The organism is Variovorax paradoxus NBRC 15149 (assembly GCF_001591365.1).
Classification (GTDB): domain Bacteria; phylum Pseudomonadota; class Gammaproteobacteria; order Burkholderiales; family Burkholderiaceae_C; genus Variovorax; species Variovorax paradoxus.
This window is the reverse complement of the sequence record NZ_BCUT01000005.1, coordinates 668313-783655: the sequence shown is the minus strand read 5'-3', so window position 1 is coordinate 783655 and position 115343 is coordinate 668313. Positions and strand designations below refer to the sequence as shown.

Annotated in this window: 93 protein-coding genes (2 of these 93 cut by a window edge); 44 read left to right on the top strand and 49 right to left on the bottom strand. The window is 68.3% G+C overall.

Annotated elements, in window-relative coordinates:
• Positions 1-630: the 3' portion of a symmetrical bis(5'-nucleosyl)-tetraphosphatase gene (locus VPA02S_RS24035; protein WP_062365977.1), read on the top strand. Its footprint begins 222 nt before the window's first position; the window shows 630 of its 852 coding nt (coding positions 223-852); the start codon falls outside the window, past its left edge; it ends in the stop codon at positions 628-630.
• 6 nt (positions 631-636) lie between these two features.
• Here VPA02S_RS24035 and VPA02S_RS24030 read toward each other — a convergent pair whose 3' ends face one another.
• Complete coding sequence (locus VPA02S_RS24030) at positions 637-1353, bottom strand: GNAT family N-acetyltransferase (RefSeq protein ID WP_062365976.1); 717 nt, start codon at positions 1351-1353, stop codon at positions 637-639.
• Positions 1354-1484: 131 nt separating this feature from the next.
• On the opposite strand from VPA02S_RS24030, the gene pdxR reads away from it, so the two are divergent.
• The 7 genes from pdxR (at position 1485) to VPA02S_RS23995 (ending at position 12495) form a co-directional block, all read left to right on the top strand.
• Positions 1485-2963 (top strand): MocR-like pyridoxine biosynthesis transcription factor PdxR, encoded by a 1479-nt coding sequence (pdxR, locus tag VPA02S_RS24025; RefSeq protein ID WP_062365975.1) that lies wholly within the window; start codon positions 1485-1487, stop codon positions 2961-2963.
• A 341-nt stretch (positions 2964-3304) separates the two neighbouring features.
• The gene (locus tag VPA02S_RS24020) at positions 3305-5680 is read left to right on the top strand and encodes a type VI secretion system Vgr family protein (protein WP_062365973.1); all 2376 of its coding nucleotides are present in this window, start codon (positions 3305-3307) and stop codon (positions 5678-5680) included.
• Entirely contained in the window at positions 5680-6846 is a 1167-nt protein-coding gene (locus tag VPA02S_RS24015) for a DUF4123 domain-containing protein (RefSeq protein WP_062365971.1), read from the top strand. The genes VPA02S_RS24020 and VPA02S_RS24015 overlap by 1 nt, the downstream gene beginning before the upstream one ends.
• A 5-nt stretch (positions 6847-6851) precedes the next feature.
• Positions 6852-9734 carry a T6SS effector BTH_I2691 family protein gene (locus tag VPA02S_RS24010; protein ID WP_062365970.1) on the top strand — a complete coding sequence of 961 codons (2883 nt, stop codon included), beginning with the start codon at positions 6852-6854 and terminating at the stop codon, positions 9732-9734.
• 8 nt (positions 9735-9742) lie between these two features.
• Positions 9743-10864 carry a M48 family metalloprotease gene (locus tag VPA02S_RS24005; RefSeq protein ID WP_018907421.1) on the top strand — a complete coding sequence of 374 codons (1122 nt, stop codon included), beginning with the start codon at positions 9743-9745 and terminating at the stop codon, positions 10862-10864.
• 274 nt (positions 10865-11138) lie between these two features.
• Positions 11139-12035 (top strand): MFS transporter, encoded by an 897-nt coding sequence (locus VPA02S_RS24000; protein ID WP_244883728.1) that lies wholly within the window; start codon positions 11139-11141, stop codon positions 12033-12035.
• A 169-nt stretch (positions 12036-12204) separates the two neighbouring features.
• Positions 12205-12495, top strand: coding sequence for a hypothetical protein (locus VPA02S_RS23995; RefSeq protein WP_062365968.1), 291 nt, complete (start codon positions 12205-12207; stop codon positions 12493-12495).
• Positions 12496-12538: 43 nt separating this feature from the next.
• On the opposite strand, the gene VPA02S_RS23990 is transcribed toward VPA02S_RS23995, so the two are convergent.
• The 8 genes from VPA02S_RS23990 to VPA02S_RS23955 all read right to left on the bottom strand — a co-directional run bounded on the left by VPA02S_RS23990 (position 12539) and on the right by VPA02S_RS23955 (position 20703).
• Complete coding sequence (locus tag VPA02S_RS23990; RefSeq protein ID WP_062365966.1) at positions 12539-13504, bottom strand: ABC transporter substrate-binding protein; 966 nt, start codon at positions 13502-13504, stop codon at positions 12539-12541.
• 28 nt (positions 13505-13532) lie between these two features.
• Positions 13533-14699 carry a c-type cytochrome gene (locus tag VPA02S_RS23985; protein WP_062365964.1) on the bottom strand — a complete coding sequence of 389 codons (1167 nt, stop codon included), beginning with the start codon at positions 14697-14699 and terminating at the stop codon, positions 13533-13535.
• A gap of 1 nt (position 14700) precedes the next feature.
• Positions 14701-15495 (bottom strand): ABC transporter ATP-binding protein, encoded by a 795-nt coding sequence (locus tag VPA02S_RS23980; protein ID WP_018905396.1) that lies wholly within the window; start codon positions 15493-15495, stop codon positions 14701-14703.
• A complete protein-coding gene (locus VPA02S_RS23975; protein WP_062365962.1) occupies positions 15489-16571 on the bottom strand; it encodes an ABC transporter permease in 1083 nt (360 codons plus the stop codon). The genes VPA02S_RS23980 and VPA02S_RS23975 overlap by 7 nt, the downstream gene beginning before the upstream one ends.
• Positions 16568-17569 (bottom strand): ABC transporter substrate-binding protein, encoded by a 1002-nt coding sequence (locus VPA02S_RS23970; RefSeq protein ID WP_062365960.1) that lies wholly within the window; start codon positions 17567-17569, stop codon positions 16568-16570. The genes VPA02S_RS23975 and VPA02S_RS23970 overlap by 4 nt, the downstream gene beginning before the upstream one ends.
• Before the next feature lie 24 nt (positions 17570-17593).
• A complete protein-coding gene (locus VPA02S_RS23965; protein ID WP_062365958.1) occupies positions 17594-18418 on the bottom strand; it encodes a class II aldolase/adducin family protein in 825 nt (274 codons plus the stop codon).
• Between the two features lie 149 nt (positions 18419-18567).
• Entirely contained in the window at positions 18568-19677 is a 1110-nt protein-coding gene (locus VPA02S_RS23960) for an LLM class flavin-dependent oxidoreductase (RefSeq protein WP_062365956.1), read from the bottom strand.
• Positions 19678-19713: 36 nt separating this feature from the next.
• A complete protein-coding gene (locus tag VPA02S_RS23955; protein WP_062365955.1) occupies positions 19714-20703 on the bottom strand; it encodes an ABC transporter substrate-binding protein in 990 nt (329 codons plus the stop codon).
• Positions 20704-20812: 109 nt separating this feature from the next.
• On the opposite strand from VPA02S_RS23955, the gene VPA02S_RS23950 reads away from it, so the two are divergent.
• The 5 genes from VPA02S_RS23950 (at position 20813) to VPA02S_RS23930 (ending at position 25617) form a co-directional block, all read left to right on the top strand.
• A complete protein-coding gene (locus tag VPA02S_RS23950; protein WP_062365953.1) occupies positions 20813-22048 on the top strand; it encodes an acyl-CoA dehydrogenase family protein in 1236 nt (411 codons plus the stop codon).
• Positions 22045-23025, top strand: coding sequence for an ABC transporter substrate-binding protein (locus tag VPA02S_RS23945; RefSeq protein ID WP_062365952.1), 981 nt, complete (start codon positions 22045-22047; stop codon positions 23023-23025). The genes VPA02S_RS23950 and VPA02S_RS23945 overlap by 4 nt, the downstream gene beginning before the upstream one ends.
• Positions 23022-23645, top strand: coding sequence for a cysteine dioxygenase family protein (locus VPA02S_RS23940; RefSeq protein WP_062365951.1), 624 nt, complete (start codon positions 23022-23024; stop codon positions 23643-23645). The genes VPA02S_RS23945 and VPA02S_RS23940 overlap by 4 nt, the downstream gene beginning before the upstream one ends.
• Positions 23642-25267 carry a rhodanese-related sulfurtransferase gene (locus VPA02S_RS23935; RefSeq protein ID WP_062365949.1) on the top strand — a complete coding sequence of 542 codons (1626 nt, stop codon included), beginning with the start codon at positions 23642-23644 and terminating at the stop codon, positions 25265-25267. Before VPA02S_RS23940 ends, VPA02S_RS23935 begins: the two co-directional genes overlap by 4 nt.
• 128 nt (positions 25268-25395) lie before the next feature.
• A complete protein-coding gene (locus VPA02S_RS23930; RefSeq protein WP_062365947.1) occupies positions 25396-25617 on the top strand; it encodes a hypothetical protein in 222 nt (73 codons plus the stop codon).
• Between the two features lie 14 nt (positions 25618-25631).
• Here the strand turns inward: VPA02S_RS23930 and VPA02S_RS23925 are convergent, their stop codons facing one another.
• From VPA02S_RS23925 to VPA02S_RS23890, 8 genes are all read right to left on the bottom strand, one after another.
• On the bottom strand, positions 25632-27092 hold the full coding sequence (locus tag VPA02S_RS23925; protein ID WP_015866654.1) for a DEAD/DEAH box helicase: 1461 nt from the start codon (positions 27090-27092) through the stop codon (positions 25632-25634).
• A 131-nt stretch (positions 27093-27223) separates the two neighbouring features.
• Positions 27224-28114 carry a KPN_02809 family neutral zinc metallopeptidase gene (ypfJ, locus tag VPA02S_RS23920; protein WP_062365946.1) on the bottom strand — a complete coding sequence of 297 codons (891 nt, stop codon included), beginning with the start codon at positions 28112-28114 and terminating at the stop codon, positions 27224-27226.
• Between the two features lie 99 nt (positions 28115-28213).
• A complete protein-coding gene (dcd, locus tag VPA02S_RS23915) occupies positions 28214-28780 on the bottom strand; it encodes a dCTP deaminase (RefSeq protein ID WP_018905384.1) in 567 nt (188 codons plus the stop codon).
• 78 nt (positions 28781-28858) lie between these two features.
• Positions 28859-30145, bottom strand: coding sequence for a guanine deaminase (guaD, locus tag VPA02S_RS23910; RefSeq protein ID WP_062365944.1), 1287 nt, complete (start codon positions 30143-30145; stop codon positions 28859-28861).
• Between the two features lie 96 nt (positions 30146-30241).
• On the bottom strand, positions 30242-31342 hold the full coding sequence (locus VPA02S_RS23905; RefSeq protein ID WP_062365942.1) for a BMP family ABC transporter substrate-binding protein: 1101 nt from the start codon (positions 31340-31342) through the stop codon (positions 30242-30244).
• Between the two features lie 108 nt (positions 31343-31450).
• Positions 31451-33979 (bottom strand): penicillin acylase family protein, encoded by a 2529-nt coding sequence (locus VPA02S_RS23900; RefSeq protein WP_062365940.1) that lies wholly within the window; start codon positions 33977-33979, stop codon positions 31451-31453.
• 95 nt (positions 33980-34074) lie between these two features.
• A complete protein-coding gene (locus VPA02S_RS23895) occupies positions 34075-34881 on the bottom strand; it encodes a helix-turn-helix domain-containing protein (RefSeq protein WP_062365938.1) in 807 nt (268 codons plus the stop codon).
• Between the two features lie 87 nt (positions 34882-34968).
• Positions 34969-35916, bottom strand: a complete 948-nt coding sequence (locus VPA02S_RS23890) for a LysR substrate-binding domain-containing protein (protein WP_062365936.1) — start codon at positions 35914-35916, stop codon at positions 34969-34971.
• Positions 35917-36014: 98 nt separating this feature from the next.
• Between VPA02S_RS23890 and VPA02S_RS23885 the strand changes: the two genes are divergently transcribed.
• On the top strand, positions 36015-37328 hold the full coding sequence (locus tag VPA02S_RS23885) for an MFS transporter (RefSeq protein WP_062365934.1): 1314 nt from the start codon (positions 36015-36017) through the stop codon (positions 37326-37328).
• Here the strand turns inward: VPA02S_RS23885 and VPA02S_RS23880 are convergent.
• Complete coding sequence (locus tag VPA02S_RS23880; protein ID WP_174545091.1) at positions 37289-38350, bottom strand: adenosine deaminase; 1062 nt, start codon at positions 38348-38350, stop codon at positions 37289-37291. The genes VPA02S_RS23885 and VPA02S_RS23880 overlap by 40 nt on opposite strands.
• An 81-nt stretch (positions 38351-38431) precedes the next feature.
• Between VPA02S_RS23880 and VPA02S_RS23875 the strand changes: the two genes are divergently transcribed.
• Entirely contained in the window at positions 38432-38794 is a 363-nt protein-coding gene (locus tag VPA02S_RS23875) for a c-type cytochrome (RefSeq protein ID WP_041945544.1), read from the top strand.
• A gap of 6 nt (positions 38795-38800) precedes the next feature.
• On the opposite strand, the gene VPA02S_RS23870 is transcribed toward VPA02S_RS23875, so the two are convergent.
• Together VPA02S_RS23870 and VPA02S_RS23865 are read right to left on the bottom strand one after the other, a co-directional pair.
• A complete protein-coding gene (locus VPA02S_RS23870; protein ID WP_062365932.1) occupies positions 38801-39985 on the bottom strand; it encodes a glycoside hydrolase 100 family protein in 1185 nt (394 codons plus the stop codon).
• Positions 39972-40970 carry a GlxA family transcriptional regulator gene (locus VPA02S_RS23865; protein WP_062365930.1) on the bottom strand — a complete coding sequence of 333 codons (999 nt, stop codon included), beginning with the start codon at positions 40968-40970 and terminating at the stop codon, positions 39972-39974. Before VPA02S_RS23865 ends, VPA02S_RS23870 begins: the two co-directional genes overlap by 14 nt.
• Before the next feature lie 47 nt (positions 40971-41017).
• Between VPA02S_RS23865 and VPA02S_RS23860 the strand changes: the two genes are divergently transcribed.
• Complete coding sequence (locus VPA02S_RS23860; RefSeq protein ID WP_062365928.1) at positions 41018-42175, top strand: DJ-1/PfpI family protein; 1158 nt, start codon at positions 41018-41020, stop codon at positions 42173-42175.
• Between the two features lie 25 nt (positions 42176-42200).
• Here the strand turns inward: VPA02S_RS23860 and VPA02S_RS23855 are convergent, their stop codons facing one another.
• From VPA02S_RS23855 to VPA02S_RS23835, 5 genes are read right to left on the bottom strand one after another with little or no spacing between them, the layout of a single operon-like run.
• Positions 42201-43166, bottom strand: coding sequence for a Bug family tripartite tricarboxylate transporter substrate binding protein (locus VPA02S_RS23855; RefSeq protein WP_062365927.1), 966 nt, complete (start codon positions 43164-43166; stop codon positions 42201-42203).
• Positions 43163-44056, bottom strand: coding sequence for an amidohydrolase family protein (locus VPA02S_RS23850; RefSeq protein ID WP_062365925.1), 894 nt, complete (start codon positions 44054-44056; stop codon positions 43163-43165). Before VPA02S_RS23850 ends, VPA02S_RS23855 begins: the two co-directional genes overlap by 4 nt.
• A gap of 9 nt (positions 44057-44065) precedes the next feature.
• A complete protein-coding gene (locus tag VPA02S_RS23845) occupies positions 44066-45259 on the bottom strand; it encodes a CaiB/BaiF CoA transferase family protein (protein WP_062365922.1) in 1194 nt (397 codons plus the stop codon).
• Positions 45260-45276: 17 nt separating this feature from the next.
• Positions 45277-46275, bottom strand: coding sequence for a tripartite tricarboxylate transporter substrate binding protein (locus VPA02S_RS23840; RefSeq protein ID WP_062365920.1), 999 nt, complete (start codon positions 46273-46275; stop codon positions 45277-45279).
• Positions 46276-46308: 33 nt separating this feature from the next.
• Positions 46309-47181, bottom strand: coding sequence for an HpcH/HpaI aldolase/citrate lyase family protein (locus VPA02S_RS23835; RefSeq protein WP_062365919.1), 873 nt, complete (start codon positions 47179-47181; stop codon positions 46309-46311).
• A 77-nt stretch (positions 47182-47258) separates the two neighbouring features.
• Between VPA02S_RS23835 and VPA02S_RS23830 the strand changes: the two genes are divergently transcribed.
• Positions 47259-48155, top strand: a complete 897-nt coding sequence (locus VPA02S_RS23830) for a LysR family transcriptional regulator (protein WP_062365918.1) — start codon at positions 47259-47261, stop codon at positions 48153-48155.
• 48 nt (positions 48156-48203) lie between these two features.
• Here the strand turns inward: VPA02S_RS23830 and VPA02S_RS23825 are convergent, their stop codons facing one another.
• The 13 genes from VPA02S_RS23825 to VPA02S_RS23765 all read right to left on the bottom strand — a co-directional run bounded on the left by VPA02S_RS23825 (position 48204) and on the right by VPA02S_RS23765 (position 71863).
• Positions 48204-49376, bottom strand: a complete 1173-nt coding sequence (locus VPA02S_RS23825) for a BMP family ABC transporter substrate-binding protein (RefSeq protein WP_018905366.1) — start codon at positions 49374-49376, stop codon at positions 48204-48206.
• 49 nt (positions 49377-49425) lie between these two features.
• Positions 49426-50346, bottom strand: coding sequence for an ABC transporter permease (locus VPA02S_RS23820; RefSeq protein ID WP_062365914.1), 921 nt, complete (start codon positions 50344-50346; stop codon positions 49426-49428).
• Between the two features lie 193 nt (positions 50347-50539).
• Positions 50540-51691 (bottom strand): ABC transporter permease, encoded by a 1152-nt coding sequence (locus VPA02S_RS23815; protein WP_062365912.1) that lies wholly within the window; start codon positions 51689-51691, stop codon positions 50540-50542.
• A complete protein-coding gene (locus tag VPA02S_RS23810) occupies positions 51684-53219 on the bottom strand; it encodes an ABC transporter ATP-binding protein (protein ID WP_062365911.1) in 1536 nt (511 codons plus the stop codon). Before VPA02S_RS23810 ends, VPA02S_RS23815 begins: the two co-directional genes overlap by 8 nt.
• Before the next feature lie 100 nt (positions 53220-53319).
• A complete protein-coding gene (locus VPA02S_RS23805; RefSeq protein ID WP_174545094.1) occupies positions 53320-54603 on the bottom strand; it encodes an NCS2 family permease in 1284 nt (427 codons plus the stop codon).
• A 179-nt stretch (positions 54604-54782) separates the two neighbouring features.
• Positions 54783-55766 carry a LysR family transcriptional regulator gene (locus VPA02S_RS23800; RefSeq protein ID WP_015866681.1) on the bottom strand — a complete coding sequence of 328 codons (984 nt, stop codon included), beginning with the start codon at positions 55764-55766 and terminating at the stop codon, positions 54783-54785.
• 126 nt (positions 55767-55892) lie between these two features.
• A complete protein-coding gene (xdhB, locus tag VPA02S_RS23795) occupies positions 55893-58343 on the bottom strand; it encodes a xanthine dehydrogenase molybdopterin binding subunit (RefSeq protein WP_062365909.1) in 2451 nt (816 codons plus the stop codon).
• Positions 58344-58345: 2 nt separating this feature from the next.
• Positions 58346-59965 (bottom strand): xanthine dehydrogenase small subunit, encoded by a 1620-nt coding sequence (gene xdhA, locus VPA02S_RS23790; protein WP_062365908.1) that lies wholly within the window; start codon positions 59963-59965, stop codon positions 58346-58348.
• A gap of 196 nt (positions 59966-60161) precedes the next feature.
• Positions 60162-60371, bottom strand: a complete 210-nt coding sequence (locus VPA02S_RS23785; protein WP_018905360.1) for an MbtH family protein — start codon at positions 60369-60371, stop codon at positions 60162-60164.
• Between the two features lie 17 nt (positions 60372-60388).
• The gene (locus VPA02S_RS23780) at positions 60389-61714 is read right to left on the bottom strand and encodes a glycosyltransferase (protein WP_062365907.1); all 1326 of its coding nucleotides are present in this window, start codon (positions 61712-61714) and stop codon (positions 60389-60391) included.
• Between the two features lie 18 nt (positions 61715-61732).
• On the bottom strand, positions 61733-69226 hold the full coding sequence (locus VPA02S_RS23775) for a non-ribosomal peptide synthetase (protein ID WP_062366041.1): 7494 nt from the start codon (positions 69224-69226) through the stop codon (positions 61733-61735).
• A 369-nt stretch (positions 69227-69595) separates the two neighbouring features.
• On the bottom strand, positions 69596-70849 hold the full coding sequence (locus tag VPA02S_RS23770; RefSeq protein ID WP_174545090.1) for an Nramp family divalent metal transporter: 1254 nt from the start codon (positions 70847-70849) through the stop codon (positions 69596-69598).
• A gap of 93 nt (positions 70850-70942) precedes the next feature.
• The gene (locus VPA02S_RS23765) at positions 70943-71863 is read right to left on the bottom strand and encodes a LysR family transcriptional regulator (RefSeq protein WP_062365903.1); all 921 of its coding nucleotides are present in this window, start codon (positions 71861-71863) and stop codon (positions 70943-70945) included.
• A gap of 78 nt (positions 71864-71941) precedes the next feature.
• On the opposite strand from VPA02S_RS23765, the gene VPA02S_RS23760 reads away from it, so the two are divergent.
• The 10 genes from VPA02S_RS23760 (at position 71942) to mgtA (ending at position 84117) form a co-directional block, all read left to right on the top strand.
• Positions 71942-74101, top strand: a complete 2160-nt coding sequence (locus tag VPA02S_RS23760; RefSeq protein WP_062365901.1) for a thiamine pyrophosphate-dependent enzyme — start codon at positions 71942-71944, stop codon at positions 74099-74101.
• A gap of 11 nt (positions 74102-74112) precedes the next feature.
• Positions 74113-75729: an indolepyruvate oxidoreductase subunit beta family protein gene (locus VPA02S_RS23755; RefSeq protein ID WP_062365900.1), complete on the top strand. Its 1617-nt coding sequence runs from the start codon at positions 74113-74115 to the stop codon at positions 75727-75729.
• 16 nt (positions 75730-75745) lie between these two features.
• Complete coding sequence (locus VPA02S_RS23750) at positions 75746-76951, top strand: alpha-hydroxy acid oxidase (protein WP_062365898.1); 1206 nt, start codon at positions 75746-75748, stop codon at positions 76949-76951.
• Between the two features lie 38 nt (positions 76952-76989).
• Positions 76990-78045 carry a TRAP transporter substrate-binding protein gene (locus VPA02S_RS23745; protein ID WP_015866689.1) on the top strand — a complete coding sequence of 352 codons (1056 nt, stop codon included), beginning with the start codon at positions 76990-76992 and terminating at the stop codon, positions 78043-78045.
• Between the two features lie 118 nt (positions 78046-78163).
• Complete coding sequence (locus VPA02S_RS23740; protein ID WP_062365897.1) at positions 78164-78676, top strand: TRAP transporter small permease; 513 nt, start codon at positions 78164-78166, stop codon at positions 78674-78676.
• Entirely contained in the window at positions 78673-79974 is a 1302-nt protein-coding gene (locus tag VPA02S_RS23735; protein WP_015866691.1) for a TRAP transporter large permease, read from the top strand. The genes VPA02S_RS23740 and VPA02S_RS23735 overlap by 4 nt, the downstream gene beginning before the upstream one ends.
• A complete protein-coding gene (locus VPA02S_RS23730; protein ID WP_018905351.1) occupies positions 79974-80405 on the top strand; it encodes an acyl-CoA thioesterase in 432 nt (143 codons plus the stop codon). Before VPA02S_RS23735 ends, VPA02S_RS23730 begins: the two co-directional genes overlap by 1 nt.
• 9 nt (positions 80406-80414) lie before the next feature.
• Positions 80415-80618 carry a hypothetical protein gene (locus VPA02S_RS23725; protein ID WP_018905350.1) on the top strand — a complete coding sequence of 68 codons (204 nt, stop codon included), beginning with the start codon at positions 80415-80417 and terminating at the stop codon, positions 80616-80618.
• Between the two features lie 350 nt (positions 80619-80968).
• Positions 80969-81175 carry a hypothetical protein gene (locus tag VPA02S_RS23720; protein ID WP_015866694.1) on the top strand — a complete coding sequence of 69 codons (207 nt, stop codon included), beginning with the start codon at positions 80969-80971 and terminating at the stop codon, positions 81173-81175.
• A gap of 209 nt (positions 81176-81384) precedes the next feature.
• A complete protein-coding gene (gene mgtA, locus VPA02S_RS23715) occupies positions 81385-84117 on the top strand; it encodes a magnesium-translocating P-type ATPase (RefSeq protein WP_062365895.1) in 2733 nt (910 codons plus the stop codon).
• Positions 84118-84479: 362 nt separating this feature from the next.
• On the opposite strand, the gene VPA02S_RS23710 is transcribed toward mgtA, so the two are convergent.
• The 4 genes from VPA02S_RS23710 to xdhC all read right to left on the bottom strand — a co-directional run bounded on the left by VPA02S_RS23710 (position 84480) and on the right by xdhC (position 89756).
• Complete coding sequence (locus VPA02S_RS23710; protein ID WP_015866696.1) at positions 84480-85922, bottom strand: NAD-dependent succinate-semialdehyde dehydrogenase; 1443 nt, start codon at positions 85920-85922, stop codon at positions 84480-84482.
• 179 nt (positions 85923-86101) lie between these two features.
• Complete coding sequence (locus tag VPA02S_RS23705) at positions 86102-87442, bottom strand: glycerate kinase type-2 family protein (RefSeq protein WP_062365894.1); 1341 nt, start codon at positions 87440-87442, stop codon at positions 86102-86104.
• A gap of 78 nt (positions 87443-87520) precedes the next feature.
• A complete protein-coding gene (locus VPA02S_RS23700; RefSeq protein ID WP_062365892.1) occupies positions 87521-88726 on the bottom strand; it encodes a urate hydroxylase PuuD in 1206 nt (401 codons plus the stop codon).
• A 223-nt stretch (positions 88727-88949) separates the two neighbouring features.
• A complete protein-coding gene (gene xdhC, locus VPA02S_RS23695; RefSeq protein ID WP_062365891.1) occupies positions 88950-89756 on the bottom strand; it encodes a xanthine dehydrogenase accessory protein XdhC in 807 nt (268 codons plus the stop codon).
• A 53-nt stretch (positions 89757-89809) separates the two neighbouring features.
• Between xdhC and VPA02S_RS23690 the strand changes: the two genes are divergently transcribed.
• Positions 89810-90322, top strand: coding sequence for a hypothetical protein (locus VPA02S_RS23690; RefSeq protein ID WP_244883726.1), 513 nt, complete (start codon positions 89810-89812; stop codon positions 90320-90322).
• 4 nt (positions 90323-90326) lie between these two features.
• Here the strand turns inward: VPA02S_RS23690 and uraH are convergent, their stop codons facing one another.
• Positions 90327-90677 (bottom strand): hydroxyisourate hydrolase, encoded by a 351-nt coding sequence (uraH, locus tag VPA02S_RS23685; RefSeq protein ID WP_062365887.1) that lies wholly within the window; start codon positions 90675-90677, stop codon positions 90327-90329.
• A 91-nt stretch (positions 90678-90768) separates the two neighbouring features.
• Between uraH and VPA02S_RS23680 the strand changes: the two genes are divergently transcribed.
• From VPA02S_RS23680 to VPA02S_RS23660, 5 genes are all read left to right on the top strand, one after another.
• Positions 90769-91434: a GntR family transcriptional regulator gene (locus VPA02S_RS23680; RefSeq protein WP_230537845.1), complete on the top strand. Its 666-nt coding sequence runs from the start codon at positions 90769-90771 to the stop codon at positions 91432-91434.
• A 10-nt stretch (positions 91435-91444) separates the two neighbouring features.
• A complete protein-coding gene (gene puuE, locus VPA02S_RS23675; protein ID WP_062365882.1) occupies positions 91445-92416 on the top strand; it encodes an allantoinase PuuE in 972 nt (323 codons plus the stop codon).
• Positions 92413-94191 (top strand): 2-oxo-4-hydroxy-4-carboxy-5-ureidoimidazoline decarboxylase, encoded by a 1779-nt coding sequence (gene uraD, locus VPA02S_RS23670; protein ID WP_062365876.1) that lies wholly within the window; start codon positions 92413-92415, stop codon positions 94189-94191. Before puuE ends, uraD begins: the two co-directional genes overlap by 4 nt.
• Positions 94192-94202: 11 nt before the next feature.
• Positions 94203-95438: a M20 family metallopeptidase gene (locus VPA02S_RS23665; RefSeq protein ID WP_062365874.1), complete on the top strand. Its 1236-nt coding sequence runs from the start codon at positions 94203-94205 to the stop codon at positions 95436-95438.
• A 97-nt stretch (positions 95439-95535) separates the two neighbouring features.
• On the top strand, positions 95536-96447 hold the full coding sequence (locus VPA02S_RS23660; protein ID WP_062366038.1) for an alpha/beta fold hydrolase: 912 nt from the start codon (positions 95536-95538) through the stop codon (positions 96445-96447).
• Here VPA02S_RS23660 and VPA02S_RS23655 read toward each other — a convergent pair.
• Positions 96410-97726, bottom strand: coding sequence for an aminotransferase class V-fold PLP-dependent enzyme (locus VPA02S_RS23655; protein WP_062365872.1), 1317 nt, complete (start codon positions 97724-97726; stop codon positions 96410-96412). The genes VPA02S_RS23660 and VPA02S_RS23655 overlap by 38 nt on opposite strands.
• 2 nt (positions 97727-97728) lie before the next feature.
• Positions 97729-98622, bottom strand: a complete 894-nt coding sequence (locus tag VPA02S_RS23650; RefSeq protein WP_062365870.1) for an amino acid ABC transporter substrate-binding protein — start codon at positions 98620-98622, stop codon at positions 97729-97731.
• A 142-nt stretch (positions 98623-98764) separates the two neighbouring features.
• Here VPA02S_RS23650 and VPA02S_RS23645 point away from each other — a divergent pair, with 142 nt between their 5' ends.
• The 5 genes from VPA02S_RS23645 to VPA02S_RS23625 all read left to right on the top strand — a co-directional run bounded on the left by VPA02S_RS23645 (position 98765) and on the right by VPA02S_RS23625 (position 103451).
• On the top strand, positions 98765-99685 hold the full coding sequence (locus VPA02S_RS23645) for a LysR family transcriptional regulator (RefSeq protein WP_062365868.1): 921 nt from the start codon (positions 98765-98767) through the stop codon (positions 99683-99685).
• The gene (locus VPA02S_RS23640) at positions 99682-100161 is read left to right on the top strand and encodes an SET domain-containing protein (RefSeq protein WP_015866710.1); all 480 of its coding nucleotides are present in this window, start codon (positions 99682-99684) and stop codon (positions 100159-100161) included. Before VPA02S_RS23645 ends, VPA02S_RS23640 begins: the two co-directional genes overlap by 4 nt.
• Positions 100162-100386: 225 nt before the next feature.
• Positions 100387-101880 (top strand): NCS1 family nucleobase:cation symporter-1, encoded by a 1494-nt coding sequence (locus tag VPA02S_RS23635; RefSeq protein WP_015866711.1) that lies wholly within the window; start codon positions 100387-100389, stop codon positions 101878-101880.
• Positions 101881-101910: 30 nt separating this feature from the next.
• Entirely contained in the window at positions 101911-102648 is a 738-nt protein-coding gene (locus tag VPA02S_RS23630; protein WP_062365866.1) for an aspartate/glutamate racemase family protein, read from the top strand.
• Positions 102649-102695: 47 nt separating this feature from the next.
• Positions 102696-103451, top strand: coding sequence for a GntR family transcriptional regulator (locus VPA02S_RS23625; protein WP_062365864.1), 756 nt, complete (start codon positions 102696-102698; stop codon positions 103449-103451).
• Between the two features lie 18 nt (positions 103452-103469).
• On the opposite strand, the gene VPA02S_RS23620 is transcribed toward VPA02S_RS23625, so the two are convergent.
• The gene (locus VPA02S_RS23620; RefSeq protein WP_062365863.1) at positions 103470-104165 is read right to left on the bottom strand and encodes a TetR/AcrR family transcriptional regulator; all 696 of its coding nucleotides are present in this window, start codon (positions 104163-104165) and stop codon (positions 103470-103472) included.
• Positions 104166-104284: 119 nt separating this feature from the next.
• Between VPA02S_RS23620 and VPA02S_RS23615 the strand changes: the two genes are divergently transcribed.
• From VPA02S_RS23615 to VPA02S_RS23605, 3 genes are all read left to right on the top strand, one after another.
• Positions 104285-105343 (top strand): SDR family oxidoreductase, encoded by a 1059-nt coding sequence (locus tag VPA02S_RS23615; RefSeq protein ID WP_062365861.1) that lies wholly within the window; start codon positions 104285-104287, stop codon positions 105341-105343.
• A gap of 17 nt (positions 105344-105360) precedes the next feature.
• Positions 105361-106617 (top strand): alpha/beta hydrolase family protein, encoded by a 1257-nt coding sequence (locus VPA02S_RS23610; protein ID WP_062365859.1) that lies wholly within the window; start codon positions 105361-105363, stop codon positions 106615-106617.
• Positions 106618-106741: 124 nt separating this feature from the next.
• The gene (locus tag VPA02S_RS23605; protein ID WP_062365858.1) at positions 106742-108229 is read left to right on the top strand and encodes a nucleobase:cation symporter-2 family protein; all 1488 of its coding nucleotides are present in this window, start codon (positions 106742-106744) and stop codon (positions 108227-108229) included.
• Positions 108230-108236: 7 nt separating this feature from the next.
• Here VPA02S_RS23605 and VPA02S_RS23600 read toward each other — a convergent pair whose 3' ends face one another.
• Complete coding sequence (locus tag VPA02S_RS23600; RefSeq protein WP_062365856.1) at positions 108237-109094, bottom strand: aldo/keto reductase; 858 nt, start codon at positions 109092-109094, stop codon at positions 108237-108239.
• A gap of 85 nt (positions 109095-109179) precedes the next feature.
• On the opposite strand from VPA02S_RS23600, the gene VPA02S_RS23595 reads away from it, so the two are divergent.
• The 3 genes from VPA02S_RS23595 to VPA02S_RS23585 all read left to right on the top strand — a co-directional run bounded on the left by VPA02S_RS23595 (position 109180) and on the right by VPA02S_RS23585 (position 113477).
• The gene (locus VPA02S_RS23595) at positions 109180-111360 is read left to right on the top strand and encodes a sensor histidine kinase (RefSeq protein WP_062365855.1); all 2181 of its coding nucleotides are present in this window, start codon (positions 109180-109182) and stop codon (positions 111358-111360) included.
• Positions 111357-111971, top strand: coding sequence for a response regulator transcription factor (locus VPA02S_RS23590; protein ID WP_062365853.1), 615 nt, complete (start codon positions 111357-111359; stop codon positions 111969-111971). Before VPA02S_RS23595 ends, VPA02S_RS23590 begins: the two co-directional genes overlap by 4 nt.
• A gap of 147 nt (positions 111972-112118) precedes the next feature.
• Positions 112119-113477 (top strand): MFS family transporter, encoded by a 1359-nt coding sequence (locus tag VPA02S_RS23585; RefSeq protein WP_062365852.1) that lies wholly within the window; start codon positions 112119-112121, stop codon positions 113475-113477.
• A gap of 20 nt (positions 113478-113497) precedes the next feature.
• On the opposite strand, the gene VPA02S_RS23580 is transcribed toward VPA02S_RS23585, so the two are convergent.
• Entirely contained in the window at positions 113498-114349 is an 852-nt protein-coding gene (locus VPA02S_RS23580) for a porin family protein (RefSeq protein WP_244883722.1), read from the bottom strand.
• Between the two features lie 101 nt (positions 114350-114450).
• Positions 114451-115343, bottom strand: partial view of a glycosyltransferase family 2 protein gene (locus VPA02S_RS23575; protein WP_015866723.1) — the 3' portion only. The gene runs 445 nt beyond the window's last position; only the last 893 of its 1338 coding nucleotides appear in the window; its start codon lies off the right edge, out of view — the gene reads right to left on this strand; its stop codon occupies positions 114451-114453.

The window sequence follows — 115343 nt, the reverse complement described above, 5'->3', positions numbered from 1 at the left end:
CACGGCGCGCGCAAGTCCAGCCGCAAGGACACGCTGGCCGGCCTGCTCGAAGCGCCCGACAGCGAAGCCATGCTCGAATGGGTGCGCCAGCAGCACATGGCGCTGCACATGCAGATCGATGGCGGCGACCTGCTCATGGTGCATGCCGGCGTGCTGCCGCAGTGGACGGTCGGCGACACGCTTGCGCTGGCGTCGGAGGTCGAATCGGTGCTGCGCGGCCCGGCGCTGGGCGAATTCCTGCTTGGCATGTACGGCAACGAGCCTGCGCAATGGAGCGACGCGCTCACAGGCAGCGCACGGCTGCGCACCATCGTGAACGCGCTCACGCGGCTGCGCTTTTGCACCGCCGAGGGCGTGATGGAATTCGAGAGCAAGGACGGCATGCTGCCCGGCCCCGAAGGCTTCGTGCCCTGGTTCGACGTGCCCGGCCGCAAGACCGCCAATGCCACCATCGCCTTCGGCCACTGGTCCACGCTGGGCTGGCTCTCGCGGCCCGACCTGCTCTCCACCGACACCGGCTGCGTCTGGGGCGGGTGCCTGAGCGCGGTGCGCATCGGCGCTACCCTGGACGAGCGCGAGCTGATCCAGGTGAAGTGCGAGCAGTCGCAAGAGCCCGGCAAGCCGGACTGAGCGGCCTCAGCCGCGCGTCAGCCTGAAGCGGTCGAGCGCCATGCGCTGCCGGCCCTCGGCATCGAAGTTCGCGGGCGCGAGCCAGCGCTCGAAGGCCGTGCGCAGCATGGGCCACTCGCCGTCGGTGATCGAGAACCACGCGGTGTCGCGGCTGCGGCCCTTGTAGACCACCGCCTGCCGGAAGACACCTTCGAATCGGAACCCCAGGCGCATGGCTGCGCGCTTCGATGGCTCGTTGAAGTTGTCGCACTTCCATTCGTAGCGCCGGTAGCCGAGTTCGTCGAACGCGAGCTTCATCAGCAGGTACTGGGCTTCGGTCGACATCGGCGTGTGCTTCAGCAGCGGCGAGAAGTTGACGCTGCCGACCTCGATCGCGCCGTTCGCGGGGTCGATGCGCATCAGCGCGAGCGTACCTATGGCGCGGCCGCTCTGCCGGTCGACGACCGCGAAGTGCATCGGATCGGCGCTTTGCGCAGCGCGCTCGATGTGGGCACGGGTGCCCGCGAGATCCGCGGGCCGTTCGACGCCCAGGTAGGTCCAGTCGCGGCCGTCGGGTGCCTGCGCGTAGGCGGCATGGAGGTCGTCGGCATGCCTTGCGGCGTCGAGCGGTTCGAGCACGCAGTACCGGCCTTCGATGGCGCGGCGCGGCGGCAGCGGGCGCGCGGTCCAACCGGGCAGCAGCGGGCCGACCGGCTGGCCGTATGCGTTGTGGCGATCTGGCATGGAGAAAAGCTTTCAGCGGAGGAGATGGATGAAGCGGCACGGCCGAGGGAACCGCTAAAGTACCCTTTGCGTGGCGCCACAGGAAGCGCCACGATCCCTTCATTTCATGGTGCCACGCGCCCTCTTCGCTCATGAGCCCGCCACCCCGCAATGCCACCGCCACCGCATGGCTCGAATCCCCGCTCGCCAGGGAGCGCGAGGCCGGCCCGATGCAGCGCCAGCTGCACGAGCGCCTGAAGCGCGCCATTCTCGATGGCGGCCTGGCGCCGGGAAGCCGGCTGCCCGGTTCGCGCGCGCTGGCCGAGGCGCTCTCGGTTTCCCGCAACACCGTCACCGCGGCCTACGAGCACCTGGCGGCCGAAGGCTATGTGCAGCCCGACCGGCAAGGCACGCGCGTGACCGAACTGGCACCGCCCGCAAAGGCCATGCGCGCCGCCAGATCCGGCACCGCGCCGGCCACGGCGCGGCGGCTCGCACGCATCCAGCCCGGCGCGCCCCGCGCCGAGATGGACGCGGCCCTGCGGCCCGGCATGCCCGCGCTCTCGCACTTTCCCGCGGCCGCATGGCGCCGCGCCGTCGACCGTGCGATCCGCAGTGCCAGCCCCGCCACGCTCGGCTATGGCGATCCGCTGGGCGAACCGCCGCTGCGCGCGGCCATCGCGCGGCACCTGGCGATTGCGCGCGGCGTGCGCTGCGAGCCGCACCAGGTCGTGATTGCCGAGGGCGCGCAGGAAGCCATTGCGCTGTGCGTGCGGCTGCTGTCGAACCCCGGCGATACCGGCTGGGTCGAAGACCCGGGCTACCGCGGCGCGAAGGCAGCCATGCATGCCGGCGACATGCGCATCGTGCCGATGCGTGTCGATGCCGAAGGCCTGTGCGCGAGCGAGCGCGACTGGCACAAACACCCGCCCCGGCTGGTCTACACCACGCCTTCGCACCAGTACCCGGCCGGTGCGGTGCTGAGCATTGCGCGCCGCCTGGCGCTGATCGCACAGGCGCGCCGCCATGGTGCCTGGATCATCGAGGACGACTACGACAGCGAGTTCCGCCACACCGGCGAACCCATCGGCGCGATGCAGGGCTTGGTGGACGATGCGCCTGTGCTCTATGTGGGCACCTTCAGCAAGACCATGTTTCCGTCGCTGCGGCTGGGCTTCGTGGTGCTGCCCGCGCCGCTCATGGCCACGGTGCAGAAGCCGCTCGAGGAAATGCTGCGCGGCGGGCACCGCCACGAGCAGCTCGCGATGGCCGACTTCATCGAGAGCGGCCAGTTCAGCCGCCACCTGGGCCGCATGCGGCGCCTCTACCGCGAGCGGCAACAGGCGCTGCGGGCGGCGCTCGCACGGCACTTCAAGGTGCCGCACGAGATCGACGGCGGCTACTGCGGACTGCACCTCACGGTGCGGCTGCCGCCGCGCTTCGACGACCAGCGCATCGCCGCCGATGCGCTGCGCCACCGGCTCGCGCCCACCGCGCTGTCGAGCTTTGCGATGCGGCCGCGGCCTTCGGACAACGGATTGGTGCTGGGCTATGGCAACACATCGGCGGAGCTCTTCGAGCCGCTGGTCAAAAGACTGTCGCAGCTGGCGCGTGCGGCGGAACGCAATTAAGAGTTCTTTTGTTTGAATAAAAACCGGATCGCGAATTCATTGACTACATACGTCGTATGAGTGCGTTTTTCCGGAAATTCAAATCGCTGCTGCAACTGCAACAAAATCCCCCAAAACGAAAGAGAACTTGCGCCTCGCCGCGCATTGAAATCGCATAATTGCGATCGCTTGAAACGTCTTGTCGCAGCGTACGACAACGACGCATCCAGAGCGGCCACGTCGCCCTCTTAAGCAAAAAGTAATCAACAAAAGCGACTGCAGGGAGTCCGCGTGAAACACGCCATTGCGACATCATCCGTCGCGTCCCCGGCGATCTTGCCGATCGCGTGGAGGCGCCATCCATGAAGCGCCGCGTCACCATCCAGACGCCGCTGGGCGAGGCACTGCAATTCCATCGGCTGGCGGGGCGCGAGGCGCTCAGCCAGGCCTATGCCTTCGACCTGGAATTGCTGGGCAGCAGCAATGCGCTGGACCCCAAGTCCGTCCTGGGCAAGCCCGCCACCGTGGTGATGGAAACCGAGAGCGGCGCCCCGCGCTACCTGGCCGGCCTCGTCACCCGCTTCGGCCTGTCGCACGAAGACGACCGCCAGGCCTTCTACAGGATGCGGCTGCGCCCCTGGCTGTGGCTGGCCACGCGCCGCTCCGACTTCCGCATCTTCCAGGACCAGACCGTGCCCGAGATCGTTGCGGCCGTGCTGGGCCGCTACGGCCACCCGATGGAGCAGAAGCTCCACCGCAGCTACCGCCCGTGGACCTACTGCGTGCAATACCACGAGAGCGACTTCGACTTCATCTCGCGGCTGTGCGAGCACGAAGGTATCTACTACCACTTCCGCCACGAAGCCGAGCAGCATGTGCTGGTCTTCGCCGACGACATCGCCGCCTCCCACGCCCCGCTGCACGGCGGAGAGACGGTTCGCTACCACCCGCACGAGAAGGCCGGCATGACCGGTGGGCTGGAGGCCAGCGAACGCATCTACGAATGGGCGTCCTCGGAGGAAGTGCGCCCGGGCCACTACTTCAACGACGACTACGACTTCGAGAAGCCCCGAGCCGAGTTGTCGCACCTGCGGCAAATGCCGCCCGGGCACGACCACGACGACTTCGAACGCTATGAATGGCCGGGCGGCTTCACCCAGCACGACGATGGCGAAAGCTATGCGCGCGTCCGCACCGAAGAACAGTTGAGCGAACGCAGCCGGGCCACAGGCCGCGCCAACCGGCGCGATCTGGCCCCGGGCTGCACCTTCACGCTCACGCACCATCCGCGTCAAGATCAGAACAGGGAGCATCTGCTGCTGGCCGTCGACTACGACCTTCAAGAGAACCTCCAAGCCAGCGAAGGCGCGAACGCCTCCGAGGGCTCGGTGCAGCGCTTCGCCTTCGAGGCCCAGCCCACCAGCTACGCCTGGCGTCCTCCGCGCACCACGCCCAAGCCGTGGACCGATGGCCCGCAGACCGCGTTGGTGGTCGGCCCGGCCGGCGAAGAAATCTGGACTGACCAGTATGGCCGCGTCAAGGTCCAGTTCCACTGGGACCGCATCGGCCAGCGCAACGAGAACTCGAGCTGCTGGGTGCGCGTGTCCACGGCCTGGGCCGGCGCCACCTTCGGCGCGGCCGCGCTGCCGCGCATCGGCCAGGAAGTGATCGTCGACTTCCTCAACGGCGACCCCGACCACCCGATCGTCACCGGCCGGGTGCACAACGCCGACGAAATGCCCGCGTGGGAACTGCCGCATCAGAAGCAGTTGTCAGGCCTGCGCAGCCGCGAGCTCGGCGGCAGCCGCTCCAACCACCTGGCGCTCGATGATTCCAGCGGCAAGGTGCAGGCCCAACTCAAGAGCGACCACCAGAGCACCAGCCTGAGCCTGGGCCACGTCGGACGCATCGACGATGTCTCCGGCCGCCGGGACGACCGGGGCCAAGGGGCTGAACTGCGCACCGATGGACACGGCGCCCTGCGGGCCGGCCAGGGCCTGCTGCTGAGCACCGAGGCGCGCCCCAACGCCCAGGCCCACATCACCGACATGCCCGAGACGGTCGCCCGGCTCACAGAGGGGCGCGATCTGCACGAAAGCCTGAGCCAGGCCGCGCAGGCGGCCAAGGCCCACGAGCCCGGCGACCAGGACGAGGTGGCCAAGGCGCTGAAGGCGCAGAACGACGCCATCAAGGGCAGCGGCGGAGACAAGGCGCACGGCCTCTTCCCCGAATTCCAGGAGCCGCACCTCACGCTGGCCAGTCCCGCGGGCATCCAGACGACGACGCAGGGCTCGACCCACATCGTGAGCGGCGAGCACACCGCCATCACCAGCGGCGCGCACACCAGCCTGGCCACCGGCAACAGCTTCCTGGTGAGCGCCAAGAATGCGGTGCGCCTGTCCGCGGCCAACGCCGGCATCCGCATGACCGCCGCGAAGGACGACATCGACATCACGGCCATGAAAGCCAGCATCAACGCGCTGGCCAAGCTCAACATCAAGCTGGAAGCCGACCGGATCACCATCACGGCCAGGGACGAGGTGCTGATCAACGGCGGCTCCAGCTACACCCGGTGGAATGCGAATGGCATCGAGAGCGGCACCAATGGGCAGTGGCGCGCGCATGCGGCTTCGCATTCGATGGTGGGACCGAAGAGCCTGCCGACCTCCAAGGGCTACGAGGCCAAGTGCGACCTGCAGGACAGCGGCGCCGCGGGCGGCGCATCGGCCTCCCGTTAATGAACAGCGCGCTGCCCGTGCACCCGGATGCCTCGCTTCTGCTGCGCAGTCTGCAAAAGGGCTTTGCCAGGGCGCGGACGCAGGCGTCGCCTGCGCATACCTCCGTCGCCCGACCGTTGTCGGCCTTCCTGGTGCTCGAACGCTGGCGAGACAACCCGCTCGCCGAGCACCTGCAGGAGCACCATCCGCTGCTGGCCGACGAACGTGTCGACGTGCCCGACGAGATCTACCGCGGACGCCCCGAAGCAGCGCCCACCCTCGTGCCGCTGCCCGAAGACTGGGTAATCGATGAGACCGGTGTGAGCACCCAGGCTGTCCTGCACACGATGGCGCTCGCGCTGGCCGCGGCACGGCTGCAGAGCGAGCGCCGCCTTGTGGAGCAGATGTTGTGCGCCATCGTCTTCAGTCCGGCAACGCCTGCGAGCATTGCAATGCACTGGGCCCGGCTCGGCTTTCAGACCTCGCCCGCTGACGGAAAAGACAAACTGTTCCGCTATCAGGATGCACGCGTCATGCAGCGCGTGTGGCCGCTGCTCGACAACGAGCAGCGCTTGCAGTGGCTCGGGCCAGTGACGGAGTGGTGGGCGTTGAGCCAACCCTGGCGGCCTTGGCCATACGCCGAAGCATTCGCCACCGGTGAAGAAGTTCCTGCCGGCAGTGGCGAAGATGCGCCCGAATGGTTCATTGCCACCCGGCCGGTCTTGTCCCAGGCTGCGGCTCCAGAACCACGGCACGAAACCATGCGCCATCTTCTGCGCCTCGATCAATGGCATGCGGCACACGGCGCAACGACGGGTACACGGCTGTGGCTGAGCATGGCTTCGCGACGAATCCCCGTTCAACGCCAACCCGATGGAGAGACGATGACCCGGCTCCTTCGCCAAGGGGTTGAATTGGGATTGAGCCAGGAATCGGATCTGTCCGAATTCGTGGACGCGTCATGGCGGGCGCATCACTACGATGACCGACTCATCGTGCGCGACTGGTCGACACCCCGGGACGCGGCCGTGTTGCGGCAGACGCTCGCCCTGATGCATCCGACGCGCGATCGCATGGGCCAGCCGGGCAACAGCCACGTTGCTTCACCTGGCTTTGCCAGCGCGCTGCATGAAGCCGAGCAAGCCCTCTCGATCTCGACCAAACCAAACACTCCGCGGAGAGACTGAAGCCCATGCCTTGCGCCACCCCCTGCCGAAACTGCGATCGCAAGGGCCTGCCGATCCTGTTCACCCGCTATGCCGCCGCCTTCAGCGCGCAGGAGCAGGGGCTCGCTGCGCTCAAGCAGTTGCAGCCCACGGGGAATTTCCAGGCCCAGCCCGGCGGCGTGGCCATGCGCACGGCCCTCTACGGCGTGCGCATGCTGCGGCCAGGCTATCTGTATGTGCGGATTCAGAACGTGTGCAAGGCCCACCCCGAGTGGCTTGCCTACATCGTGCACCCCCACGGCTACCTGGCGCAGTTCGACGTCGGGTTTCCGGAGGCCGCCAAGTCGAACCCCGCCTGTGAAATGGAAGTGCGCGGCGCCAATGCCTCCATGGTGTGGGTGGCGGACGCCAAGAACGTCACCGAGCTGCACTACATGTTCCACCCGGACCCCATCGTGCCCAAGCACCTGTTCGAGCACATCGAGCCCCAGCGCGACACCTACATGCAGAAGTTCGATGTCGCAGGATGGCTGGGCGGCAACACGAGCCAGAAAGACACCTGCCAACCCGGACAGCTCAACAGCCAGGTGATGGAATTTTCGGCACTGAAGGACACCGCCGTACAGACCGTGGGCAGCGAACAGCACTACGGCCTCATGGGCGTACACGGCGCTGAGCGCGAGTGGGGCACCTACGAGGAGGCGCGCACCGGCCGGCATTTCGAAAAGGTGCGCAACGAGACCCGCCGCGCCGACGGCAGCGTGGTCGTCACCGACACAGGCCCCGTCACCGGCATGGCCGTGGGGCCCTACATCGCACGCATCACCGGCCCGCTCTACAAGGACGCGCATGGCCCCCGGCTGCGGAAGATGGCCGAATTCCTGACGCAGCACAAGGGCGCTGTCGTCGCATGCGACGACCCCATCGGCATTGCCCAGGAACTCAGCCTGCACCACCTCACCGCGGCCATGCCGTATGTGCAGTGGCTCAAGGAGGTCGATGCCTCGGACCCCGGCAACGCGACCGTGACGAATGCATGGAAGCACGCCGCCAGCGAGAGCATCAAGACCGTGCGCGGAGCCCTCTACAAGAAGGCCATGGGCATGTACGACGCCGAAACGGACCGCCTGAAGAGCGTGCACGACGTCCTGGGCCAACGGCGCGCCTACCCCGTGAGCACGACGATGGTTCGGCAAAAGGACGGAACCTATGCCGAGATGTCCGTCGAGGCGATGCGGGCGCAGCGCCGGGAAGCACTGGAGGGAGAAATTGCCGCGCGTGAATCGGATCGGCGGCTCATCAGCGATGCGGAGTCCAAGGCCGCCCTCGAGACGACGCTTGCGCATGTCGATGAAGCCCGGCTCAACAAGTTCGACGCCGATCACATGGCGCAGATCGAGAAACGCGACAAGTGCATGGACAAGATCAGCGAAGACCTGATCGCCTGGCTCCAATGCGATGCCCTCCTGGTCAAGACACTCGGGCGATACGACCGCAAGCCGAGCGGCATCGAAACCCGCGATGGTGCGCGCTGCGCGGGCCAGTTGTGCGCCATTCTGGAAACCATGGACAGCAGCCCGCGCGGGCGCAAGTGGTATGCCGATCTCCAGTTGTTCAAGGACGAGCCGAAGAACCTCGTGTGGCGCATGGCGACGCTGAACAACGAGGCGATCTCGCAGGAGTTGCTGCGCGTGCTGGACACACTGAAGGACACGCTGCCGCCGGCCACCGAAGTGACGGATGCGGAAACGGCCGAAGAAAGCGCGCGGCAGCAGCGCGCCTGGGCCGCGATGGCGGCAGCGCTGGAGAAGATCCCGAAGACGCTTGAGGGCAGCCAGACGCTGATCAAGGAGGCCAAGAAGCTCGGCGACCGCGGATCGAGCACGCTGGCAAGAGTTCAGTCGCTGCAGAAGATCGCCGAAACGGCGATGAAGAATGTTCACTCGGTATGGGGTATCGCAGTGGTGCAGGCAGCCCGGAATCTGGGGGCCTCGGCGTTGGAGTTGAACTTGGCAAAAGCGCAGATTGTGTTGCTGTCACACGGCCTGGGTGACAACGCCATCGAGTTCGTACGCCAGGAGAAACGTCTGCTGAACGAGAAGTTGGAGGCCGATGGAAAACGCGTCGCGTACAGCAACAAGCACAACCCCCAGCCAGGTGGTCGAACATGGAATCGGCGCTACGACCACAAGGCCGAGAAGCTACAGGCGCGTGTGGATCGGGCGCTGACCCTGGGCACGGAGAAAGCGGTGCAGAACATGCGCATTCCCTCGGTGATCGGTGGTCTCGAAATCTTCGGCCTGATTCCAACTCTGGGGCGAGCGAGCGAACGCAGCGATGATCCGAGGGCGGGCAGCCAGGGGGCTGGGGCAATCGTCAGTGCGATGGGAACCTGGAGTAGCTGGCGCTCCGATTACTACGAAAAGAACGTCTACGAAGCGATCAAGGCCGATATGCCACTGAAGGCACGCGAGAACCTGATGAAGGCGCTTGACCACGAATTGCGCATGCTGAAAATTGGCGCGGCCCATTGGGTGGCATCCGCAGCCGTGGTGGGGGTGATCTGGGATGTGATCGATGGCGTAACCGCGCATCGCGAGGAGAATCGCCTCTTGATGGCGGCCTATGTCGGACGCGCTTTCGCAGGTGGTGTCACTATCGGCACGGCGCTCACAGGCGCTTATTTCCACGATGTGGTCAAGATCGTCCGTATTTGCACGCGAATCAACCTTCTTGCGGGCGCCCTCACACTGGTTGCCAGCTATGCGATTGAAAAGCTCAAGGAAAAGGAATGGATCGACTGGCTCCAGGCCGAACCATTCCGAAAGTTGGACAGCAAGAAAACCCCGCACACCAGCGAGCGGCTCATGCTCAGTCAGCTGGCAAATGCGATTGCGGATATGGAGTGAGTTGAAGCATGTTTATCTCGGAGAATAGCTACAACAACGAGCGTCGCAGCGAGGGTGCTTCCAGGGCGGTGGCGTACTACGCCGACATCAACCAGCATACGCGGCTGTACAGTATCGACGAAGGCGCGCGCCCTCGCCAGGAGCAAGAGCCCAAGCCTTCGAGAAAGGAAAGGCTCAAGCAACAGGAAATCGCCCAGCCCCGGCTGTCTGGCATGCGGACCTTGTTGGACTTCAACGAACATTTCGTTGAATTGAGTAATGCGGGAGAGGAGAAGCGCTCACTCGGATTCATGCTTTTCGTGCTGTTCGGCTTGATCGCCCTGATGCCGGCCTACTTCATTGGCCTTCTGTTGACCGATCAGAAGCCGTATCCGCAGGATTGGTACATCGCCATGGGCATCTTGCTGGCCATTGGCTTTCTGGCCTTTCTTCTGATCTATTTCCTGATCTACCCGCACGTGCTCGCGCCGGCCTTTTTCACCAGCCTACGCGCGCGTTACCGCTTCAACCGGACGACCCGGAAGGTCTATGTGCTGCGTCCGAGGAAGTACGGCGGCAACGTAGTGCTCGACTGGGACCGTGTGCAAGCGCATGTAAGGTGGGCACCGCCCAAATCCTGGACGGCCGAGCAATTGGCATCGGATGCAACGGCACGCGAAGCACGTTTGCGCTCAACGGGGCGGGACAGTAATTTGCTGCTCTATTGGGCCCCGCTGGATGCCAACGATCCCGAGCGCAAGGGAGAAGACCTACTCTGGGTCGGGCCCACCGGCAGCGGCGAATCGTTGTGGCAGTACATCCGGACCTTCATGGAAGATGGAATGGACGCTGTGCCGAGGCCCTCCGAGCACGAGTGGCTGCGCAAAGGCTTCAGCGGCCCTGGCGAGCACTTGGAAGAAACCGTCATGCATGGCTCGCACATGCGTGATGACATCATCGGCAAAGGCACCTCGGGTGCGACCTTCACCAACTACGCGACGAACTTCCTCTGGGCGCCGCTGCACAGCCTGGCCGAGCGGCTGTGCTACTGGCCCACGTTCCCCGAAGAATGGAACAGCGACTGTGGCCAGAAGCGTCGCGAGAACGGCATCGGCCCCGAGGAGCCCATGCGATGGACCTGCAAACCTTGATGCCTAGAGCCACGCCAATCCACGGAAGGTTGCTTGGTGGACGCAATGGCGAACTCAAAGCGAGTTGATTGTGTTCCTCTCGGAGAGCGGTTATCAGAATGAGCGTCGCAGCCTGGGTGCCTCAAGGGCGTTGGCGTATTACGCAGACATCAACCAGCACACGCGGTTGTACGGAATCCATGAAGGGGAGACGTCTCGTCGAGAGGGTGGGCCCAAACCTACGAGAAAGGAAAAGCTCAAGCAGCAAAATCCCGCAAAGCCTCAACTTTACGAAATGCGCACGTTGTTCGACTTCAACGAGCACTTCATTGAGTTGAGCAATGCGGAAGAAGAAAAGCGTTCCCTTGGTTTCATGCTGCTGCTTCTGGGTGCGCTGATTCTGTCAGTACCGATATTCGGCGTCGCCACCCATTTCCTGCGACATGGAGTGCTGGATTGGGTTCTGTGCCTCATGGTCATAGGCGTTTTTGCCTTGGAGTATTTTTTCTTGTGGCCTCATTTTCTCGCCCCGGCTTTCTTCACCGGCTTACGCGCGCGCTACCGCTTCAACCGAACAACCCGCAAGGTCTACACACTGCGCCCAAAGAAGTACGGCGGCAATGTGGTGCTCGACTGGGATCGCGTGCAAGCGCATGTTCGATGGGCACCACCCAAGGCGTGGACGGCCGAGCAACTGGCAACGAGCGAGGCTGCGCGCGAAGAGCGTCTGCGCTCGGCCGGGCTGGACAGCAACCTGCTGTTGTACTGGCCCCCGCTGCACGGCAACGATCCCGAGCGCAAAGGAGAAGACGTACTCTGGGTTGGACCCACCGGCAGCGGTGAATCACTGTGGCAGTACATCCGCACCTTCATGGAGGACGGCATGCATGTCGTGCCCCCTCCTTCGAAGCATGAGTGGCTGCGCAAGGGCTTTAGTGGAACGAGCGAGCACCTGGAGGAAACCGTCATGCACGGCTCGCACATGCGCGACGACATCGTCGGCAAGGGAACCTCGGGGGCAACCTATGGGAACTACGCAGCGAATTTCCTCTGGGCGCCGCTGCACAGCCTGGCCGAGCGGCTGTGCTACTGGCCAACGTTCCCCGAAGGATGGAACAGCGACTGTGGCCAGAAGCGTCGAGAAAGCGGCATCGGCCCCGAAGAACCTATGCAATGGAACTGCAAGCCTTGATGCCCGGAAACACGCCAATGGATGCCCTTCCCCGGCTATGCGAGCAGCACCCGGACATCCATTCGGCGCAGATCGAAAGGGCCTGGTGGAGAGAGATCAACCAACACTGTTTTGCCGAGGATCCGCTGGCCAATGTGGGCCATGCAGGAACCAGATGTGAGGAATCGTCATGCGTTTGTCTACCGTCGGGATCGTTCTCGCTGTCATTGGCGCCATCCTGGCGAAAATCGGCTTTGTCGTCTTTCTAGGGGCTGCCGCTTCGATCTCTGGTGGAGGCGGAGGGCATGACCTGCTCCCGGAGCCAATGATGATGGGTTTCCTGCTCGGTGGACCCATCCTCTTCTTGCTGGGAGTGGCGATATGGCTCGGCGTGAAGATCAAGGCGGCCCTCGTGAAGGCAAAGGCACGCCGCGACGCCGCGACCATTGGCTGCAGCGACCCCGAATCACCTGCCTCGTGAGCCATAGCCGATAGCGGGCGTCGGTCGATAGCCGCGCTCCCACTCAACCCGCCACGCCAAACCCCGTGTCGAAGGTCCCCTTCACATCCAGCGGCTGTCTGATGAGCCCCACCTGCCGATAGAAATCCGCCGTGCCCTGCTGGTCGGCGATGACTTGCGCATCGATGGGTATCCACCTCTGCTGGCGTCGCTCGAACTGCAGCTTGGCCGCCTCGGGCGGAATACCGATGATGCGGGCCAGTGCGGCCGAGTAGGCATCGACGTTGCGGTACGACCAGAGCTGGGCCTTGACCACGCGCTGCAGAAAGTCCTGCAGCACCGGCCGCTTGGCGGCAATGGCGGCGTCGGTGGCCGCGAGGTAGCTGAGCCCGGGCAGCAGGCCGCGACCGCTCACGAGCACGCGCGCGTGGCGGCTGACCTCGGCCAGCGCGGTGTAGGGCTCCCAGGTGGCCCAGGCATCGACCGAGCCCTGCGTGAGCGCGAGCTTGGCATCGGCCGGGGCAAGGAAGCGGATGTTGACCTCCTCGGGCTTGAGACCCGCCGCGGTGATGGCCTCGAGCGTCACGTAGTGGCCGATGGAGCCGCGGTTGGTCGCGATGCTCTTGCCCTTGAGATCGGCCGCGGTCTTGAGCGGCGAATCGGGCCGCACCAGCACTGCCGTGCCGTACGAATCCGAACGGTTCGCGCCGATGGCCTTGACGCGCGTGCCGGCCGCAAGCGCGAAGATGAGCGGCGCGTCGCCGATGGGGCCGGAATCGACCGCCGCGGCATTCAGCGCTTCGGCCAGCGGCGCAGCGGCGGGGAATTCGGACCACTGGATGTCATAGCCAAGGCCTTCGAGTCCGCCGGCCGCTTCGAGCAGCGCGCGCAGCCCGCCCTTCTGATCGCCGGCCTTGAGAACGGGGCGGCCCTGTGCGCCAGCCTGCAATGAGAAAACGGGCAAGGCCACGGCGGCGGCGAGGCCGCGTGCGAGGAGCTGCCGGCGTGATCGGTTGTGGTGTGGGTTCATGGGTTCTCCGTGTGCAGTGAAAAATCGGTCAATGGATGAAGCCGCCCTCGACGAAGCGCACCGGCTGCGCGTCCATGCGGGCGATCAGCGCGCCCAGGCCATCGGCGGGCGGTGCGGCAGCGCCCTGCCCCCACGCGACGGGCGCACGTTCGCTGCGGCACAGCAGGTCGTCGTCCGACCAGCCCGTCTTGCCGGGCGCACCGCGTGCGCGCAGCCAGCCGTCGCGATCGGCAATCAGCTGGGTGCCGGCGAGTTGATCGGTGCCGGCGATGAGCGACAGCGCCTCCCACGCGGCGGCGGAGTCGGCCACGCAATCGGCGGACGTTGCCATCGCGCTCGAAGGCGGCCGCAGCAGCACGGTGACGAGGCGTGGGTCTTCGGGGGGCACCGCATCGCCCGCCACGATGCGCACGCGCTGCCCGCGCCAGCTCGCAAGCAAGCGCGGCGGCTGCGAACCGCAGCGCACCGCCATGTCGGGCAGGCCGATGGGTTGCGGCCAACTGCCGAGCGCGCGCAGGCTCTGGCCCGCGCCCTGCGCCTTCATGTAGTCCACCAGCGCCCAGGCCTCGGCCTCGCCGAGCTTTCCGGCAAAGCCGGGCATGGTGGGTTGGCCACCCCGCTGCGCATCGCGCGTGCCGTGGAGGATGCGCCAGAGCAGGTCGCCATCGGCGCGCCGCCACAGCAGCGGGCCGCTGAGGTCCGGCGGCCACACCGCCAGCGAGGCGGCGAGCGGGCCTTCGCCCTTGCCGTCTGCGCCGTGGCAGGCCACGCAGTTCTGCTGGTAGAGCACGCGGCCTTGCGCGATGGAAGCGGCCGCGAAGCCGGTCGGCGATGCGTGGAAGCTCGCGGGCGTCGCGGGCACCAGCACCACGTGCGACTCGGGCCAGGGCGCGGCGATCAGCAGCATCGGCACCAGCGCCAGCAGGTAGTAGCGCGGGCGCCGCCAGAACAGCGTGAGCAGCAACGCCAGTGCCGCCACGGCGACGAACACCAGCGTCCATGCGAGGCTGCGCGCCTGCCCCAGGTCGATCAGCAGGTTCTCGCCCGACAGCCGGCGTGCCCATGGCCACGCCGGCTGGCCGTGCACATGCTGCGTGAGGCCGAGCGCATCGAGCGCGCGCAGCAGTTGCAGCTGGGCGCCTTGCAGCAGGCCGATCAGCAGGTTGAGCCAATCGGCCTCGGGCGTGCTGTTCATCTCACCAGGTGGCGTCGAGCCCCAGGTGCCGCAACGCCTCGTGCCGCAATTGCGCCAAACGCGCATGGCCGCGATGCCGCGGATACGGCAGGTCGACCACGATCTCCGCCGCAATGCGCGCCGGCCGGTCGCTCAGCACGATCACGCGGTTGGCGAGGAACAGGGCCTCTTCCACATCGTGCGTCACCAGCAGCGCCGAGAAGCCCGCACGCTGCCACAGGTTGACCAGCTCGCTCTGCATCGCGATGCGCGTGAGCGAATCGAGCTTGCCGAGCGGCTCGTCGAGCACCAGCAGTTGCGGATCGTTGACCAGCGCACGCGCCAGCGCCACGCGCTGTGCCATGCCGCCCGAGAGCTGGTGCGGAAAGGCCTTGGCAAAGTCGCTGAGGCCGACAAGCTTCAGCGCCTCGTCGACGCGCCCGCGCTGCGCCTTGAGCACGCCGCGCGCCTGCAGGCCCAGCGCCACGTTGTCCCACACGCTGCGCCAGGGGTAGAGCGTCGGGTCCTGGAACACGACGATGCGCGAAGGGTCGGGCCGCGTGATGGGTGCATCGTCCTGCGTGATGCGACCGGCCGTGGCGGGCTCGAGCCCGGCCACGAGGCGCAGCAGCGTCGACTTGCCGCAGCCGCTCGGCCCCAGCAGCGCGACGAACTCGCCGGGCTTCACCGCAAGGTCGATGTCGTCGAGCACCTGCAGCGGCCCTGCGGGCACATCGAACCAGTGGCTCACGCCGCGGATGTCGATCTGCGCGCCGGCCTGGCGCACGCCTGCTTCGGCAACGGCGGCGGCTACCATTTCACGGTCCCCTTCTGCCACGACAGCACGCGGTCGCGCACCTTGAAGAGCAGCGTGATCAAGCCCGAGCACAGCCCGGCCATCACGATCAGCGCGGCATACATGTTCGAGTACGAGGCCCAGCCCTGCGCCCACGAAAGGTAGAAGCCGAGCCCGGCCTTCACGCCCATCATCTCGGCCGTGACAAGCACCGAGAACGCCGCGCCCAGCCCCATGAACAGGCCCACGAACACCTGCGGCAAGGCAGCCGGAATGGCCACGCGCAGCACCAGGAAGCGCTCGCTCGCGCCCATGGTGCGCGCCACGTCGTAGTAGTTGCGATTGACGCCTGCGACGCCCGACCAGGTGAGCACCGCCACCGGAAAGCCGGTCGCCAGCGCAATCAGGAACACCGCGGCCGCATAGCTCGACGGAAAGAAGAAGAACGCCAGCGGCAGCAGTGCCGAAGCCGGCACCGGCCCCACGAAGCGCAGCACCGGATGCACCCAGTAGCCCGCGATGCGCGACCAGCCGATGGTCACGCCCGTGAGAAAGCCCGCCAGCGCACCCAGCACGAAACCGTGCGCGAGCAGCCGGGTCGAATGCAGCAGGCTTTCCCCGAGGCGGCGCCAGTCGTCGATGTAGGTCTCGACCAGGCTTTGCGGCGGCGCGAAGAACGGCGTGGGCAGCAGCGCGAGCTTGGCGGTCGCGATCTCCCAGATCGCGAACAGCACGGGCAGCGCGACGAGCCACGGGCCCGCGGGCCGCAGTGCATGTGCGACGCGGCCGGCGCGCGGTCCGAGCGATGCGGCGGCCAGCAGCAGTGCGCCGACCGCGAGGGCGGCGATGCCGAACTCGTCGGTGTAGGCCCAGTCGCTGAAGCCGACGGCCTTGTTCGGCCAGTAGAGCGTGAGCAGGCCGAGGGCGAACCATGTGGCTGCGGCGGCGAAGCCGATGCGCCATGGGGGCAGGGCCGCTTGGATACGGGGCGATGTCGAAGCAGGAGCCGGCGTGCGTTCGGGCGCCGCGGCCCCCACCCTGGCCCTCCCCCGGAAGGGGAGGGAATCGAAGCCCAATGCGGGGTCGGGGGTGCTCATGCGAGTGGATCGAAAGAGACGTGCTCGGCAAAGCGCACCGGATCGGTGGTCTTCTTGAGCACGCCGACGCCGCGGAAATCGCGTGCATAGAACTCCACCTCGTCGCGCAGCTTCTTGCCGAGCGGATGGTGGTTATGCGTGAGCGTGCCCAGCAGTGCGCGCAGGTCTTCGATCGGCACCTTGGGCGAATACTTCGCAAACAGCTTGGCCGATTCGTTCGGGTTCTCGGCCACGTAGTCGGAAGCTTGCGCAATGGCGCGCACCAGCGCAGCCACGGCCGGCTTGTCCTTGCGCACGAGTTCGCCGCGCGCGCCGACGATGCAGCAGACCTTGTCCTTGTATTCGCCCGAGAGGTTGCTCGCAATCTCCACGAAGGCGCCCTTGTTGCGCTTTTCGATCAGGTAGACGTTCGGGTCGCCATCTGCAATCGCATGGATCTCGCCCTTCTGCACGGCAATGTCGAGCAGGTCGGCCGGGTACTGGCGCCAGGTCACGTCCTTGTCGGCATCGATGCCGTTCTTCGCGAGCAGGATCGAGAAGAAGTTCTTGCCCGGGCTCGCGATGTCCGACACGCCGATGATCTTGCCCTTGAGGCTCGCAAGGCTGGTCGCGCCCGCGCTCCTGGCGCCCACCAGCCGCACGCAGCCGCCGTGCGAGCTGCCGACGATCTTCACGTCGAAGCCCGACTCCAGCGGCTTGAGCCAGCGGTGGATCATGCCCACCGCCGCATCGGCCTTGGCCGTGGCCAGCGACTCCAGCAGCTGGTCGGTGGAACCGGTGTAGTTGATCAGGTCCACCTGCAGCCCATTGCGCTCGAAGTAGCCGCGCTCCTGCGCGACGACGACGGGCGAGAGGCAGAATGCAGCGGCGTTCCATGCGAAGGTGAGCTTGCGCGCCTGCTGCGAGAAGGCCTGCGACGCGATCAGGCCGCCCGAGGCGACCACGGCGGCGGCGCCGCCTGCGCGCAGGATGCTGCGGCGTGAGAAAGAAGCGGTCATCGAGAACTCCGGAAGTTTTTTTCTTTAGAGCAACAGCTCGGGTTCGGCTTCGACCAGGCCTTGATAAAGGCTGTCGAAGGAATGAATGGCCCCCTCCGGGCCGCCGATCTGGCTGTGCGTGTGGCGCGCTGTGTCTTCGTCGATGGGCTGCGGCTTGCCGGCGGCCTCGGCGAGCAGCTGCGTGTGGCAGGCGTTATCGAGCGCGATGTACCACCAGGCGGCGGCCTCGACCGTCGGGCCTGCGGTCAGGATGCCGTGGTTCTTGAGGATCGCGCCCTTCCTGTCGCCCAGGGCGCGTGCGATGCGCTCGCCCTCGCTGGTGTCGACCACCATGCCGGTGAAGTCGTCGAACAGCGCGACGTCGCCGTGGAACACGCAGCTGTCCTGCGTGATCGTGTCGAGCTTGCGGCCGAGCGTCGACCAGGCCTTGCCGTAGGTCGAATGCGTGTGGGCGGCGGCAACGATTTTCGGGTTGTGTTCGTGGATCGCGGCATGGATGGCGAAGGCGGCCTTGTTGAGCGGCCGGTCGCCGATCACCGTCTCGCCCTTCGAATTGACGAGCAGCAGGTCCGAGACCTTGATGCGCGAAAAATGGATACCGAGCGGGTTGACCCAAAAGTGATCGCTGAGCTCCGGGTCGCGCGCGGTGATGTGGCCCGCGAGGCCCTGCGCAAAGCCGAAGCGCGCGAACAGGCGGAACGCGCCTGCCAAGCGCTCCTGCCGGTGGCGGCGCTCGGCCTGCACGCTGGTGCGCGGCGGGACTGGGTCGAACCAGTACTTCTGCTGCGGGTGGGGGTTGAGCTCGAGCGGCTGGGGGGCGTTGCGGTCGATGGAAAGAACGGCATTCATCGGAGATCTCTTGAGGTATTGGGTGTTGCTCCTTCCCCTTCCGGGGGAAGGCTGAGATGGGGGCACGACGGCTTCAAACGCCATGGCGGTGGTCGAGGCCGCTTGCCCCCACCCCTGCCCTCCCCCGCAAGGGGAGGGAGCAAGACAGATCAGGCGGCCTTGCGGATGGAAGCCGCGCGCTGCGCCACCAGCTCGCGCACACGCGGAATCAGCTCGCGTCCATAGTCGACCGCGTCTTCCAGCGGATCGAAGCCGCGGATCAGGAAGGTGGTCACGCCCAGGTCGTAGTAGTCGAGCAGCGCATCGGCCACCTGCTCGGGCGTGCCGACCAGCGCGGTGCTGTTGGAGCGGCCGCCGATCTCCTGCGCCACCGCCGTCCACAGGCGCTTGTCGAGCCGCGTGCCCTTCTCGGCCGCGGCGAGCAGGCGCTTCGCGCCCTCGCTCTGCTGCGGGCCGCCGCGGTTGTAGCCCTGCACCACGCGCAGGCGCCGGGTTTCGGCCAGGATGCTGTCGGCGCGCGCCCAGGCGGCCTCTTCGGTCTGCGCCAGGATCGGGCGGAACGACACCGAGAAGCGCACGCTGCGCCCGTGCTTCGCGGCCTCGGCGCGCACGCGCGCCGTGAGCTCGCGCGCCTGGTCGAGCGACTCGCCCCAGAGCGCATACACGTCGGCGTACTTGCCGGCCACGGGAATCGCCGCCTCCGAGGCACCGCCAAAGTACACCGGCACATGCGGCCTGCCGTTGCGCGTCTGCAGCGGCTTCACTTCGGAGAAGGCGTTCTGGAAGCGGTAGTGCGCGCCTTCGTGGTCGAAGGGCTTGTCGGCGGTCCACACCTTGTGCAGGACGTCGAGGTATTCGTCGGTGCGCGCATAGCGCTGGTCGTGGCCGAGCCAGTCGCCGTCGCGGCGCTGTTCCTCGTCGGAGCCGCCCGAGATGTAGTGCACCGCGAGCCGGCCGCCGCTGAACTGGTCGAGCGAGGCGAACTGCCGCGCCGCCAGCGTGGGCGCCACGAAGCCCGGGCGGTGCGCAAGCATGAAGTGGATGCGCTCGGTGACCGATGCCGCATGGGCCACGGTGAGCGTGGCGTCGGGGCCTGTGGAATGGTGCGGCACCAGCACGCGGTCGAAGCCGGCGTTCTCATGCGCCTGCGCAAAGGCGCGCACGTAGTCGCGGTCGATGGCCGGGCCCTTGGCGGCGTGGATCTCCGAGACCTTCTGGCCCTGGATCATGCCGATGAATTCAACGTCGTTCTGGCTCATGGTGTCCTCGTGTTTTCAGGGTGATGTGTGTGTTGTTCAGGCGGCGGGCAAGCGCAGCACGCTCTCGAAGCGGCGGTCCCACAGGGGCTTCACGTCGGCGGGTCCGTCGAGCACGCCGATCTTCAGGAAGGTGTCGGCCACCTCCTGGTGGCTGCGCACCACCGCATCGGTGACCGGGCCCAGGCTGTAGTCGCCGCTGCGGCCGTTGAAGAGCTCGACCAGGTCGCCGACCGGCACGCGCGTCTCGGCCGACTGCGCACGCGCATAGGCCAGGAAGTTGCCGTTGATCCATGCGAAGGCGCGCTGCAGGCGCTGCAGCAGGTCGCCCAGCGCTGCGCGGCGCAGTTCGTCGTCCAGCGCGCGCGGGTTGGCGTAGATCGGGAAGTTGCCCGAAAGGTAGCCCACGCCGGTCTTGATGGTGCGCGCGCCGTACTGCGTGCGCGCCAGCTGGCCGTTGTAGCCGTAGATGGCCCAGGCATCGAGGTCGCCGCGCGCGAAGGCCGAGAGGCCGTCCGAAGGCGTGAGGCTCACGGCCTGGATGTCGCTGAACGAAAGCCCCGCCTCGGCCAGCTGCCTGGCCAGGTAGTAGTGCGAGGTGGTGGCGCGCACGTAGCCCACGCGCTTGCCCTTGAAGTCGGCGATGCGGCGGATCGATGAATCCTTGCGCGCCAGCGTGGCCTGGTTGTTGAGGTCTTCATGCGTCACGGCCACCAGCCGCACGCTGGATTTCTGGCGCGCCGCGAACACCGGCGGGATCTCGCTGCCCGAGCCCAGGTCGAGCGCATCGCCGTTGATGGCCTCGATGTGCAGCACGCCGTTGTTGAGCTCGCGCCAGTCGATCTTGTAGGGCGTATTGGCTTGGCCGGAGGCCTGCAGCAGCGGCCGCCAGAGCCCCTTGTAGGTGCCCACGCGCAGTGTCACGCCAGAAAGGTCGCGCGCCGGTGCCGCGCCCACCGCGCCCAGGGCGCTCCAGCCCGCGGCGGCCTGGAGCAGGCGTCGCCTGTCGATGGGGAAGTCAGATGTCATGCACCGGACCGTACCGAGGCAGCCGGCAAAAGCGAACGCAGAAAAACGAGTTTGCATATGCGGGATGCGTCGTTTCCGGTGCGGCGCGGCCCCGGTACCGTGCGCAGCCATGAGTGCACTCCCCTTGCGCCGCCCGCCGGCCACGAATGAAGACCACCCCACGCCTGCCACCGTCGATGCCGCGCTGCTCGCGCATCTGTCGGCGCAGTTCGCCGCCACCGCGGCCGACCACGACCGCAGCGGCGCCTTTCCGCATCCGAACTTCGCGGCCTTGCAGTCGCACGGCCTCATCGGCCTGGTGGCGCCCGCGGCGCATGGCGGCGGCGGCGCCACGCTGGCCACGGCACGGCGCGTGATTGCGGCCGTGGCGCGCGGCGAGCCGGCCACCGCGTTGATCCTGACGATGACCTACCTGCAGCACCACGCACTCGCGCGCAGCGACAGCCGCTGGCCGCCGCACTTGCGCGAACGCGTGCTGCGCAGCGCAGTGGAACGCGGCGCGCTCATCAATGCGCTGCGCGTCGAGCCCGCGCTCGGCTCGCCCGCACGCGGCGGGCTGCCCGCGACGGTTGCGCGCCGCGAGGGCGGCGGCTGGAGGATCGATGGCCACAAGCTCTACACGACGGGCATCGAAGGCCTGTCGTGGCTCGCCGTATGGGCCCGCACCGACGAAGCCGCGCCGCGCACCGGCACGTTCCTGGTGCCGCGCCATGCACCCGGTGTGCGCGTGATCGCGAGCTGGGACCATCTGGGCCTGCGCGCCTCGGGCAGCCACGAGGTGGTGTTCGAGAACGTGGCGATCGAGCTCGACCACGCGGTCGACCTTCGTGCCCCGGCCGACTGGGCACCCGATGCCGGCAGCCAAACGGACATCGACGCCCACGCCGCGCAGCAGGCCTGGATGACGGTGCTGCTCGGCAGCCTCTACGACGCGGTGGCGCAGGCCGCGCGCGGCTGGCTGGTGAGCTTCCTGAACCATCGTGCGCCCGGCAGCCTGGGTGCGCCGCTCGCGAGCCTTGCGCGCGTGCAGGAGCATGTGGGAGAGATCGAGGCGCTGCTTCGCACCAACCGCGTGCTGCTCGACGATGCGACGCGCGCCGTCGACGAAGGCCGCGCGCAGCCGGCCGCCGACAGCGGCCTGCTCAAGTACACCGTGACGGGCAACGCCATCCGTGCGGTCGAACTCGCGCTGCAGCTCAGCGGCAACCACGGCCTCGCGCGGCAGAACCCGCTCGAGCGGCACTACCGCGACGTGCTGTGCAGCCGCATCCACACGCCGCAGAACGACGCGATCCTGGTTGCGGCCGGCAAGCGCGCATTGCTTTCCGAGGGGGCCGCCGCATGACCGACCTGCTGTTCTCCAAAGCCTCGCGCCGCCATTGGCTCAAGCAGGGCGCGGCGCTCTCGTTCGCAGCCGCCGCGCCGCTGCGCGCATGGGCCCAGCCGCAAACCACGCTGGTGCTCGGCGACCAGGCCGGCGGCCTGCGCGCGCTGTTCGAAGCCTCGAAGGCCCTCGAGGGCGCGCCCTTCGCCTACCGCTGGGCCAACTTCCAGGGCGCGGCGCCGCTGTTCGAGGCGCAGCGCAGCGCGGCCGTCGACACCGCGGTGGCCGGCGACCTGCCGGTGCTGGCGGCGGCGGTCGGCCGGACGCCGCTCAAGATCGTCGCCACGCGCGTCGGCAAGGCCGATGCGCTGGGCATCGTGGTGCAGCCCGATTCGCCGCTGCGCCAGGTGGCCGACCTGCGCGGCAAGACGGTGATCGTGTCGTCCGCGCGCGGCAGCATCTCGCAGTACCAGCTCTACGGCGCGCTCGAGGAAGCCGGTGTGCGGCGCGACGAGGTCACGGTGAAGTTCGTGCTGCCGACCGATGCGGCCGCAGCCTTTGCCTCGAAGCAGATCGATGCCTGGGCTGTGTTCGATCCCTACTACACGATCGCGCTGCAGCAGGGCGGGCGCATCCTGCGCGATGGGCGCGGCATCAACACGGCGCTGGGCTTCATCACCGCGAGCGAGCCTTCGCTGGCCGACCCTGCCAAGCGCGCCGCCATCGTGCAGTTTCTGGACCGGCTGGCGCGCGCGGGCGAATGGGCGCTGGCCAACCCCGAGGCCTATGCGCAGGCCTACAGCCAGCTCACGCGCCTGCCGATCGAATCGGCCCGCATCATCACGGCGCGCGCCTCGGTCACGGGCCGGCCGGTGTCCGAAGCCGACATTGCCGCGCTGCAGACGGTGGCCGACCGCTCGGCGCGCGACGGCATCCTGCCGCTGCGCGTGGACGTGCGCGCCATCACCGATGCGCAGCTGTGGAAGCGTCCCGCGTGAGCCGCGCGTCTGGCGCCATCGCGCCGCTGCGTGAATTCATCGTCGCATTCGGCCGCCTGCTCGACAGCGGCCCCAACGAGCCGCGCATTCTTTCCGAAGGCGGCGCCCTGCTCCGCCAGCTGGTGGCGCAGGGCGACTGGCTGCCCGATGCCTTTGCCCAGCCCGACCCGGCGCGCTACCAGCAGTTCTTGCTGCATGCCGACAGCACCGAACGCTTCTCGGTCGTGAGCTTTGTCTGGGGACCGGGGCAGGCGACGCCGGTGCACGACCACACGGTGTGGGGCCTGATCGGCATGCTGCGCGGCGCCGAATACAGCCAGGCCTATGCCGTCGGCAGCGACGGCCTGGCGCGGCCGCAAGGCGAAGCGGTGCGGCTGGACGCCGGCGACGTGGAGGCCGTGTCGCCCGCCATCGGCGACCTGCATCGCGTGCACAACGCGCATGCGGACCGCGTATCCATCAGCATCCACGTGTACGGCGCCAACATCGGCGCCGTCCAGCGGCATACTTACCCGGCCGAGGGCGCACGCAAGCCCTTTGTCTCGGGCTACTCCAACACGCTGCTTCCCAACCTGTGGGACCGCTCATCCGAACCCAGATCGACGACGACATCCGCATGACGACCACCGCCTTCCCCCTGCTGCCCTTCGCCGCCGTGCGCGCGCGCCTGCTCGCACGCGAGGAAACCGCGCTGCTCGACGTGCGCGAGGAAGATCCCTTCGCGCAGGAACATCCGCTGTGGGCCGCGAACCTGCCGCTCTCGCGCATCGAGATCGAGGCCTGGCGGCGCATTCCGCGGCGGGACACCTTCATCGTGCTGTACGGCGCGCACAACGGCGTCGACCTGGCGCCGCTCGCCGCGCGCACGCTGGCTGCAATCGGCTACACCAACCTGCACCTGCTCGAAGGCGGCCTCGAAGGCTGGCGCGCGGCCGGCGGCGAGCTGTTCCGCGACGTGAACGTGCCGAGCAAGTCCTTCGGCGAACTGGTCGAGCACGAACGGCACACGCCCTCGCTCTCCGCGCCCGAGGTGAAGGCGCTGGTCGAGGGCCAGGCCAACGTGGTGGTGCTCGACGCGCGCCGCTTCGACGAATACCGCACGATGAGCATCCCCTCGGCCACCAGCGTGCCCGGCGCCGAGCTGGTGCTGCGCGTGCGCGAGCTGGCACCCGACCCGGCGACGCAGGTGATCGTCAATTGCGCGGGCCGCACGCGCAGCATCATCGGCACGCAGTCGCTGGTGAATGCGGGCATTCCGAATCCGGTGGCGGCGCTGCGCAACGGCACCATCGGCTGGAAGCTCGCGGGGCAGGTGCTCGACCATGGCGCGGACCGCAAGGCGCCGGCCGTGGTGTCCGATGCGCACCGCGTGCAGGCACAGGCCGATGCGCGGCGCGTGGCCGAGAGGGCCGGCGTGCGCCGCATCGGGCTCGATGCGCTGCACGCGCTGGAGGCCCCGGGGCGCACCGTGTACCGCTTCGACGTACGCACGCCCGAGGAATACGAGGCCGGCCACCTGCCCGGCTTTGCGAGCGCACCCGGCGGCCAGCTGGTGCAGGAAACCGATCACCAGGTGCCGGTGCGCGGCGCACGCATCGTGCTGGCCGACGACGACGGCGTGCGGGCATCGATGAGCGCGTCGTGGCTCGCGCAGATGGGCTGGGAGGTCTACGTGCCCGACGCGGTGCCGCCCGCCTCGGCCTTCACCGAGACGGCTGCGCCGCCGCCCGCCTACCCGCCCGCCGCGGCCGCCGTGGCGGAGATCTCGCCCGCGGAGCTGGCGGCCTTGCTGAAGCAGCAGATCGGCACCGCGGTGATCGACGTGACCACCAGCGCCAACTACGTGAAGCGCCACATCCCGGGTGCCTGGTACGCCATCCGCGCGCAGCTCGCGGGTGCGATCGACGCGGCCATTCCCGCATCGCAACGCTATGTGCTGACCTGCGGCAGCAGCCTGCTCGCACGCTATGCCGCGGCCGACCTGCGCCTGCTGCTCGATGCGCGCGGCCAGCGCGACGTGGAAGTGCTGGTGCTGGCCGGTGGCAACGCGGCATGGTTTGCGGCGGGCCTCGAGGCCGAATCGGGCGAGACGCGGCTTGCGACGCCGCGCACCGACCGCTACCGCAGGCCCTACGAAGGCACCGATGCACCGGCGGAGGCCATGCAGGCCTACCTGGACTGGGAATACGGCCTGGTCGCGCAGCTGGCGCGCGACGGCACGCACCATTTCCACGTGATCTGAGGCGCGGTGCGACGGCCGGCTTGCAACCGGCCGGTCACATTATTTCGCGGGGGTAAAGGAGGTCATCCGCCGTTCGCGCGGGGCGTTTTCTGGGAATACCCATCACAACTCGTCCCAGGAGCATCGCCATGAGACTGCCTGTTCTCGCCCTCTCGGCCGCCGCGCTGGCGGCCATCCTGACCGGCTGCGTGGTCGCGCCGGCGCAACCTGTCTACACGGCGCCACCGGGCGTCGCCTACGTGGCCCCGACCTATGTGTCGCCGGGCGTGGGTTTCGTCTGGAGCTACCACCCGCGCTACGGCTATGGCTGGCACCACCCGCGCTACGGCTGGCACCGCGGATGGAGGTGAGCCCCGGCGGGGCCTCAGCTGGTTTCGGCGCTCTTGAAGAGGGCCGCGACCTTGCGCTTGGTCTTGATGTTGCTCGAGATGCCGCGTGAAGGCGCTGCCTTGGCGGCGGCTTCCCAGGCCGGCGTGGCGTCGGCCTGGCCCGGTTCGTAGGGCTTGTCGAAGAACGGATCGCGCGGCGCGGAAGGTGCGCGGTGCGGGCGTCCGCCGCCGCGCCGGGCTTCGGTCTCGCGGCGCTCGCGCGGCTGGTCGAGCACGTCGCGCGCATCGCCGGCTTCGCCTTCTTCGCGCCAGTGGCGGCGTCCGTCGTTGATGCGGCCGCGCGGGCGGTCTTCCTCGAACTCGACGGGTTCGAGCTCGATCTTCTTCTTGATCAGCTTCTCGATGTCGGCCACCAGGCGCGCGTCGTTGCCGCCGCTCGCAAAGCTCACGGCCAGGCCCGAGGCGCCGGCGCGGCCGGTGCGGCCGATGCGGTGCACGTAGTCTTCGGCGTTGAATGGAATGTCGAAGTTGAAGACCGCGGGCACGTCCTTGATGTCGAGGCCGCGGGCCGCGACGTCGGTGCACACCAGCAGGTCGACCTCGCCGGCCTTGAACGAGGCGAGCGCCTTCAGGCGTTCGTCCTGGCTCTTGTCGCCGTGCAGCGCGGTGGTGCGAAGGCCGTCGCGCTCGAGCGAACGCGCCAGGCGCGCACAGCCGAGCTTGCTGTTGACGAACACGAAGGCCTGCGTGATGCCGCGCTGCTTCACGATCTGCTTGAGCGCGCGGCGCTTGTCGTCGTCGGTCACGCTGTAGAAGTGCTGCTCGACGGTGGAAGCCGTTTCGTTCGGCCGCGCCACCTCGATGGTGACCGGGTTCTGCAGGTAGCTGCCAGCAAGCCGCTTGATCTCGGGCGAGAAGGTGGCCGAGAACAGGAGCGTGGTGCGCTGCTTGGGCAGGTAGCTCAGGATGCGCTGCAGGTCGGGCAGGAAGCCGATGTCCAGCATGCGGTCGGCCTCGTCGAGCACCACGTATTCCACCTGGTTGAGCACCGCGTTCTTGGCCTCGATGTGATCGAGCAGCCGGCCCGGCGTGGCCACCAGCACTTCGACGCCCTTCTTGAGCTCGAGCGTCTGCGGCTTCATGTCGATGCCGCCGAACACCACCGTGCTGCGCAGGTTGGTGTACTTGGCGTACAGCTTGACCTGCTGGGCCACCTGGTCGGCCAGTTCGCGCGTGGGCAACAGCACCAGCGCACGCACCGGATGCCGCGCGGGCGAGGTGGAGGCGTTCTCGTGCTTGAGCATGCGCTGCAGCAGCGGCAGCGAAAACGCCGCGGTCTTGCCGGTGCCGGTCTGCGCGGCCCCCATCACGTCCTGCCCCGAAAGCACGACCGGAATGGCCTGTTCCTGGATGGGAGTCATGGTCTCGTAGCCCATTTCGGCTACGGCGCGCGCCAGCGGTTCCGCCAGCGATAGATTGGAGAAGGAGCTTGTCATTAAGCCTTCTATTGTCGCACTGCCGCAAAAAATGGCAGTGACAGCCGCGCGACAAACTCCGCGCCGGCTGTATTGCTACTTATTTCATAGCAACAAACTCAGTGCCTGTGCGGCCTTTCCGGCATCAATGCTCAAAGATTGCGTGCATTGAAGGTGTCGCAGGACTTGACATCGCCGCTTTGATAGCCCGCGCCGAACCAGCGCTGGCGCTGCGCGCTCGATCCGTGGGTGAAGCTGTCGGGCACCACGGCGCGGCCCGCGGAACGCTGCAGCGCGTCGTCGCCGATCTTCTGCGCGGCATTCATCGCGGCTTCGATGTCGCCCGGGTCGAGCCACTTCTTCGACTCCTGCGAATGGTGCGCCCAGATGCCGGCAAAGCAGTCGGCCTGCAGCTCGACGCGAACGCTCAGCGCGTTGTTCTGCGACTGGCTCAGGCGCCCGCGCATGCCGTCGACCTTGGCGGTCACGCCGAGCTCGTCCTGCACGTGGTGGCCGACCTCGTGCGCAATGACGTAGGCCTGCGCGAATTCGCCGGGCGCGCCGAGCTGGTTCTTGAGCGTGTCGTAGAAGGCGAGGTCGATGTAGACCTTCTTGTCGCCGGGGCAGTAGAACGGCCCCATGGCCGCCTGGCCGGTGCCGCATGCCGTGGGCGTGGCGCCACGGAACAGCACGAGCCGCGGCGGCTGGTAGCTGCCGCCGTTCTGCCGGAAGATGCCGCTCCACACCACCTCGGTGTTGCGCAGCACGGTCGAGACGAAGGCCGCTTCGCGGTCGTTCGAGGGCGGCTTGGGCGCAGGGCCTTGCTGTTGCTGCACCTGCACCTGTTCGCCACCGCCGCCGCCGCTCAGCAGGCTCAGCACGGTCAGCGGATTGATGCCGAAGATCCAGCCTGCGATCAGCGCCACGGCAATGGTGCCGATGCCGATGCTGCGCCCGCCGATGAAGCCGCCGCCACCGCCGCCGCCGTCTTCACCGCGGCGGTCTTCCACGTTCTCGGATTGTTCGTTGCCTTCCCATCTCATCGCAGTCTCCTTGCCGGCCTTGCAGGGTTTTGCCGGATCGCCTCTGGATGGTACTTGGCCCGGCCGCCGGCTGCGTAACCGGCGGTCAGAATGCGCGGATCAGGTCTTGGGCAGCGTGACGCCGCGCTGTCCCTGGTACTTGCCGCCGCGGTCCTTGTAGCTGGTTTCGCAGACTTCGTCGCTCTCGAAGAACAGCACCTGCGCGCAGCCCTCGCCCGCATAGATCTTGGCGGGCAGCGGCGTGGTGTTGCTGAATTCGAGCGTCACGTAGCCTTCCCATTCGGGCTCGAAGGGCGTCACGTTGACGATGATGCCGCAGCGCGCATAGGTGCTCTTGCCCAGGCAGATGGTGAGCACGTTGCGCGGGATGCGGAAGTACTCGACCGTGCGCGCCAGCGCGAAGCTGTTGGGCGGGATGATGCAGTAGTCGCCGTGCATGTCGACGAAGCTCTTCTCGTCGAAGTTCTTCGGGTCGACCACGGTGCTGTGGATGTTGGTGAAAACCTTGAATTCAGGCGCGCACCGGATGTCGTAGCCGTAGCTCGAGGTGCCATAGCTGATGATCTTGTGGCCGGCGGCCTCGCGCACCTGGCCGGGCTCGAAGGGCTCGATCATGCCGGTCTGCTCGGCCATGCGCCGGATCCATTTGTCGCTCTTTATGCTCATATGCGGTCGCTGATGCTGCTGCGGGGAGGAATGGCGCGAATTGTGGCATGCGCCATGCCCCGCCCCTCCCGGCTGCGGCTAACCCGCCTGCGAGATCACCGTGCGCTCGACCAGCCGGTCGTCGCCCAGCACGATCATCGCGAACAGCAGCTCCTCGAGGCTGTTCGCGCGCGCGGCCTTGCGGGCCAGCAGCGGCGTGGCCTGGGGGTTGAGCACGAGGAAGTCGGCCTCGCAGCCAGGCTGCAGGTTGCCGACCACGCCATCCAGCCCGAGCGCGCGCGCCGCGCCGCCGGTGTGGCGCCACCAGAGCTCGGAAGGCGCGATGCTCAGGCCGGCCTTGGTCTGGCCCTCGCGGCCCACGTAGTAGGCGGCCAGCATCGTGTGGAAGGGGCTGAAGCTGGTGCCGCCGCCCACGTCGCTGGCGAGGCCGTAGGGGTAGCCCACGCGGTCGGCCGCACCAAAGTCGAAGAAGCCGCTGCCCAGGAACAGGTTGCTGGTCGGGCTCACGGCCGCGGCCGTCTTGGTGTCGCGCAGCAGCGCACGGTCGGTGTCGTCCAGGTAGATGCAATGCGCGTACACGGCGCGCTCGCGCATCAGCCCGAAGCCGGCGTACACGTCGAGGTAGGAGCGCGCCTGGGGATAGAGCTCGCGCACCCACGCCACCTCGTCGCGGTTCTCGGCCACGTGCGACTGGATCCAGGTGTCGGGGTACTTCGCGGCCAGCTCGCCCGCGCCGCGCATCTGGGCGTCGGTGCTCGCGGGCGCGAAGCGCGGGGTGATGGCGTAGCCCAGCCGGCCGGTGTTGTGCCACTTGCGGATCAGCGCCTCGGTGTCGATGAGGCTCTGCTCGGTTTCATCGCGCACGCCGTCGGGCGAATGCCGGTCCTGCAGCACCTTGCCGCTGATCATGCGCAGGCCGCGGCGCTGGGCGCCCTCGAAGAAGGCATCGACCGAGGCCACGTGCGAAGTCGCAAAGGCCAGCGCGGTCGTGACGCCGTTGCGCAGCAGCTCGCCGAAGAACACGTCGGCCACCTCGTTCGAATGCGCAGTGTCGGCAAACCTGGCTTCCGCCGGGAAGGTGTAGTTCTCGAGCCAGGGCAAGAGGCCCGGCGAGGGCGAGCCGATGATGTCGGTCTGCGGAAAGTGGATGTGCATGTCCACGAAGCCCGGCGCGAGGATGCGGCCCGGCAGGTGCGTCAGCTCGGCATCGGGGTGGCGCGGCGACACGGCGGCATGGCTGCCGGCATCGAGCACGCGCTGGCGGCCGGCGCTGTCGGGCGCGACGACCAGCAGGCCGTCTTCATCGAAAACGGGCAGGCCGGCATCGTCGAATCGCAGGAGGGAGGCGCGGTAGGCTTTTTTCATCGTGGCTGCCGAGGGTAATCCACGCCCGGGCCGCTGCAATTTCCATGTGCGTATGAGTGCTATATGCCAAAGCCACTCGGCGAGCGCCCGGCCGGGTCAACGCCCCACGCGTCCCTGCACGCCTTCCACGAGCCAGTTCATCTTCAGGATCTGCGCGTCGTTCAGCTGCGCACCCCTGGCGATGACGACGTGGCCCTCGTTGTCGCGCACGTCGGCCGCCACCGCGCGGAAGGGCTGCAGCCTGCCCGCCGCAATGTCCTGCTGCCGCGCCAGCACTTCCTGCTGCACCGCCTTGGGCACCTTGCGGCCGAAGTCGCCGACGCGGATCATTCCTTCCTTCACGCCGCCCCACACGTTGCCGCTCTTCCAGCTGCCGTCGAGCACCGCGCGCGCACGCTCGGTGTAGTAGCCGCCCCACTGGTGCGTGACGGCGACGATCTGCGCGTCGGGCGCGATCTTGCGCATGTCGGAGTGATAGGCCACGGCCAGCTTGCCGCGTTCCTGCGCCGCGGCCATCACCGCCGTGGAGCCGGTGTGGAAGGCGATGACGTCGGCGTTCTGGTTGAACAGCGCCATGGCCGCGTCGCGCTCCTTCGGCGGATCGAACCATTCGTTGAGCCACACCACGACGACCTTGGCATGCGGGTTCACCGAGCGCATGCCGAGCGTGAAGGCGTTGATGCCCTGCAGCACCTCCGGAATCGGAAAGCCCGCCACGTAGCCGGCGATGTTCGTCCTGGTCATGCGGCCGGCCGCAATGCCCGCGAGATAGCGGCCTTCGTAGTAGCGGGCATTGGCGGTGGCAACGTTGGGCGCGGTCTTGTAACCCGTGATCGATTCGAACTTCACACCGGGAAAATCGCGCGCCACCTTGAGCGTCGGCTCCATGTAGCCGAAGCTGGGCGTGAAGATCAGCCGGTGGCCCTGCTGCGCGAGGTCGCGGATCACGCGCTCGGCGTCGGTGCCTTCGGGCACGTTCTCGACGAAGGTGGTGCTGACCTTGCCGCCGAGCGCCGCATCGACGGCCTTGCGGCCCTCTTCATGCTGGCGCACCCAGCCGGCATCGGTGACCGGCGTGACGTAGACGAAGCCGATCTTCAGCGGCTCCTTGGAAGCCTGCGGCTGCGAAAAGGCGGGAGTTAAAAAACAAGCGGCTGCCCACGCCAGGACGGCGCGGCCCGCGAGGTTTTTGTACATGGTGGTCCTCTACATGGCCCCGGAAATGACAAACCCCGCAACAGGCCGGGGCGCCTGATGCGGGGTCGGGATTTTAGTGCGGTGCCGCCGGCGCGCCGCGCGCAGGGCCTATTCGCTCACCACCGCGCTGCGGTAGGCCGCGTCGGCCTTGATCTCGGCTTCGGAGAACGGCACCCTCTGCCACTGCCCCGCGCTGTAGGCGCGCGTGTAGTCGGCGTTGTGGGCCGAGGCAGGGTCGTCCGACAGAGAGAACGTGAGGAAGGTATGCGCCTCCACGCCGCCTTCGGGGAAGCGCACGACCTGCATGTAGCTGTTGCCGTTCGGGTTGCCGTCCATCGTGTAGCCGCCCTTGTCGAGCCGGTTCTCCGAGCACGCGATGGTGAAGTAGCCCGGACCGTGGCAGCCGCCGTAGAGCGGAATCTTCTGGCCGCCGCGCGTGGCGAACAGGTAGTCGCCGCGCTGCGCACCGAGCGCGAAGCCGCTGGCTTCCACGCGTGCGATGGCCGCGCCGAAAGCCTGCTGCAGCGCGGCTTGCGCACCGGGCTTCAGGTCGCGCGGCGTGTGGATCGGGTCGCTCGCGCTGAAGGGCACGTTGTAGAGCGCGGCCGCGGACTGCAACGATGCGCGGTTCCAGAACTCGTCCCAGATGTGCGCGCCGCGCGCACCGGTCACGCCGGTGTTGTTCCAGGCCTGGAGCGCCGCGCAGGCGGGGCCGGTGTCCACGTCGCGCCCGATGGCGGCGCCGCCTTGCGGATCGGTCGCCACGTTGATGGTCGGCGTGGCGCACACCATGGCCAGCGCCTGGTCCTTGAACAGCTCGGCCGTCAGCACGCGGCTGTTCAGCACCATCTGCTTGACGGTGTCGGCGGTGGCCGCCTTGCCGGCGTAGTTGTCGGTGCCGTCGATCCGCCCCTGCGCCAGCAGGTTGCCCAGGCGCGTGCGGAAGCTCACGGCCTCCGTGCCGGCCGGACCCATGATGTCCGGGTAGCCGGTCATCGGCGCCTTCGGGTTCGCGAGCCAGTAGCTGTCGTTCGAGTTCTCGACGTAGTCCTCGCGCATCAGGCTCGGCATGCGGGAGGCGCCGAGCGCGCCCTTCTGGGCGGAATCGGCATCGGTCTGCCAGTCGCAGGCACTCCTGGAGCCATCGAAGACCGGCACGCGCGGCAGCGAAGCGCCGATCGCCGCACCCAGCGGCGTCGTGCAGCTCGCCACCTGGGCGGGCGACACATTGGGGATCGCGCCGATGTCGGCATACCAGGCCTTGGGCGCGCCGCGGCCCACGGCCACGGTGTTGACCCACGGAATGGCCGACTCCTCGCGCTGGATGGCGATGAACTCGTCGAGCGACTTCGCCTGGTTCCAGCGCAGCCAGTTGCGGAAGGTGCGGTAGTTCTCGCCGTTGATGTCGCGGATTGCGAAGGCCGTGCTCTGGCTCCAGGCCAGCGCGGCGTTCAGCGGCGCCAGGTTGACCATCGGCCCGTACTCCGACTTGTAGAGCGTGCGCGTCACCGGCGCCACGCTGCCGTCGGCCTGCCTCACGTTGACCGTGATGTTCAGCGCCTGCATCTTCACGGCGCTGCCGTCGCGCATGTAGCGGGTCGGGTCGCCCGCCGCCAGCTTGAGTTCGAAGAAGCCGAAGCGGCGCGCGGTCGACACCGTGTGGCTCCATGCGATGTTGTCGTTGAAGCCGATCAGGATCACCGGAACGCCCAGGAAGGAGGTGCCGCTGATGTTGAGCTGGCCCGGGATCGTGAGCTGTGCCTGGTAGAAGCGGTCGGGCCCGCGCCAGTACCAGTGCGGGTTGCCGAAGAGCAGCGGGCTCGCGTCGCCGGTGGCCGCGGTGCCGAAGCCGATCATGTTGCTGCCGACGCCTTCGTGCCCGCCCACCTGCAGCTCGGGCATGCGCATGCCGGCTGCCGCGAGTTGCAGCCCCGCCTTGCCGAGCCTGCCGCGTGCGGCGGTCTTGGTGGGCGCCGCCGGCGCCGGAGCGATCGCGTTGGCGATGTTCGGCAGGAAGTTGCTGTAGCCGCCCGCGAGATTGGCCGCGTACATGCGGCGGTAGATGTCCTCGGCCGCGATCGGCTTCACCCAGGCTTCGCCCCGGCAGGCCTCGTGCGCCGCGCCGCCGGCCTTCAGGTCGCGCAGATAGCGGTTGTAGCCCGCGGCAAAGCCCTCGACCAGTTGCCGGAGGTTGTCGGGCTGCGCGGCGATCATCTTCTCGAGCACGTCGGCCGAGATCACGTGCTTGTGGAAGAAGTCGGAATCGATGTTCTTCGGCCGCCCGATGGTGCTGCCGGCCACGAGCTGCGCGTCGCCGCCAAGGTACTGCGAACGCTCGCCGCGGTAGGTGAGGAACGAGTCGGCCATGGTGCAGAGGTTGTCCTCGGCCTGCGCGTAGCCGTAGCCGTAGCCCGCGCCGGACCAGGTGTCGGCCTTGATGTGCGGCACGCCCATCGCGGTGCGGCGGATCTCGGCCTTGTAGGTGCTGTCGGCCGGCGGGTTGCCGGGCGGCTGGCCGGTGACGGGGAGGAACGAGAACCCGTTGCCTCCACCGCCGCCGCAGGCAGTGAGCACGGCCGTGGTGGCCAACGCGAGCAGGGACAGCGGCATGGCGCCGCGCGAGGATGTCTGTCTCATGGATGTCTCCGGTTGATGCTCTCTTGATGGAGCACCTGCAGCCTACGCAGGGAGACAGGCCGCGGCTTGAACGCAGCCGCTGTCATGCGCGCCGCTCAGTGGACGGTCGCGTGGCCCCAGGCGTGCGACGCCTGCGCGTCGGCCGTCACATGCACCCGGCTCGCGAGAAACGACGGCGGGAGCCCGAAGTAGCGCTGGAAGGTGCGGCTCATGTGCGCCGCATCGGTGAAGCCGCTGACCAGCGCCACGTCGGTGAGCGGCCGGTGGCCGGTGAACTGCTGCACCGTGCGGCGCACCTTGGTCCACAGCGCATAGCGCTTGACCGACACGCCCACCTGCTCGGCAAAGAGATGCGTCAGCCGGTCGGGCGAGAGGCAGGCCACGGCCGAGAGCTTCTTCAGCGGGATCTGGCCGGCGTGTTCGCGGATGGCCTGCAGCACGCGCTCGATGCGCCGGTCGATCGGCGGCACGAGCTCCGGGCATCCGGTGATCGCCTCGACCATCCTGGCGCTGAGCGACTGCAGCCGGGCGTCGCCGAGCAGCCCGCGCTGCGCGGGTTCGAAGTCGTCGCGCAGCTTGCCGAAGCAGCGCGCATCGATCGGCTCGATGCCGTGGCCGCCCATGCAGCGTGCGAGCATGCGGTAGGCGCTCGATGCCGGATCGAGGTTGAGCGACAGCAGCCCGCAACCATCGACGTCGAGCCGGCGCGACACATGCGGGGCCACCAGCGCGGCGGTGCAGTGCACGCGCGTGCCATCGAGCGCCTCGAGCATGAACGGATGGCCGCTGACCGACGCCAGCAGCGTCGCCGACGAGCGCGCCGTGAGCCCCGACTGGATCGCCGGCGTGATGTAGAGAAACCTGTCGTCCCAGAGGTGCAGGAAGTTTTGCTGCGTGGTCATGCCGTGTCTCTTTTTTGTCTTGTCTCCGGCGGCGGATTCTCATGCATCGGCACGGCGCAAGGGCTACGGGATTGTGCCCGGTGCGGCTCAATGAAGCTGCGCCGGCTCCGCCTGCACATGCTCGCGCACGGCCTCCAGCAGCAGCGTGGCAAGGCGCGACACCGGCGCCTCGGCCGCGGCCTGCGCGCGATAGAGCATGAGCGACATCTGCGGCAGCGCCGGCAGGCCGGCGGCCGCGCGGTCGATGGCACGCACATGCGCGGGCAGGCCGAAGGGCGTGCGCACCGACAGGCCCAGCCCGGCCGAGGTGGCGGCCCACAGCGCGGCCAGGCTGGCGCTCGTGAACGCATGCCGCCACGGCGTGCCGGCGCGGTCGAGCGCGGCAACCACGATCTCGCGCAGCGGGCACGGCGCATCGAGCAGCACCAGCGGCAGCGGCTCCTTCGACTTGCGCACGCTGCTGCCGCGGCGCTCGCGCTCCTTCCACCAGGCGGCGTCGAGCGCATCGGGCGACCTCGGGCCGATCCATTGCAGCGGCAGCCGCGCCACGCGCTCGCCGTGCGGCGTCATCTGCTCGCCGGTGTCCCACACCAGCGCCAGGTCGAGCTGCCGCAGCTCGAGCCGTTCGCGCAGTTCGGCGCTGCGCGCCACGCAGGCCTCGATGCGCACCTTGGGATGCGCGCGCGCAAAGCGTCCGAGCACCGCGGGCAGCAGCGTTTCGCCGAAGTCTTCCTGCAGGCCGAGCCGCACCCAGCCCTGCAGGTCCGCACCGCGCATGGCGGCGCCCGCTTCCTCGTTGAGTTCGAGCATGCGGTGGGCATAGGCCAGCAGCGTCTCGCCCGCGTCAGTGAGCTCCAGCCCGCGGCCGGCCTTGCGGAACAGCGCGGTGCCGGCCTGCGCCTCCAGTTTCTTCAATTGCGCGCTCACGGCCGATGTGGAGCGGCCCAGCCGGTCGGCCGCTCGCGCATAGCTGCCGAGCGCGATGCCGGTGGAAAAACTGCGCAGCACATCGAGATCGAACATCACCTGTGACATGGATTCACCCCTTCGTTGATCATCCTGTTTTTTGGGACGATTAGCTCATTATTTTCTGATTTTCAAAAGCTTTGCAACGGCGGACACTGCGCCGCAACATGATTCATTCGACCTCCTCCCCTTCCTGTTCCCCGCGCCACCGCTGGAAGGTGCTGGCCGCGGGCGTGGCCGCCAATGCGGCGTTTTCCGTGGCCTTCAGCGGCATCCCGATGACCGCGGTGCTGATGCGCACCGGCTACCAGCTCGACAACGCCACGCTCGGCCTGGTGCTCGGCCTCATGGGCCTGGGCATCGCGGTCAGTGAGCTGCCGTGGGGACTGCTGACCGACCGCTGGGGCGACCGGCCGGTGCTGCTCACGGGTCTTGGCAGCACCGCCATCGCACTCGTGGCGATGGCGCTCTGGGCCGCGCCCAGCGCGCAGCACGTCCCCGGCCTCGGCTGGCTGGGTGCCGGCCTGCTGCTGGTGGGCCTGCTGGGCGGCAGCGTCAACGGCGCGAGCGGCCGCGCGGTGATGACGTGGTTCGATGCCGGCGAGCGCGGGCTCGCGATGAGCATCCGCCAGACCGCGGTGCCGCTGGGCGGCGGCATCGGCGCGCTGGTGCTGCCGTTCGTCGCATTGCACTTCGGCTTTGCCGCGCTCTACGGCCTGCTGGCGCTGCTGTGCGCGCTGAGCGCGGCCATGAGCTGGGCCTGGGTGCATGAGCCCCCTGTTGCGCCCGACGCGCCGCGCACCAGGGCCGGTGTTGCCGAAGCCGCGGCCATGCCGAAGAAGAGCGGCCCGCTGCGCGATGCCCGCGTCTGGCGCATCGTGCTGGGCATCGGCATCCTGTGCGCGCCGCAGTTCGCGGTGCTGTCCTTCGGCACGGTGTTCCTGCACGACTTCGGCCATGCGGGCCTTGCAACCATCACGGCCACGATGGTGTTCGTGCAGGTCGGCGCGATGGCGATGCGCGTATGGAGCGGCCGCTGGACCGACCGCCGCCGCAACCGCCCCGCCTACTTGCGCGCCTGCAGTGCGCTCAGCGTGCTGCTGTTCGCAGGGCTCGCAGTACTGGTGATGGCGGCGGGCACGCACGCAGCCGATTCAGCGGCGCTGCGCATCGCACTGGTGGGGCTGCTCGCGGCCAGCGGCGTCTGCGTATCGGCCTGGCACGGCGTGGCCTACACGGAACTGGCCACGCTGGCCGGCGCGGCGCGCGCGGGCACCGCCCTCGGCATGGCGAACACCAGCGTGTTCCTGGTGTGCTTCATCACGCCCTTCTCCATCCCGCACCTGCTCGCGCTGCAGGGCTGGCCGCTGGTGTGGCTTGCGGCCAGCGCCTGCGCGCTGGTGGCGATGCCGCTGTTGGTGCCGCGGGCCGCCGCGGCCGATCAGAAGCTCGCGAAGACGGCGTTGAGCCGGTCGACATAGGCGCGCTTGGCGGCGGCGTCGATGAAGCTGCCTTCGAAGCTGTTGGCCGCGAGCTGCCAGGCCTGCTGCACGCCGAGCCCGGTGGCCGCGAAGGTCTGTGTGAAGTTCTGGTTCATGTAGCCGCCGAAGTAGGCCGGGTCGTCCGAGTTGACGGTGGCCACCAGCCCCGCGTCGAGCAGCGCGCCCAGGTTGTGCTGCGCCAGGTCGGGGAACACGCAGAGCTTGAGGTTGGAGAGCGGACACACGGTGAGCGGAATGCGGTCCTGCGCGAGCCGCTTCATCAGCGCCGGATCCTTTGCGCTCTGCACGCCATGGTCGACGCGCTCGACCTTGAGCACGTCGAGCGCGCTCCACACGTAGGCCGGCGGGCCCTCCTCGCCCGCATGCGCCACGAGGTGGAAGCCCAGCTCGCGGCAGCGCGCGAACACGCGCGCGAACTTCTCGGGCGGATGGCCGACCTCGCTCGAATCGAGGCCCACGCCGATGAACTTGTCGCGGAACGGCAGCGCCTGCTCCAGCGTTTCGAAGGCCTCTTCCTCGCTCAGGTGGCGCAGGAAGCACAGGATCAGCGCCGCGCTCACGCCGAGCTTCGCCTCGGCATCCGCGCATGCGCGGTGCAGGCCGTGGACGACCGTCTCCATCGGCACGCCGCGCGCGGTGTGCGTCTGCGGGTCGAAGAACATCTCGGTGCGCACCACGTTGTCGGCCGCGGCGCGCTCCAGGTAGGCCCAGGCCATGTCGTAGAAGTCCTGCTCCTTCAGCAGCACGCTGGCGCCGGCGTAGTAGATGTCGAGAAAGCTCTGCAGGTTGGTGAAGGCGTAGGCGCGGCGCAGCGCTTCGACGCTGGCGTACGGCAGGGCCACGCCGTTGCGCTGCGCGAGCGCGAAGATCAGCTCGGGTTCGAGCGAGCCTTCGATGTGCATGTGCAGCTCGGCCTTGGGCATGGCGCGCAGCAGTTCGGGCAGGCGCTCGGCGGCGATCTTGCCGAAGCTCTGGTCGAAGACGGGGCGGTAGTCGGTCATGGTGGGAAAATCGGCGTTGTGATTTCCGCACAGCATAAGCGCAGCCGCCCCGAGGGAGATGCGCCAGAACGTATAGGGCCCATGCCTCTCATTTCAAAACGTCCATCGCGCAACAGGCGGAAACTTCTGTCGCTCGCGCTGCGGGTTTCGCTGCTGATGTCCGCGCCGGCATTCGCCGGCACTGTCGACGGGGCGCAGGCACTGGCCCGCGACCACGGCTGCCTCGCCTGCCACGGCATGCTCCGAAAGCAGGTCGGCCCCGGCTTCGCGCAGATCGCCGAGCGCTACCGCGGCGACGCGGCGGCGCCCTCCCGGCTGGCCGCAAAGATCCAGGGCGGCAGCGTAGGCACCTGGGGGCGCGTCATCATGCCGCGCCAGCCGCAGCTGAGCGATGAAGAGGCGAAGGCGCTGGCCGGGTGGGTTCTTTCGCAGCCACCTCCCTGAAGTCAGTCACCAGGCCGCCCCGCTGCCCTCCAGCGCACGCCGGGCGAGCAGAAAGGCCGCGGCGTTCCAGCTCTGGCCGGCCATGCCCATCGGCACCAGCGTGCGGCCGTGGAACCACTCGGTAAATCGCCAGCCGCCGAGCTGGTTCACATGCGCGAGGCGCGCGAGCTCGGGCCAGGCCATGTCGTGCAGCCCGAGCCGCGCGAGCGCCATCACCCAGAAGTCGCCCACGAAAGGCCAGATGCCGCCGTTGTGGTACTGGTGCACCACGTTCTGCTGGTGGCGCGCCATGTACGGCCGCCACAGCGCATGCTCGCGCGTCAGCGGATGCAGCACCACGCGCACCGGGTACGGGTCGCAGGCGCGCGCCGCGGCAATGGTGCGGACGATGCGGTTCGCCATCTCCGAATCGGCGAGCCCGCCCTGGATGGCCAGCACGTTGCCGAACACGTCGCCCTCGTTGCCGACGAAGGACAGGTTGACGAAGCTCAGGTACAGGCCCGGGTCGGTCCGGCCGCGGCGCGCATAGTGCCGCAGCAGCCGGGCGCGGTGGTATTCGGGCAGGTCCTGCTGGAACGGATTGAACAGGTGGTTGAAGTGGTGCTGCGTCGCCTCGGCATGGTCCAGCGCGAAGCGGCGCTTCACCTCGTACCAGAGCGCGTTGGTGTAGAGCACATAGCCCGAGCGCGGCATGATGTCGGCCCAGTCGCTGGCCTCGTTCTGCTGCAGCAGCCGGAAGTGCTGGTGCTCCTGCGCCAGCAGCCAGCCGATCGCGCGCTGCACCTCGCCACTCCAGTGCGTGGCGCCGACCTGGCCGTGGCGGCGCACGTGGTCCACCGCAATCAGCCACCACAGCGTGGCGTCGATGCAGCCCAGGTACCAGAAGTCGGCATCCTGGCCATCGGGGTCGACGTACTTGGGAATCTGGCCGTTGGCCGCCTGCTGCGCGGCCAGCGCGTCGAGGCTGGCGACGGCGCCCTGCTCCAGCGCGGGCACGCCGCTGCCGCACATGGCCATCACGCAGATGGCCGCGTCGCGCCCGAAGATGCGCGTGTAGCGCCGCGCCACGGCCGCCTCGGTGCGGGTGGCGGCCAGGATGCCGTGCGGCGTGAGGTTGCGTTCGAGCAGTTGCAGCGAAGCTTGGGAACAGTCGTCGATCAGTGCAAGGGAAGTGGCGTCAGGTGTCGTCATGGGTTCGATAGGCTTGCGGCGTCAGGCCGTGCTGCCGCGCGAAGGCGCGCTGCAGCGCGTCCACCGAGCGGAAGCCGCTGCGGCTCGCGATGCGGTCCTGCGGCCACCGCGTCTGGCGCAGCAGCTGCGCGGCGGCGGCCACGCGGACCTGTTCGACAAAGCGCGCCGGCGTGCAGCCGGTCTCGGCCGCGAAGGCGCGCGCGAAGTTTCTCGGGCTCATCTGCACGCGCTCGGCCAGGGCCTCGACCGACAGGTCGTCCTGCGGATGCGTGCCGATCCACGCCACCAGTTCGCGCAGGCGGTGGCTGGCCGAGGCCTGCGCCTGGAGCGCCTGCGTCAGCTGCGGCTGCCCTCCGCCGCGCAGCATCGGCAGCGCCAGCGTGCGGGCGATTTCCATCGACACGGCATGGCCGAGGTCGTCCTCGACCAGCGCAAGCGCAAGCTCGATGCCGGTGGTGACGCCGGCCGAGGTCCACACCGGCCCGTCGTGCACGTAGATGCGCTCGCGCTGCACCCGCACCTGCGGCCGCAGCGCCTGCAGCTGGTCGCACACGCGCCAGTGCGTGGTGGCCTCGCGGCCGTCGAGCAGGCCCGCCGCGGCCAGCGCGAAGGCGCCGCTGCACACGCTCGCCATGCGGCGCGTGCGCGGCGCCACTTGGCGGAGCCAGGCGCCGATGCGCTGCTCGAGGATGGCCGCGCGCACCGCTGGCTCGTCGCCGCCGGCGACGATCAGCGTGTCGATCGACGCGGGCAGCTGCGGCAGGCTGCAGGTGCCGGAAAAGCTCAGGCCGCCGTTCGTCGACACGGTGCCGCCGGCCGGCGATGCGATGTGCAGGCGGTAGCTGCCCGGATGCATCTGCTCGGCCTTGCTGAACACGCTGGCCGGGCCGGCGACGTCGATCACCTCGACGCCGTCGAACACCACCAGCACCACGTCGCTGGCAGAAACCGCGGTTTCTTCGTCCTTGCGGGTCAGGGTGGGCATTCGTAGTCTCTGGGCATCGTCATCATCAAGTCGACAGGGGAACGGCCATGTGGAGATCGATAGGAGCGCTGATCGGTGCAAGTATTGCAGCCTTTGCGCTGGCAGGCTGCACGGGGGGCGCGCCGCCGCTGCCGCCCGCGCCGGCCGATGCAGCGCGCAGCGAGCGCGAGAAGCAGGCCTTCGTCGAGGCGCTGAAGCCGCATCGCGCCGGCCGGCCCGTGGTGGCCGTGCTCGCGCTGAACGAAGGCACCGAGATGACCGACCTGCTGCTGCCGCATGCGGTGCTCCGGCGCGCCGATGTGGCCGAGGTGCGGATCGTGGCGCCGCGCGCGGGGCGCGTGAGCCTGTATCCCGCACTCGAGGTCGACGGCGCGCAGGACTTTGCCGCATTCGACCGGCTTCATCCCGCAGGGCCCGACTACGTGATCGTGCCGGCGATGATCGCCGACGACAACCCTGAGGTGGCGGCCTGGCTCCAGCAGCAGGCGGCGCGCGGTGCACGGGTGATCGGCGTCTGCTCGGGGGCACGCGTGGTCGGCCGCGCCGGCCTGCTCGACGGCCGGCGCTTCGCGGGCCACTGGTACGACCGCGGCACGCTGCTTGCGCGCCACCCCGGCGCCAGCTACGTGCCGCACCAGCGCTACGTGGTGGACCGCGGGGTTGCCACCACCACCGGCATCACCGCCTCGGTGCCGGCCATGCTGGCGCTGGTGGAGGCGATCGGCGGGCCAGAGAAAGCCAGGGCCCTTGCAACGGAACTCGGCGTGGCTTCATGGACGCCGGTGCACGACAGTTCGCCGTTCTACCTGGACACCGGGCGCAGGGCGGGTTTCCTGCTCAACAAGGCCGCGTTCTGGCGCGGCGAGCATTGGCGCGTGGATGTGCAGGACGGCGCCGACGACATCGCCCTGGCGCTGGCCGTCGATGCGTGGACGCGCACCGGGCACATCGGCGTCGATGCCGCATCGGCCGCGGGCCCGGTCAGGCTGCGCAGCGGGCTGGTGCTGCTGGCGCAGCCGCCCCGAGAAGGAACGGAGCGCCTGCCGCTCTCTTCGTCGCTGAAGCCGGTGCCGCAGCTGGACCGCACGCTGTGCGAGATCGGCGAGCGCTATGGCGCGGCGCGGCGCGACTGGGTGATGCTGGAGATGGAATACCCGGCGGCCTCGGTTGCAGCAGCCTGCGGGGGTGGGCGGCCGGCTGCATGAAGAGAAGAAGGGAAGAAGGCCGGATTCAATCGACCCGGATGTTGCGCGCCTTCACCAGCGCACCCACGCGCGCCGTCTCGTTCTGCACGAACTTCGCAAAGGCCTCCGGCGTGGTGCCGGCGGGTTCCAGGCCAAGTTGCAGCAGCTTCTGCTTGACCTGCGGCTCGTTGACGGCCGCCTGCACCGCCTTGCCGAGCCGCTGCACGATGTCGGGCGGCGTGCCCTTGGGAAGAAACACGCCGTTCCACTCGACCACGTTGTAGCCCGGAAGGCCCGACTCGGCGAGCGTCGGCGTGTCGGGCAGGCCGGGCACGCGCTTGGCGGAACTCACGGCCAGCGCGCGCAGCTTGCCCGACTGCACGTAGCCGAGCGTCGACGCCACGTTGCCGAAGTAGGCCGACACCTGCTCGCCCATCACGTCGGTCAGCGCGGGTGCGCCGCCCTTGTAGGGCACGTGCATGAGGCTGAGCCTGGCCTGCTCGTTCAGCGCCTCGCCCGCCAGGTGCGAGCCGGTGCCGCCACCCGCAGAGGCAAAGCTCAGCTTGCCGGGGTTCTTGCGCGCGAAGTCCAGGAACTGCGCCACCGTCTGGTACGGCGCCGTGGCGGGCACGACGAGGATCTGCGGCGCGGTGGCCACCAGCGACACCGGGATGAAGTCTTTCGCGGCATCGAAGGGCAGCTTGCGCAGCGACGGGTTCACCGAGAACGCCGAGGCGTCGTAGAGCACGGTGTAGCCGTCGGCGGGCGCCTTGGCCACGTTGTCCTCGCCGATCACGCCGCCCGCGCCCGGCCGGTTGTCGATGACGATCTGCTGGCCGAGCGCGATGCTCATCTGCTGCGCGACGACGCGCGCGGTGTTGTCGGCGCCGCCGCCCGCGGCGTACGGCACCACCATGCGGATCGGCTTCTCGGGCCATGCGGCCCAGCCCAGCAGCGGCACGCAGGCGGCCAGTGCGGCCATCGATTTCAGGATGCGTTTCTTCTTCGTCATTCGGTCGTCTCGGTCTTGGTCGTTTCAGGAAAGTCGTACAGCAGCGCGGGGTTGTCGACGAGTACGCGGCGGCGCTGGGCCTCGTCCGGAACCCATTGGCCCAGCAGGTCGAACAGCAGCGCGTCGTCGGGCTTGGCGGCCGCGGGCTCGGTCGGATGCGGCCAGTCGCTGCCCCACACCACGCGCTCCGGCGCCTGGCGGACCCAGGCCTGAGCGATGGGGGTCGTGTCGGCATAGCCGCCAGCGGCGCCGGCCTTCGAATCGAGATAGGCGCCCGAGAGCTTGATCCAGGTGCGGCCGCTGTCGCGCAGCCGGCTCACCACGCCGAATGCAGGATGCGCCGTCGCATCGGGCAGCGGCAGCCGCGCAAGGTGGTCGAACACGATCGTGCAGGGCAGCCGCGCGAGCAGGGCCGCATGCCCGGCGATCTGGTCCGCGTTCCAGTGCAACTGCACATGCCAGCCCAGCGCATGCACGCGCTGCGCGAGCGGCTCGACCATCTCGAAGCCGGTCATCGCATTGGCGGCCGTGTAGAGCGTGAAGCGGATACCGCGAATGCCGCCCGCATGCAGGCGCTGGAGCTCGGCATCGCTCACGTCGGGCCGGACCACGGCCACGCCGCGGGTGTGCGCCGTGCCCAATGTGCGAATGGCATCGAGCGTCACGCTGTTGTCGGTGCCGTGCACGCGCGGCTGCACGACGACCGTGCGCTCGGTGCCGATGCGCTGCTGCAGCAGGCGGTAGTCGGCGGCCGTGGCGTCGTCGAGCATCGCCTCGGGCGAGCCGTGGAGTGCGAAGCGGCGGTCGTAGACATGCATGTGCGCATCGCAGGCGCCCGCGGGCGCGGTGCAGGCGGGCTTGCGCGTGCCGCTGCTGTGGGGAACTTGCATGCGCGTCGTTCAGCCGGCCGCGTCCGCGGCCTTGTGCGCCGCCAGCACCGCCTGCGTGTGCTGCCCCAGCGTGGGCGCCGCAAAGGGCTCCGGGCCGGGCGTGCGGCCGAACTGCACAGGCCGTGTGAAGCCGCGGTAGGAGCCGAGCGTGGGATGCGCGAAAGTCGCCACCATGTCCTCGGCCAGCACCTGCTCGTTGTCGAACATGTCCTCGACCGTGCGGGCTGCGGCGCAGGGCACCTCCTCGCCGAACAGTTCCTCCCACTCGAGCGCGCTGCGTGCGGCCAGCGCCTCGCGCAGCCGCGGCACGATCTCGGCAAAATGCTGCGCGCGCTTGCGCACCGAGTCGTAGCGCTCGTCGGCCGCGAGTTCGGGCAGGCCCACCTTGTCGCACAGCGCGCGCCAGAAATGCGGCGTGTTGGCCGAGATGTAGAGATGCCCCTCGCGCGTCGGATGGATGCCGGTGATGCCGCCCGAGCGCATGTCGCGCCCCACGTCCTTGGGCTCGCCCTCGGCCCACACCATGCGCGCCGACTGCATCGTGAGCGCGGAGCGCAGCAGCGACACGCCGACGAACTGGCCCTGGCCGCTTTTCTCGCGCTCGTACAGCGCCGAGGCCACGCCCGCGGCCACCAGCGCGGCCGCATAGTAGTCGACCACCGAGCCATAGATGATCTCGGGTGGCTCGCCGCGCTTGCCTTGCAGCGCGCACATGCCGGTCATGGTCTGCAGCACCTGGTCGTAGCCCGCCTTCTCGCGCAGCGGACCGGTTTCGCCATAGCCCGTGAGGCTGCAATAGATCAGGCGCGGATTGACGGCCTTCAACTGCTCGTAGGCGATGCCCAGCCGCGGCGGCACGCTGGGCCTGAAGTTGTGCACCAGCACGTCGGCCGCGCGCACCAGCGCCATCAGCGCGGCAAGGCCGTCGGGCGCCTTCAGGTCGAGCACCACGCCGAGCTTGCTGCGGTTCACGCCGATGAAGGCGCGGCTCTCGGCTTCGAGCGTCGACGGGTACTTGCGCAGGTTGTCGCCCGTGGGCGGCTCGATCTTGATGACTTCGGCCCCCTGGTCCGCCAGCAGCGAGCAGCCGTACGGGCCCGCGATGTAGGCACTGAGGTCGAGCACGCGCAGGCCGCTGAGCGGACCGGTGGGGCCGCTGCGTGCGGGCAGGCGTGCGTCGTCTTGGGGGGCGTCGAAGCTCATGGATCTTTCTTTCTTCCTCAGTCGGCGGTGATGTTCTGCTGTTTGGCGAGCTTCTTCCAGCGCTCGACGTCTTCGGCGATCACCGCGCCGAACTGCTTCGGCGTGAGCGGCGTGGCAATGGCGCCTTCGCGCAGGAAGTTGGCCGCGATCTCGGGCTTGGCCAGGATCCTGTTGACAGCGGCGTTGAGCTTGGCGACCACGTCGGCCGGCGTGCCGGCCGGTGCCAGCAGGCCCCACCAGAGTTCGAACTCGTAGCCCGGCACGGCGGTGGACATCGGGATGAGCTCGGGCGCGATCGGGCTCGGCTTCAGGCTCGTGATGCCCACGGCGCGCAGCTTGCCCGCGCGCACCATCGGCAGCAGCGAAGGACCGCTGGAGATCAGCAGCTGCGTCTGGTTGCCGACCAGGTCGGTCACGGCCGGGCCCATGCCCTTGTAGGGGATGTGCGTGATCTGCATGTCGCCGACCTTGGCCTTGAGCAGCTCGGTGCCGAACTGGTTGACGCTGCCCGAACCCGAGGACGCATAGTTGTACTGCCCCGGCTTGGCCTTGATGGCGGCGATCAGCTCGGTGGGCGTCTTGGCGGGAAACTCGTTGTTCACCGCGACGATGAAGGGGCCCTTGGCAAACATGGCCACCGGCGCCAGCCCGTTGATCGGATCGAACGGCAGCTTGGACTGTACGGCCGCGTTGGTCGTCATACTCGAGGACACGGCCACCAGCGTGTAGCCGTCGGGCGCGGCCTTGGCGACCTGGCCGGTGCCGGTGTTGCCGCTCGCGCCGGGGCGGTTGTCGATGATCACCGGCTGCTTGAGCTCGTCGCCCAGTTCCTTGGCCACCTGGCGCGCAAAGGTGTCGTTCGAGCCGCCCGCCGGATAGGGCACCACGATGGTGACGGGCTTGCTCGGGTAGGCCGCGGCCTGCGCGAACGCGCCGCCGCTCAACAGCAAGCCGCCGGCAAAGGCGGCCACGGCGAGCGCGCGCAGGCGAAAGGGCGAGTGAGAGTGAATGTGCATCTGTCTTGTCTCCTGGTCTTGTTTGAAAAAGGCTCAGCCCGGCAGCAGGCCGAGGCTGCGCGCGCTCGCAACGATGGCGCGCGCGCGGATCACGAAAGGCATGTCGATCATCTTTCCGTCCACCACATAGGCGCCCACGCCGCCGGCGTCGGCCGTGCGCGCGGCCTCGACCACCTTGCATGCGTGCGCGATCTCCTCGTCGGTGGGACGGAACACCTCGTTGGCGATCGCGATCTGGCTTGGGTGGATGCAGGTCTTGCCGAGGAAGCCGAGGTTGCGCGCGAGCATGGCTTCGGCGCGGAATCCATCGGCGTCGCGGATGTCCGCGAACGCGCCGTCGTAGGCATAGACGCCCGCCTCGCCCGCCGCCATGCGCACCGCGAACATCGCCTGCTGGATCGCAGCCGGCTCGCGCCGCGCAATGCCCAGCGGCTCGAACAGGTCGCCCAGGCCCAGTTGCAGGCCCGCCACGCGCGGATGCGCGAGCGCAAGCTCGGCGGCGGTGCGCAAGGCCGCGGGTGCCTCGATGTTCAGCAGCAGGCCGATCGGCGTGCCCACGCCGTTGGTGCGCTCGGCGCGTTCGATCGCCTCGACCGCGCTGCGCACATGGGCCGCGCTCTCGGGCTTCGGGATGTTGATCAGGTGCACGCCGGGCTGCGCCACGGCCGCGATGTCCTCCGCGAAATGCGGCGTGTCCATCGCGTTGACGCGAACGATCACCGTCTTGCCCGACGCGGCCGTGCCGCCGCCTTGCAGCAGCAGCTGCCGCACGGCGTCGCGCGCCTCGCCCTTGCGCGACTCGGACACCGCGTCTTCCAGGTCGAAACAGACGCCGTCCGCTGCGCTGCCCAGCGCCTTGGCGAACAGCTCGGGGCGCGTGCCGGGAACGAAGAGTTTGCTTCTCATGCGCCGCAGTGTGTGCGGTTCACGAGATCAAAAAAACACAGGCTCCCTATGATCAGATGATAGAAAATCTATCGTTCATGGAAACAGCCTATCTGCAAAGCTTTCTTCTGGCGGTGGAGTCGGGCTCCATGTCGGAAGCCGCGCGCCGCCTCGACCTGACGCCCGCGGCCGTGGCACAGCAGATCCGCACGCTGGAGCGCGAACTCGGCGCGCCGCTGCTGGCGCGCGCCGGCCGCACGGTGCAGCCCACCGAGGCCGGGCACCAGCTGGTGCAGCGGGCCCGCAACCTGCTGCGCGAGGTGAACGACATCAAGGCGCTGCTCGGCAGCGACACGGCCGGCGGCGAGCTCTTGGTCGGCACCATCAACACGGCCATCCACAGCCTGCTGCCGGACATCCTTGCGCGCTTCGTGAAGACGCATCCGGGCGTCAAGGTGTTCCTGCAGTCGGGCACCACGGCCACGCTCTACAAGGCAGTGCAGCAGGGCGATCTCGATGCGGCCGTGTGCCTCTACCCGCCGTATGTGCTTGCCAAGACCTTCGACTGGTCGCTGCTGCGCGAAGAGCCGCTGGTGCTGCTGGCGCCCAGCCGCCTCGCGCGGCGCGATCCGCACGAGCTGCTGCGCACCTCGCCGCTGATCCGCTACGACCGCAACCTGGGCGGCGGCAAGCAGGCCGACCGCTACCTGCGCGCCGCGGGCATCGTGCCGCAGGAGCGCTTCGAACTGAGTTCGCTGCTGGCCATTGCCATGATGGTCGACCGCGGCCTGGGCGTCTCGCTGGTGCCCGACATCGCCTCGCCGCTGCTCGACGGCCAGCGCGTGGCGAAGATCGCGCTGCCGCTGCCTTCGGAACCGCGGCGCTTCGGCGTCCTGTGGCAGCGCGCATCGCCGCGCCTGCGATTGATCCAGGGCTTTGTCGACAGCGCGCGGAGGGTGGCCGAAGTGAAGCCGCGCGGCACGGCCCACAAATGAAAAGGGCCGCCCGCAGGCGACCCTTTGATGCAAAGCGCGCGCAGCGCTTTACTTCTTGTCCCCGCCCGGCACCTTGCCTTCCACGCCCTTGACGTAGAAGTTCACGCCCGACAGGAACTTGTCGTCGGCCACCGCATCCTTGGCGACCACTTCCTTGCCGTCCTGGCCCAGGATCGGGCCCTTCCAGATCGCGAAGCTGCCGTCCTTCAGGCCCTTCTTCACTTCCTCGACCTTGGCCTTGGTTTCGGCCGGCACGTCCTCGGCGATCGAGACGAGGTCGATGGCGCCTTCCTTCACGCCCCACCAGGCCTGGCCCGTGGCCCACTTGCCGTCGAGTGCGTCCTGCGTGGCCTTGATGTAGTACGGCGCCCAGTTGATGGTGGCCGAGGCCAGGTGGGCCTTGGGGCCGTAGGCGGTCATGTCGGAATCCCAGCCGAAGGCGCGCTTGCCCTTTTCCTGCGCGGTCTTGAGCACGGCCGGCGAGTCGGTGTTCTGGAACAGCACGTCGGCGCCGCCGTTGATGAGGGCGGTGGCGGCTTCGGTTTCCTTGGGCGGGCTGAACCATTCGTTCACCCACACCACCTTGGTCGTGATCTTCGGGTTGACCGACTGCGCGCCCAGCGTGAAGCTGTTGATGTTGCGCAGCACCTCGGGAATCGGCACCGAGCCGACCACGCCGAGCGTGTTGCTCTTGGTCATGGCGCCGGCAATGACGCCGGCCATGTAGGCGCCTTCGTAGGTGCGGCTGTCGTAGGTGCGCATGTTCTCGGCGGTCTTGTAGCCGGTGGCATGCTCGAACTTCACGTCCTTGCTGTCGGCGGCCACCTTGAGCATCGGCTCCATGTAGCCGAAGGTGGTGCCGAAGATCAGCTTGTTGCCTTGGCCGACCATGTCGCGGAACACGCGCTCGGCGTCGGCGCCCTCGGGCACGCTCTCGACGAAGGTGGTCTTGATCTTGTCGCCGAATTCCTTCTCGAGCGCCTTGCGGCCGTTGTCGTGCGCGAAGGTCCAGCCGCCGTCGCCCACCGGGCCGATGTATGCGAATGCGATGTTGAGCGGCGCTGCCGGTGCCGGAGCGGCGGCAGCGGGTGCCGGCGCCGGCGCGGGGGTTGCAGCCGGTGCAGCCGCTTCCTCTTTCTTGCCGCAGCCGATCAGGGCCGCCGAAGCGACCGCCGTGAGGGCGGCCAGCTTGAGCAGGGAGCGCTTGTTCAGATCATTCATTGTCGGAAATCCTCAAAAAGGACAGGTTGGCGGAAATCGAGAAGCGAGATTATGAGCCGGGGTAGAACGGTTTTCCGATCGAAGCGGGCATGTTGATGCGGATGAAGGCCGGGTTGCGCGAGATCAGCGCCAGCACCACGATGGGCGCGATGTACTGCAGCATGCTGAGAAACTGCGGCGGCACGTCGACGCCGCTGCTCTGCAGGTGGAAGCCCAGCATCGAGACGCCGCCGAACAGGTAGGCGCCCAGCAGCACGCGGATCGGCCGCCAGGTGGCGAAGGTGGTGAGCGCCAGCGCGATCCAGCCGCGGCCCGCGACCATGCCCTCGACCCATAGCGGCGTATAGACGGTCGACAGGTACGCCCCCGCCAGGCCACAGAGCGCGCCGCCCGCGATCACCGCCATGAAGCGGATGCGCCGCACCGGATAGCCGAGCGCATGCGCCGACTCGGGCGACTCGCCCACCGAGCGCAGCACGAGCCCGGCGCGGGTGCGGTAGAGAAACCAGATGAGGCCGAAGGTCAGCACCACGGCGAAATACACCATGGGGTGGTGGCGGAAGAGCGCGGGCCCGACGAGCGGGACGTCGCCGAGCACCGGCACGGCGTACGACACGCTCTCGGGCAGCTTGGCCTGCACGAAGTTGATGCCCACGAAGGCGGAGAAGCCGACGCCGAAAAGGCTGAGGGCGAGGCCGGTGGCGTACTGGTTGGTGTTGAGCCAGATCACCAGCACGCCGAAGAAGGCGGCAAGCAGGGCACCGGCCGCCATGCCGGCCAGGAAGCCGAGCCAGGGGTTGTGGGTGATGACGACGGTCGCAAAGCCGGCGATGGCGGCGCAGAGCATCATGCCCTCGGCACCGAGGTTGACGATGCCGGCCTTCTCGTTGATCAGCAGGCCCAGTGCCGCGATAGCGAGCACGGTGCCGGCGCTCAGGGTCGAGCCTAGGAGGAGTGCGTAGCTGTCCATGTCACTGGCTTCCCCGTGCGTTTCGTTGTTCGGTTGTCTTCGGGCGCTCGTGTCCAGGGCGCGTGCACAGGCCACCGGGTACTCCCCTCCGCGAATGTCCCCCGGGGGCTGCGCCCCCTCCTCCTTGATTTCGCTGCGGGGAGCACCCGATGCCCTGTGCACCTGGGCACGCTGCTGTTGTGCGGCGGGCCATTCAAAGCACTCCTTCGGTCGAACGCACGGCCGGCGCCGTCAGCGGCGTGCTGGCTTGCAGCGAACTCGTCGTTCCCGCGGAAGCCGCCGCTTTTGCCGCGGCCTTGCGGCGGATGCGATAGGCGATCAAGGTGTCGCAGGCCAGCAGCGTGAAGAGCAGCAAACCCTGGAACACGCCGGTCAGCGACTTGGGCAGGCCCAGGCGCGACTGCGCAAGCTCGCCGCCGATGTAGAACATGCTCATGAGGATGGCCGAGAACACCATGCCCACCGGATGCAGCCGGCCGACGAAAGCCACGATGATGGCCGCGAAGCCGTAGCCGGCCGGCACGTAGGGCGTGAGCTGGCCGAGCGGGCCGGCGACTTCGAGCGCGCCGGCCAGGCCCGCCGCGCCGCCCGAGGTCAGCAGCGCGATCCAGATGGCGCGGCGTGCCGAGAAGCCCGCATAGCGCGCGGCCGCCGGCGCGAGCCCGCCGACCTGCTGCGCAAAGCCTGCCCGCGTGCGGAACAGGAACACCCAGAGCGCGCCCACGCCCAGCAGCGCGATGATCAGCCCGATGCTCACGCGCGAACCCTTGAAGAGCCGCGGGATCTGCGTCACCGCCTCGAAAGTCTTCGATTGCGGAAAGTTGTAGCCCTGCGGATCCTTCCAGGGGCCGAACACCATGTAGCCCAGCAGCAGCGTGGCCACGTACACCAGCATCAGGCTCACGAGGATTTCGTTGGCGTTGAACCGGTCGCGCAGGAAGGCCACGATGCCCGCCCACACCATGCCGCCGACCGTGCCCGCAACGAGGATGGCCACCACGATCCACGAGCCCGTGCTCTTGTCGGCCATCAGCGCGACGCCGCCCGCGGCAATGGCGCCGAACACGAACTGGCCCTCGGCGCCGATGTTCCAGACGTTGGAGCGAAAGCACACCGCCAGCCCGAGCGCGATGATGAGCAGCGGCGTCGCCTTGATCGTGAGCTCGCCGATCGCATAGCCGCTCTTGATCGGCTCGTAGAAGAACACCAAGAGGCCCTTGACCGGGTCCTTGCCGAGCGCGGCGAACAGCGCCACGCCGATCAGCACGGTGATCAGCAGCGCGAGGATCGGCGAGGCAAAGGTCCAGAAGCGCGACAGCTCCGGGCGCGGTTCGAGCTTAAGCATGGGTCGCCTCCTTGATGTTGTTGTTCTTTTTCTTCTCCCAGAGGCCGCTCATCCATTCGCCGATCTGCGGCAGCGTGGCGGCCGCGCGGTCGACGGAAGGCGACAGCCGGCCCTTGGCAATCACGTGCAGCCGGTCGCTGATGTCGAACAGCTCGTCGAGCTCTTCGCTCACCACCAGCACCGCGCAGCCGGCGTCGCGCAGCGCAAGGATCTCGCCGCGGATCAGCGCGGCCGCGCCCACGTCCACGCCCCAGGTCGGCTGCGAGACGATGAAGAGCTTGGGGTTGGCGTCGATCTCGCGGCCCACGATGTATTTCTGCAGGTTGCCGCCCGAGAGCGATCGCGCCGCGGCATTCGGCCCGCCGGCCTTGACGTTGAAGCGCTCGATGATGGCCTTTGCATGCTTTTCGAGCGCCCCGGTGCGGATCCAGCCGCCCTTGCCCACCGCATTGCCGCGCGTGAGCAGCAGGTTGTGCGCAAGGCCGAGCGTGGGCACGGCGCCGCGGCCCAGCCGCTCCTCGGGCACGAAGTGCAGGCCCATCGCGCGCCGCGCACGCGGCCGCAGCCGGCCGGCCGGCTTGCCGAACACCTGCACCATGGCGGACTCGGCGCGCACGTCCTCGCCCGAGAGCGTGTAGAGCAGCTCCTTCTGGCCGTTGCCCGACACGCCCGCAATGCCGACCACCTCGCCGGCGCGCACCTCGAACGAGATGCCGTCGAGGTCGACGCCGAACTGGTCCTCGCGCGCCAGCGTGAGTCCGTTCACGCGCAGCGCCACCGCGCCCGCATGCACCGGCCGGTGCTGCAACGGCGGCGGCTCGCTGCCGATCATCAGCCGCGAGAGCGATTCGTTGCTTTCGTCCTGCGGGTTGCACACGCCCGTGACCTTGCCGCCGCGCAGCACCGTGCAGGCCGTGCACAGCTCGCGGATCTCGTGCAGCTTGTGGCTGATGTAGAGGATGCTGCAGCCCTCCGATGCCAGCTTGTTGAGCACGCCGAAGAGCTTGATGACGGCCTGCGGCGTGAGCACCGAGGTCGGTTCGTCGAGGATCAGCAACTTGGGATTGGTGAGCAGCGCGCGGATGATTTCCACCCGCTGCATCTCGCCCACCGACAGCGTGTGCACCGGCCGCGAGGGATCGATGTCCAGGCCGTATTCGCTGGCCTTGGCCGTGATGCTGCGCGCCACCTCGGCCAGCTGCAGCGACTTGTCCAGGCCCAGCCACACGTTCTCGGCCACGGTCAGCGTGTCGAACAGGCTGAAGTGCTGGAACACCATGCTGATGCCCAGCGCCCTCGCCTGCTGCGGGTTGCGCAGGCTGACGGCCTGGCCGTCGAAGACCACCGTGCCTTCGTCGGGCTTGACCGAGCCGTAGATGATCTTCATCAGCGTCGATTTGCCGGCGCCGTTCTCGCCGAGCACGGCATGGATCTCGCCGGGCGCCACGGCCAGCGAGATGTCGCTGTTCGCCACCACCGCGGGGTAGCGCTTGGTGATGTTCGCGAGCTGGAGTCTGGGGGTTGTCATGCCGGGTTCGTGGGTTTGTCTCGTTCAACAGCAACAAAGCGGAAGCAGCTATAAGTTTAATAGCAGCTTCCGCATCCATCGGCGCCCGACGGCGCGCCCCTCAGTGTCCGCCGATGTAGGCGAACTTGAACAGGAAAATCGCCGCGATCACCCAGACCATCGCATGCACTTCCCGTGCCCGGCCGGTGCAGAGCTTGAGCACCGCGTAGGTGATGAAGCCGAAGGCCAGGCCATTGGCGATCGAATAGGTGAAAGGCATGGCCAGCGCGGTCACGGCCGCGGGGATCACCTCGGTGGTGTCTTCCCAGTCGAGCTCGACGAGGTCGCGCAGCATCAGGCAGCCCACGAAGAGCAGCGCCGGCGCCGTGGCATAGGCCGGCACCGATCCCGCGAGCGGCGAGATCATCAGGCAGGCGAGGAAGAGCGCCGCCACCACCACCGCCGTGAGGCCGGTGCGCCCGCCCGCCTGCACGCCAGCCGCGCTTTCCACGTAGGCCGTGGTGCTCGAGGTGCCGAGCAGCGAGCCCGCGAAGATCGCGCCGCTGTCGGCCAGCAGTGCCTTGTTCATGCGTTCCATCTTGCCGGGCACCAACAGGCCCGCGCGCTTGGCCACGCCCATCAGCGTGCCGGTGGCGTCGAACATCTCGACCAGGAAGAACACCAGCACCACGTTCAGGATGCCGCCCTTGAGCGCGCCCAGGATGTCGAGCTGCATGAAGGTGGGCGCAATGGACGGCGGCGCATCGAACACGCCATGGAACTTGTTGCCGCCGAAGAAGAACGACAGCACCGTCACCAGCATGATGCCGATGAGGATGGCGCCGCGCACCTTGAGCCGGTCGAGCGTCACGATCACGAGGAAGCCCAGCGTCGCCAGCACCACCGGCGCCGAGTGCAGGTCGCCCAGCGTGACGAAGGTGGCCGGCGATGCCGCGACCACGCCCGCGCTCTTGAGCGCGATGAGCGCCAGGAACATGCCGATGCCCACGGTGATCGCCGTTCGCAGCGACTGCGGTATGCCCTGTATGAACAGCTCCCGCAGCCCCGTGACCGTGACGACCAGGAACAGCGTCCCCGAGATGAACACCGCGCCCAGCGCCACCTGCCACGTGTAGCCCATGCCCAGCACCACCACGTAGGCGAAGTAGGCGTTCAGTCCCATGCCCGGCGCCATCGCGATCGGGTAATTGGCATACAGGCCCATGATCAGCGTGCCCAGCGCCGCGATCAGGCAGGTGGCCACGAACACCGCGCCCTTGGGCATGCCCGCATCGCCGAGGATCGAGGGGTTCACGAAGATGATGTAGGCCATCGTCAGGAAGGTGGTGAGCCCTGCGATGACTTCGGTGCGCACGGTGGTGTTGTGCTCGGTCAGCTTGAACATGCGTTCAAGCCAGTTCGCGCCCTGCGGCGCGCTGCGCGCGGCTGTCCCCGAGGCGTGGGGATCGGTGACCTTGGGCACCTCTTCAAACCTGTTCATGTCGCTTGTCTCCAGCTGTTGTATGTGGCGGTTCGTTCAAACATGCCTTGGCCGCGACGCCGGCGCGGCCAGAGGAAGAATCGTCAGGGCGGATCGGGGGCTTCGGCCGCGAAGGCGCGCGAGGCCGGCGTGGTGAAGGCGGGCCGCAGCGACGCCGCCACGTCCTTGATGCATTCGCGCAGCCAGCGCGCGGAACTCGACGAATGGGTGCGCTCGTGCCAGAGCTGGTAGTACATGAGGCGCGGCAGCGCCACCGGGCACTCGAGGATCTTCACCGGCAGGCGCGCGGCAAAGCGCTCGCAGTACTGGCGGCCGGTGGTGAGCACCAGGAGGCTCGACGCGACCATGTCCGGGATCAGGCTGAAGTGCGCGCAGCGCGCCGTGATGTTGCGCTGCCGGCCGAGCTCGTCGAGCATCTGGTCGATGATGCCGCGCCCGCCCGGGTGCATGGGCGTGGGCGCGATGTGCTCGGCCGCGAGCCAGGTCTCCAGGTCCCAGCCGCGGCGCACGGCCGGGTGGTCCTGGTTGACCAGCGACACCACCTCGTCGCCGAAGAGCCGCGCCATGTGCAGGTCTTCCGGCGGCTTGAGCCAGTTGCCGATCACCAGGTCGACCTGGCCGAGCGCGAGGTGGCCGTGGTAGTCGGAATCGGGCGTGAGCGCATGGATCTCGATCTGGCACAGCGGCGCCTCGCGCTTGACATGCGCCACCAGCATCGGCAGGAACAGCGGGTCCATGTAGTCGCTTGCGGCGATGCGGAAGGTGGTGGCCGCCGACTGCGGCTCGAAGCCGCGCGCATCGGAAAAAAGCATCTCGGCGGCGCGCAGGATGCTTGCGGCCGGCTCGATCATCCGCAGCCCCGCATCGGTCGGCACCATGCCCGAGCCCGATCGCACCAGCAGCGGATCGCCCGAGAGTTCGCGCAGCCGCTTCAGCGCGGCCGAGACGGCCGGCTGGTACATGCCCAGGCGAATGGCGGCGCGCGAGACGCTGCGGTCGGTCAGCACGGTGTGAAGCACCCTGATCAGATGAAGATCGATCTTGTCGAACAATGCCTGGTCACGCATGGCGTCCCCCCCGGGCAGCGGGCCGCACCAGCGGCCCGGCAAAGCCGGTTCCGCGGTGTTTCGCGAAGAGGACGAGGGCGTGGGGCATGGGGATGACTTTGGACATGCGCCAAAGTCTACGAGTGGCTAGGCGGACTGCACGGCCGTGATGGCGCGAAGGATCGATTCGCTCGTGGCCGGCGCCTTCAGCGGCGGATCGATCTTGTGCCCACCCGCCGCCGACACCGCATCGCGGATCGCGAAGAACACCGAGAACGGCAGCAAGAGCGGCGGCTCGCCCACGGCCTTGCTGCGGTGGATCGAGTCCTCGAAGTTCTGGCCTTCGAACAGGCGCACGTTGAAGACGGGCGGGCAGTCGTTGGCGGTCGGGATCTTGTAGGTGCTGGGCGCGTGCGTGGTGAGCTTGCCGCTTTGCGGATGCCACACCAGCTCCTCGGTGGTGAGCCAGCCCATGCCCTGGATGAAGGCGCCCTCGACCTGGCCGATGTCCACGGCCGGGTTCAGCGACTTGCCCGCGTCGTGCAGGATGTCGGCGCGCAAGAGCTTCCATTCGCCGGTGAGCGTGTCGACGATCACCTCGCTCACCGCCGCGCCGTAGGCGTAGTAGTAGAACGGGCGGCCCTGCATCCTGTCCTTGTCCCAGCTGAGGCCGGGCGTGGCATAGAAGCCGTCGGACCAGAGCTGCTTGCGGTCGAGATACGCCTCGCCCACCACGGTGCTGAAGGCCAGCGAGCGGCCGTTGACCTCGACCTTGTCGTTGGCAAAGCGCACCTCGCTCGCCTTGCCGCCATGGCGCTCGGCGGCGCTCTCGGCCAGGCGCTCGCGGATCTGGCGAGCGGCATCCTGCGCGGCCTTGCCGTTCAGGTCGGCGCCGGTCGATGCGGCCGTGGCCGAGGTGTTGGCCACCTTGGTGGTGTCGGTTGCCGTGACGCGCACGCGCTCGAAGCTCACGCCCAGCTCGTGCGCCACCACCTGCGCCACCTTGGTGTTGAGGCCCTGCCCCATCTCGGTTCCGCCGTGGTTCACGAGGATCGAGCCGTCGGTGTACACATGCACCAGCGCGCCGGCCTGGTTGAAATGCTTGACGTTGAACGAGATGCCGAACTTGAGCGGCGCGAGCGCGAGGCCGCGCTTGAGCACCACGCTCTTTGCATTGAACGCCGCGATCTCTTCGCGCCGCGCGCGATAGCCGCTGCTGGCTTCGAGGTCGGCCACCAGTTCGTGGACGATGTTGTCGGTCACGGTCTGGCGGTAGGGCGTGACGTTGTTCTGCGTCGTGCCGTAGAAGTTGACGCGCCGCACGTCGAGCGGATCGCGGCCCAGCGCGCGCGCCACCGAGTCCATGATGTTCTCGACGGCAATCGCGCCCTGCGGCCCGCCGAAGCCCCGGAACGCGGTGTTGCTCTGCGTGTTGGTCTTGCCCGAGTAGCCGTGCATGGCCACGTTGGGCAGCCAGTAGGCGTTGTCGAAGTGGCACAGCGCGCGCGTCATCACCGGGCCCGAGAGGTCGGCCGAGTGGCCGGCGCGCGACACCATGGTGATCTCCGCGCCGAGGATGCGGCCCTCGTCGTCGTAGCCCACCTCGTACTCGTACCAGAAGCAGTGGCGGCGGCCGGTGATCATGAAGTCGTCGTCGCGGTCGAGCCTGAGCTTGACCGGGCGCTGCAGCTGCCGCGCCGCGATGGCCGCCACGCAGGCGAACAGCGCCGACTGCGACTCCTTGCCGCCGAAGCCGCCGCCCATGCGCCGGCATTCCACATGCACTTCGTTCGACTGCAGGTGCAGCGCATGCGCCACCAGGTGCTGCATCTCGCTCGGGTGCTGCGTGGAGCAGTGGATGTGCAGCGCGCCGCCTTCCTTCGGAATGGCGTAGCTGATCTGGCCCTCGAGGTAGAACTGCTCCTGCCCGCCGACGTCGAGCGTGGACTTGTGGCGGTGCGGCGCCCTGGCGATAGCGGCGCGCACGGCGGCTTCGTCGCCTTCGTTGGCGCTGCCGCCGCTGCGCACGATGTGCATCGGCGGCACCACGTACTGGCCGCGCGCATGCGCCTCCTGCGGCGTGATGACGGGCGGCTCGGCCTCGATGGTCATCGCCTCCTTGGCCCTGGAAGCGGCGCGGCGCGCGGCCTCGCGCGTCTCGGCGATCACGGCGAACACGGGCTGGCCAAGGTAGCGGATCTCGCCGCCCTCGTTCACGGGCAAGAGGATCGGATCGTCGTGAATGATCGAACCGCAGTCGTTGGTGCCCGGAATGTCGTCGGCCGTGAGCACCGCGACCACGCCGGGCATCGCGCGGATGGCGTCGAGCGACAGCGCCGTGATGCGGCCGTTGGCGGCGGGCGACAGGCCCAGCGCGCAATGCAGCGTGCCGGTGATTTCGGGAATGTCGTCGATGTAAGTCGCTTCGCCGGCCACGTGCAGGTGCGCCGACTCGTGCGGCCGGCTGATGCCGACACGCGCGCCAAGATCATGCGCGATCGCTTCGGCCACGGGGTCGATGCGCGCGGCGGTGTTCTTCAGGTAGTCGGCAAAGGCCTCGGCGGGCTGCAGCAGGCGGGCGTCGATGGGTTTGTTCATGGTCAGGCTCCTTCGGCCGTGGCTTTGACGACGGCATGCGGCATCACGCTCCACACACTGGTCTCTTCGAGCGACAGCGCGTCTTCGGTGCGCGTTTCGAGCCAGAGGCGCTGGATCAGATTCTGCGCCACCTGCAGCCGGTAGTCGGCCGAGGCGCGCATGTCCGACAGCGGCTTGAAGTCCTGCGCGAGCGCGAGCTTCGCGGCGGCGACGCTGGCCTGCGTCCACGGCTTGCCGACGAGGGCCGCTTCGGCATTTGCGGCGCGCTTCACGATGGCGGCCATGCCGCCGAAGGCCAGGCGCACGGCCTTGACCGTGTCGCTGCCCTCTTCGAGCTCGATCGCGAAGCCTGCGCACAGGGCAGAGATGTCGCAGTCGAAGCGCTTGCTGATCTTGTAGGCGCGCACCTGGCGCTGCATGGCCGCGAGCGGAACCGCGAGCCCCTGCACGAACTCGCCGGGCTGCAGCTGGTTCTTCATGTAGTCGACGTAGAAGTCGGGCAGCGGCATGCGGCGCACCGCGTCGCCGCGGCGCAGCTCGATCTGGGCGTCCAGCGACATCAGCACCGGTGGCGAATCGCCGATGGGCGAGCCGTTGGCCACGTTGCCGCCCATGGTGCCGGCATGGCGGATCGGCGGCGAGGCAAAGCGCAGCCACACGTCCGAGAGACTCGGCACGCGCTGCACCAGGGCTTCGAAGGCGGCTTCGAGCGAGGCGCCGGCGCCGATGTAGAGCTCATCGGCACGCGTTTCAATGGCCTTCATCTCGGCCACGTCGCCCACGTAGATGATGTCGCCGAGGTCGCGGAACTGCTTGTTGACCCAGAGGCCGACGTCGGTCGAGCCGGCCAGCAGTTGGGCGCGCGGCTTCTGCTCGCGCAGCGCGGCCAGCTGTGCCAGTGTCCGCGGCGCATGGAAGTGGTCGATGCGGGCGCCGAGCGGTGCGGCGTAGTCCAGGCCATCGTTCTGCAATGCGGTGAGCGCCGCCACCACGGGTTGGGTATCGAGCCGCACGGCCGGCAGGTCGAACATGCGCTGCCCGGCATCGAGGATCGGCCGGTAGCCGGTGCAGCGGCACAGGTTGCCCGAGAGTTCGTCGGCCAGCTGCTGGCGCGTGGGCTGCGTGCCCTCGGCCTGGTGGTGCTCGTAGGCGGACCACAGCGACATCACGAAGCCCGGCGTGCAGAAGCCGCACTGCGAGCCGTGGCAGTCGACCATCGCCTGCTGCACGGGATGCAGCGTGTGGACGGCGTGCTTCTTGTTGCCGCTGTCCTGCGGCTGGGCCGCGGCGCACTGCGCCTTCAGGTCCTCGACCGTGAACAGCGCCTTGCCGTGCAGCGTGGGCAGGAACTGGATGCAGGCATTGACCGTCTGCAGCTGCAGCCCGCCGACCGTGCCCGGCGCGTTGGCGTCGCTGGCCAGTTCGCCGATCACCACGGTGCAGGCGCCGCAGTCGCCCTCGTTGCAGCCTTCCTTGGTGCCGGTGCAATGCGCGTCCTCGCGCAGCCAATCGAGCACCGAACGGGTCGGATGGACGCCGCTGACGTCGACGATCCTGCCGCGGTGGAAGAAGCGGACGGGTTGCGTGCTGTTGTTGTTGCTGCTGCTGCTCTCTGTGCTCATGCTCTTTGGCCTCGTGGGCGGCTCGGTTTCCCGGCCAAGCCTGGACGTTAGCCGCTTGTGCCCCTGCCCACATACCGCAGGCGCCATATTGCGTATGTGGACGCGGGTATGCGGCCTAAGGGGAAACCCTGGAGAGCGAGAGCAATTCCCGGGCCATGGGCCTGAGCGCGCCCATGGTGGCGAGCGCCGGGTACCGTCAGCCGCCGCCCGCCGCCGCCAGCGAGCGCGGCCGCATGTCGACCCAGTTCGCATCGATGAAGGCATTGCAGGCGGCCCGGTCGGTCGCTGCCAGCGCCACCTGCCAGCCGGCGGGCACGGCGATGAAGGCGGGCCACAGCGAGTGCTGGCCCTCGTGGTTCACCAGCACCAGGAAGCTGGCGCTCTTGTCGTCGAACGGGTTGCTCATGTCGATTTCCTCGGGGTTCAGGCCATGGCCGCGGATGCGGGAGTTGTGGTGGTGCGGCGCAGCGCCGCCAGCGCCTCGGCGATGCCGGCGAGCGCCTGATGGCGCGCGAAATCCTCGCGCAATGCGGCCGCGCGCTGCCGATAGGTGGACTCGCCCAGCACCTTGCGCACGGCGTCGCCGATCTGGCGCGCGCCCGGCTGGCCGCTGCCCAGGTTGATGCCCGCGCCCGACCAGGCCACGCGCGCGGCGATCTCGGGTTTCTCTTCGCTGGTGCCGGCCACCACCAGGGGCACGCCGAGGCTCAGTGCATGGTTGACCGAGCCGTAGCCGCCGTTGGTGACCATCGCATGCACCTTGGGCAGCAGCCGGTCGTAGGGCAAGAACGGCAGCACGCGCGCATTGGCGGGCAGGTTCGCAGCCAGCGCAGGCGGCACCGGGCCGCCGGTGGTGGCGATGGCGAGGACTTTGCTGTCGCCTGCCAGCGCCTGCAGCGCCGGGCCGATCAGTTGCGCCGGGTTCTGGTTGGCCAGCGTACCCTGCGTCACCAGCACGACCGAGCGGCCGTCGTCCAGCTCGTGCCACCAGTCGGGCGGCGTGAAGCCGCGGCTCGCGGGCGCGAGCAGCGGGCCGACGAAGCGCACCGATGCGGGCAGGTCGCTGCGCGGGTATTCGAAGGAAGGCGCCGTGAGCTGCAGGTACAGGTCCGGCAGCTTGACCATCGCATCGACGAAGAATTCCGGCAGCGCGGGCGAACCCGCGCGCGCCAGCAAGCCGTCGAAATGGCGCTGCACTTCGCCAAACATCGCCTGCTTGAGGTTGGCATTCATCGCCCGGTTGCGCGCGCGCCCTTCCGGCGTGCTCGACGGCGGCAGCGCGGTGCCGAAGAAGGCGGTGTCGCAGCTGGACAGCGGCAGCGCCGAGATGCCGATGGCGACGACGGCCGGGCGCTTGTTGCGCGGGCCCAGCAGCAGCGGGAAAGTGCCGCAGAACATGGTGTCGACCACGATGGCATCGGCCTCGAACTCCTCGAGGATCGAACGCAGCCCCACGTGCTGCGCGGCCATGGCATCGGCAAAGAAATGCTTGAGGCCGAAGCACAGCTGCGCATGCGCGGACGACAGGCGCTGGCGCTCGGGAAAGCGCTTGTCGAGGTCGCGGTAGTCGTGGTCGATCGCGGGTGCGAACGGCGTGAAGCTGGCGCCGGTGGCCTCGGCCTGCGCCCTGAACTGGCTCGCGGTGTGCACCCGCACCTCGTGCCCGCGGCCTACGAGGTGCTGCGCGATCGCGAGCATCGGCAGCACGTGGCCCGGCAAGGCGGTGGCGGCGATGAGATAGCTTGCCATTTGCGTTCTTGCTCCTTCCTATGAAGCGGTGGTTTCCGCGGCGCGGCGCGCCTTGGTGTCGATGCCCAGGTCGATGAAGTAGCGCTGCAGCAGCTCGCGGTCCACCGGGCGGATCGGCGCGCCAATGGCTTCGAGCTGCGCATGCGTGGCGGCGCCGCTCACCTGCGGCGGCGTGGCCGAGGTGTCGTAGCGGTCGAGGATCGCGAGCACCGCGGCCAGGTCGCGGTCCTGCACGGTGGCCAGCCTCTGGTGCGCGCGCTGCAGCCAGGACTCGAGCCCCACCGGCTCCAGCCGCATGCCCATGCGCTCGAAGACCGGCGGAATGTCGCGCACCCGCAGCGCCTCCTGGCTCGTCAGGTGGAACACCTGGCCCCACGAGGCCTGCTGCGCCGCCAGGCCGAGGATGGCGCGCGCCACATCGTCCACCGGCGTGAGGTTGAGCGGCAGGTCCATGTCGGGAATCGCTTCGAGGTCGGCGTAGAGGTGCGCCACGCGCCAGATCAGGTCGTCGGCGTTGCAGATCGCATGCGCGTGGTCGCCGGTGACTGCGCCCAGCCGGTAGATCGCCACCGGCATGCCGCGCGCCTGCGCCTCGCGGGCCAGCGCATCGCCGACCCACTTGCTCTGGCTGTAGCCGTCGACCAGCCCGCTCCACGAGGCCAGCGCCGATTGCTCGGTGATGGTGTCTTCCTTGTTGTTCTGGTCGATCACCGCGAGCGTGGAAACGTAGTGCATGCTCTTCGCGCGGCCTTGCGCCGTCCATTCGAGCAGCGTGACCACGCTGTCGACGTTCGCGGGCTTGAGGCTCGCATAGGGATGCAAAAAGTCGACCTGCGCGGCGCAGTGGTAGATGGCGTCGCAGCCGTCCTGCACCAGCTGCACGGCGTGCTCCTCCAGGCCCAGGCGCGGCTTGCCGAGGTCGCCGGTCACGACCTGGATGCGCGCCTCGTCCCACACCGCGCCCAGCCGGCGCTGGGCCAGCGTGCGCTTGAGGCGAAGCTCGCCGGCCTGCGCGTCCTCGGCGCGCACGTGGCACACCACGCAGGCCGCGGTGTCGCGCAGCAATGCGGCCAGCAGGTGGCTGCCGACGAAGCCGCTCGCGCCGGTGAGGAACACGCGCTTGGGTTTCAGTGCCGGTGCAGCAGTGCCCTGCGGGCGGATGTGCGCGGGCAATTCGAGTTCGCGCGACAGGTCCAGCGCCTCGGCCCCACCGCCGGCGTTGTCGTCGATCCATGCGGCCAGCTCGGCAATCGAGGGGCGGTTGTAGACCTCGGCATGCGGGAAGTCCGCGCGCAGCTGCTGGCGGATGCGCATGCCGAGCTGGATCGCCATCAGCGAATGGCCGCCGATCTCGAAGAAGTTGTCGTGGATGCCGATGCGCTGCAGCTGCAGCGTCTCGGCCCACAGGCCCGCAAGCAGCTTCTCGGTGGCCGTGCGCGGTGCCACGTACCGCGCGCCGGCCTGCTGCTGCTCGGGTGCGGGCAGCGCCTTGCGGTCGAGCTTGCCGCTCGGTGTCAGCGGCAGCGACAGCAGGTGCACGAAGGCCGAGGGCACCATGTAGTCGGGCAGCGCCTTCGCCATGTGCGCGCGCAGCTCGACCGGCTGCGGATCGGGGGCGGCGGCAAAGTAGGCCACCAGGCGCTTGTCGCCCGGGATGTCCTCGCGCACGACCACGGCGGCCTGCGTCACCTGCGGATGCTTCAGCAGCACCGACTCGATCTCCCCGGGCTCGATGCGGAAGCCGCGGATCTTCACCTGCTGGTCGGCGCGGCCCAGGAAGTCGAGGCTGCCGTCGCTGCGCCAGCGCGCGAGATCGCCGCTGCGGTACATGCGGCTGCCGGGCTCGCCATACGGATTGGCAATGAAGCGTTCGGCGCTCAGCACGGGCCGCTTGAGGTAGCCGCGCGCCACGCCGCTGCCGGCGATGTACAGCTCGCCCGCGACACCGGGCGGCACCGGCCGCAGGCTGTCGTCGAGCACGTACATCCGCGTGTTCCAGACCGGCTGGCCGATGGAGGGCGGCTCCGTCGCATCCATCGGCGCGCTCATGCTCGCGCAGATGGTGATCTCGGTCGGGCCGTAGGCGTTGACCATGCGGCGGCCCTGCGACCAGCGCGCGGCCAGCGCCGCGGGGCAGGCGTCGCCGCCCACCACCAGCGTCTGCAACCGCGGAAATTCGCCTGGCGGCAAGGTAGCCAGCGCGGCAGGCGGAATCAGCGCGTGGCTGATGGCCTGCCTCTCGAGTAGCTCGGCCAAGTCCGTGCCCAGCAGCGGCTGCGCCGCGGGAAGCACCAGCGCGGCGCCGGCGTGGAAGGCCATCAGCTGGTCCATCACGGAAGCATCGAAGCCACTGGAGGAGAACTGCAGCACGCGCGAATCGGGCGTGATCGCAAGCCGCTCCGTCATCGCGGCGCCCAGGCTGGCGAGACCCGCATGCGGCACCACCACGCCCTTGGGCACGCCGGTGGAGCCCGAGGTGTAGATGACGTAGGCGGCCTGCTGCGAATCGGCAGCTTGCGCCGGCAGGCCGTCGGGCTGGATTGCCAGCGCGGCGGCCGTCTCGTCGCCATCGAGCGCCATGCAGTGCGGCACGCCGGCCAGCTGCGGCAGGAGCGCGGCATGGGTCAGCACGGCGGCGGGCGCCGCTTCCTCGAACACGAAGGCGCTGCGCCCGGCCATGTGGGCCGGATCGATCGGCAGGTAGGCCGCGCCGGCCTTGACGATGGCCAGGTGCGCGACCACGAGGTCGAGCGAACGCGGCAGCACCGTCGCCACGATGGCGCCAGCGCCGATGCCCCGGCCGCGCAGCAGGTGCGCGAGCCGGTTGGCGCGCAGGTCGAGCTCGGCATAGCTCACGGTCGCATCGTCGCGCACCACCGCCGCCGCATGCGGGCGCTCGGCGGCATGGGCCTGCACCATGGCGGCCAGCGTGAGCGGCGCCAGCTCGCGCGTGCGGCCGCTCCAGTCCTCCAGCACACGGCGGTTTTCCTCGGCGCTCAGGATGGCCAGGCTGCCGATGGGTTCGTCGGGTGCATCGCAGGCCTCTTCGAGCAGGCGCGCGAGCCGCGCCGCAATGGCCTCGACCGTGCCGCGATCGAACAGGTCGGTGCTGTACTGGATGCCGCCGGCAATGCCGCCGGGCAGGCCGTCGGCGCCGCGCTGCTCGTCGAGGATGAAGGACAGGTCGAACTTTGCGGTGTCCACGGCCACCGGCTGCGGCGTGATCGACAGGCCCGGCAGGCTGAAGGACAGCCGGTTGCTGCCCTGCTGGAAGCCCAGCATGACCTGGAACAGCGGCAGGTTGGCGCCCGAGCGGCCCGGCCGCAGCAGCTCCACGATGCGGTCGTACGGAAGCTCCTGGTTGGCGTAGGCCGCCAGGTTGGTGGTGCGCACGCGCGCGATCAGCTCGCGCAGGCTCGGCTGCCCCGAGAGGTCGGTGCGCAGCACCAGCGCATTGACGAAGCAGCCGATCAGCTCGTCCAGCGCGTGGTCGCTGCGCCCGGCCACCGGCGTGCCGATGGCGATGTCGTCGCCGGCGCCGAGCCGGTGCAGCAGCCCCGCGAGTGCGGCCTGCAGCACCATGAAGACGCTGGCCTGGCCGTCGCGCGCCAGCTGCAGCATGCGCTCGTGCACGCGCGGCGCGATCTGCATCGGCACCACGTCGCCGCGGTAGCTGGGCACCGCCGGATGCGGGCGGTCGACGGGCAGGCTCAGCCGCTCGGGCAAGTCGCTCAAGGTCTCGCGCCAGAACTCGCGCTGGCGGCCGGCCATGCTGTCGGGGTCGTCTTCGCTGCCGAGCAGTTCCTGCTGCCACAGCGCGTAGTCGGCATATTGCAGCGGCAGCGGCGCCCAGCCCGGCGCCCTGCCTTCGCGGCGCGCCGCATAGGCCGCGCTCAGGTCGCGCGCCAGCGGCAGCAGCGAGGCCCCGTCGCCGACGATGTGGTGCGTCAAGAGCAGCAGCACGTGCTCGTCGGCGGCCAGTTTGAACAGGTGCGTGCGCAGGGGCGGCGTGGTGCCGAGCGCGAAGCCGCGGTGCGCCGCGGCATGCAGCTGCGCGGCGATGTCTTCCTCGCTGCTGTCGGCTTCGATCACCGCCGGCCGCGCTTCGGCACCGTCCAGGATGTGCTGGTAGGGCAGCCCGTTGTCGTTCGGATAGATGGTGCGCAGGCTCTCGTGGCGCTGCACCAGGTCGCCCAGCGCCTCGTGCAGCGCTGCGCGGTCCAGCACACCGGAAAGCCTCAGGGCCAGCGGCATGTTGTAGGCCGGGTTGCCTTCCTCGAGCTGGTTCATCAGCCACAGGCGGCGCTGCGCGAACGACAGCGGAATGCGCGCCGGGCGCGGCATCGGCACGAGGCTGGGTCGCGCCACCGTCTCCTGGTCGAGCAGCTCCGCGAGGCCGGCGATGGTGGAGACCTGGAACAGCGTGTCCAGCGGCAGGTCGATCATGAACTGCTGCCGGATCATCGAGATCAGCTGCACGATCATCAGCGAGTGCCCGCCGAGCTCGAAGAAGTTGTCGTGGATGCCCACGCGCGGCAGGTGCAGCGTCTCGGCCCAGAGCCCGGCCAATATTCTTTCGGTGGGCGTGCGCGGTGCCGCATACGGCGTGGCGGCCTGCAGTTCGGGCGCCGGCAGCGCCTTGCGGTCGAGCTTGCCGCTCGGGCCCAGCGGCAGCGCCGGCAGGCTCACGAAGGCCGAGGGCACCATGTACTCGGGCAAGGCCTGCGCCAGGTGCGTGCGCAGCTCGGCGGCCTGCAGATCGGCCGCATCGGCAGCCACCACGTAGGCGACCAGGCGCTTCTCGCCCGGCACATCCTCGCGCGCAAGCACCGCGGCCTGCGCCACCTGCGGATGCCGCAGCAGCACCGATTCGATCTCGCCGGGCTCGATGCGCAGGCCGCGGATCTTCACCTGCTGGTCGGCGCGGCCCAGGAAGTCGAGGCTGCCGTCGCTGCGCCAGCGCGCAAGATCGCCGCTGCGGTACATGCGGCTGCCGGGCTCGCCGTACGGGTTGGCAATGAAGCGTTCGGCGCTCAGCAGCGGCCGCCCGAGGTAGCCGCGCGCCAGGCCGATACCCGCGATGTAGAGCTCGCCGGCCACGCCCGGCGGCACGGGCTGCAGGCCGCTGTCCAGCACATGCATCTGCGTGTTCCAGATCGGGCGGCCGATCGGAACGCTCGCCAGTGCCGCTGCGGCTTGCGGCTCGCGCGGGCATTCCCACGAGGTCACGTCGACGGCGGCCTCGGTCGGGCCGTAGAGGTTGTGCAGCTCGCAGGACAGGCGCTGCTGGAACTGCGACACCAGCGCGGGCGACAGGGCTTCGCCGCTGCAGATCACGCGCCGCAGCGTGCTGCAGGCGGACGCGGCGGGCTCGCGCAGGAAGACCTCGAGCATCGACGGCACGAAGTGGATCGTGGTAATGGCTTCGCTGGCAATCAGATCGGCCAGGTAGGCCGCATCCTTGTGGCCGCCCGGCTTTGCGAGCACCAGCGTGGCGCCGTCGATCAGCGGCCAGAAGAATTCCCAGACCGACACGTCGAAGCTCGAAGGCGTCTTTTGCAGCACGCGGTCGCCGGCCCGCAGGCCGTAGCGGTGCTGCATCCAGCGCAGGCGGTTGACGATGGCTCGGTGCGACACCACCGCGCCCTTCGGCGTCCCGGTGGAGCCCGAGGTGTAGATCACATAGGCCGGATGGTCCGGATCGATCGCCGCGGCGGGATCGCTGTCGGCGCAACTCCCCAGTTCGGCAATCGTTTGCGGCAGGTCGAGCAGCAATTGCCCTGCGCCGCCCGGCAGCGTCTCCGCAAGCGCCATGGTCGTGACCAGGCACACCGGCTGCGCGTCGCCGAGCATGAAGGCGATGCGGTCCTGCGGAAAGTCGGGGTCGACCGGCAGGTAGGCGGCGCCCGTCTTCAGCGTGGCGAGCAGCGCCACCATCAACTCCATCGAGCGCGGAATGGCCAGCGCCACGGTGCGCTCCGGCTCCGCGCCGCGTGCGCGCAGCAGGTGCGCGAGGCGGTTGGCGCGGCGGTTCAGTTCGTCGTTGCGCATCGCCTCGCCCTCGAAGCGCAGCGCGATGCCTTGCGGGTTGGCTGCAAGCTGCGCTTCGATCAACGCGGTGAGATGGGTGGCGGGCACCGAGTGCGCCGTGTCGTTCCACTCCACCAGCAGTTGCGTGCGCTCATGCATGCTCAGCAGGTCGACATGGCCGATGGCCTGGTCCGGCTCGCGGATCACCGCGGCCATGAAGGCGAGCAGCCGGCGCTGATGGTCGGCCAGCCCTTGCGCGCTGTGCACCGCGGGGTTGGCGTCGAAGTCGATCTGCAGGTCCTGCCCGTTGCCGCGTTCGTACAGGAAGATGCCCAGGTCCTCGGCCGTGCCGTTCGACAGGTTGCGCGGCCTGGCGGCATGGCCCGCAAAGCGGAAGTCGTAGTCGAAGGGCTCGACGTTGACCACCGTGGTGAACAGCTGCCGGTTGGCAACCAGCATGTTGAGATCGCTGCGCAGGTGCTCGTAGCGGTAGCTCTGGTGCCTGAGGATCTGCCGCATCTGCCGGCCGACCTCGCGGATCAGTTCCGGGATCGGCAGGTCCGCGCGCATCGCCAGGCGCAGCGGCAGCGCGTTGGCCACCATCGCCGGCACGCGCCGCATGCGGTCGTTGTGGCGCGCCGTCACGGGGATGCCGATCACCATGTCCTCGATGCCGGTGGCGCGGTACAGGTAGGCCGCGGTGGTGGCGATGAGGATCTGCGGCAGCGTGGTCCCGAGCTCTTGCGCAATGGCCTGCAGGGCCTGCACGCTGGCGGCCGGCAGGTGCACCGTCTGGCGCAGCAGGCCGCCGATGTTGACCGAACGCTGCGAGGCCAGGCTCAGCGGATCCGGCGCATCGCCGAAGCGCTCGACCCAGTACTGGCGGTCGCGCGGAAAGCGCCCCGATGCGCGGTAGGCGTTGTCTTCTTCGGCCAGCTGCGAGATCGGCGCGAGGCGCGATTCATCAGGCACTGCCGCGCTGCCTTCGGCCATGGCGCTGTAGACGTCCGCGAAGCGGCGCGCAATGAGTCCGCCGCCAAAGCCGTCGAGCACGATGTGGTGGCTGCGGTGATACCAGATGTGGCGCGCGGGCGAGAGGCGGATCAGCGCCGACAGCCACAGCGGCCCGGTCGCCAGGTCGACGTTGCGCGTGAAGTCGGCGCGCATCCAGCGCTCGGCCTCGGCCTGCGCGTCGCTGCAGCCGCTCAGGTCGAGGTAGGGGATCTCGCCGGTGAAGGTGGGCGCCACGACCTGGCGCGGCCCGTCGCCCGTGTCGATGAAACCGAGCCGCGTGGCTTCGGCTTCATCGGCCACCTGGCGCATGGCGGCAACGAAGATGGCGGGGTCGATGGCGCCATCGATCTCGATGGCTTCGGCAAGATTGAAATTGGTGTCGGGCGACGCGAACTTTGCGCCGAGCCACATCGCCATCTGACCCGAGGTAAGGGGCGCGGTGCGGCCCAGGTGATCGGCGGTAGTCATGCACTTCTCCAGCTCTTGAATGAAATCGGCAACGCAACGCTGCATGGGCGCGTGGAATGGACGCAGCGCCAAACCACTCTACAAGTGGTTGCAACAATTTCAGTGACGCTTTTCCGGGCACGAAAATTTCACGCGCGGCCTTGAGCGAGAAAGGTTTCAGCGGGAAGTGAACATTCGATCGGCGATGGTCGAATGCGAAGGCTTTCATCGTATTTCCGGGGCCCGACACCCGGAAAACCGTTGTTGCAACGCAGCAACTTGGTACAAGTTCCGTAGGGGCATCCATCGGCGTGCGAACGGCCGCGCAAAAAAAACGCGCCCCGCGGCGCGTACTTTCGATGGATGCCCGGGCTGCGGGCGCGGTCCGCGTCAGCGCACCATGTCCCATCCCATCATCAGCGCCGCGAAGCCCATCAGGGCCGTGCCGCCCCACCCGAGCCAGCGCGTGCGGCGCCCCGAGGTGAACAGGCCCATCACCTTCTCGCGCGACACCAGCACCATCATCGCGGCCATGATCGGCACGGCGACCACGCCGTTGATCACGGCGCTCCAGTAGAGCGCCTTCATCGGATCGATCGGCGTGAAGTCGAGCGCGGTGCCCACCAGCGTGGCCACCGCGATGATCCCGTAGAACTCCTTGGCTTCGCGCCAGTGCCGCTCCAGCCCTTCTTCCCAGCCGAAGGCCTCGGCCACCGCATAGGCAGCCGACGAGGCCAGCACGGGCACCGCCAGCAAGCCGGTGGCGATGATGCCGCCCGCGAAGAGCCAGAACGCGAAATCGCCCGCCAGCGGCCGCAGCGCCTCGGCCGCCTGCGCCGCCGAAGACACGTCGTGCACCCCCGCCGCGAACAGCACCGCCGCGCCCACCACCATCACGAAGAAGGCGATCAGGTTCGAGAAGGTCATGCCCAGCCAGGTGTCGAGCCGCACGCGCCGCAGGTCGCGCCACACCTCCTGGTCGGTGCCGCGCCGCCCGCCCCTGAGCCGGAGCTCCTCGACTTCCTGCGAGGCCTGCCAGAAGAACAGGTACGGCGAGATGGTGGTGCCCAGCAGCGCCACGATCATCATCCAGTAGCTGCCGTTCCACTGCAGCCGGGGCACGACGAGGTCGTGCAGCACGCGGCCCCAATCCACCTGCACCGCGAACACCGCCGCCACGTAGGCAAACAGCGTGAGCGTCAGCCACTTGAGGATGTGGGCCAGCTTGCGGTAGGGCACGAACACCTGCAGCAGCACCGTGACCACGCCGAAGATCAGCGAATGAAAATGCGCGCCGCCGCCCACCACCAACTGCAGCGCCTCGCCCATGGCCGCGATGTCGGCCGCGATGTTGATCGTGTTGGCCACCACCAGCAGCGCCACCAGGGCGAACAGGAAGCCGCGCGGCATGTGCTCGCGCAGGTTGGCCGCCACGCCCTTGCCCGTGACCCGCCCGATGCGCGCCGACACCAGCTGGATCGCCACCATGAACGGCAGCGACAGGAACACCGTCCAGAGCAGGCCGGTGCCGAACTGGGCGCCGGCCTGGGTGTAGGTGGCGATGCCGGAGGGGTCGTCGTCGGCCGCACCGGTGACGACGCCGGGCCCCACGTGGCGCAGGAACGACGGAATACGTTTCTTCATGTGGCCCGATCGTGGCACGCCGAGCCTGACCGCCAGATGATCTTGCGCAGGCTTTTCGCCGAAAAAATCCGTGAATATCCTGCGCCTTTCCCCCTACCCCGCCCGCTCGGAGAACAGCGCCGTGATCACCTGGCGCAGCCAGCGGTTCGCCGGATCGGCCTCGAAGCGCCTGCTCCAGTGCAGCGACACCGTGAAGTCGCGCAGCGGAAACGGCGGCTCCACGATGGCGTAGCCGCCTTCCTCGGCAAAGCCGCGCGCGATGTTGCGCGGCATCACCACCGCCAGGTCGGTGGCGCGCACGATGGCCGGCAGCACCATGAAGTGCTCGGTGGTCAGGCGCAGCCGGTCCTCGAGGTTCAGCAGCTGCAGGATGCGCAGCGTCTCGGCGTGCGTGCGCACCGCCACGTAGTCGAGCTCCTGCAGCGCCTCGAGCAGCGCCTGGCCGCTGCGGCGCCGCTTCGTCACGAACGGGTGCCCCTTTCGCAGCAGCACGATGTAGCAGTCCTTCAGCAACTGGGCGCGCTGCGTGTCCTTCACCTTGGGCAGGAAGCCGAAGGCGAAGTCGATCCGGCCGCTGTCGAGCGCGGCAGCAATGTCGCCGGTGGCCAGCGGCATGGTCTCGATGCGCACGCCCGGCGCCAGCTCGCGCAGCCGCGCCATCAGCGCGGGCAGGAAGCGGCCTTCGCCGATGTCGCTCATGTGGATGCGGAACAGCTTGCGCGAAGCGGCCGGGTCGAAGCGCTCGGGCTCGGCCAGTGCCTGCTGCAGCATGGCCAGCGCCGCCTGCACCGGCACCGCCAGCCGCTCCGCCCGCGGCGTGGGCGCCACGCCGCCGGGGGTGCGCGTGAAGAGCGCATCGCCCAGCAGCAGGCGCAGCCGCGTGAGGCCATGGCTGGCCGCCGGCTGCGTGAGGCCCAGCGCGTCGGCCGCGCGGCTCACGCTGCGGGCGCGGAAGACCGCATCGAAGAGCCGCAGCAAGTTGAGGTCGAGCTTTTCGATATGCATGGCATTCATGTTGGATAGCTTGCTTATTTTATTGATGTATGGCGGCGCGCCGACCACACTGCGAGACCCCCAGAAAAAAGAGACACGATGGAAGTTTCATTCAGCAAGGAAGTCGAGCTGCTGCGCCTGGGCGCCGGCGCAACTTTCCACGGCGAGGGCATCCTCGCAATCACCAAGGGCCTGCTGCAGTCCGGCGTGGCCTACGTGGGCGGCTACCAGGGCGCGCCGGTGTCGCACCTGCTCGACGTCATGGTGCAGGGCAAGGCCTACATGGACGAGCTCGGCGTGCACGTGGAGGCCTGCTCCAACGAGGCCTCGGCCGCGGCCATGCTCGGCGCCTCCATCCATTACCCGCTGCGCGGCGCCGTCACCTGGAAGTCGATAGTCGGCACCAACGTGGCAGCCGATGCGCTTTCCAACCTGTCGTCGCCCGGCGTGACCGGCGGCGTGCTGGTGGTGGTGGGCGAGGACTACGGCGAAGGCGCCAGCGTGATCCAGGAGCGCACGCATGCCTACGCGCTCAAGTCGAGCATGTGCCTGCTCGATCCGCGGCCCGATCTCGGCGTGATGGTGCGCATGGTGGAAGAAGGATTTCGCCTGTCCGAGACCTCGAACATGCCCTGCCTCATGGAGCTGCGCATCCGCACCTGCCACGTGCGCGGCAGCTTCGAATGCAAGGACAACATCGCGCCCGCGGTGTCGACCCGCGCGCTGATGAACGAGCCCGCGGGCTTCGACTACATGCGGCTCGCGCATCCGCCCGTCACCTTCCGCCACGAGAAGCTCAAGGGCGATGAGCGCATTCCGGCGGCGCGGCGCTACATCGTCGAGAACGGCCTCAACGAACTGATACCGGGCCGCACCCACGCCGACCTGGGCATCGTGGTGCAGGGCGGGCTTTACAACGCGCTCATCCGCAGCCTGCAGCAGCAGGGCCTGGCCGATGCCTTCGGCGAGACGGACATCCCGATCCTGGTGCTCAACGTGACCTACCCGCTGGTGCCCGAGCAGGTGGCCGACTTCTGCATCGGCAAGCGCGCGGTGCTGGTGGTGGAGGAAGGCCAGCCCGAATACATCGAGCAGGACATCGCCACCCTGCTGCGCCGGCGCGACATCCAGACGCCGCTGCATGGCAAGGACATGCTGCCCGCGGCCGGCGAATACGGCGTCGAGGTGCTCGCAGGCGGCCTTGGCGCCTTCGCCGCAAAGTACATCGAGAGCGGCGAGGCTTCGTCCTCCGCCAAGGCCTGGCTCGCCGGCAACCGCGAGCGCCGCGAGGCCGTGGCGCGCCAGCTCGAGACGCTGCTGCCCAACCGGCCGCCGAGCTTCTGCGTCGGCTGCCCCGAGCGGCCGGTGTTCTCGGCCCTCAAGCTCGCGCAGCAGGAGACGGGGCCGGTGCACATCGCGGCCGACATCGGCTGCCATGCCTTCGGCACCTTCGAGCCCTTCTCGATGGGGCATTCGATCCTGGGCTACGGCATGAGCTTGGCAAGCCGCGCGGGCGTGGCGCCCATGATGAACCGCCGCACGCTGTCGATCATGGGCGACGGCGGCTTCTGGCACAACGGCCTGCTCACCGGCGTGCAGAGCGCGCTCTTCAACGGCGACGACGCAGTGCTGCTGATCTTCAAGAACGGCTACACCTCGGCCACCGGCACGCAGGACATCATCTCGACGCCCGACGACGAGACGAAGGAGCGCGCCGTCGACAAGCAGCAGAGCCTGGTCGACAAGAACCAGACCATCGAGGCCACGCTCACGGGCCTGGGCGTCAAGTGGATGCGCACCGTCACCACCTACGACGTGGAGCGCATGCGCAAGACCCTGACCGAGGCGCTCACCAGCGACTTCAACGGCCTCAAGGTGGTGATTGCCGAGGGCGAATGCCAGCTCGAGCGGCAGCGCCGCATCAAGCCCTGGATTGCCGGCCTGCTCAAGAAGGGCGAGCGCGTGGTGCGCGTGAAGTACGGCGTGGACGAGGACGTGTGCAACGGCGACCACGCCTGCATCCGCCTGTCGGGCTGCCCCACGCTCACGCTCAAGGACAACCCCGACCCGCTCAAGGTCGACCCCGTGGCCACCGTGATCGACGGCTGCGTGGGCTGCGGCCTGTGCGGCGAGAACGCGCATGCGGCCACGCTGTGCCCGAGCTTCTACCGCGCCGAGGTGGTGCAAAACCCGAAGTGGCACGAGCGCCTGCTGCACGCACTGCGCGGCGCCGTGGTGCGCGTGCTGCAACCCGCATGAGAGACGACCACATGGAACAGAACCGCCCCATCTCCCTGCTCGTCTGCGCCCTGGGCGGCGAAGGCGGCGGCGTGCTCACCGAATGGCTGGTCGACATCGCGCGCCATGCCGGCCATGCCGCGCAGAGCACGTCGATTCCCGGCGTGGCGCAGCGCACCGGCGCCACCACCTACTACATCGAGGTGTTCCCGGTGCCGCTCGCGCAGCTGGCCGGCCGGCGCCCGGTGTTCAGCCTGAGCCCGGTGCCGGGCGCGCTCGACGCCATCGTGTCGTCGGAGCTGCTCGAGACCGCGCGCCAGATCGGCAACGGCATGAGCGCGCCGCTGCGCACGCTGGTCATCAGTTCGTCGGCGCGCATCTTCACCACCGCCGAGCGCATGCAGCCCGGCGACGGCCGCGCCGATGCGCAGCGCCTCGTCGACGTGGTCAAGGCCTTCAGCCGCGAACACCATGTGTTCGACATGAATGCGATGGCGCGCGAAACCGGCACGGTGGTCAGCGCGGTGATGCTCGGCGCCATCGCGGGCAGCGGCCTGTTCCCGTTCCCGCGCGAGGCCTACGAACACGTGGTGCGCGGCGGCGACGCCCGCGCGCCCGAGAAGCTGGGCAGGATGGCCGCGGCCAGCCTGCGCGGCTTTGCGGCCGGCTTCGAGGCCGTGGGCACGCCGCGCGCGCAGGCCGCCTTCGTGAGCAGCGTGCTGGCCGCCGACACGCGCGACGCGCCGCCCCCGCCGCGCGCCCTGCCGGACGAACTCGCGCGGCGCTTTCCGCCGGCCGTGCACGACATGCTCGCGCTCGGCCATGCGCGCGTGCTCGACTACCAGGACGCCGCCTACGCCGCGCTCTACGCCGAGCGGCTGGGCCGGGTGCTCGATGCCGAACGCGCGGCCGACCCGGCCGGCGCGCAGGGCTTTGCCACCACCCGCGAAGCCGCGCGCTGGCTCGCGCTGTGGATGGCCTTCGACGACATCGTGCGCGTGGCCGCGCTCAAGGGCCGCGCGAGCCGTGCGCAACGCGTGCGGCATGAAGTGCGCGCGGCCGAGGAAGACATCGTGAAGGTCTACGACCATTTCAAGCCCGGCGCGGCCGAATTCGCCGCGCTGCTGCCGCCGGGCCTGGCGCGCCGCATCACGGCATGGGACCGCGGCCGGCAGGCCCGCGGCCTCGCGCCCTGGGCGCTGCCGTTGAAGGTGGGCAGCCATTCGGTGGCCGGCATGGCGTCGCTGCGCCTCTTGTCATCGCTGAAGTGGCTGCGCCGCCGCGGCCAGCGCTTTGCCGAGGAACAGGCGCTGATCGAACGCTGGCTCGCGGCGGTGGAGGCCGGCACGCGCGAAGCCTGGGTGCTGGGCCACGAGCTTGCGCTGTGCGGCCGGCTCATCAAGGGCTATGGCAGCACCAACGAGCGCGGCAAGGAAAACCTGCTGCACCTGGCCGGCCATCTGGCGGCGCAGCCCGGCGTGGCGCCGGCCGAGCGCGCGCAATCGGTGGCGGCGGCGCGCAACGCCGCGCTGGCCGACGATGCCGGCCGCGCGCTCGATGCCGCGCTGGTGGCGCACGGCGCGCCCGCCCGCCCGGTCAAGGCCCAGCCGATCCGCTGGATGAAGCGCAAGCCCGCGGGCAGCGCCTGAGGCCGAGGCACCCACGATGCCGCTGCTCAATGTCGAAGAACACCGGCGCCGTGCGCGCCGGATGTTGCCGCGCCTCGTGTTCGACTATGTCGACGGCGGTGCCGAGGACGAACGCTGCCTGCAGCGCAACCGCGATGCGCTCGAACAGCTGCCGCTGATTCCCGAATGCCTGCGCGACACCAGCACGGTGGACATCGGCATCGAACTGTTCGGCCGCCGCTGGCGCGCGCCTTTCGCGGTCGCGCCCATCGGCCTGGCCGGCCTGGTGCGCCCCGGCGCCGACGCCCTGCTGGCCCGTGCGGCCCAGGGCGCGGGCGTGCCCTTCGTTCTCTCGACCGCATCGAACACGCGCATCGAGGACGTGCGCGCGGCCGCGCCCGACGCCGCGCTGTGGATGCAGCTGTACGTGATGGGCGAACGCGCCATTGCCGAGCGCATCGTGCGGCGCGCACGCGCGGCCGGCTTCGAGGCGCTGGTGCTCACGGTCGACGTGCCGGTCAGCGGGCTGCGCGAGCGCGACCTGCGGCACGGCTTCCGGTTGCCGATGCGCCTCACGCCCGCCACCGTGCTCGACATGGCGCGCCATCCGGCGTGGCTGATGCGGCTCGCACGCAGCGGCATGCCGCAGTTCGCGAACCTGCTGCCGGACGACGACGGCGCGCCCGTGTCCGCGCAGGCGCAGGCCGCGCTGCTCTCGCGCACCATGGACCGCCGGCTCACCTGGGAAAGCCTCGCCTGGCTGCGCAAGCTGTGGGACGGCCCGCTGCTGGTCAAGGGCCTGCTCGGCGCCGAGGACGCGCGGCGCGCCGTGCGCCACGGCGCGGACGGCATCGTGGTGTCGAACCACGGCGGCCGCCAGCTCGATGCGGCGCCCGCGAGCATCGCCGTGCTGCCCGCCATGGTGGATGCCGCCGGCGGGCGCATTCCGGTGCTCATGGACGGCGGCATCCGGCGCGGCAGCGACGTGGTGAAGGCGCTGGCACTGGGCGCGCGCGGCGTGCTGGCCGGACGTGCGCCGCTCTACGGCCTGGCCTGCGGCGGCGAGCAAGGCGCGTTGTCGGTGCTGCAGCTGCTGGCACAGGAAACCGAACGCACCATGACGCTGCTCGGCGCCACGCACGCGGCCGAGCTCGGGCCGCGCCACGTCGGCCGGCCCGAGCCGCCGCCCAAGGACACCCTGCAAGGGAAACCCGCCATTTACGCGGCGCGCGCCGCTGCCTAGATTGCACGGATTAGTTCAGAAACATAACGAAGGAGACCATGAAAACCCACCGCCACCCCCATCATCCGAAGCGCCCCGCTGCGCCGGCCCTGATCGCCATCTGCGCCGCCCTTGCACTCGGCACGCCCGCCGTGCAGGCGCAGGACAAGGCCGTGCAGATCAAGCTCTCGAGCTGGGTGCCCGCGCAGCATCCGCTCAACCCCGCGCTGCAGGCCTGGGCCGACGACATCAAGAAGGCGTCGAACGGCAGCATCACCGCGATCCTGTTTCCATCGGAGCAGCTCGGCAAGGCCTTCGACCACTACGACATGGCGCGCGACGGCATCGCCGACTTCGCCTACGTGAACCCCGGCTACCAGCCCGGCCGCTTTCCGGTGATGGCGGGTGCGTCGCTGCCCTTCCTGTTCGCCAACGGCAAGGAGGGCTCGGCCGCCATCGACGCCTGGTACCGCAACTACGCGGCCAAGGAAATGAAGGACGTGAAGTACTGCTTCGCGTTCGTGCACGACCCCGGCACCTTCCACTCGCGCAAGAAGATCACGCTGCCCACCGACATCAAGGGCATGAAGGTGCGGCCCGCCACCAGCACCGTGGGCCAGCTGATCACCTCGCTGGGCGGCACCAACGTGCAGGCCTCGGCGCCCGAGTCGCGCGACATGCTGGAGCGCGGCGTGGCCGATGCCATCACCTTCCCCTGGGGATCGATCGGCCTGTTCGGCATCGACAAGGTGGTCAAGTACCACATGGACGCGCCGCTCTACGTCACGCCCTTCGTCTGGGTGATGAACAAGGGCAAGTACGACGCCATGTCCGCCGGCCAGAAGAAGGTGATCGACGAGCACTGCACCAGCGAGTGGGCCCAGAAGGTGGCCGGGCCGTGGGCCGACTTCGAGTTCGGCGGGCGCGCGAAGATCGCCGCGCAGCCGGGCCACGAGGTCTACAAGCTCACGCCGGAGCAGCTCGATGCCTGGCGCAAGGCCGCAGCGCCTTCCGAGGCGCAGTGGGCCGACACCGTGAAGAAGGCGGGCGAAGACCCGAAGGCCGTGATGGATGCGCTCAAGGCCAGCCTCGCCAAGTACAAGTCGGCACTGTGATTCAGTATCTGTATTGCCCGGGGGCCGCCGCGCACGGCCGCCCGAAGCGGCCGGCCCGCCCCCCGGTAGGGGGGGAGGAGAAGCGACACGAAGTGCGCGGAGCCTGGGGGGCGAGCCAATGACTCGCTACATGGACCGCGCGATCAACACGATCGAATGGCTTGCCGCCATCTTCGTGGGGATCGTCGCGCTCAACATCTTCGTGGCCGTGGTGCTGCGCAAGTTCTTCGACACCTCGATCCCCGACGCCTACGACTTCGGCCGCATGCTGCTGGGCATCCTGATCTTCTGGGGCATTGCGGCCACCAGCTACCGCGGCGGCCACATCACGGTCGACCTCGTGTGGACGGCCGCGGGTCCGCGCATGAAGCGCGTGATCGACGTGTTCGCCACGCTGGTGCTGCTGTTCGTGGTGGCGGTGCAGACGGCCATGCTGTTCGACAAGGTGCGCGGCACCTACGTGGACAACGTGCTGACCTACGACATGAATATTCCGACCTGGCCGTTCTATGCCGTGGCCTGGGCCGGCGACGTCTGTGCGGTGCTGCTGATCGCCATCCGCACCTATCGGCTGATCTTCCATCCCGAGCAGCTGGAAGAAGTCCACGCTGAACAGAAAGCCGATGAATGAGCCCCGATGCAGTTGCGATTCTTGGCTTCGTGGTCCTCTTCGCGCTGATGCTCTTGCGGGTGCCGGTGGGCATGGCGATGGGCCTCGTGGGCGTGGCGGGCTACAGCTACCTCGTGGGCCCCGGGCCCGCGCTCAAGCTGGTCGGCCAGACCTCCATGCGCACCGTGACCGACTACACCTTCGGCGTGATCCCGATGTTCATGCTGATGGGCGCGCTGGTGTCGGTGTCGGGCGTGAGCCGCGAACTCTTCAAGGCCGCCAACTCGATGATCGGCCACATGCGCGGCGGGCTCGGCGTGGCCACGGTGGTGGCCTGCGGCGGCTTCGCGGCGATCTGCGGCTCCTCGGTGGCCACGGCCGCCACCTTCTCGGCGGTGGCCTATCCGGAGATGCGGCGCTTCAACTACCCGCAGTCGTTCTCCACCGGCGTGATCGCCGCGGGCGGCACGCTGGGCGCCATCCTTCCGCCTTCGACGGTGCTCGCGGTCTACGCCATCCTCACGCAGCAGGACATCGGCAAGCTCTTCATGGCGGGCATCGTGCCTGGCATCCTGGCCATGGCGATGTACGTGCTGACCATCGCGATCATCGTGAAGGCGCGGCCCGGCTGGCTGCCCGGCGGCGAGGTCAAGCCGTGGTCGGAACGCCTCAATGACCTGAAGAACGTGTGGGCGCCGCTGGTGCTGTTCGTGTTCGTGATCGGCGGGCTCTACGGCGGCTTCTTCACGCCCACCGAGGCCGGCGGCGTCGGCGCGAGCGGCGCCTTCATCCTCGGGCTGCTGCGACGCAAGCTCGACGGCCCGAAGATCCGCGAGGCGCTGCTGTCGGCCACGCGCACGGCGGCGGCGGTGTTCACGGTGCTGATCGGCGCGCTGCTCTTTGGCTACTTCCTCACCATCACGCAGAGCCCGCAGAAGCTCACGGAATTCCTCACCGGCCTGGGCATCGGCCGCTACGGCGTGCTTGCGCTCATCATGCTGATGTACCTGGTGCTCGGCTGCCTGATGGACGCCATGGCCATGATCATCCTCACGGTGCCGATCATCTTTCCGGTGATCGTGCACCTGGGCTTCGATCCGATCTGGTTCGGCGTGATCATCGTGATGACGGTGGAACTGGGGCTGATCCATCCGCCGGTGGGGATGAACGTGTTCGTGATCAAGAGCGTGGTGAAGGACGTGAGCTTCACCACCATCTTCAAGGGCGTGCTGCCGTTCATCGTGACGGACATCGTGCGCCTGGTGATCCTGATCGCGTTTCCCATCATCGCCCTGTGGCTGCCGACGAGAATGAACTGATGAGCAAGGCCAAGGAAATCATCTACACCGCACGCGTCGAGTTCGGCGACTGCGATCCCGCCGGCATCGTCTGGTTCCCCAACTTCTTCCGCTGGATCGATGCGGCGTCGCGTCACTTTTTTGCCGAATGCGGCGTGCCGCGCTGGGAAGAAACGGCCGAGACGCTGGGCGTGATCGGCACGCCGCTGGTCGACACGCACACGCGCTTCGTCAAGGCCGCGAGCTACGGCGACACGCTGCAGATCGCGGTGCGCGTCACCGAGTGGCGCGACAAGAGCTTCGTGCAGGCCTACCGCGTGCTGCGCGGCGACGAGCTGATCCTCGAATGCGAGGAGGTGCGCATCTTCGCGGCCAGGCGCGAAGGCGGCGGCATCCGCGCGGTGCCGATTCCGCCGTCCATCCGGGCGCTCTGCGACGAGGCCGCGTCTTAGAATGGCCCGATGAACTGGCGCACTCTTCTTCCGCTCGCTTTGCTCGTCACCGGCTGCTCGACGCTCCCCAACGAGGTGGTGCCCGTGCGCGAAGGCGTGCTGCGCGCACCCACGTACACGCAGGCCGCCGACCATTGCAGCGCCAAGGGCCAGACGCCGCGCTGGCTCGGCAAGGCGCCCGCGGAGGCCGGCGTGCTGTTCCAGTGCTACTGAGCCAGTTCGGCCGCGGCCCGGCAACGACCCGGCTGCGCCGCGGGACATAGCCAAAAAGGTTGACGCTCGTTGTGGTGCGGTGCAACAATCCCGCATCTTTATTTCGGAGCCCCGTGCGTGGACAGTGCCAGTTGGATCAGTGACAAGACGCGTGCCTCGGCAGGCGTGACACATCCGGCCCTCTAGCGCAGGCTCTTTTGCGCTGCGGCCGCCGTGCACGCAGCCTGACCCGTTCGCCATCCGAGGCGGGCGGCTCCCTCTTCCGAATCCCGCCGTTCTTCGTCACTGACTTTTTCAGTCAGCTTGCGTGTGTCCGTGCACGAGGCCCTTCATTGCGAAGGAGCCTTGCCATGCGCCAATTCCAGTCTCGTCAGCAACAGCTAAAGCAGCCGGTGCAGGAAACCGCTCGCCCGTCTGCGTCTGCGCCTGCGCGCGCGGTCACGGCGCAGGACATCGACAACGAAATGCTGGATCGCGCCGCCGCGCTCTGGACCACGCGGCGCATCCGCAGCTTCTTCCTGCTGCTCGAGCGGCCGCCCCGCGCCGGGCAGCGCTGACGCGCCGCACCGCCACCTCCCGCCGCACGACACGCAAGAAACAAGGAGGCCCGATGGACCCCGCTTCTCATGGGCGCCCCTGCGCGCCACCCCTCTCCCGCCCGACCGGCCACACCGAAATGCAGCGCGCCGCGCCGCAAGGGGATTCCCACGCCTGATTGACGCGGGAGGTTCTTCCCTTCGCGGCCGGCGCCGTGAAGGAATAAAAAATGAAGAACGTCCTGAAGTCCCTTTTCGAGAGCTTCCTGCGCAGCCGCCGCATGCTGCATCACTTCGAGCGCTGGCAGGCACTGCTGGGCCCGAAGCCCGCGGGCACCGCCTCGGCGGCCATGCCGTCCGGCATCGCCCAGGCACTGTCCGCCGCATCGCGCGCCGATGCCGCCGCACTGCTCGCAAGCCTCCACAGTTCGCCGCAAGGCATGGCCGAAGACGAGGCCCTGGCGCTGCGCAGGCAGTTCGGCGGCAACGAGGTGCGCCACGAGCAGCCGCTGCCGTGGTGGACGCACCTGTGGCAGTGCTACCGCAATCCGTTCAACCTGCTGCTGACCGTGCTGGCGCTGGTCTCCTACGTGACCGAGGACATGAAGGCCGCGCTCGTGATCGGCAGCATGGTGGTGCTGTCGACGGTGCTGCGCTTCCTGCAGGAATCGCGCTCCGGCAAGGCCGCCGAGCGGCTCAAGGCGATGGTGAGCAACACCGCCACCGTGCTGCGGCCCACGCCCGGCGCTGCGAGCGCGCTGCGCATCGAAGTGCCGATGCGCGACCTGGTGCCGGGCGACGTGATCGCACTCTCGGCCGGCGACATGATCCCGGCCGACTGCCGGCTGCTCGCGGCCAAGGACCTGTTCATCAGCCAGTCGGCGCTGACCGGCGAAGCGATGCCCGTGGAGAAGTTCTGCATCGACCGCGGCAGCCATGAAGCCGGCGTGCTCGAGCGCGACAACCTGCTCTTCATGGGCACCAGCGTGGTCAGCGGCACCGCCTCCGCGCTCATCGTGCACACGGGCAACCGCACCTTCTTCGGCGCGCTGGCGCAGCGCGTGACCGCCGCCGACCAGGGCACCAGCGCGTTCCAGGCCGGCATCAACCGCGTGAGCTGGGTGCTGATCCGCTTCATGCTGGTGATGGCGCCGCTGGTGCTGGTGATCAACGGCCTGGCCAAGGGCGACTGGTGGGAGGCGGCGCTGTTCGCGCTGTCGATCGCAGTGGGCCTCACGCCCGAGATGCTGCCGATGATCGTGACCGCTGCGCTGGCCAAGGGCGCGGTCGTGATGTCGCGGCAGAAGGTGATCGTGAAGCGGCTCGAAGCGATCCACAACTTCGGCGCCATGGACGTGCTGTGCACCGACAAGACCGGCACGCTGACGCAGGACCGCATCGTGCTGGAGCGCCACACCAACGCCTGGGGCGAGGCCTCGGACCACGTGCTGCAGATGGCCTACCTGAACAGCTTCCATCAGACGGGCCTCAAGAACCTGCTCGACAAGGCGGTGCTGAACCATGCCGAGGTGCGGCTGGAGACGCGGCTGCAGACGGCCTGGCGCAAGATCGACGAGGTGCCCTTCGACTTCGCGCGCCGGCGCATGTCGGTGGTGGTCGAGAACGGTGGGAGCGAGCACCTGCTGGTCTGCAAGGGCGCACTGGAAGAGATCCTCTCGGTCTGCAGCTCGGTCGAACGCGGCGACGAGGTGCTGCCGCTCGACGCCGGCCTGCTCGCACGCATCCACGCCATTGCGTCGGAGCTCAACACCCAGGGCCTGCGCGTGGTGGCCGTGGCCAGCCGCGTGCTGGCCGCCGGGACGCAACGGCAGGCCCAGGTGGCCTATGGCGTGGCCGACGAAACGGCGCTCACGCTGCTGGGTTATGTCGCGTTTCTCGATCCGCCGAAGGAGTCGACCGCGCCCGCGCTGCGCGCGCTGGCCGCGCACGGCGTGGCGGTGAAGGTGCTGACGGGCGACAACGAGCTGGTGGCGCGCAAGGTCTGCGGCGACGTGGGCATCGAGGTCGGCCGGGTCGTGCCGGGCCGCGAGATCGAAGAGTTGGACGACGCCGGCCTGCGCACGCTGGTCGAGCGGCACCAGGTGTTCGCCAAGCTCACGCCTGCTCACAAGGAGCGCATCGTGCGTGCGCTGCATGCGAACGGGCACGTGGTGGGCTTCATGGGCGACGGCATCAACGATGCGCCCGCGCTGCGTGCGGCCGACATCGGCATCTCGGTGGACGGCGCGGTCGACGTGGCCAAGGAATCGGCCGACATCATCCTGCTCGAGAAGAGCCTGATGGTGCTGGAGCAGGGCGTGGTGGAAGGCCGCCGCACCTTTGCCAACATGCTGAAGTACATCAAGCTCACGGCGAGCTCGAATTTCGGCAACGTGTTCTCGGTGCTGGTGGCGAGCGCGTTCCTGCCCTTCCTGCCGATGCTGCCGCTGCATCTGCTGGTGCAGAACCTGCTGTACGACGTGTCGCAGATCGCAATTCCGTTCGACAACGTGGACGCCGAGTTCCTGCGCAAGCCGCAGAGCTGGAACCCGGCCGACCTGGGCCGCTTCATGCTGTTCTTCGGGCCGCTGAGCTCGGTGTTCGACATCCTGACCTACGCCGTGATGTGGTTCGCGTTCTCGGCGAACACGGTGGCGCACCAGGCGCTGTTCCAGTCGGGCTGGTTCATCGAAGGCCTGTTGTCGCAGACGCTGGTCGTGCACCTGATCCGCACGCGCAAGATCCCGTTCCTGCAAAGCCGCGCGGCCTGGCCGCTGCTGGCGATGGGCGCGGCGATTGCGGCGGCGGGCATCTGGCTGCCGATGGGTCGGCTCGCGCACTACTTCAGGCTGCAGGCGCTTCCGCTGGCCTACTTTCCATGGCTCGCAGCGATGCTGGCGGGGTATGCGACGCTCACGCAGGCGGTCAAGGGGTGGTATGCGCGACGGTTTGGGTGGCAGTGATGTTTTGCTTTGTTCTTGGCGCTGTTGTTCAGGGCGCGTGCACAGGCCACCGGGTACTCCCCTCCGCGAATGTCCCCCGCCTTCGGCTCCTCCTTTATTTCGCTGCGGGGAGCACCCGATGCCCTGTGCACCTGGGCACGCTCGTGGTGCACCGCTGATCAACCAGTGCTCTGATCACGCTCCCGTCGATGGGGTGCCTTGCGCAGCGAAATCAAGGGGGAGGCCGCAGGCCGGAGGACATTCGCTTCGCCGCGTACCCCGTCGGCGGGAGCGCGCCCTGAAAAAACAAGGACAAAAAAAACGGCACCGCCGCAAAGCGATGCCGTTTTTTATAAGAACCGGAGCGGACCGAACGGGGCCGCTCAGACGCTCATGATCGAGACAGCCTTGGTGTTCAGGTAAGCCTCGAGCGCCTCCGGGCCACCTTCCGAGCCGTAGCCCGAATCCTTCACGCCGCCGAACGGCATTTCGGGCGAGGGCGCGGCGGGTTGGTTGATCCACAGCATGCCGAGCTCGAGCTTCTGGCTCAGCAGGTGCGCGTTCTTGATCGACCGGGTGAAGGCATAGCCGGCCAGACCGAACGGCAGGCGGTTGGCTTCGGCGATGGCTTCTTCCAGCGTGTCGAAGCCGCGGATCGCCGCGATCGGGCCGAAGGGCTCGTTGTTGAACACGTCGGCATCGAGCGGCACGTCGGTCAGCACAGTGGGCGCGAAGAAGTTGCCGGTGTCGCCGACGCGTTCGCCGCCGGCCGCCACGGTGGCGCCCTTCTTGCGCGCATCGTCCAGCACATGGGCCATGGCCGTGAGGCGGCGCGCGTTGGCGAGCGGGCCCAGGGTCGTGCCTTCGGCCAGGCCGTCGCCGAGCTTCAGGCCTTCGGTGTACTTGACCAGCGTGCGGGCGAATTCCTCGCGCAGGCTGTTGTGCACCAGGAAGCGGGTCGGCGAAATGCAGACCTGGCCCGCATTGCGGAACTTGGCGGCACCCGCGGCCTTCACGGCCAGGGCCACGTCGGCGTCCTCGGCCACGATGACCGGCGCGTGGCCGCCCAGCTCCATGGTGACGCGCTTCATGTGCGAGCCGGCCAGCGCGGCCAGCTGTTTGCCGACCGGGGTGGAGCCCGTGAAGGTGACCTTGCGGATGATCGGATGCGAGATCAGGTAGTTCGAGATTTCGGCCGGGTTGCCGAACACCAGGCCCACGGTGCCGGGCGGAATGCCGGCATCGACGAAAGCCTGCAACAGCGCGGCCGGCGAGGCCGGGGTTTCTTCGGGTGCCTTCACCAGGAACGAGCAGCCGGTGGCCAGTGCGGCGCCGAGCTTGCGCACGATCTGGTTGATGGGGAAGTTCCAGGGCGTGAACGCGGCGACCGGGCCCAGCGGCTCCTTGATCACCAATTGCTGCGCAGCCAGGTTGCGCGAGGGCACGATGCGGCCGTAGACGCGGCGGCCTTCGTCGGCGAACCACTCGATGATGTCGGCGGCAGCCAGCGTCTCGCCCTTGGCTTCGGCCAGCGGCTTGCCCTGCTCCTGCGTGAGCAGCTTGGCGATTTCAGGGGCGCGTTCGCGGATCAGGCCGGCGGCGCGGCGCATGACGGCGGCGCGCTCGTTGGCGGGCGTGTTGCGCCACTTTTCGAAGCCGCGCTGGGCGGCGGCCAGGGCGCGGTCGAGATCGGCGATGCTGGCATGCGCCACCTTGCCGATGGCCTTGCCGGTGGCGGGGTTCACGACGTCCAGCGTCTTGCCGCCGGTGGCGTCGACCCATTCGTTGTCGATCAGCAGGCGGGTGTCGGTGTAGGTGGCGGTCATGGCGAACTTTTCCTTCGAGGACTGGATGATGGTGAAAAGGGGAAATCTGGGTGCGCGGCGCGGCACCCGGAAGGTGCGCTTGCGACAACGGCGGCAAATTGCCGCCGGGTGCATAGATTAACCCGAGTTCGCCAAACCCGCCGGCGCCGGGAAACCGGCCCCTTTTGCCATTGCAGCCGCTACAGGATCAGCAGCGCGCGGAAGTCGTTGACGTTGGTGTTGGTCGGGCCGGTCACGAACAGGTCGCCGATCGCGTCGAAGTAGCCGTACGCGTCGTTGCGGTCGAGGTGGTCCGACAGCTTCCTGCCGGCCGCGCTGGCACGCGCCAGCGTGTCGGGCGTGACGAAGGCGCCGGCGTTGTCTTCCACGCCGTCGATGCCGTCGGTGTCGGCCGCCAGCGCCCAGACCTGCGGCTGGCCCATGAGCGCGCCGGCCAGGCCCATGCACAGCTCGCCGGCCCGCCCGCCCCGGCCCTTGGCCTGGCCGGGCTGGCGCGGGCGAATGGTCACCGTGGTCTCGCCGCCCGAAAGAATCACGCAGGGCCGCGCAAACGGCTGGCCGCGGTGCGCCACGGCGCGCGCCAGGGCCGCATGCACCTTGCCGACCTCGCGCGATTCGCCTTCGATCTCGTCGCTGAGGATGTGCGCCTCGATGCCGGCCTCGCGCGCCGCCTTGGCCGCTGCTTCGAGCGACTGCTGGGGCGTGGCGATCAGGTGGACTTCATGACCCGCGAACACCGCATCGCCCGGCTTCGGGGTTTCGAGCTCGCCGCTTTCGAGCTGCGCGCGCACCGGCGCCGGCACTTCGATGCCGTAGCGGTCGAGGATGGCCAGCGCATCGGCGCAGGTGGTGGCATCGGGCACCGTGGGGCCGCTCGCGATGACGGCCGGATCGTCGCCCGGCACGTCGCTGATGGTGAGCGTGACCACGCGCGCCGGCGCGCAGGCCGCCGCCAGACGGCCGCCCTTGATGCGCGAGAGGTGCTTGCGCACGCAGTTCATCTCGCCGATGCCGGCGCCGCTGTCGAGCAGCTGCTTGTTGATGCGCTGCTTGTCCTCGAGCGTGAGGCCTTCGGCCGGCAGCACCAGCAGCGAGGAGCCGCCGCCGGAGATCAGGCACAGCACGAGGTCGTCGGCCGTGAGGCCTTGCGCGAGCGCGAGGATGCGCGCCGCCGCCTGCTGCCCCGCCGCATCGGGCACCGGATGCGCGGCCTCGACGAGCTCGATGCGCTGCGGCACGCCCTCGGGGCGCGGCGGGATGTGGTCGTAGCGCGTGACGACCAGGCCCGACAGCGGCGCATCGGCCGGCCACAGGGCCTCGAGCGCCTGCACCATCGAGCCGCCCGCCTTGCCCGCGCCCAGCACCAGCGTGCGGCCCTTGGGCGGCTTGGGCAGGTGCGCGCCCAGCGTGGACAGCGGCAGCGCGCGGTCCACCGCCACGCGGTAGAGATGTTCGAGGAAGGCGCGCGGGGTTTCGCGCGGATCGGGTGCGGGGCCGAAGGAAGGGTTCGATGCGGTCATGGCTTGCTTTGTCTCCATCGGGCGATTGTGCGGCGAAGGGCGGCCGGCTCTCTTGACCGCGGTCACTGTCCAATCCAGCTAGTTGGTCTTGGCGCCGGCCTGGAACCAGCGGCCGATCAGCGCGCGTTCTTCGTCGGTGATGCCGGTCGCGTTGTTCATCGGCATGATCTTCGTGACCACCACCTGCTGGTAGATGGCCTGCGCATGCGCCGCCACCTGGTCGGGCGAATCGACGCGCACGTTCTTCATCTGCGTGGCCTCGCCGTGGCACATGAAGCAGCGCTGCTCGAGCACCTTCTGCACGTCCTTGAACGCCACGGCGGGCGCTGCTGCCGCAGCCACAGGCGCGGCCGCCGGCTCGGGCTTCATCCAGACGATGGTGAGCCCCAGCACCACGATGCCGATCAGCGCATAGGGCAGCGGGTTGCCCGCGTTGCCGAGCTTGAAGCGGTGCCGCACCACGAAGAACTGGCGAATGGCCGCGCCGCCGAGCATGATCAGCAGCAGCACGATCCAGTTGTACTTGTGCGTGTAGGTGAAGCTGTAGTGGTTGCTCAGCATCGCGAACAGCACCGGCAGCGTGAAGTAGGTGTTGTGCACGCTGCGCTGCTTGCCGCGCTGGCCGTGCACCGGATCGACCGGCCGGCCTTCGCGCAGCGCCTGCACGTTCTTGCGCTGGCCCGGAATGATCCAGAAGAACACGTTGCCGCTCATCGTGGTGGCCATCATCGCGCCCACCAGCAGGAAGGCCGCACGGCCCGCGAACCACTGGCAGGCGAGCCAGGTCGCAAACACGATGAAGAGCGCGATCAGCACACCGACGATGGTGTCGCCGTTCTTGCGGCGGCCGAAGACCTGGCAGATGCCGTCGTAGACCATCCAGAACACCACGAAGAAAGCCAGCGCCACGCCAATGGCGGCGCCGGGCTGCCAGTCCATCTTCGACTTGTCGATCAGGTAGGTGCTGGCGTTCCACAGGTACGACATGGTGAAGAGCGCAAAGCCCGTGAGCCAGGTGCTGTAGCTCTCCCAGTACGACCAGTGCAGGTGGTCCGGCAGCCGCTTGGGCGCCAGCGCGTACTTCTGCATGTTGTAGAAGCCGCCGCCGTGCACGGCCCATTGCTCGCCGCCCACGCCCTTGTCGAGCGACTCGGGGTCTTGCGGCTTCTCGAGGCTGTTGTCCAGCATCACGAAGTAGAAGGAGGCGCCGATCCAGGCGATGGCGGTGATGACGTGGACCCAGCGCAGCAGCAGGTTGGCCCAGTCGAGGTAATAGCTTTCCATGTGTGGTGCTCTCTCTCAACCCCGTCGGCGCGTGGGGGCGCCGCGAAGGGGTTTCTTCAGCCTGCTCACCACTGCGGGCGCTGTAAGCAGAGAAAGTGCCGCGAACGCAGGCTCCATGAAATGGGCCTCGCTCCGCTGCGGCTTGTTGTGGACCGAAAGTGTATACAGTTTTGGCAAGTGGCGGGATGCTTTTTTGAAGGCGTCGCCGCCGGGAAAACCCTGTTCAGCCCAGCGATTGCAACAACTGTGCCGCCACCGCCACCGCGATCACCTCGGGCTCCTTGCCGGTGATGCCGGGCACGCCGATCGGGCAGGTGATGCGCGCCAGTTCCTCGGGCCTGAAGCCGCGCGCCTCGAGCCGGTGGCTGAAGGTGGCCCACTTGGTCTTGCTGCCGATCAGGCCGATGTAGGGCAGGTCGCCATGCGTGCGCAGGCGCTTGAGGCAGGCGATGACGATGTCCAGGTCTTCGGCGTGGCTGAAGCTCATGATGAGCACGCGGCTGCCCGGCGCGAGCCCGGCCACGGCGTCCTGCACGGGCTCGGAATGCTCGGTCTCGATCTGCGCGGGCAGTGCGTCGGGAAACACGCCGTCGCGGCTGTCGATCCAGCGCACCGAAAACGGCAGGCTGGCCAGCAGCCGCGCGAGCGCAGCGCCCACATGGCCGCCGCCGAACAGCGCCACGGGCTGGAGCTGTGCAACCAGTTCACGCTGCAAGACCGGCGCATCGGCCGCCGTGATGCGGCGGTAAGAGAGAAACATCACGCCGCCGCAGCACTGGCCCAGGCTCGGGCCAAGCGGATAGCGCTCGATGCCGTCGATCGTGCGCCGCCCCGCGAGCAGTTCGCGCGCTTCCCGCGTGGCCTGGAATTCGAGCTGGCCGCCGCCGATGGTGCCCGTGAGCCCTTCGGCCCACACCGCCATCCAGGTGCCCGCCTCGCGCGGCGCCGAGCCCTGCGTGGATTCGACGCGCACCAGCACCGCGTGTTCGCGGGCGAGGCGCGCCAGCAGCTGATCGACCAAGCCGTTCATTCTCGATACCTTCGGTTGCGGGGATGCGCGTGACTCACTGTATAAACCCGGCGATGAACCGTCAGCTTACGCCGCGCCGCCTCGCCCTTCTTGCCTCTTCCCTCTGCGCCCTCTGGATCGCCGGATGCGGCACCACCGGCCCCGGCGCCGGTTCTGTGCCCGGCCAGCTGAGCGGGGCCACGGCCGACCGCAGCGCCAGCGGCCCCGCGCCGCGCGCATCGAACGCGACCACCGCGCGCGACTACCGGCGCGATGCCGCGCGCCACATCTACGAGATCAACCGCTCGCGCATCTACGGCGGCCAGCTGCCGCCGCTGCTCTATGCCGTGGGCACGCTGCAGGTGAACCTCGATGCCGGCGGCCGCGTGGTGTCGATGCACTGGATGCGCGCGCCCAAGCATGCGCCCGAGGTCATCGCCGAGATCGAACGCGCCGTGCTGCAGGCCGCGCCCTTCCCCGCCGCCACGCGCCTCGGCCCGGTCACCTGGACCGACACCTGGCTGTGGGACAAGAGCGGGCGCTTCCAGCTCGACACCCTCACCGAAGGGCAGTCCCAGGGGGATTGACACCTCAGGACCCGCGGTAGGTCGAGTAGCTCCACGGGCTCACGAGCAGCGGCACGTGGTAGTGCTGGTCGGTGTGGGCCACGCCGAAGTCCAGCGACACCTTGTTGAGGAAGTTCGGCTCGGGCAGCTTCACGCCGCGCGCCTTGAAGTAGCCCGCCACGTCGAACACCAGCCGGTAGGTGCCGGCCTTGAGCGAGTGGTTGTCGTAGAGCGGCCCGTCGCTGCGGCCGTCCGAATTCAGCGTGAAGCGCTTCACCAGCGTGGCGTCCTCGCCTTGGGTGGTGTACAGCGCCACCTCCATGCCGGCCGCGGGGCCGCCGTGCATCGTGTCCAGTACGTGAGTGCTCAAGCCCATGGGGCGCTCCTTCGAAGGTCGAATCAGGTGCGGGAAATTCCGGTGGACAAAAGTGTATACAGTTACCGGCTTTGGGTCTATCATGAAAAACATGGAGTCCTCCACCACCCGTTCGATCGTCGACGCGCTCACCAAGGCGATCGTCGACCACCGGCTGCAGCCCGGCACCAAGCTGGCCGAGCAGAAGCTGGCCGACCACTTCGGCGTGTCGCGCACGCTGGTGCGCCAGGCGCTGTTCCAGCTGTCGCAGAACAAGCTCATCCGCCTGGAGCCCGCGCGCGGCGCCTTCGTGGCAGCGCCGGCCGTCGACGAAGCCAGGCAGGTGTTCGCGGTGCGCCGCATGCTCGAGGCCGAGATGACGCGCGAGTTCGTGCGCACCGTCACGCCGGCCAAGATCAAGGCGCTGAAGGAGCACGTGGCGCTCGAAAAATCCGCGGTGTCGGGCGAGGACATCTCGGGCCGCACCGAACTGCTCGGCGACTTCCACGTGCGCATGGCCGAGCTCATGGGCAACCAGGTGCTGGCGCAGATCCTCGGCGAGCTGATCTCGCGCTGCGCCCTCATCACGCTCATGTACCAGAGCACCAGCGCGGCCGAGCACTCGAACGACGAGCACGCCGACATCGTGAAGGCGCTGGCCGCGCGCGACGAGGAGCGCGCCGTGCGCCTCATGACCGAACACCTGGAACACGTCGAGGCCAACCTCACCTTCGACCGCAAGGTGCCCACCAACGACATCTCGCTCGCCCTGTCCTGAACGAATGCCCATGACCGTCTACGACACCACCCTGCCCTACCCGCGCGACCTCGTCGGCTACGGCCGCAATCCGCCCCATGCCCAGTGGCCCGGCGGCGCGCGCATCGCGGTGCAGTTCGTCCTCAACTACGAAGAGGGCGGCGAGAACGCCACGCTGCACGGCGACGCGGGCTCCGAGCAGTTCCTTTCCGAGATGTTCAACCCGGCAAGCTTTCCGGACCGGCACATCAGCATGGAAGGCATCTACGAATACGGCTCGCGCGCCGGCGTCTGGCGCATCCTGCGCGAGTTCGAAAAGCGCGGCCTGCCGCTCACCGTGTTCGGCGTGGGCATGGCGCTCGAACGCTACCCCGAGCTGGCCGCGGCCTTCAAGGAACTCGGCCACGAGATCGCCTGCCACGGCTGGCGCTGGATCCACTACCAGAACCTCGACGAGGCCACCGAGCGCGAGCACATGCGCCTGGGCATGGAAGCGATCGAAAAGCTCACCGGCGAGCGCGCCCTGGGCTGGTACACCGGCCGCGACAGCCCGCGCACGCGCCGCCTCGTGGCCGACTACGGCGGCTTCGAGTACGACAGCGACTACTACGGCGACGACCTGCCCTTCTGGATGAAAGTGCAGAAGACCGACGGCACCGTGGTGCCGCAGCTCATCGTGCCCTACACGCTCGACTGCAACGACATGCGCTTTGCGCTGCCGCAGGGCTACTCGCACGCCGACCCGTTCTTCCAGTACATGAAGGACAGCTTCGACGCGCTCTATGCCGAAGGCGATCCGCAGGGCGACAACAGCCCCAAGATGATGAGCATCGGCATGCACTGCCGCCTGCTCGGGCGGCCCGGCCGCATCACCGCGCTGCAGCGCTTTCTCGATCACATCGGCCAGCACGAGGACGTGTGGGTCTGCCGGCGCGTGGACATCGCGCGCCACTGGAAGCAGGCCCATCCTTACGAAGCGGCCGCCACCGGAGACCCGTCATGAGCCTGACCCTCGACCAACTGAATGCCGCCGCGCCGGGCGATGCCGTGGCGCTGCTCGACGGCACCTACGAACATTCGCCGTGGATCGCCGAGCGCGCGCTCGCGGCGCGCCCGTTCCGCTCGCTCGCGCACCTGAAGCATGCGCTCGTGCAGGCGGTGGCCGCGGCCTCGACCGACGAAAAGCTGGGCCTGATCCGCGCCCACCCCGAGCTCGCGGGCAAGGCCATGGTCAGCAAGACGCTCACGGCCGAATCGACCCATGAGCAAGGCAAGGCCGGCCTCACCGACTGCACGCCCGAAGAGTTCGCGAAGATCCAGCAGCTCAATGCCGACTACAACGCGAAGTTCGGCTTCCCGTTCATCCTGGCGGTGCGCGGGCCGCGCGGCACCGGGCTTTCCAAGCGCGAGATCATCGACACCTTCGAGCGCCGGCTGCACCATCACCCGGACTTCGAGCTGGGCGAGGCGCTGCGCAACATCCACCGCATCGCCGAGATCCGGCTCAATGACAAGTTCGGCGCCGACGTCTCGCTCGGCAACGACGTCTGGGATTGGCACGAAGCGCTCTCGGCGCACACCGACCCGGGCTACGCCGAGAAAGGCCAGCTCACCGTCACCTACCTGACCGATGCGCACCGCGCCTGCGCTGCACAAATTTCCGGCCTGATGCGCGACTGCGGCTTCGACTCGGTGCACATCGATGCCGTCGGCAACGTGGTCGGCCGCTACGAAGGCGCCACGCCCGGTGCCAAGGCGCTGCTCACCGGCTCGCACTACGACACCGTGCGCAACGGCGGCAAGTACGACGGCCGCCTGGGCATCTTCGTGGCCGTAGCCTGCGTGCGCGAACTCAAGCGCCAGGGCCGGCGCCTGCCGTTCGCGTTCGAGGTGGTGGGCTTTGCCGAGGAAGAAGGCCAGCGCTACAAGGCCACCTTCCTGGGCTCGGGCGCGCTCATCGGCCACTTCGACCCGCGCTGGCTCGACCAGAAGGATGCCGACGGCATCACGATGCGCGAGGCCATGCGGCACGCGGGCCTGAAGGAAGAAGACATTCCGAAGATCCAGCGCGACCCGGCGCGCTACCTCGGCTTCGTCGAGGTGCACATCGAGCAGGGGCCGGTGCTCACCGAGCTCGACATCCCCCTGGGCATCGTCACCTCCATCAACGGCGGCGTGCGCTACGTGGGCGAGATGATCGGCATGGCCAGCCATGCCGGCACCACGCCGATGGGCCGGCGCCGCGATGCCGCCGCCGCAGTGGCCGAACTGATCCTCTTCGCCGAGCAGCGCGCGGCAAAGGACGGCGATTCCGTCGCCACCGTGGGCATGCTCGAAGTGCCGAGCGGCTCGATCAACGTGGTGCCCGGACGCTGCAAGTTCAGCCTCGACATCCGCGCGCCCAACGATCCGCAGCGCGACGCCGTGGTGCGCGACGTGCTGGCCGCGCTGCAGGAGATTGCCGACCGCCGCGGCGTGCGCTTCGTCATCGAGGAAGCCATGCGCGCGGCCGCCGCACCCAGCGCGCCCGCATGGCAGCAACGCTGGGAAAAGGCGGTCGAATCGCTCGGCGTGCCGCTCTTTCGCATGCCCAGCGGCGCCGGCCACGACGCGATGAAGCTGCACGAGGTGATGCCGCAGGCCATGCTCTTTGTGCGCGGCATCAACTCGGGCATCAGCCACAACCCGCTCGAATCGAGCACCAACGACGACATTCAATTGGCCGTGCAGGCCTTCCAGCACCTGCTGGACAGCCTCGCCGCCGAACAAGCCCACTGAAAAGAAAAACCATGACCGACTACGCCAAGCTCGACGCCTGGATCGACGCCCACTTCGACGAGGAAGTGCGGTTCCTGCAGCAACTGGTGCAGGTGCCCACCGACACGCCGCCCGGCAACAACGCGCCGCACGCCGAGCGCACGGCAGAGCTGCTGAAGGACTTCGGCCTGGACGCCGAGAAGCACGCCGTACCCGCGCAGGAAGTGAAGGACTACGGCCTCGAGTCGATCACCAACCTGATCGTGCGCCGCAAGTACGGCAAGGACGGCGACGGTGGCCGCACGGTGGCCCTGAACGCCCACGGCGACGTGGTGCCCCCCGGCGAAGGCTGGACGCACGACCCCTACGCCGGCGAGATTGCCGATGGCAGCCTCTACGGCCGCGCCGCCGCCGTGAGCAAGAGCGACTTCGCGAGCTTCACCTTCGCGCTGCGCGCGCTCGAAGCCGTGGCCAAGCCCGCCAAGGGCAGCGTCGAGCTGCACTTCACCTACGACGAGGAATTCGGCGGCATCCTCGGCCCGGGCTGGCTGCTCAGGCAAGGCCTGACCAGGCCCGACCTGATGATCGCGGCCGGCTTCAGCTACGAAGTGGTCACCGCGCACAACGGTTGCCTGCAGATGGAAGTGACGGTGCACGGCAAGATGGCCCACGCCGCCATTCCCACCAGCGGCATCGATGCGCTGCAGGGCGCGGTGAAGATCCTCAACGCGCTCTATGCGCAGAACACGCTCTACCAGCAGGTGACCTCGAAGGTCGAGGGCATCACGCACCCCTACCTCAACGTGGGCCGCGTCGAAGGCGGCACCAACACCAACGTGGTGCCCGGCAAGGTGGTGTTCAAGCTCGACCGCCGCATGATCCCCGAGGAGAACCCGGTCGAGGTCGAGGCCACGATCCGCAAGGTGATCGCGGATGCCGCGGCCGAAAGCACCGGCATCACCGTCGAGATCAAGCGCCTGCTGCTCGCCAATTCGATGAAGCCGCTGGCCGGCAACAAGCCGCTGGTCGATGCGATCCAGAAGCACGGCCAGCAAGTGTTCGGCGAGCCGATCAAGGCCATGGGCACGCCGCTGTACACCGACGTGCGCCTCTACGGCGAAGCCGGCATTCCGGGCGTGATCTACGGCGCCGGCCCGCGCACCGTGCTCGAATCGCACGCCAAGCGCAGCGACGAGCGCGTGGTGCTCGAAGACCTGCGCCGCGCCACCAAGGTGATCGCGCGCACGCTGAGCGACCTGCTGGCCTGATCCGAAGCGGCAGGCGGCGCCCGCGTTGCGGGCGTCCGACGCCGCGCATCAGTCGCCGCCTACATCGGTCCGCGCGCCGGCGCGCAGCATCGGCTGCATGACCGAACGCAGTTCCACGCCCACCCTCACGGCCGATGCCCATGCCGTCGCGCATCGCTTCGCCGACGTCGACGGGATGCAGGTCTTCTACCGCGAAGCCGGCCCGCGCGACGCGCCGGTGCTGCTGCTGCCGCACGGCTACCCGTGCTCGTCGTTCCAGTACCGCCGGCTCATGCCCATGCTGGCGGACCGGTGGCGCCTGCTGGCACCGGACTACCCGGGCTTCGGCCTCAGCGACACGCCGCCCGCCGAGGCCTTCGGCTTCGACTTCGATGCCTATGCGGGCTTTCTCGAGGCCTTCTGCCGCAAGCTGGGGCTCGATCGCTATGCGCTCTACCTGCACGACTACGGTTCGCAGATCGGCCTGCGGCTGGCCATCCGCCATCCGGAGCGCGTGGCCGCGGTGATCATCCAGAACGGCGACATCTACGAAGACACGCTCGGCCCCAAGTACCGCGCCATCCAGGCCTTCTGGCGCGATCCGTCGGCCAGCAACCGCGCGGTGCTCGAGAAGGCGGTGAACGAAGAGGGCTTTCGCGCCGAGTTCGTCGGCGAGGTTCCCGAGGCCCAGGCCGCGCAGATTCCGCCCGAGCTGTGGAAGCTCCACTGGCCATTGATGAACACGCCGCAGCGCCGGGAACTCGCACGCCAGCTGATGGAGGGCCTGAAAGAAAACCTTGAGTGGTTTCCGCGCTACCAAGCCTTTCTGCGCGAGCACCAGCCGCCCGCGCTCATCGTCTGGGGGCCGAACGACGGCTACATGCCCGAGGCCTCCGCGCGCGCCTACCTGCGCGACCTGCCGAAAGCCGAGCTGGTGCTGACCGACGGCGGCCACTGGCTGCTCGAGACGCACCTCGCGCAGGTGGTGCCGGTCATCCGGCGCTTCCTGTCCGCGGCCCACTCGCGCTGAGCGCAATCTCCCGCGTCACGCGCAGGAACTTCTCCATGTCGGCCGCCGAGTGGCAGTGCAGCGGCGAAACCCGCACGGTACCTTCGAGGCCGAAGGAGTCGAGCATGCGCTTCGAATAGATGCTGCTCGCCACGCGCTCATAGACCGTCACGCCGCGCAGGCCGTACTCGACCACGGCCTGCGTGCAGTCGAGGCGCTCGAAGCCGATGCCGATGATCAGGTCGCGCTTCGTGAGGTCCGGATGGTCGAGGAAGACCTTCACGCCCTCGATGCTGCGCAGGCCGGGGGCGCCGCCGCTTCCGTCCAGCAGCGCCGACAGCAGGGCCCGCTCGTGCAGCTCGATGTGCGTGATGCCGGCTTCAAACAGCGCGCGGCGCCCGGTGGCCTGCGTGAAATGGCCACCGAGCCAGCACACGTAGTCGACGATTTCGGTGAGCACGGCAAACTGCCACGGGGCCGAGCTGCCCAGGTCCCAGAAGTCGGGCTTCTTGCCCGCGAGCTTGTGGTGCGGCAGCTGCGCCGCGCGCTCCGACACCCACGACAGGCCCGAGCCGCGGCAGCCGAAGAACTTGTAGGGCGCCATGTTGATCCCGTCCACCGGCGTCTTCTGCAGGTCGATCAGGCCGTGCGGTGCGTGCTGCACGGCATCCACCACGATGTAGAGATCGGGCTTGATCTCGCGCGCGCGCCGCACGATCTGCTCCAGGTCGAGCTTGGCGCCCGAGATGTTCGAGGCATGGATCACGTTGAGCAGGCAGGTGTCCTTGTCCACCAGCCGCACGATCTCGTCGGCATCGACGCCGCCGGTCTCGCGGTTGCTTTTCGCCACCCGCAGCTCGCGGCCGGCCTTCTGGGCATAGAGGCTCATCGCGTCGAACGACGAGGGATGCTCGAGCACGGTGGTGACCATGTTGGTGCCCGGCACGTTCTCGGCCACCGCGCGCACCATGTCGAACATCGCGCCCGATGCCGTCAGCGACGCATAGACGCTGCCGCCCTGCGCGTTGAGGATGGTGCGCACGTCGTCGCTGCCCCGGGCCTGGATCTGCTGCAGCTCCACGGCGGTGGCATGGATGCGCTCGGCGTTGTCGGGAATGGCGTCGACCTGCGCGAAGCGCTCGGCCGCCGCCTTCAGCCGGAACGAGCCGCCCGCGTTGTCGAAGTAGAGGCGCTCGCGCCCGTGGTGGTCGTGGTCGACGTTGAGAAAGCGCTGCTTCACCTCGCGCATCAGCGCATCGGAAAACGCCAGCCCGTTGGCGTGCTGTGTGTTGGCCGGCATGCTCAAACGCCCTTGTTGTTCGGGTTCCTGTAGGCCTCGCGCACCGCGTCGGACATCGGGAAGTTGAGGTTCACGTTGCGCGGCGGAATGGGCGACATGAACCACTTCGCGTAGAGCTTGTCGATGGCGCCGGACTTCATCATCTCGGTCACCGCCTGGTCGACGATCGTCTTGAACTCGGGGTCGTCCTTGCGCATCATGATGCCGTAGGGTTCTTGGCGCAGCACGTCCTTCAGCAGCTTGTAGTCGGCGGCATTGGGCTGGTTGGCGATGAGGCCGGCCAGCTGCACGTCGTCCAGCACATAGGCCGCGGCGCGGTCGCTCGCAAGCAGCAGGAAGGCATCGGCCGTGTCCTTGCCCGCGATTTCCTGCACCTCGATGTTCTCGGTCTTGCGGAAGCCGCGCAGCAGCTGCATCGAGGTGCTGCCCGCCACGGTGGCCACGGTCTTGCCCTGCAGGTCGGCGATCGAGTTGATGCCCGAGTTCTTCTTCACCGCGGCCGTGATGTTGGTGACGAAATGGCTCGGCGCAAAGTCGACCTGCTGCTGGCGCTGCACGGTGTTGGTGGTGGTCGCGCAGTCGAGGTCGACCGTGCCGTTCTGCACCAGCGGAATGCGGTTGGTCGAATTGAGAAGCGTGTAGCGCACCTCGATCTTCGAAAGGCCGAGCTTGGCCTTGATGGCATCGACCACCTTCAGGCAGATCTCGTTGGTGAAGCCGATGGGCGCGCTCTCGGCGCCGGTCTTGTAGGAGAACGGGATCTGCGTGTCGCGGCTGCCGATCTGCACCGTGCCCGTTTCCTTGATCTTGCGCAGCGTGGGGCTCTCCTGCGCGGCCGCGGCACCGCAGAGCAGCGCAATGCCGGCGCCGAAAGCGAGGGACAGTTTGAAGTTCATGGAATGTTCCTTTGAAGATGAGGCCGGAAGTACGCGGGACTGCACGGGGCGAATCTTCGGCTCCGCCTCAAATTTCCAAAAGCGATTTTTTGTGATGGAATAAGATGAATAAAAGCATTCAATTCAAGGCGCGTGCACCGTCATGACCTTCAAGCAGCTCGAGGCCCTGTACTGGATCGCCAAGCTCGGCGGCTTCGCGCAGGCGGCCAACCAGCTGCATACCTCGCAGTCCGCCGTGTCCAAGCGGGTGCATGAACTCGAGCTGCTGTTCGACACCGAACTGTTCGACCGCAGCCAGCGCACCGCGCGGCTCACCGAAAAGGGCGAGGAGATGTTCGTGCTCGCGTCCCGGCTGCTCGAGCAGCGCGATGCCGCGGTCGAGCAGTTCAGCAAGCCCGGCGTGGTGCAGCGGCGGCTGCGCATCGGCGTGACCGAGCTCACGGCCATGACCTGGCTGCCCCGGCTGGTCGGCGTGATCCAGCGACACTACCCCAAGGTCGTCCTCGAGCCCGACGTGGACGACAGCCTGCAGCTGCGCGACAAGCTGCTGGCCGACGAGCTCGACCTGGTGATCGTGCCCGACACCTTTGCCGATTCGCGCATGCAGAGCAAGGCCATCGGCAAGGTGCAGAGCGCCTGGATGTGCAAGCCCGGCGTGGTGGCCGCCACCGGCACCGTGCGGCTGCACGAGCTCGCGCGCCACCGCATGCTGGTGCAGGGCAAGAACTCGGGCACGGGGCGCGCCTACGACGCCTGGATGAAGGACCAGGGCGTGCAGCCCGCCGACACCATCGTGGTGAGCAACCTGGTGGCGCTGACCGGGCTCACGGTGTCGGGCCTCGGCGTGAGCTATCTTCCGCGCCGCTGCCTGGACCCGCTGGTTTCGGCCGGCATGCTCGCGGTGATCGACGTGCAGCCCGCGCTGCCGGTGGTGCGCTACGTGGCCATGCACAAGGGCGAGCACCGCAGCGCGCTGACCTCCTCCATCGTGATGCTGGCGCAGGAATGCTGCGATTTCACGCGCATGTTCCAGGCGCAGCAGGACGAAGAGCCTGCAGAATGAGCGGCATGAAAACCCGCAAGCAGACCTCGTCCACGCCCTTCATCCGTGTCGGCCCCAGCGGCGTGCACGGGCTCGGCGCCTTCGCGACGCGCGACCTGCCCGCCCAGGCCTTCCTCGGCCTCTACGAAGGCCGGCGCTACACGCAGCAGGAGATCGCCGCCAGGACGTGGAACGACCAGCTCACCTACCTGTTCACGCTCTCCAACCAGGAAACGATCGACGGCGCCAAGGGCGGCAACGGCACGCGCCACCTGAACCACGCCTGCGACCCCAACTGCGAAGCGGTCGAGGAGTACGACGAGGCGGGCGAGTTGATGCTCAAGTTCCAGACCCTGGTTGCCGTGGATGCCGGCGACGAGCTGTTCATCGACTACTCGCTGACCGCGGACGACGGCTCGACCGCCGACAAATACCCCTGCCACTGCGGCTCGCCCCACTGCCGCGGAACGATGCTGTCCCCGGCCGAGGCCGACTGACCGCCCACCGGCTCCGCTCGCCCTCGAAAGGCGCCATGGCCACGGGCCAGGGCGCCTTTTTTCGTTGGCGCTGCCGGCCGCCATCTCAGGGAATCTACGGATATATGATTTGCCGGATGGGCTTGATTGCACACGGTTTTTGTATACAAATAACGCACCCGATCACCGGTGCGGAATCTGCGCTGGAAACGGTCCTCCATCCACCCATTCGCACGAGGAAAGACCATGAGCACAGTCGTCAGCCAGGCTCCCGCGGGGGCAAGCGAAGCCGGCCATGCGCCGCATGCCGAATCCAATGCGCTGATCAAGCCCGGCTACCACCCGCGGCTGACCAACGAAGACCTGGCCCCGCTGCGCAAGCAGACCTGGGGCCAATACAACATCTTTGCGTTCTGGATGTCCGACGTGCACAGCGTGGGCGGCTACATCACGGCCGGCAGCCTGTTTGCGCTGGGCCTGTCGAGCTGGCAGGTGCTGGTGTCGCTGCTGGTGGGCATCGTGATCGTGCAGTTCTTCTGCAACCTGGTGGCCAAGCCGAGCCAGGTGACGGGCGTGCCCTATCCCGTGGTGTGCCGCGCGCCCTTCGGCGTGCTGGGCGCCAACATCCCGGCCATCATCCGCGGGCTGATCGCGGTGGCCTGGTACGGCGTGCAGACCTACCTGGCCTCGGCCGCCTTCATGGTGCTGGCGCTGCACTTGTTCCCGAACCTCGCGCCGTATGCCGACGTGGCGCAGCACGGCTTCGTGGGGCTCTCGGCGCTGGGCTGGGTGGCGTTCATGGTCATGTGGGTGCTGCAGGCCTTCGTGTTCTGGCACGGCATGGAAGCGATCCGCAAGTTCATCGACTGGGCCGGCCCGGCCGTGTACGTGGTGATGGCCGTGCTTTGCGGCTGGCTGGTGTGGAAGGCCGGCTGGAGCAAGATCGACCTGAACCTGGGCGGCATCAAGTTCCAGGGCTGGGACGCGCTGCCGGTGATGCTCTCGGCCATTGCGCTGGTGGTGAGCTACTTCAGCGGCCCGATGCTCAACTTCGGCGACTTCTCGCGCTACGGCAAGAGCTTCGACGCGGTGAAGAAGGGCAACTTCTGGGGCCTGCCGATCAACTTCGTGTTCTTCTCGCTGCTGACGGTGATCACCACCGCGGCCACGCTGCCGGTGTTCGGCGAACTCATCACCGATCCGGTGCATACCGTGGGCAAGATCGACAGCACCACCGCCGTGGTGCTGGGCGCGCTGACCTTCATGATCGCGACCATCGGCATCAACATCGTCGCCAACTTCGTCTCGCCGGCCTTCGACTTTTCGAACGTGGCGCCGCAGCACATCAGCTGGCGCACGGGCGGCATGATCGCGGCGGTGGGCTCGGTGTTCCTCACGCCGTGGAACCTCTACAACAGCCCCGAGGTCATCCACTACACGCTCGACGTGCTGGGCTCCTTCATCGGCCCGCTGTTCGGCATCCTGATTGCCGACTACTACATCGTGCGCAAGCAGCGCATCGACGTGGACGCGCTCTACACCATGAGCCCCAAGGGCGAATACTGGTACAGCGGCGGCTACAACCCGAAGGCGATCCAGGCGCTGGTCCCCTCCGCGCTGGTGCCGATCCTCTGCGTGATGGTGCCGGTGCTGCGCGGTGGCGCGAACTATGCATGGTTCATCGGCATGGCACTGGGCTTCGTCATCTACGCCCTGCTGAACCGCAGCAACAAGACTTGAAACACTGAAAGAGAAAGAAAGGGCCGCGCCGTGCGCATCAAGATCATCAATCCCAACACCACCTGGAGCATGACCGAGAAGATCGGCGCCTGCGCCCGCGCGGTGGCGAGCGCCGGCACGCAGATCGTCGCGGTCAGCCCGGCCATGGGGCCGGCCTCCATCGAAAGCCACTACGACGAGGCGCTGGCCGTGCCCGGCCTGCTGCAGGAAATTGCGGCCGGCGAGCGCGAAGGCTTCGACGGCTACGTGATCGCCTGCTTCGGCGATCCGGGCCTGAAGGCGGCGCGCGAACTGGCGCGCGGCCCGGTGGTGGGCATCGCCGAAGCCGCGATGCACCTGGCCAGCATGGTGGGCAGCCGCTTCAGCGTGGTGACCACGCTCGGCCGCACGATGGGCCAGGCCTGGCACCTGGCCGAGGTCTACGGCATGGAGCGCTTCTGCGCCCAGGTGCGCGCCTGCGAGCTGCCGGTGCTCGAGCTCGAGGAGCCCGGTTCCCAGGCGCGCGAGCGCATCGTCGACGAATGCCGCCGCGCGCTCGCGGAAGACGGCTCCGACTGCATCGTCCTCGGCTGCGCCGGCATGACCGACCTGTGCGAGCACATCGGCGGCCTGCTCGGCGTGCCGGTGATCGACGGCGTGGCCGCGGCCACCAGGCTGGTCGAATCGCTGGTCGCGCTGAAGCTCTCGACCAGCAAGCGCGGCGAGCTGGCCCACCCGCTGCCCAAGGCCATGAAGGGCGCGCTCGAGAGCTTCACCTTGCGCGGCTGACGGCGCCCGACGCGCGCGGCCGCTATCCGCTGAGCCACAATCTGCGCATGCCCCGCGCCAGCACCAAATCCATCGCATCCCCTGCCACCGCCGCTGTGGCCGAGAACGGCCCAGCCGCCACCGACAAGGGCAGCTCCATCGAAAGCATCGCGCAGGACATCGCCACCGCCATCGTCGAGAAGCGCCTGCCGCCCGGCACCTGGCTGCGCGAGGAGGCGCTGGGCCGCGTCTATTCGGTGAGCCGCACCAAGATCCGCGCGGCCTTGCTGATGCTCTCGAAGGACAAGCTCATCGAGATGATTCCCGACAAGGGCGCGTTCGTCTGCCAGCCCACGGTGCAGGAGGCACGCGAGGTGTTCGCGGTGCGCCGCATCCTCGAAAGCGAGGTGGTGCGCCTGTTCATCGCCAATGCACGGCCGCGCGACTACCAGGTGCTGGAGCAGCACATCAAGTTCGAGCGCACGGCGCTGCGCCAGACCACCACCACGGGCACGGTGCGCGAGAAGGTGCTGGGCGATTTCCACGTGGCGCTGGCCGAGGCCACGGGCAACAAGACGCTGGCCGAGCTGGTGCGCGAACTGGTCGCGCGCAGCTCGCTGATCGCGATGCTCTACCACTCGTCGAACGACCCGCATTGCTCGTCGGACGAGCACTCGGACTTCCTTCGCATCTGCCGCAAGGGCGACGTGGAAGGCGCCGTGCTCTGCATGATCGACCACCTGGAGCGCATCGAGGCCAGCCTGGAACTCGGCACCGAGAAGCCCGACCGCCAGCTCGACCTGGTGAAGGCGCTGCTCGCCTAGAGGGAGCCTGGGGACGATTCAGCGCCCGGCTTTCGGAGCGCGCTTCGTTGGCGCGCGCGCAGGAGTGCCGGCCGGTGCGGCAGCGGCCGTTCCGAGGTCTTCCGCACCTGCGATCAGTCCGCGCAGGAACACCATGATCAGCCGCCCCGAGGGATCCGGGCGCGTGCTGATCCTCTGCAGCGCCAGCCCATGCGACAGGGCCATGAAGGCGGCGGCCAGTTCGTCCGGTGCGGCAGGAGGCGTGCGCCCGAGCTTGCCGAACAATTGGCCGATCACGCCGCCGAGCTCGGACCGGTGCCTGTCCCACACCTTCCGGTATTCCGCAGCGAAGCTTCGGCTGCGGTTGGCATGCAGCTGGAGTTCGATGGAAAGCATGCACCAGTCGGCATCGTGATTGAGCGTGGAAGCCCACGCTTCCAACTCGGCCAGCATCTGCCCGGGCTCCTGCTGCTCGTTGCCCATCACGCTGAAGAGCTGCGTCGCCTCCGCCTCCATGTGCCGCCGCAGCAGCTCCAAGAGGACGTCTTCCTTGCTCGAGAAGTTCGAATAGAAGGCGCCTTGGGAGTAGCCCGCCTTGTCCGCGATGTCGCGGATCGACGCGCCGCCATAGCCGTTCGACACAAACAGCTGCTGCGCGGTTTCGACCAGGCGCTCGCGCGTCTGCGCGCGGCTTTCCTCGCGGGTCAGGCGCTTTCTTGCTGTCGTCGGGCTCATGCCTCAAAAGATATCACATGAACTTTGGATATCGTCCATCCAAGTTTCAGAAATCACTTGATATTTGAAAATGCCGCGGCTACATTCAAAACTCGTTTGATTTTTGAAATTCGATTGATATGGAAAAACCCAAGGCCTTGAGGTCCGCGTTCGTCACCGGCGCGACCGGCCTTCTCGGCAACAACCTGGTGCGCGAACTGGTCGCGCGCGGCGTCTCGGTCAAGGCCCTGGTCCGCTCGAAGGCCAAGGGCCAGCAGCAGTTTGCGGGCGTGAAGGACGTCGAACTGGTGCTGGGCGACATGGCCGACGTGCCCGCCTTCGCCGGCGCGCTGCAAGGCTGCGACGTGGTGTTCCACACCGCCGCGTTCTTCCGGGACAACTTCAAGGGCGGCAGCCACTGGCAAGAGCTCAAGCGCATCAATGTGGACGGCACGCGGCAGCTCATCGAGCAGGCCTACGGTGCGGGCATCCGGCGCTTCGTCCAGACCTCGTCCATCGCGGTGCTCAACGGCGAGCCGGGCGTGCCCATGGACGAGACCTGCCTGCGCGAGCTGGCCGACGCCGGCGACGACTACTACCGCAGCAAGATCATGGCCGACCAGGTCGTGTCGGCCTTTCTGGGCACGCACCCGGACATGCATGCGAGCTTCGTCCTGCCCGGATGGATGTGGGGGCCGGCCGATATCGGCCCCACCTCGTCAGGGCAATTCGTCAATGACGTGGTGCTCGGAAAACTGCCCGGGCTGGTGCCCGGCAGTTTTTCCGTCGTCGACGCCCGCGATGTGGCCAGGGCGCAGATCTCGGCCGCGGAGCACGGGCAGCGCGGCGAACGCTACCTGGCGGCCGGCCGCCACATGACGATGCAGGAACTGGTGCCCCTGGTGGGAAAGATCGCAGGCATCAAGACGCCGACGCGCCACTTGCCCTTTCCGCTCCTGTACCTGCTGGCGGCAGTGCAGGAACTCTACGCGCGGGCCACCGGCAAGCCCATCCTGCTCAGCCTGGCCACCGTGCGGCTGATGCGCAAGGAGGCGGGGCGCAGCCATTTCAATCACACGAAGAGCGAGCAGAAGCTTCAGCTGAAGTTTCGCCCGATCGAGCAGACCGTTGCCGACACGCTCGCCTGGTATCGCGGCAATGGCTGGCTGCCCGGTGTGCCGGCCCGAACCGAATCCTGAACAAGAGAAAAAAAACCGTGACCCACAGATCGATCCTGAACCTCTCCGCGGCCTTCGCAGCCGTTCTTTGCATCGCGGCAGCGCCGCAGGAATCCGCGGCCCAGGGCCTCCCTGCCGCCAGGACCGCGGGCAGCATGGCCGAGTTCTGCAGCAAGGGGCAGGCGGAGTACCCGGGAGGCATCGCCCGCATGCACCCTTCGTTCAAATTCAACATCTGCTGGTGGCTCGAGGATGCCGGCATCGAAGCACGCAGCTTCGACGAAATCGCCGCGGCGCTGCCGGAACACGCCGGGCCGTCGCAGGCAGCCTGGCAAGCAACCTTCGACAAGCCGGCCCAGATGCATCTGGAACGGGCCCGCGCGCTCGAAGAGCGGGGCAACGGCACGGCTGCATCGGCCGAATACAAGAAGGCCGCTTTCTACCTTCGGATGAACCGGCTTCCCAAGCGCGTCCCCATGGCGGACCTGCAGGCGACCGAACGAGCCCATGCGCTCCTGGGAAAGCCGCTGCAGCGGATCGCGTTCAAGAGCGGCGCCAAGGAATTCATCGGCTACTTCCGGGCGCCGCCGGCACGGCCGGGCGGCAACGAGAAGCTGCCGGTGCTGGTCATTCTTGGCGGCCTCGACAACATGAAGACCGAGATGATCCGGCACAGCGACTACTTCATGGGCCGCGGCTTCGCCACCATCATTGTGGAGAACCCGGACACCGGGGAGAACCAGCTCGGCTTCCGTCCGGAGTCCCATGCGATGTTCGACACGGTGGCGGACTACATCAAGACCCGCGGCGACCTGGACGCGAGCCGCGTGGCCGTGTACGGCTGGAGCATGGGAGGCTACCTGGGAACGCTGGGGGGCCTCGGCAACGACTTCTACAAGGCGATCGTCAATGTGGGCGGCCCCAGCGATTCGAGCTTTGGGCAGGCGCATTGCAAGGTGGCTCCTGCATGGATCGTCGCGCCCTACACGATGTTTGCGAACATGAATCCGCAGACCACGCCGCGCGAAGCGATGTGCGACTACTACGAAGCATTCCAGCTCTCGCGCCAGCTGAAGAAGCCGACCACGGTGCAGCTGCGCAAGCCCATTCTCATGGTGAACGGCGCGCGCGAAGACCTCGTCTCCCGGGACGAGCCCGCATCCCTTGCGGCGCTGGGCTTCAACGTGACGCAGCTGGTGTTCGGGGAGGACGGCCACACGGCGGAGTCGAACATGGGCGAGCACTTCGAGTTCACCGCGAACTGGCTCATGCGAAGGCTCAAGATGGAAAACTGATCCGGGTTTTCCTGCATCCGGATTGCTGCATAAATTGTATACAGTTTGGCGTACACAACGAGTGGACGCCGCGGGCACCGCGCCGTCCACGCCCCTTTCCCCTTGCCGCTGCAGGAGAAACGCAATGACGGCCGACACCCTTTCCACAGTCCATCCGGTGGACCAGCGGCTGCCTTCGGGCAAGCTCGCGGCCCTCGGTCTCCAGCATGTGCTGGTGATGTACGCGGGGGCCGTTGCGGTGCCGCTGATCGTCGGCCGCGCGCTCAAGCTCTCGCCCGACGAGGTGGCGCTCCTGATCTCGGCCGACCTGTTCTGCTGCGGCATCGCCACGCTGATCCAGGCGCTGGGCGCGACGCAGTGGTTCGGCATCAGGCTGCCGGTGATGATGGGCGTGACCTTCGCATCGGTCGCGCCGATGGTGGCCATTGCCAACGCCAACCCGGGCCAGAACGGCGCGCAGCTGCTGTTCGGCGCGATCATCGGCGCGGGCGTGGTGTCGATATTGATCGCGCCGCTGGTGAGCCGCATGCTGCGCTTCTTTCCGCCGGTGGTCACGGGCACCATCATCGCGGTGATCGGCATCAGCCTGATGCGCGTGGGCATCAACTGGATCTTCGGCAACCCGGTGGGGCCGACGGCGCCCGCGCTGGTGGACCCGGTGTATGCGAAGTGGCTCGCGGAGGTGACCTCGCCGGGCAGCTCGATCCCGGCAGTGCCCAAGGGCTTTGCGATCATGCCGACGGTTCCCAACCCCAAGTACGCGGATCTCTCGGGCTTTGGCGTGGCCGCGCTGGTGCTGGTGTCGATCCTGCTGATCGTCAAGTACGCCAAGGGCTTCGTCGCCAACATCTCGGTGCTGCTGGGCATCGTGATTGGCGCGGTGGTGGCCTCGATCACCGGCCTCATGACCTATGAAAAGGTGGGCAAGGCCGCGTGGGTCGACATCGTGCTGCCCTTTCACTTCGGCATGCCGCAGTTCGACCCGGTGCTGATCCTCACGATGACGCTGATCATGATCGTGGTGATGATCGAGTCGACCGGCATGTTCCTTGCGCTCGGCGAGATGACCGACCGGAAGATCACGCAGAAGGACCTGGCCAAGGGCCTGCGCACCGACGGCCTGGGCACGCTGATCGGCGGCATCTTCAACACCTTTCCGTACACCAGCTTCTCGCAGAACGTGGGCCTGGTGGCCGTCACGGGCATCAAGAGCCGGTACGTCTGCGTGGCCGGCGGCGTGATCCTGATCGTGCTGGGGCTGCTGCCCAAGATGGCGGCGCTGGTCGAGTCGCTGCCCACGGTGGTGCTGGGCGGCGCGGGCCTGGTGATGTTCGGCATGGTGGCGGCCACGGGCATCCGCATTCTCTCGGGCGTGGACTTCAAGACCAACCGCCACAACGCGATGATCGTGGCGGTGTCGATCGGCGTCGGCATGATTCCGCTCATTGCGCCCAACTTCAAGCAGTGGATGCCGCATGCGATCCACTCGCTGATCGAGTCGGGCATCCTGCTGGCGTCGATCAGCGCGGTGCTGCTGAACCTGTTCCTCAATGGCGCGAAGCACGACGAAGACGCCGTGATCGCGGCAGCCAAGCAAGCCGAAGCCCACTAGAGCCTGCTCAGATCATTGCGAGCGGCGCCTTGCGGCGCGGCGGCGGATGCAGGCGGTCGAGTTCGGCGAGGGTGGCCGCATCGAGCTTCAGGTCGGCGGCGGCGAGGTTCTCTTGCAGGTGCGCGCTGCGCACGGCCTTCGGGATCGCGGCGACGCCGGGCCGCGCGAGCACCACGGTCAGTGCGAGCTGCGCGGCGCTCATGCCGAGCTGCGCGGCCAACGCTTGCAGTGCGTCGTCCGAAGCCAGCGCGCCCTGGTCGATCGGGCTGTAGGCCATCAGCGGCATGCCGCGTTCGCGCAGCCAGGGCAGCAGGCTGAACTCCGGGCCGCGCTCGGCCAGCGACAGGTACACCTGGTTGGCCGCGCAGCCAGGACCCGACCCAATGAGCGGCACCAGTTCCTGCATGTCGTCGATGTCGAAGTTGCTCACGCCCCAGCGCGCGATGCGGCCCTTGGCCACCAGCGCCTGCATCGCATCGACCGTTTCGCGCAGCGGGTGGCTGCCGCGCCAGTGCAGCAGGTAGAGGTCGATCGTGTCGAGGCCGAGCCGCTTCAGGCTGCGCTCGCAGGCCTCGGGCGTGCCGCGCCGGCTCGCGTTGTGCGGATAGACCTTGCTGACGATGAAGAGCGCCTCGCGCCGCACGTCGCCCGCGCGCAGGGCCTCTGCCAGGGCCTGTCCGAGCACGGTTTCCGCGCCGCCCTCGCCATACATCTCGGCGGTGTCGATCAGCCGGTAGCCCATGGCGATGGCTTCGCGCACCGCGGCAACCTCGGCCGCACGGCGGCCTGCGGCTTCGCCCATGCGCCAGGTGCCGAGGCCGAGCACCGGCATCTCGCCGCCGGCCGGGAGTGAAAGGGTTCGCATGGGCGCGATGGTACGGCGGCCCCGGCGGCCGATCCGGGGATCAGGGCAAAATCCCCGCTCGCCGCCCGGTCGGCCCTCCCCTGCCATGCCTCCCCTGCCTTCCCTCCCACCCGACACGCCCACGGCTCGCCCGCACCGCGGCCGCTGGCGCGCGCTGCTCGCGTGGACGGCCGCCGTGGCCGTGGCGCTGCTGCTGATCGGCGCGGCGGGCCAGTGGGCCGCGGCCCGCGAGGCGAGCTTCCAGGCAGACTCGATCCGCCGCGCGATGGAAGTCCACGTGCTGGGCCTGCGCGATGCCGCCGGCAAGTACGGCTACCTGCCGCGCACCGCGGGCATGCACCCGGACGTCTTCGAGGTGCTGGCCCATCCGCGCGACCCGGCGGCGCAGCAGCGCGCCAACCGCTACATCGAAGAGGTGAACCGCCATGCGGGCTCCGATGCGCTCTACCTGATCGACTTGCAGGGCCTCACGCTGGCGGCAAGCAACTGGGCCACGCCGCAGAGCTTCGTCGGCGAGTCCTATGCCAACCGGCCCTACTTCATCGACGCGCGCGCGGGCCGCAGCGGCCTCTTCTACGGCGTGGGCCAGACCACCGGCGAACCGGGGCTCTTCATGTCCGCGCCGGTGCGCTCCGAGGCCGGCGCCGTGCTGGGCGTGCTGACGGTCAAGATCAGCCTGCGCCAGCTCCAGGAGGCCTGGACCTTCGCGCGCGAGCCGATCCTCTTGGCCGATGCGCGCGGCATCGTGTTCCTGAGCTCGGTGCCGGCCTGGATGTACCAGGCCAAGCGGCCGCTCGCCGCCGCCGACCTGGACCGCCTGAAGCGCGAGCAGCAGTACGGCGACCGCACCGGCTTCCCGCCGCTGCCATGGACGGTGGCGCGCGAGAAAGGGCATCCGGGCTACCTCGTGCGCACCGACATCGCCGGCAAGGCGCGCCGCTTCCTCGCGCTGGACGAGCCGCTGCCCGACCTGGGCTGGACGCTGACCGTGATGGCCGACCATTCGGAGGTCACCCGCGCGCGCGAACGCACCTGGATGCTGGGCCTGCTGTGCGCCGGCGTGCTGCTGCTGGGCGGGCTCTACTGGCAGCTGCGCGAGCGCCGCTTCGCCGAACAGCGCGACGCGCGGCGCGACCTGGAGCTGCGCGTGCGCGAGCGCACGCACGCGCTGGACGAGGCCCACGCCTTCCGCAAGGCGATGGAAGACTCGCTGCTGGTGGGCATGCGCGCACGCGACCTCGAAGGCCGCATCATCTACGTCAATCCCGCCTTCTGCGAGATGACCGGCTACGGCGCCGACGAACTGCTCGGCCGGCTGCCGCCCTACCCCTACTGGCACCCCGACGACGTGACGCAGCACTGGCTGCACTACCAGGCGATGATGAGCGGGCAGCCCGCGCGCTCGGGCTTCGAGTCGCGGCTGCGGCACCGCGACGGGCACGAGGTGATCACCATGGTCTACACCGCGCCGCTCATCGATGCCGATGGCCGCCACAGCGGCTGGATGAGTTCGGTGGTCGACATCACCGAGCAGAAGCGCGCCGAGCTGCGCCAGCGCCAGAACGACGAGCAGCTGCAGCATGCGCAGCGCCTGGCCAGCCTGGGCGAGATGGCCTCCACGCTGGCGCACGAGCTGAACCAGCCGCTGATGGCGCTGAGCAATTTCGCGAGCGCGGCCAAGGCCTTCGCGGAACAGGGCAACCAGGCGCTGCTGGCCAGCAGCCTCGACGAGACCATGGCGCAGGCCCGGCGCAGCGCCGAGATCGTGCGGCGCATCCGCGGCTTCGTGCGCCAGCGCACCATCGGCAGCGAGGATTGCGCGGTGGCGTCGCTGGTCAGCAACGCGCTGGCGCTGCTGCAGGGCGAGATGCGGATGCGCCAGGCGCGCGCCGAGGTGCGCCTGCGGCCAGACCTGCCCGAGGTGCGCGGCGACCGCGTGCTGCTGGAGCAGGTGCTGCTGAACCTGCTGTCCAACAGCCTGCACGCCATGCAGGCCGCGCCGCCCGAGCAGCGGCTGGTGGAAATCGACGCCGAGGTGAGCGAAGGCCGCATGCACATCCACGTGGCCGACCGCGGGCCGGGCATCGACGCGGCGCTGGCCGAGCAGGTGTTCGCGCCCTTCTTCACCACCAAGACCGGCGGACTGGGCCTGGGCCTGAACATCTGCCGCACCATCGTGGAGGCCCACCGCGGCCGGCTGTCCTTTGCCAACCGGGCCGGCGGTGGCACAGTTTTCACCCTCGAACTGGAAATCTCGGCACCGTGACCGCCCTTGCCAACCACCTGTGCATCGTCGACGACGACGAGGCCGTGCGCCGCTCGCTGGGCCTCCTGCTGCTGTCGCGCGGCCATGCGGTGCAGGCCTTTGCCTCGGGCGAGGCCTTCCTGGCCGGCGCCGACCTGCAGCGCCCGGGCTGCGTCGTGCTGGACCTGCGCATGGAGGGCATGAGCGGGCTGCAGGTGTTCGATGCGCTGCGCGCGCAGGACAGTCCGCTGGTGGTGATCTTCCTGTCCGGCCACGGCGACATTCCGATGGCGGTCGAGGCGGTGCAGAACGGCGCCTTCGGCTGGCTCGAGAAGCCCTGCAGCGACGAGCGCCTGCTCGAGAGCATTGCCAAGGCACTGCAGAAGGCCGAAGAGATCGCCCTGCGCCGGCAGGCCCGGCAGGCGGCCGAGGCCCTGTGGGCCAAGCTCACGCCGCGCGAGATGCAGGTGGCCCGGCTGGTCGCCCAGGGCCTGCCCAACAAGCGCATTGCGCTGGAGCTCGCGCCGCTGGAGCAGCGCACGGTGGAAACGCACCGCGCCCACGTGTTCGCCAAGCTCGGCCTGTCGAACAGCCACGAGCTCGACCGCTTCCTGCGCGAGCACGGCCTGTAACGCTTTCTAGGTATTTACCCTTGCGTACAGGTACGTAGCGGCGCGGCGGGCGGCTACGGACGACAGCCTGGCCCCGGCCGGACAGACTCGCCGGCACGGCTTTCCGCGGCTCCGCGGGGGCCCACAGCCAGAGACAAGGACCCCCGAATGACCGCTATTGCCAGCGCCAGCGCCACCGCCGGTGCCTCCAGCCCGGACGCGACCAGCGCCCACGCGCCCAACACCACGCCCTACACCTTCGAGGAAAAGCGCAAGCGCATCTTCGCCATCTTTGCCGCCTCGTCCGGCAACCTGGTGGAGTGGTTCGACTTCTACGTCTACGCCTTCTGCGCGATCTACTTCGCGCCCTCGTTCTTTCCCAAGTCGGACCCCACGGTCCAGCTGCTGAACACGGCGGGCGTGTTTGCCGCCGGCTTCCTGATGCGCCCGATCGGCGGCTGGCTGTTCGGCCGGCTGGCCGACCGCAAGGGCCGCAAGACCTCGATGGTGACCTCGGTCGTCATGATGTGCGTGGGCTCGCTGGTCATCGCCTGCCTGCCCACCTATGCGCAGATCGGCGCCTGGGCGCCCGCGCTGCTTTTGGCCGCGCGCCTCTTGCAGGGCCTGTCGGTCGGCGGCGAGTACGGCACCACCGCCACCTACATGAGCGAGGTGGCCATGCGCGGCCAGCGCGGCTTCTTCTCGTCGTTCCAGTACGTCACGCTCATCGGCGGCCAGCTCTTGGCGGTGGTGGTCGTGGTGGTGCTGCAGCAGCTGCTCGACGATGCCGAACTCAAGGCCTGGGGCTGGCGCATTCCCTTTGTGCTGGGCGCCGTGGCGGCCATCGTGGCGCTGATGCTGCGCCGCACGCTGACCGAGACCGCCAGCACCCAGACCCGCGCCGCCAAGGGCGCCGGCAGCGTCGCCGAGCTGTTCAAACACCACAAGCGCGCCTTCTTCGTGGTGCTGGGCTACACGGCCGGCGGCTCGCTGATCTTCTACACCTTCACCACCTACATGCAGAAGTACCTGGTGAACTCGGCCGGCATGTCCATCAAGACCGCCAGCAACGTGATGACCGCCTGCCTGTTCATCTACATGTGCATGCAGCCGCTGTTCGGCGCGCTGTCGGACCGCATCGGCCGGCGCAGCAACATGCTGCTGTTCGGCGCGCTCGGCGCACTGATGACGGTGCCCGTCTTGAGCAACCTGCAGAGCGTGGGCAGCCCGCTGATGGCCGGCGTGCTGATCACGCTGGCGCTCGCGGTGGTGAGCTTCTACACCTCGATCAGCGGCATCGTGAAGGCCGAGATGTTCCCGCCCGAAGTGCGCGCGCTGGGCGTGGGCCTGTCGTATGCGGTGGGCAACGCCATCTTCGGCGGCAGCGCCGAATACGTGGCGCTGGGCCTGAAGTCGATCGGCCACGAGTCGTACTTCTACTGGTACGTGACCGCGATGATGGGCGTGGCCTTCCTGGTGAGCCTGCTGCTGCCGAAGCAGGCGAGCTACCTGCACCACGACAAGTAGCCGGGCAAGCGGCGCCCGCCTCAGAAAAGGATCACCCACTCCCCGCGCAGGTAGCGGTACTGGTAGCTGGGCCCCGAGAAGGTGGTGCTGCGGCTGTAGCCGGCGCCAAAGCGAAAGACCTGCGATCCCCTCACGGGGCTTTGCAGGTTCACGTCCAAAAGCCGCGTCGGCTGCCGGAACTCGTGGTTGATCGTCTCGGTGCCGAGCCCGGCCGTGACCGCGAGGGTCCAGCCCGAAAAGCGCTGCCGCCAGCCGACCGCCAGCATCGCCTCGCTGTAGTTCTTCGGATTGAAATAGGCCCGGTCCACGTCCTCGTGGCTGCTGCGGTAGGTCCGATAGCGCGCCTGCAGGGTCAGGCCCAGATCGAGCGACGGCTGGTAGATCAGCCGCAGGCGGCCGTGGTCGCGCCGGTTGCCGTCGGAAAAATACTGCTGCGCCGCGAGACCGACCAGGGTCACGTGGCTTCCAAGCCCCTGGTCGACGGCCACGCCGACAAAGGAAAAATCGATGCCGCGGTCCAGCGACTTCGGCGTTTCGACCCAGTCGCGCGTCACGAGGAATTCCACCGCCGTGCTCTTGGTGGGCGACAGGCGGTAGCTGCCGTCGAGCGTGAGCAGCGTGTGCCCGCCCTGCTCGAACGCGCCGACCTCGATTGCGCCACCGTCCGTGGTTTTCGTTTCGACCGAACGGGCCAGGAACGAGATCTTCTTGCCGGCCCTTTGCCAGTTGCCCTGCTTGTATTGGTAGTCACCGAGCCGGAACCCCAGGTAGCGGTCGGCATTTTCAAACGCGGGAAAGAACTCCACCGACACCCGGCGCGACTGGAAATTGTCGCTGTCGCCGGTGATGAAGAATTCCGGGCCAAAGGCCATGCCGGTCGGTTTTTCGTTTGCCTTTTCTTCCTCCGCCCTGCAGGGAGCGGCCAGCACCAGGCACCCCAGGGAAGCGGCGGCAAGACACCTCGGCAGCCCCTTCATTTGGTTCCCCAGGCCTTGGGCTTCCTGAACAGTTCATCGAGGTAGCCGAGCACGCTGGCAGGCTGCAGGATCAGGCTGTACAGCAGCACGTAGACGAAGAAGCCCTGGACGTTCTTTCGCACCACGAGGCCTGTCTTCCTGAACATCCGGCGTTCGATCCGGAACATGAGCAGGCTCAATGCGAAGGTGGCCGGGATCAACGCGAGGGTCATGATCCCGACGATCCAGTAGTGGCCGAAGAACGCGAGGATGATTCCGGGAATGAAGCCGATGGTGCATGCCAGGTCCAGCCACGGAAACAGCAGGTTCCAATAGATGAAGAAGGTCGACAGGCGCGGCTTGACCAGGATCCCCGGGTGCTTGATGAAGGCTTCCGCCATGCCCCGCGCCCATCGCTGGCGCTGCTTGACCAATTGCTTGACGGTGGTGGGCACATTGGTGAACAGGCACGCGTCCTCGCAGTGGCCCACCCGGTAGCCGGCTTTCAGCAGGGCCCAGGTGAGCACGATGTCCTCGCCCACGCATTCGGGCCATCCGCCAACCTCGACCAGCGCGGCCCGGTCGTAGATCGAAAACGCACCCTGCGCAACCAGGGTGCCCTGGAACAGCGACTGCACGCGCTTGATGGCGGCAATGCCATGGAAGTAGTCCCATTCCTGGCAGCGGGTGATCCAGTTCAGCCGCGAGTTGCGGACCAGGATCTTTCCTGCGACGGCCCGCGTATGGGGCGGGTCGGCGCGATAGCGCTCGACGATGCTGGTCAAAGCGCCACGGTAGAGGAAGGAGTCGGCATCGACGGTGATGACCAGGTCGTGCGCCACCTCCTTGAACCCGATGTTCAGCGCGCGCGCCTTGCCGCCATTCTTTTCCAGGTCCAGGAAGGTCAGCC

Coding starts and splice junctions, on each gene's coding strand:
- VPA02S_RS24030 (WP_062365976.1), bottom strand. CDS start 1,353: ATGCCAGATCGCCACAACGCATACGGCCAGCCGGTCGGCCCGCTGCTG.
- pdxR (WP_062365975.1), top strand. CDS start 1,485: ATGAGCCCGCCACCCCGCAATGCCACCGCCACCGCATGGCTCGAATCC.
- VPA02S_RS24020 (WP_062365973.1), top strand. CDS start 3,305: ATGAAGCGCCGCGTCACCATCCAGACGCCGCTGGGCGAGGCACTGCAA.
- VPA02S_RS24015 (WP_062365971.1), top strand. CDS start 5,680: ATGAACAGCGCGCTGCCCGTGCACCCGGATGCCTCGCTTCTGCTGCGC.
- VPA02S_RS24010 (WP_062365970.1), top strand. CDS start 6,852: ATGCCTTGCGCCACCCCCTGCCGAAACTGCGATCGCAAGGGCCTGCCG.
- VPA02S_RS24005 (WP_018907421.1), top strand. CDS start 9,743: ATGTTTATCTCGGAGAATAGCTACAACAACGAGCGTCGCAGCGAGGGT.
- VPA02S_RS24000 (WP_244883728.1), top strand. CDS start 11,139: ATGCGCACGTTGTTCGACTTCAACGAGCACTTCATTGAGTTGAGCAAT.
- VPA02S_RS23995 (WP_062365968.1), top strand. CDS start 12,205: ATGCGTTTGTCTACCGTCGGGATCGTTCTCGCTGTCATTGGCGCCATC.
- VPA02S_RS23990 (WP_062365966.1), bottom strand. CDS start 13,504: ATGAACCCACACCACAACCGATCACGCCGGCAGCTCCTCGCACGCGGC.
- VPA02S_RS23985 (WP_062365964.1), bottom strand. CDS start 14,699: ATGAACAGCACGCCCGAGGCCGATTGGCTCAACCTGCTGATCGGCCTG.
- VPA02S_RS23980 (WP_018905396.1), bottom strand. CDS start 15,495: ATGGTAGCCGCCGCCGTTGCCGAAGCAGGCGTGCGCCAGGCCGGCGCG.
- VPA02S_RS23975 (WP_062365962.1), bottom strand. CDS start 16,571: ATGAGCACCCCCGACCCCGCATTGGGCTTCGATTCCCTCCCCTTCCGG.
- VPA02S_RS23970 (WP_062365960.1), bottom strand. CDS start 17,569: ATGACCGCTTCTTTCTCACGCCGCAGCATCCTGCGCGCAGGCGGCGCC.
- VPA02S_RS23965 (WP_062365958.1), bottom strand. CDS start 18,418: ATGAATGCCGTTCTTTCCATCGACCGCAACGCCCCCCAGCCGCTCGAG.
- VPA02S_RS23960 (WP_062365956.1), bottom strand. CDS start 19,677: ATGAGCCAGAACGACGTTGAATTCATCGGCATGATCCAGGGCCAGAAG.
- VPA02S_RS23955 (WP_062365955.1), bottom strand. CDS start 20,703: ATGACATCTGACTTCCCCATCGACAGGCGACGCCTGCTCCAGGCCGCC.
- VPA02S_RS23950 (WP_062365953.1), top strand. CDS start 20,813: ATGAGTGCACTCCCCTTGCGCCGCCCGCCGGCCACGAATGAAGACCAC.
- VPA02S_RS23945 (WP_062365952.1), top strand. CDS start 22,045: ATGACCGACCTGCTGTTCTCCAAAGCCTCGCGCCGCCATTGGCTCAAG.
- VPA02S_RS23935 (WP_062365949.1), top strand. CDS start 23,642: ATGACGACCACCGCCTTCCCCCTGCTGCCCTTCGCCGCCGTGCGCGCG.
- VPA02S_RS23930 (WP_062365947.1), top strand. CDS start 25,396: ATGAGACTGCCTGTTCTCGCCCTCTCGGCCGCCGCGCTGGCGGCCATC.
- VPA02S_RS23925 (WP_015866654.1), bottom strand. CDS start 27,092: ATGACAAGCTCCTTCTCCAATCTATCGCTGGCGGAACCGCTGGCGCGC.
- ypfJ (WP_062365946.1), bottom strand. CDS start 28,114: ATGAGATGGGAAGGCAACGAACAATCCGAGAACGTGGAAGACCGCCGC.
- dcd (WP_018905384.1), bottom strand. CDS start 28,780: ATGAGCATAAAGAGCGACAAATGGATCCGGCGCATGGCCGAGCAGACC.
- guaD (WP_062365944.1), bottom strand. CDS start 30,145: ATGAAAAAAGCCTACCGCGCCTCCCTCCTGCGATTCGACGATGCCGGC.
- VPA02S_RS23905 (WP_062365942.1), bottom strand. CDS start 31,342: ATGTACAAAAACCTCGCGGGCCGCGCCGTCCTGGCGTGGGCAGCCGCT.
- VPA02S_RS23900 (WP_062365940.1), bottom strand. CDS start 33,979: ATGAGACAGACATCCTCGCGCGGCGCCATGCCGCTGTCCCTGCTCGCG.
- VPA02S_RS23895 (WP_062365938.1), bottom strand. CDS start 34,881: ATGACCACGCAGCAAAACTTCCTGCACCTCTGGGACGACAGGTTTCTC.
- VPA02S_RS23890 (WP_062365936.1), bottom strand. CDS start 35,916: ATGTCACAGGTGATGTTCGATCTCGATGTGCTGCGCAGTTTTTCCACC.
- VPA02S_RS23885 (WP_062365934.1), top strand. CDS start 36,015: ATGATTCATTCGACCTCCTCCCCTTCCTGTTCCCCGCGCCACCGCTGG.
- VPA02S_RS23880 (WP_174545091.1), bottom strand. CDS start 38,350: ATGACCGACTACCGCCCCGTCTTCGACCAGAGCTTCGGCAAGATCGCC.
- VPA02S_RS23875 (WP_041945544.1), top strand. CDS start 38,432: ATGCCTCTCATTTCAAAACGTCCATCGCGCAACAGGCGGAAACTTCTG.
- VPA02S_RS23870 (WP_062365932.1), bottom strand. CDS start 39,985: ATGACGACACCTGACGCCACTTCCCTTGCACTGATCGACGACTGTTCC.
- VPA02S_RS23865 (WP_062365930.1), bottom strand. CDS start 40,970: ATGCCCACCCTGACCCGCAAGGACGAAGAAACCGCGGTTTCTGCCAGC.
- VPA02S_RS23860 (WP_062365928.1), top strand. CDS start 41,018: ATGTGGAGATCGATAGGAGCGCTGATCGGTGCAAGTATTGCAGCCTTT.
- VPA02S_RS23855 (WP_062365927.1), bottom strand. CDS start 43,166: ATGACGAAGAAGAAACGCATCCTGAAATCGATGGCCGCACTGGCCGCC.
- VPA02S_RS23850 (WP_062365925.1), bottom strand. CDS start 44,056: ATGCAAGTTCCCCACAGCAGCGGCACGCGCAAGCCCGCCTGCACCGCG.
- VPA02S_RS23845 (WP_062365922.1), bottom strand. CDS start 45,259: ATGAGCTTCGACGCCCCCCAAGACGACGCACGCCTGCCCGCACGCAGC.
- VPA02S_RS23840 (WP_062365920.1), bottom strand. CDS start 46,275: ATGCACATTCACTCTCACTCGCCCTTTCGCCTGCGCGCGCTCGCCGTG.
- VPA02S_RS23835 (WP_062365919.1), bottom strand. CDS start 47,181: ATGAGAAGCAAACTCTTCGTTCCCGGCACGCGCCCCGAGCTGTTCGCC.
- VPA02S_RS23830 (WP_062365918.1), top strand. CDS start 47,259: ATGGAAACAGCCTATCTGCAAAGCTTTCTTCTGGCGGTGGAGTCGGGC.
- VPA02S_RS23825 (WP_018905366.1), bottom strand. CDS start 49,376: ATGAATGATCTGAACAAGCGCTCCCTGCTCAAGCTGGCCGCCCTCACG.
- VPA02S_RS23820 (WP_062365914.1), bottom strand. CDS start 50,346: ATGGACAGCTACGCACTCCTCCTAGGCTCGACCCTGAGCGCCGGCACC.
- VPA02S_RS23815 (WP_062365912.1), bottom strand. CDS start 51,691: ATGCTTAAGCTCGAACCGCGCCCGGAGCTGTCGCGCTTCTGGACCTTT.
- VPA02S_RS23810 (WP_062365911.1), bottom strand. CDS start 53,219: ATGACAACCCCCAGACTCCAGCTCGCGAACATCACCAAGCGCTACCCC.
- VPA02S_RS23805 (WP_174545094.1), bottom strand. CDS start 54,603: ATGTTCAAGCTGACCGAGCACAACACCACCGTGCGCACCGAAGTCATC.
- VPA02S_RS23800 (WP_015866681.1), bottom strand. CDS start 55,766: ATGCGTGACCAGGCATTGTTCGACAAGATCGATCTTCATCTGATCAGG.
- xdhB (WP_062365909.1), bottom strand. CDS start 58,343: ATGAACAAACCCATCGACGCCCGCCTGCTGCAGCCCGCCGAGGCCTTT.
- xdhA (WP_062365908.1), bottom strand. CDS start 59,965: ATGAGCACAGAGAGCAGCAGCAGCAACAACAACAGCACGCAACCCGTC.
- VPA02S_RS23785 (WP_018905360.1), bottom strand. CDS start 60,371: ATGAGCAACCCGTTCGACGACAAGAGCGCCAGCTTCCTGGTGCTGGTG.
- VPA02S_RS23780 (WP_062365907.1), bottom strand. CDS start 61,714: ATGGCAAGCTATCTCATCGCCGCCACCGCCTTGCCGGGCCACGTGCTG.
- VPA02S_RS23775 (WP_062366041.1), bottom strand. CDS start 69,226: ATGACTACCGCCGATCACCTGGGCCGCACCGCGCCCCTTACCTCGGGT.
- VPA02S_RS23770 (WP_174545090.1), bottom strand. CDS start 70,849: ATGAAGAAACGTATTCCGTCGTTCCTGCGCCACGTGGGGCCCGGCGTC.
- VPA02S_RS23765 (WP_062365903.1), bottom strand. CDS start 71,863: ATGAATGCCATGCATATCGAAAAGCTCGACCTCAACTTGCTGCGGCTC.
- VPA02S_RS23760 (WP_062365901.1), top strand. CDS start 71,942: ATGGAAGTTTCATTCAGCAAGGAAGTCGAGCTGCTGCGCCTGGGCGCC.
- VPA02S_RS23755 (WP_062365900.1), top strand. CDS start 74,113: ATGGAACAGAACCGCCCCATCTCCCTGCTCGTCTGCGCCCTGGGCGGC.
- VPA02S_RS23750 (WP_062365898.1), top strand. CDS start 75,746: ATGCCGCTGCTCAATGTCGAAGAACACCGGCGCCGTGCGCGCCGGATG.
- VPA02S_RS23745 (WP_015866689.1), top strand. CDS start 76,990: ATGAAAACCCACCGCCACCCCCATCATCCGAAGCGCCCCGCTGCGCCG.
- VPA02S_RS23740 (WP_062365897.1), top strand. CDS start 78,164: ATGACTCGCTACATGGACCGCGCGATCAACACGATCGAATGGCTTGCC.
- VPA02S_RS23735 (WP_015866691.1), top strand. CDS start 78,673: ATGAGCCCCGATGCAGTTGCGATTCTTGGCTTCGTGGTCCTCTTCGCG.
- VPA02S_RS23730 (WP_018905351.1), top strand. CDS start 79,974: ATGAGCAAGGCCAAGGAAATCATCTACACCGCACGCGTCGAGTTCGGC.
- VPA02S_RS23725 (WP_018905350.1), top strand. CDS start 80,415: ATGAACTGGCGCACTCTTCTTCCGCTCGCTTTGCTCGTCACCGGCTGC.
- VPA02S_RS23720 (WP_015866694.1), top strand. CDS start 80,969: ATGCGCCAATTCCAGTCTCGTCAGCAACAGCTAAAGCAGCCGGTGCAG.
- mgtA (WP_062365895.1), top strand. CDS start 81,385: ATGAAGAACGTCCTGAAGTCCCTTTTCGAGAGCTTCCTGCGCAGCCGC.
- VPA02S_RS23710 (WP_015866696.1), bottom strand. CDS start 85,922: ATGACCGCCACCTACACCGACACCCGCCTGCTGATCGACAACGAATGG.
- VPA02S_RS23705 (WP_062365894.1), bottom strand. CDS start 87,442: ATGACCGCATCGAACCCTTCCTTCGGCCCCGCACCCGATCCGCGCGAA.
- VPA02S_RS23700 (WP_062365892.1), bottom strand. CDS start 88,726: ATGGAAAGCTATTACCTCGACTGGGCCAACCTGCTGCTGCGCTGGGTC.
- xdhC (WP_062365891.1), bottom strand. CDS start 89,756: ATGAACGGCTTGGTCGATCAGCTGCTGGCGCGCCTCGCCCGCGAACAC.
- VPA02S_RS23690 (WP_244883726.1), top strand. CDS start 89,810: ATGAACCGTCAGCTTACGCCGCGCCGCCTCGCCCTTCTTGCCTCTTCC.
- uraH (WP_062365887.1), bottom strand. CDS start 90,677: ATGGGCTTGAGCACTCACGTACTGGACACGATGCACGGCGGCCCCGCG.
- VPA02S_RS23680 (WP_230537845.1), top strand. CDS start 90,769: ATGGAGTCCTCCACCACCCGTTCGATCGTCGACGCGCTCACCAAGGCG.
- puuE (WP_062365882.1), top strand. CDS start 91,445: ATGACCGTCTACGACACCACCCTGCCCTACCCGCGCGACCTCGTCGGC.
- uraD (WP_062365876.1), top strand. CDS start 92,413: ATGAGCCTGACCCTCGACCAACTGAATGCCGCCGCGCCGGGCGATGCC.
- VPA02S_RS23665 (WP_062365874.1), top strand. CDS start 94,203: ATGACCGACTACGCCAAGCTCGACGCCTGGATCGACGCCCACTTCGAC.
- VPA02S_RS23660 (WP_062366038.1), top strand. CDS start 95,536: ATGACCGAACGCAGTTCCACGCCCACCCTCACGGCCGATGCCCATGCC.
- VPA02S_RS23655 (WP_062365872.1), bottom strand. CDS start 97,726: ATGCCGGCCAACACACAGCACGCCAACGGGCTGGCGTTTTCCGATGCG.
- VPA02S_RS23650 (WP_062365870.1), bottom strand. CDS start 98,622: ATGAACTTCAAACTGTCCCTCGCTTTCGGCGCCGGCATTGCGCTGCTC.
- VPA02S_RS23645 (WP_062365868.1), top strand. CDS start 98,765: ATGACCTTCAAGCAGCTCGAGGCCCTGTACTGGATCGCCAAGCTCGGC.
- VPA02S_RS23640 (WP_015866710.1), top strand. CDS start 99,682: ATGAGCGGCATGAAAACCCGCAAGCAGACCTCGTCCACGCCCTTCATC.
- VPA02S_RS23635 (WP_015866711.1), top strand. CDS start 100,387: ATGAGCACAGTCGTCAGCCAGGCTCCCGCGGGGGCAAGCGAAGCCGGC.
- VPA02S_RS23625 (WP_062365864.1), top strand. CDS start 102,696: ATGCCCCGCGCCAGCACCAAATCCATCGCATCCCCTGCCACCGCCGCT.
- VPA02S_RS23620 (WP_062365863.1), bottom strand. CDS start 104,165: ATGAGCCCGACGACAGCAAGAAAGCGCCTGACCCGCGAGGAAAGCCGC.
- VPA02S_RS23615 (WP_062365861.1), top strand. CDS start 104,285: ATGGAAAAACCCAAGGCCTTGAGGTCCGCGTTCGTCACCGGCGCGACC.
- VPA02S_RS23605 (WP_062365858.1), top strand. CDS start 106,742: ATGACGGCCGACACCCTTTCCACAGTCCATCCGGTGGACCAGCGGCTG.
- VPA02S_RS23600 (WP_062365856.1), bottom strand. CDS start 109,094: ATGCGAACCCTTTCACTCCCGGCCGGCGGCGAGATGCCGGTGCTCGGC.
- VPA02S_RS23595 (WP_062365855.1), top strand. CDS start 109,180: ATGCCTCCCCTGCCTTCCCTCCCACCCGACACGCCCACGGCTCGCCCG.
- VPA02S_RS23585 (WP_062365852.1), top strand. CDS start 112,119: ATGACCGCTATTGCCAGCGCCAGCGCCACCGCCGGTGCCTCCAGCCCG.
- VPA02S_RS23580 (WP_244883722.1), bottom strand. CDS start 114,349: ATGGCCTTTGGCCCGGAATTCTTCATCACCGGCGACAGCGACAATTTC.